The following is a 113,558-nucleotide window of genomic DNA, read 5'->3' on the forward strand; positions in this document are numbered from 1 at the left end:
GTTACACGCTCAATAAGACACAGTTCATAGGCCGGGTGAACATATCCCGAACGGCCAATCCCATGCTAGTCGACCAGACCAACCGCGAGGGGCTGCGGGAAACATCCGAGGAAAAGGTCCTTCTTCAGGTCCTTCGCTATGCGGTGCAGGATAGTCTCGGCGCCTTTATGCGAGACGTGGAGAAGCAGTATAAGCTGCAGAAGGTAGATTTGTCGGACGCGCAGGCTCAGGTCATGCGGCTGGAGGATCGCGCCCAGGCCGCTATTCGAAAGTTGAAGAAACTCACCCCGCCGGAGGGGGACATTGCGATCGAGGACCTCCAGCAGACCCTATTCGAGTTCTCCGAATTCGCTGCCCGCGCTCGGCTCCGAATCGCGCAGGTCGAGGAGGAGAGCCGACAAATGGTCGAGATGGCCGGTGTCGGGCTCATGGTCGAGGTCGTCGCGCACGAGTTAGCCCGTGCTTCCGAGAACGCTCTGAAGGCGCTCGCCGGCCTGAAGGGGAAAGACGTCCCTACGAATCTACGGGCCCACTTCAACTCGCTACAGGCAGAGATGAAGAGTGTGAGCAAGCGAGTGCGTGTGCTCGACCCTCTCAGCGTATCAGGTCGACAGCGCACCGAGATCTTCTCGCTGAATGAATTGATCCGCGAGACGTTCGAAGCCCATGAGGCGCAGTTCGAGCGCTCCAGGGTCACCCCCGATGTGCATATCCCGGACAAGGACATCCGGGTCCGCGCCGTCAAGGGCATGCTCGTCCAGATCCTGGAGAACCTGATCTCCAACGCTGTCTATTGGCTGGAGATGCGGAAGGCGCGCGAGCCGTCTTTCAATCCCACGATCACGGTGACGCTGGACGGTAAGCCGCCGATCATCACCTTCGAGGACAACGGGCACGGCATCGCACAGGAGAATCGTGAACAAGTCTTCAAGATGTTCTTCTCGCTCAAGGACACGAAGCGGCGCCGCGGTCTTGGTCTCTACATCGCGCGCGAAGCTGCACAGTACAATGGCGGTACGCTCGCCTTGGACGATGAGCGGGATCCGCACACGGGTCGCCTGCACCGTTTTATTCTCGAACTCCCTGGAGCGACCGAAGTATGAGTCTGTCGGAACTTCTTGCTGCAAAAGAAATTAGGCGTGCGCTGATCGTCGACGATGTGTGTGATGCGATACCCACCGCAGCCGACATCGATCCGGGAAACGAAGCCTGGACCAATTTCAGCGACGACCTCACGCCGGCCCTTCGGCGGCGGATCGAGGAGGCTTATCCACCGGCGGCAGAAACGCGCTTCGATGAATTGATCACGACCGATGGTTACGCAGCGACACTATGGTCGCTTCGTGGCGAGCTCGGAGAGATCGTGGTGCCGCTTTTCGAAAACTACATCGAAGATCAGACAGCGGATCAGCACTTCGTCGATCTCGCCAAGCAGCGGCTGGAAGCTCTTGGCCTCCAGTGTGAGACAAGCGGTCGCGACTTCCATGTCGCCGCACAAAACGCAGACGTCGTTCTGATCGACCTTTTCTTCGGAAAGATGCAGGACCCCTCTGCGCTCAATCAATCCAAGGATAGGCTTCGGAATGCGATCCAGCCGCGGCGGGCTGCCCCTCCACTGGTCGTTCTGATGTCACGCAGCTCACGCCTGGAGGACAAGCGTGACGAATTCCGCGATGACGTCGGGCTAATCGACTCTGCCTTCCGGATCATCAGGAAATCCGATCTCGAAGAAACCGGCCGGCTCGAGCAGCAACTCGAGCGTCTGGCGGAGAACGTCGAGGACTCGCACAAGCTCACGCGGCTGTTCGCGGCCGTGGAGGACGGGATGGCTAAAGCGACTAGCCGTACACTACGGCTTCTGCGCAAGCTGCGACTCTCTGACATCGGGCAGATACAGCAGCTGCTGCTCAGTGCTGAAGGTGAACCGACTGGCAGCTACCTCGTCGACGTCTTCGACCGGGTGCTTCAGCATGAAATCGAGCGGGAGGCCGGCATCATAGATGCGGCGATCGGCCTCAACGAGTTCTCGTCCATCCAACATCCGCCTCCCTATGTCGCCGGCTCCCCCGATCTACAGGAACTTGTCGAGCGTCTACTAAGCCAGAACAGTGAGAGACTGCGCTTACCGGGCGCCGTAGGCGTTGCTGTCACATTCGGCGACGTGCTCACCATGCCGGCGGGGGCGGATCTCGACCGCCTCAAGCAGACGCTGCTAGTGGACATGACTGCCGATAAGGTGTTGCTGGTGTTGACCCCAGTCTGCGATCTTCAGCGTGAAGGAGCTCCTCGAATCCTACTTCTGGTCGGTACGCGCAGGCCACTCGGCGCGCGCGACTGGTCCTATGGCGAGGACGTCCGTACGGCGACCATACGGATCGGAGGCGAGCTCTGTTGGATCAAGTGGCAGATCAAGCACATCGACACCGTGTCGTGGCAAGGGCTGGATGCAGCCTTAGGGAACGGTGACATTCGAGTTGTAGCGCGATTGAGAGAGTCCCACGCGCTCGAAATACAGCAGAGGGTCCTGTCTGGACTTGGGAGGGTCGGGCTTGTCGCCAATCTCCCTGCCACGTTCCCAGTAGACGTGGAGGCGTATGTCGCCGACCTCGATGGCCGACCTCGACGGCTCGATGTAGATGCTCTTGCGGACGGCGCAGTGTGCTTTGTCGGCCGTGACACCCGGGGCGACGAAGTCTTGAAGTTGGTCTTAACGGAAGGCGGCTGCGACGGTGTGATAGCAGCGCTGGAAGGTATCGAGTCGGGACAGATAGCGGAACGGGCGAGAACGGCATTCGGTCACGTCACCGGAAGCCCCGATTTACGCCGCATGCTCACCAGCGGGCTCGATCTCAGAAGCGCCGGATCAACAAGCTGGTTTCACATCCCCTCGGAAACCGGCACGACGAAGAATGTGCCGAAAATGGGACTACTCGCGTGGAACTATGCGGTGCCTGATACGCCTCTGCAGAACAAGGACCTTAGCAAGGCGGGCATCATCCTACTCGTCAAGGACCTCCCCGCGGCCCAAGCTCCTGGTCTGGATGAAGCGATGCGAAGCGGATTGGCTGGATCGATAGACGGAGGGGCGGAAGACAGCGGAGGGACGGACAGTCTAGAGTCTGTTCTGCAAACGGCAACTGGTGCCGAGTGAGCGGCGCGATCTATCTCGACGGCCTGTCCACCGCGCCGCTCGCGCCAGAGGCTCGAGCCGCGATGCTCGCCGCCTGGGATCAACCCGGAAATCCTAGCTCGCCCCATGCGGCAGGCGAACGCGCCGCAGCACTCGTTGAAACGGCACGTCGATCGGTGGCGGACCTCGTCGGCGCGTCGTCCGCTGAGATAGTCTTCACATCTGGTGCCACGGAGGCGAACAACCTCGCGATCGCGGGTGCAGCCGCGGCGGCCATCACTGGCGGGAGTGAGCGGCGGCATGTCGTCGTGACGTCGATCGAGCACAAGTCCGTCCTGGAGGCGGCATGGCGGCTGCGCGCGGTCGGCTTCACAGTGGACATCGCTCCAGTCACGAAAGCCGGTGTTGTCGATCTTGGAGAACTGGCAGCCCTGATCAGGAACGACACGCTCCTCGTTTCAGTAATGGCGGCGAACAACGAAACCGCCGTTCTACAGCCGATCGCAGAGGTGGCCGCGCTTGCGCACGCGGTCGGCGCGCTGCTGCACTGCGATGCGGCGCAGGCGGTCGGGAAGGTACCGGTTGACGTGATCGACCTCGACGTCGACTTTATGAGCGTGTCTTCGCACAAGATGTACGGCCCAATGGGCGTAGGCGCCCTGTACGTGTCCGCTGCCGCGCCTCGACCGACTCCTCTTCTGGTAGGCGGTGGCCAGGAAAACGGCCTTCGCGCGGGCACCGAACCTGCCCCACTCATCGCTGGCTTCGGTACCGCGGCAGAGGTCGCGAGGTCACGCCTCGAGAAAGATGCGCGTCATGCCAAAAGTCTCTTAGGAGCATTTCTCCAAGATCTTTCTGAAAGGCAGGTAAAAATACACGTAAACGGCAATGTGAGTAAACTTCTTCCTGGCGCTATAAATATAAGTATCGATGGTATAGATGCACAGTCACTAGCAATGATAATGGCGAGAACTGTCATGATTTCGACTGGCTCTGCCTGCAATTCTGGTCAGATAAATTCGTCACATGTTCTTGACGCGATGGATGTGGACGAAAAGCGGAAAAAGGAGGCCCTGCGCATTTGCTTCGGCCGCTATCATTCCGATCCGGATGCACGAGAGGCTGCACGTCAACTCGGGGATGCAATCAATCGAATGAGATAGCTACTGGATAGGTTGTCCAGTAGCACCCGTCGCGTTATAGCTCGTGTATGAGGAACATCCTGTCAGAAAACGTGAAGGCGCAATTTGCCGGTCACGAGACGTTTCCCCTCCGCTTACTGTGGCCAAAGAAGGCTTACGAGGCCGTACGGACAGGTGGAGATCTCAGAACATTTCATGAACCTTCTGCCATAGCGCGGTTCGGAGTAGGACGCAACATGGCATTGTCGATGCGTCATTGGAATGTCGCCTGCGGTTTCATTGTGGAGAAAGATGGCCTGCTCTGGCCGACGGAGCTCGCGACGCAAATTCTCGATGATGCGGGCCTCGATCCGTTCGTTGAGCACACCTCAACGATTTGGTTGGCTCACTGGCAAATTGCCTCCACACCAGAAATGACCACGACGATGCATTACGCCTTCAATGCTCTACCGGGCGTCGATTTCGATGCCGACGGCCTGGCGAGCGAACTGCTGTCGCTCACCACCGAGCGCGGTTGGCGGGCCACGCGTAGCACGATCAAGCGCGACGTGGACGTGTTCCTGCGCAGCTACGTTCGGCGTTCGGGCGCCGCTTCGGAGGACGCCGCGGAGCCGCTGCTGGCCGAGTTGGGACTGGTGCGGGAGGCGCGCATCGGGGGGTGGTTCGAGTTCGTGCGCGGACCCAAGCCTACACTGTCCGATGGTGTATTCGCCTTCGCGCTGGAGCAGTTCTGGACACGCTTCAGCGGAGGCTCCTCGGCACTGACTGCGGAACAGATTACATACGAACCCGGGTCGCCGGGCCGCGTCTTCAAGCTCGATGAAGACAGCGTCGTCACGCGCCTTATGGCGATGGACGCCGTGACCGACGAGGCATGGAGCTGGACCGACACCGCGGGCCTGCGACAGGTGCAGCGACGACGCGCACCGGATGTCCTGGGACTTCTGCGAGCGGCCTACGGCCGGCCCTTGGAGGCAGCATGACCACGCTCGCCGAAACAGTCACCATCGAGCGTCGCTTTGCCCGTTCCGCCCGCGTCGACCGCGACTTGGCCGGAACCCCGCCTCTGGTGGGATACGTGCTCCAGGCGAGCGTCGCCAAGTCCCTCACCGTAATGGCCTCCAGCCAGATCGAGACCGCTCATGGCGCCTTCACTTGGACCGGGCCATACGGCGGCGGCAAGTCCTGCGCAGCGCTACTCGTCGGAAACCTCGTTGCTGGTACGGGCGAAAACAAGGTCGTCGCTCAGGAGATCGCGGGAACGGAGCTGACTGATCTGTTTGCTGGCGCTTTCCCGGGTCGCTGGGACGTCGTTGCCGTCACTGGAAGCCGAACCAGCCTGCGCGAGGCGATCGCGTCAGCCGCTCAGGCGGGACTGGGATGGAACGACAAGAAGACGGCTGAGGCCGCTTCGTCTGACGAGAGGCTCCTCGACGCGCTGCTCGCGTCCCGCGGCCGCAATCGTAAGTCAAGAGGGATGCTGCTCATCCTCGACGAACTCGGGAAGCTTCTGGAGTTCGCCGCGCTCAGTTCCGGCGATGTGCACCTGCTGCAGGATCTGGCCGAACGTGCTACCCGCAGTGACGGACGGCTCGTCGTTCTCGGCATCCTCCATCAGGCATTCGACCAATATGCGGCGAAGGCCGATCGAGAGGCGCGGCGCGAGTGGGCCAAAGTGCAGGGACGCTTCCAGGACATCCCTTTCCTCGCCGGTCCGGATGAGACCGTCGCCCTGCTAGGCCGCGCTATCGGATGCGACAAAAGGCCGGTTTCGGCGCGAAACGTCGCCGCTGCAGTCGCCGCTGAAGTTGGGCGTCGGCGTCCCGTTGAGACGAAGGTCCTCGCATCTGCGCTCGCCGAGACTTGGCCGCTCAACCCGGTCACCGCCCTTCTGCTCGGCCCCATGTCCCGCCAGCGCTTCGCCCAGAACGAGCGTAGCGTATTCGGCTTCCTAAGCTCGTCGGAACCGGCAGGCTTCCAGGAGCATCTACAAAAGACATCGACTAAGGCGGCGCTGACCTACGATCCCGACAGCCTTTGGGATTATCTCGCGACTAACTTCGGCATGGCGCTCGCCGGAGGTCAGGATGGCGCGCGCTTCAGCCTCGCGTTTGAGGCCATCGAGCGAGCGGGTGCGAAAGGTAGCGAGCTGCATATAGCGCTCACCAAGGCTGCGGCTGCGATCGAGTTCTTCCGAAACGGGTCAGGTCTCGCCGTGACTGACGAGTTGCTCGCCCTCAGCGTCCCTGCCGGCAAGAGAAAGGAAGTGCCGGTCGCAATTGCCGACCTGCTTTCGTGGGCGATCCTGATGCCCCAGCCGAGACTAGGCGGCTATGCGCTCTTCGCAGGAAGCGACTTCGACTTGGACGAAGCCGTTTCACGCGTTGCCTCGCCGCTCACGCCCTTGGATCTCAACTCCATACCGGCCCGCGTGGGTATTCCCGCTGTCGTCGCCAAGCGCCACTATCTCCGCTATGGCACTTTGCGCACCTTTGACATCGTGGTCGATGTCGCCGCCGAGGGGGAAAGTGCAGCGGATACGGCCGCCAGGCTCAGGAAGCTTGATCGGAACGGCAGCGGGATGCTTGTCCTCCTCGTCAATGGCGCAGGTCGGGATCGCGATGGGACGAATGGCCACTGCCGTGAGGTCACGGGCTTTCTGCGACAACAGGGGGTGATCGCAGCCGTCGCCGCGTTGCCAGAGACCCGCGATGTCGTCACCGAGGCGGGCGAGCTTCTCGCACTGGAGCGGGTTATGCGCGACAACCCGAGACTGGAGGGGGACAGGATTGCCCGCCGCGAGATCGGTGCCCGGCACGCCGTCGCGTCGGAGAAGCTGCAGGCGAGCCTCGATACCGCTTTGAACGAAGCCATCTGGCATCTCTCTACGGATGAGGGAGAGGCGAGAAAAGAGCCGCTCACGGTCCTAGCCAGCCGTCTGGCCGATCAGGCGTTCCACAGCGCGCCGATCCTGCACAGCGAGTTGCTGCAGCGGGACCGTCCATCCTCCAGCGCAACTGCCGCCGTGCGCGCCCTGATGTACGCCATGGTGGCCATGCATGACGAACAGAACCTGGGCTTCACGGGCTACCCGGCCGAGATGGGCCTCTACATGACGGTGCTGAAGCCGTTCGGCCTGCATCGCGCCGTCGAGGGCAAGTTCGACTTCCGTGCGCCGGAAGAGTCTGGGCAGGGCGCGACGCTTCTAAGCGCGTGGGCCGTTCTCGAAGAGGCATCGGACACGACGCTCAATGAGGTCTACGCCAAGTGGGCCGCAGCGCCGTTCGGGATGAGGGCGGGGGTCATGCCACTGCTCGCGTTGGCCAACCTCATGTCCCGGCGTAGCCGAGTGGCTGTCTACGTGGATGGCATCTTCCAGACGGACTTCGATGACGTGCTTGCGGACAAGCTCCTCCAGCGGCCAGAGGCGATCCGCGTTCGTCGGATCGACCGATCGGTGCAGGAGGCCGCCTATCTGAGCGGTCTGGCGCAGGCGTTCGAGTTCGCACCCGACGCTCCCGCGCTGTCGGTGGCGCAGGCGCTGTACCGGCGTTTCGAGGGTCTCCCCCTCTATGCGCAGAGGACCAAGGCGATCCCTGACGAGGCCGTGGCTGTGCGCGACGCGATCCTGAGGGCGAACGACCCGGAGAGCCTGCTCTTCGAACGCATCCCCGAAGCACTTGGCGGACGTCTTTCCGCAGAGGCGGTTCTGGACGCTCTTACCGCAGCGGAGAACGTGTATGGTCAATTGCTCAGCCGCCTGCGCCGCGCTCTCGCTCGAGGTCTAGGCGTCGACATGGAGACCTTCGATGGCCTGCATGCGCGAGCGGAGAACATCCGTGACCTCACGAACGACTTCGCTTTCGAGGCATTTGCCATGCGGGCAGGCGTCTTCGAACAAGGAGAAGGCGACATTGAGGGACTCGCCAGCCTTCTGCTCCACAGGCCTGCACATTCGTGGACCGACAGGGACGCAGACCAGGCGTTGCTCGAAATGGGCACGCTCTGCCGGCGTTTCCGTGAATCGGAGGCGCTCGCGATGGTGAAGGACAGGACCCCTACCGCCGAAGCGCTGGCGCTTGTGATTGGCCTCGACGCGAATGTCGCCCCCGTCGTCCGCAGCTTTGTCCTGACGGAGGCGGAGAAGGAGGAGGCAGCCGAACTCGCGGACCGTCTGCTGGCGACGCTCGAATCCGGTGATAGGCAGGGCAGCATCCAGCTTGCCGCGCTTGCTCGGGCCATCGCAGGAGTCGCGTTGGACGATACGGGCACGAACCTACCGCTGGAGGCAACTTGATGGACAGGGAACGGCACATTCTCGGTATATCTGGCGGACGGGACAGCGCTGCCCTCGCTGTGCACCTGAGGCAGACTAGGCCCGAACTGCCGCTTGAATACTTCTTCACCGACACCGGTAAGGAGCTTCCAGAAGTCTACAGTTTCCTCGACAGGCTGGAGGGCTTTCTGGGGCGCCCTATCGCGCGACTGAATCCTGATCGCGATTTCGACTTCTGGATGGCGGAGTATGGGAACTTTCTGCCGTCACCGCGGACCCGCTGGTGCACCAGGCAGCTGAAGCTGCGCCCGCTAGAGCGTTGGCTGAAACCCGATCTCGAGGCGGGCGTGAAAGTCCACTCCTATGTCGCCATCAGGGCAGACGAACCTTCACGCGAAGGATACCAGTCGACGCATCCGAACATGCTCGTCCACCTCCCATTGCGGGAGGCTGGCGTGGACCGCGCGGGGGTCATTGAGATGCTGCGGCGCGCTGACGTCGGCGAACCGGCCTACTACGATTGGCGATCGAGATCGGGGTGCACCTTCTGCTTCTTCCAGCAGAAGATCGAGTGGGTTCGGCTCGCGGAACGCCATCCCGACAAGTTCGAAGAGGCGGTCGCCTATGAGAAGACCGCCATCGAGGGTGGGTCGCCCTTCACATGGAGCCAAGGCGAAAGCCTGGACGAGCTCATCCGGCCAGAGCGCGTCCAGCAGATCAAGAACGACTACAAGCGGCGACTGGAGAGGCAGCGTAAGCGGCGCCCCGTCAACCCATTGTCTGGGCGATCGACAACGACGATCGACGAAATCTACGGTGTGGACGAAGCGGTATCGGGCTGCGTCATCTGCCATAAGTAACCGCTTTCCCTCCAGCTCGAAAATCTGGGTTGGAAGGAAAAAAATCTCAATTTCGCCCGCCGCGCAGCTTGGCGGCAATGCCCGACGCCGCGCGATGATGGCCGCAACCACATCCTCGACCTGAAAGCGATGCTCATCGAGCGAAGCGCGCTGGCTTTCGATCTGCGCCTGCACGGATCCTACGGCAGATCGAAAGTTAGGGTGCCACGCCTGCGGATGTAAAGCTCCGTCCGCCCTGAACTAGAAGCCTTGATATCTGATAGGACGGGTCAGGGTGATCGCTTCGTAGGCGTTGCCTCAAGATTTGTGCGCCACGGATATGCTTCCTGGAAGCAAAAAGAGACGCTGAACCGCGGAGGACGGGTCTGAACGTACGACCGTTTTGGCGGGCGTCTTATTTTAGCCATTCCCGTCGGTCCATTTTGTGCTGTGATTGCAAACGGTCGCTTGGCGGATCAGACCAGTTAGCGTGTGAGTTTCGTTCATGCTGAACGAATGGGCTCTCTTTGATAAAACGAATGTCCGCTTTCGAAAAATTGTGGCAATCACTTGGATGGCCGACATGACGGCAAAAGCTGACATTGTCATCCGTCGCCTCCAGTTGGCTGCGAGAGACACAACCATTCCCTGAGCTTCGACCACCGCCGCCTTCCCCCCTGGTTCCTGACTGCAATACCCAACGCCTTCTTCTACCCCACGAGCACGACGAGCTTCCGGCCACGGGTGACGCCCGTGTAAAGCAGATTTCGCGCCAGCATGGCATAATGCTGCGTCACCAGCGGGACCGCCACCGCCGAATATTCCGATCCCTGGCTCTTATGGATCGTGGTGGCGTAGGCCAGCACCAGTTCGTCCAGTTCTCCGAAGCCGTAGACGACCTCCCTACCATCGAACGAGACCGTCAGTTCGGCCGCAATGTCCTGATCACCGACCCGGACGGCCATCGGCTCCACGCCTTCCGACCATCCGGACAATAAGCGGAATCTGCGGGTGTGCCCACGGCATATCCGCCGCCGCAACATTTCCGACCCGACCGATTGATTACGCAAAGACCGCCGTACGCCGCACGGTATGATTTACACTCTTCCTTTATAGAAAAAGCTCTTTGCCCAATGTCTCCAGAGTTATTCGGAGGCCCCCATGGGTATTAGCAGACAGGACAAGCCTGTCCGGATCGAGGTCATCCTGCCCAACGATGACACCGAGATGCCCCACATGACGGACGCCAGCGTGCTGCGCCTGGCCCGCATGATCGGCCGCCAGATGGCCCGTGAGGATCACGAGCGCCAGAAACGCAGCGGGCGCCGCTCCCACCGTCAGCCCGTTCCCGGACCAAAATCGTGATCATCGTATCGACGAATTAATTACCGCCCGGAAGGCGGAGCCAGGGTAACCTCTTTCGCCTTCCCCTGCCGAGAGACCGCCCTGGAGTCCCGCCATGATCCGTGTCGCGCTCTATGCCCGCTATTCCTCCGACAATCAGCGGGCGGCCTCGATCGAGGACCAGTTCCGTATCTGTCGCGAGCACGCCAAGCGCGAGAAGTGGAAGGTCGCCAGCGCCTACAAGGATGCGGGCATCTCGGGGGCGTCGATGATCCTGCGCCCCGGCATCCAGACCCTCCTGCAGGACGCGCAACGCGGCGAGTTCACCGTCGTGCTGGCCGAAGCGCTGGACCGCGTCAGCCGCGACCAGGCCGATGTCGCCACCCTATTCAAGCACCTGAAGTTCGCGGGGGTGACGATCGTCACCCTGGCGGAAGGCGAGATCAGCGAACTGCATGTCGGCCTCAAGGGCACCATGAACGCCCTGTTCCTCAAAGACCTGGCGCAGAAGACACATCGAGGCATTCGAGGGCGCATCGAGGAGGGCAAATCCGGCGGCGGCCTGTGCTACGGCTATAAAGTCATCAAGAAGCTGGACGCGCGGGGCGATCCGATCCGGGGCGACCGGGAAATCGACCCGAACGAGGCGACCGTCGTCCGCCGGATCTTCCGGGACTTCGCGGCCGGCGTCGGCCCACGCGCGATTGCCCGTACCCTCAACGACAAGGGCATCCCCGGCCCCAATGGCAAGCCATGGATCGACACCACGATCCGGGGCCACGTCCAGCGCGGCACCGGAATCGTCAACAATGAACTCTATATCGGTCGGCTGATCTGGAACCGGCTCCGCTATATCAAGGATCCGTCCACCGGGAAGCGGGTCTCACGGCTGAACCCGGAATCCGCCTGGATCACGACCGAGGTGCCGGAACTGCGCATCATCGATGACGCGCTCTGGCAGGCCGTCCGCGACCGCCAGGCGAAGATCGCGGCCCAATATGTCAACGTCATCGCGGCGGTCAGGACATCGGCCGCGAACCGGATGAACGGCATGCGCCGTCCCAAATCCCTGTTCTCCGGGATGATCTTCTGCGGGGTCTGCGGCGGCACCTATTCGCTCCGCGAGAAAGACCGCTACGCCTGCTCCAACCGGGTGACGAACCGTTCCTGCCATAACCCGGCGACGATCCTGCGTTCCGATCTTGAGGAGCGCGTGCTCGCCGGCCTCAAGCACAAGCTGATGACGCCCGAGGCCGCGGCAGCAGCCATGAAGGCTTATGCGGAAGAGACCAACCGGCTGAACCATGAGCGACGCGCCAACAGCGCCGGATGGAAGGCCGAGTTGGCGAAGGTCGAGAAGGGTATCGCGGGGATTATGACAGCGATCACCGATGGGATGTATCAGCCCTCGATGAAGGTCCACATGCAGACGCTGGAAGACCGCAAGGTCGAACTCGAGGCGTTGCTCTCGTCCGAACTGGAAGACACGCTGGACATTCATCCGAATGTCGCTGCCGTCTTCAAGAAGAAGGTGGAGCGCCTGACCGAGAGCCTGAACCAGCCGGAAGACCGGGCCGAGGCCTCCGAGGCCGTCCGTGCGCTGGTCGAGAAGATCGTCCTGTCGCCTGGAGACAAGCGCGGCGAGATCTTCGCGACGCTCTATGGCGAGCTTGGCACGCTGCTCAGATTCGTGAACCAGAAGGACACGAAATCGCGCAAGTCCTTGTCAGGACTTGCGAAATCGTCAATGTGGGAATCGGTGGTTGCGGGGGACCACAATCATCATGACTTACTCTTCCAAGCAATCGCATAACTAATTTCTATAAATATCTTACATTATTCATCTGTCCATCGCTCATAACACGAACCCCGCGAACACGCCCGCTTGCGGCCTCTGAGGGCGACAAACTCTATCGGGCTTCCAGTATCTGCTTCAGTCGTTCAAGCAAAGACCGTCCTGCCGGGCCCGGCGGCTTGTCCGCACGATAGACGGCTGACATTGGCATAACCAACGCATGTGGTGGCGCGTCTTCGATCGTAAACTCGACCAACGCGCCAGCAGCAAGGTCCACGTCGACCACATCAAGCGGCATCCCGAGCGGAAGACATGCCTCGCGCCTTGCATTCACCAACCTGCCCCATATATGGTCCGAAATGCGGGATAAATTTTGAGGCATCAATGTGTCCGAGTCCACCTTACTGGCGGCAGCTTTCGATCCCTCGGGTCTGATCGCCGCAGATCGCCTGAGCGATCTGCTTCACATCACGCGTATCGAACTAGCCGTGACCCTCGGCCTGTCACGAGACGCCACCTCCAAGACCGCGCGGATTAGCCGACCAGCCACCCAGGCCCAGTTGCGGGACATGGTCGAGATCCTCAATCGTGCCCGACCGTGGGCCGGCTCGCCCCAACAGGCCTTTGCTTGGTACCGGTCGCAGCCCCTGCCCTCCTTCGGCGACCAGACGGCCGAAGACCTCGTCCGCGAAGGCCGGGTCGATGCAGTGCGCCGCTATCTGGATCGGATCGCGGTCGGCGGCTACGCGTGAGGTTTCAGGGTCGGGTCTTCCGCGCGCACAATCCCCGCTGGTCGTTCAGCCCGCTCTCCGGCGATGGGGCCGCCCGGTATGGGGGCCGCTTCAATCCGGTCGGTATGCCGGCACTCTATACGTCCACACGCATGGAGACCGCATGGCTGGAAGCGCAGCAGGGTTTCCCCTTCAAGCCGCAGCCTTTGACCATCTGCGCTTATGAGACAGATTGTTAGCCCGTTCTGGATCTGACCGATCGGGCAATCCTGCGGATCCACGGGATCGATGCCGCGATCCTGGCCTGCCCTTGGGAAGACCTAGCTGATCGTGGTCAGACACCCCCATCATGGGCATTGGCGACGAAATTGCACGCGAATGGCGTGGCCGCGATCATCGTCTCAAGTTTCGCCCCTTGCGCGACTCCGGCAGATCGCAATGTCGTGTTCTGGTGCTGGACGGAGACCCCGCCAACCCGTGTCGTCGTCCTTGATGACGAGGGACGCCTCCCCAAAACTCAGGCATCGTGGGCTTAGGCAAAACTGGCTTCACTCCCCTATCCCCGCAGTCAGAACAAAATCGCGGCCGTTGACCATGCCTACTTGGAAGCTTTCACCAAAATCCGTTCCTGGTATGGAGATCCGTTAGGATTGTAGACTTACCAGCTGGGACTATCCGGGTCTGCTATTGAGGCAAAAGCTGTCATTGGATAGCCCCGCTCGAGTCAGTTTTTCGCGGAACTGCCAAATCTTCCGGTAGTCGGGAGCCTTGTCGGCAAACTCATGCCGAGAAAACGCATGAAGGACGGGTACCCAATCGCAGCACGAAAATTGCGGTAGCCCGCAAGCCTCAGGCGGCTTTGCGCCCTTCGAGCAGATCGGCTAATAGAAATGTAACGTGAACAGTCACCGATCGGGGGTATTTTGAAACGAGGCAAGACGTGGCGGCAGGCGAATCCGACCGACCCGTCCTTTTCCCCTGAGACATCGCCGTTCTTTCATCTTTCGCGTCTGATCGGGCTATATCATTTGCGAATGGACGCCCATTTGAAGCCGATAGGCATGGATGTGCCCCGCTGGCGCGTCATCAATATCCTGCATGAGCGGGAGTGCGCGACGATCAGCGAGATCGCCGATCTGGCAGTGATCCGCGTCTCGACGATGACTAAGCTCATCTACCGTATGGAGAATGAAAGTCTCGTCACGACCGCGATTGCGCCGCATGACGGCCGCGTGACGGAAGTGCGCTTGACGGACAAGGGCCGCAACGCGCTCGAGAAGGTGCGCGCCAAGGCCAGCCTGATTTTTGAGCGTGCGTTTCACAACGTCGACGACGCCGAAATCCGCAGCCTGATGGACCTGACCCGTAAAATATATGACAACATATATTAACGTTACTTAATGTCATAATAAGTGGAATATTCCATCATTCCGCTGTAGACTCGAAACTCTCGTTATAGGGAGGTTCGGGCGCTAGAATGGCTATGATCGTTTCTGTCGATAGGCTTCGTTTGGCGGCGCGGCAGACCCTTCCACGCTGGCTCTTCGACTATCTTGACGGTGGCTCCTATTCCGAGTCGACCTTGCATAGAAATATCGCGGCGTTGTCGGAGTGGCGTTTTGTGCCGCAGGTTCTGGGTGCCCTGCCGCAACCCGATGTCCGTTCGTCGATTTTCGGGCGCCAGCAGGATGTCCCAATCGTTCTTGCCCCTGTCGGAATGGCGGGCATGCTCTCGCCCGACGGGGAAATCAAAGCAGCACGCGCGGCAGCGGGCCAGGGTGTGCAAGCCTGCGTCTCGCATTTTTCGATTGTGCCGATCGAGCGCATCGTGCAGGCCGTTGATCCGGATTTTCTTGCTTTTCAGCTCTACATTTTCCGCAACCGCGATATCACCCGCGACATGGTGTCGCGCGCCTGGGACTGCGGCATCCATACGCTCGTGGTCACCGTTGATACGCCGGTCACGCCGTTGCGCGAACGCGATGCGCGCAACGGATTTCGTAACGTATCCCGTCTGTCGGGGCGCCATATCGCCCATATGATGGTGCGGCCACGCTGGACGTTCCGGGCCGCGCGCGCGAAGGGACGCACAATCGGCAATCTCGACCGCTACGGGATGGGGTCCAATCTGTTCGCCCAGGCCGCCACCATCGCGCGTGAAATCGATCCCCACATAGGCTGGGATGAAATACGCTGGTTGCGTGATACGTGGAAAGGGCGACTGGTCGTCAAGGGCGTCATGCAGCCCGACGATTCCGCCCAGGCTGGGCGCCTCGGGGTAGATGCCCTGGTGCTCTCCAATCATGGCGGTCGCCAGTTGGATGGCGCCGTTGCAGCGATCGAACTGCTGGAAGACAATATCAAGGCTGCAGGAAGTGTGACCGAGATTCTGGTCGACGGCGGCTTCCGGTATGGAACCGACGTCGTCAAGGCCGTGGCTCTGGGGGCAACTGGCGTCATGATCGGGCGCCCTTATGCGTACGGCCTCGCGGCCGATGGCGAACAGGGCGTGGCGGACGTGCTGGACTATTTCCGTCAGGGCATCCTTTCCACCATGACGCTGCTCGGTGCGCCCGATATCGCCGCGCTTCGCGACAATCGAGACCGCCTGTTAAGAAACCTCTGACCGTGGCGCAGGCCCCATCGAGCCGGCAGTGTTTCCATCGAGCACTCGGTGCGTTCGATTGCGAATTGGCTTTATGGCGGGGCTTCGCATTACAGACTTTCTGGTTTCCATCATACGCGTGCCCCTCGCGGGGCACGCGCGTCTGGTTAAGATTGCCCTTAGTCCGCGAAATTCGGGTCTTTCATTCACGAAATCGGATCAGTCCTGCAAAAAAGAACCGACCCGATAACAAAATTGAACAACAAATTTCTAACGCATTCAGATATTTAATTCTCCGAATGTCGTTCGATCCGAATTCTATATTAGATAGGAACGTGTCTTCTAAACAATTTCACACTCGCGGACGTCGACGCAGGCATCCCTAGTGGGGTTTCACCATATCGAGAGAAGAAAACTCGGCCCGCTGGAGGTGAAGCGGGAACTGAATTTCCGCTTCGCCAGCATAGCGGCCGATAACCAACATTACGTTTTCTTCCGGGATGACCCATCGACCCAACTTGGTATCGTAGTTGGCCAATAGCCTTCGGTCGATTGTGACGCTGAGGTTTTTCTCCTCGCCTCTTCTCAGCCCCGACTTCACCCAGCCGAGGAGACGAATTTCACGTTTTCCGTCATTTGCGGGAAACAGCCCATAAACCTGACTAACTTCCTTCCCGTCCGCACGGCCGTTGTTGCGGACGCGAAAGGTCACCGTGACATCATGCTGATGCGTGACGTTCATATTGGAATAGGAAAAAATTGTATAACTGAGGCCATAACCAAATGGATACAGGCAATTCGAGTGATGCTTGTAGTACCATTTATATCCAACGTCAGCCCCCTCTATGAGAGGAATATCAAACATTGCTCCATCTGCTTTGTCGAATCCCGGTATAGTGGTACGAGGAGCATCGGCTTCGCGACGAGGAAAGCTCACAGGTAAACGGCCGGAGGGGTTAACCTGCCCACTGATCACGTCGCTTATCGCAGCCCCACCGCCTGAACCCGGATACCACGCCTCCATGACGCCCCGGACATCATGCAGCCATGGCATTTTGACCGCGCCTCCCGTTTCCAACACCACAACTACATTCCGGTTTGCCGCACCGACTGCGCTGATGAGCTGATCCTGACCCTCAGGTAAAGAGAGATCGGGAGCATCAAAACTTTCGACCATCCATTGCGTAGCGAAGATCAGAACCACGTCAGCCTGATGGGCAAGAGTAGCTGCCATAGAAGGATATCGACCGTCGGTATATGTAATTTCGGCATTTGGCAGAGCCTTTCGAAGCTCTAGCAACGGGGAGCCAGGAAGATAGTCGACATAGCGACGCCCCATCTCACCCTCGCCGTCCGCCTTGATTCTGATTCCGGCGCCATACGGAGTGATGGATGACGATCCGCCACCCTCCAAAACGCCGAAATCCGCTCGACCTCCAACGACCAAGATTTTCAAACGTTTTTGAGCGGACAGTGGCAAAATATTACCATCGTTCTTCAGTAGTACAATAGCTTCGTCTTCCACATTACGGGCAATCGTCGTGTCGCCCTTGATATCTATCGCAGGCTGTCCCGAGGATGAGTGCTTCTCCAGCATGCCTTGGCGAGCCATCGTGGCGACAATGTTTTCGTTCATAGTATCGAGCCGCTGTTGCGACACGACACCTGCACGAACAGCGGATTTCAGCCCATCTCCAAACATCACAGATTTATCGAGTTGCGCTCCGGCCTCTTGATCAAGTCCCGAATTCGCATCGGATGGCGCCTTCACAGCCCCCCAATCGGACATGACCCACCCGTCGAACTTCAGTTCTTGACGGAGGAACCGCGTAAGAAGGTCATGATTCTGACATGACCAGACCGTACCTACCCTGTTATAGCCGCACATCACGACAGCAGGCTTGCCTAATCCCATAGCTATTTCAAACGCGAGAAGATCACTCTCGCGACCGGCCGCCTCCGCAATCATTACGTTGTAGAAGTTACGGTCAGTTTCTTGAAAATTGTATGCTACGTGTTTCAACGTCGCAATCAACCCGTTGGATTGGATTGCGGAGATCGCATATCCGGCCATGGTTCCCGTCAGTAACGGGTCCTCTCCGTAAGCTTCGAAATTTCTCCCTGCTCGAGGTTCCCGCGCCAGGTTGACGCTTGGCGCCAGCAATACATTGAAGCCCTTAGAACGGGCTTCCCGGGCCACCATGTCAGAACCTGCGTAAGACAACTCGATATTCCAAGTGGCTGACGTAGCGAGCGTCGAAGGCAATCCAACTGCGCCATCACCTGGGCGTCCATTCAAAGGGTTGGTTACGCCCATTCCGGCGTCAGTCTCCTGCAACGCAGGGATTCCTAACGAGGGAATACCGGGAACATATCCGGACGAGCCGATTGCTCCAGATGGTTTCTTAGACGTATGAAAGTCGACACCCAGATCACCGTGCAATAGGATAAATTTTTGATCAAACGTCATACGGTGGACCAAGTCTCGTGCCAACGACATGGGATCTGAAACTTGATGCCCGTCAGCACGGGCGATGCCAGGCGATAAGAGCCATAGCACCATGCCGAAAAGGCTTAAAGGATTGGACTGGTATCTATTCATAAAAGAGATTTCCCTCTGCCACCGTTCAAAACCCTGCATGACGGTCTGATAGAACCGGCCACACACACGTCCTTTACGAGAGTCCCGCCAGCTGTTGATGTACGGGTGCGGTTTTGAAAGTTGCTCCAAGTAGCCTGCGCCCCTCATTCCTACCGAGCCGCTCGCTCGAAACTCCGGATCACCTATTGAACAACGATCGTATGAGCAGCTACAGTTGCTGGTAGGTCTACCGACACCGTTGTGGCATCCCTATGATGCCATTGCGAAGCCTCTAGCGGTGCACCGTCGAGTGCAGCCTTAGACTTTTCCGGTGCATTCAGACCATGTATGACGACGCTATAGCTTTGCCACCAAGGGTGATATGTCCCCTCAGGGGCACTGATTTTCACTTCAATACCACCATTACTTTCTGTACTGCAGAAAAATTCTGTCCGACTAAACACTCCCTTGGTATAATCAAGGCTGTGTCCATCGTCTGTGTAGACGCTACCATGGCAGTTTGGTCCTGGATAGACATCGATCTGCAATGGTCCCTTTGGTATATCGTCAGTGCTCTGTACAAGAGCTTGATGGGGGACAATGCTACCCGCCCGCACAAATACCGGTAATTGGTCGAGTTGCGGTGTTACGGACAGCTGGTACGGCGTGCTGGCGTCCAACTTTTCAGGTTTGAGTAGTGAGGCTGAAGCTCCCATGAGCTGCAGCGGACGAAGTCCGATCAGCTTTTTTCCTGTCCAATAGTCGTACCAATCGCCTGGCGGCAATATGACATTGTAAGATCCAGGCGACTCGGGTGTCCAGCTTGGAGCTGAAAACGATCCCGGCGCCACCAGCAGCGCTGGGCCCCACATGAATTCCACTCCCCCCAGCAAATCCATCGGTGCGCCCCGAATCAACGTCTCAGGGAACTCCATGAATAGTGGGCGCATCATCGGTACGCCGGTGCGCGACGCCTCTTCCGAAAGAGTATAATTATAAGGCAGGAGACGGTAACGGCTTTCAATGAAACGCCGTCGGATAGCTTCGTGCGCGGCACCATCTCCCCATGGCTCCTGGGGGCCGCTCCACCGATCCGCATGAGAACGTGCGATCGGCGTAAACATGGCCAATTCGTACCACTTCGTTACAAGATCTGGAGTTGCCTTTCCGGCGAATCCCCCGATGTCCGCGCCGGCAAACGCGAACCCGCCCAGGCCGAGGCTCTCCAGCATCGGTACTGTCAGCGCCAGATGATTCCAGGAAGACACGTTGTCACCCGTCCAGGTGACCCCGTAACGCTGGCCTCCTGCGTAGGACGCACGCGTCATCACAAAGGGACGCTCGTTAGGTTTTAGCGCAAGCAGCCCTTCATACGTCGCTCTATGGTTTTGCATCCCATAGATATTGTGGACCTCGCGGTGCTCAGCGACTCGCGGTGCGAATCCCGGCTCTTCAATACGATGCCGGTTGTCCAACGGCATCGTTTTCGTAGGGGAATTGAAAATAGCGGGTTCATTCATGTCGTTCCAAAATCCTGCCACGCCATCATCGATGTAGAATTCGCGATACAGTTTCCCCCACCAGGCGCGCGTTGCCGCCTGCGTAAAATCCGGAAACAACGACGGACCGGGCCACACCGGACCGACATAGGGTTTCCCATCAGCGCCCCGAAGGAAGCGGTCCTGCGCCATCCCCGAGTCAAAGGGCGAGTAACCGATGTTGGGAGCGTCGGCGATATGCAGATCGGTAATCGCTATAGTACGAATCCCGCGTGCAGAGAAATCGGCCACCATCTGACGGAAATTTGGGAAGGTCTTCGAATCTACGGTGAACGGCCGGTAATCTTGCTGATAGTCGATGTCCAGCCACACCGCATCGGCAGGCACGCGATCTGCTCGCAGGCGATCCACTATATTCCGCAGAGATTTTTCGGTAGGGTAGCTCCAACGTGATTGCTGGAACCCCAATGTCCAGCGAGGTTGCATGGCCGGGCGGCCCGTAAGCCGCGTGTATCCCGACATGACTTGCTTGGGGTTCGGTCCTCCCAAAACGTAATAGTCGATCGGGCCGCCCGCTGCGCCGATCCGCAGGGACTCAGGATCATCATGCCCGAAATCGAAAGTCGTCCTCCATGTATTGTCCAAAAATACGCCGTAGTAGGTCCCCTTCGTGAAGCCGATGAAAAAAGGAATGTCCTTATAGAGGGGATCCTGGCCCTCTCGGTAGGCATAGCTGTCCGTATTCCACATGACGTAGCTGTGCCCCCGCCGATCGAGAGGCCCGAACTTGTCGCCCAAGCCAAAATAATGGGCGTCTTGTGGGAGGACCTTCTTCATCTGAAAGGCAGTGCCGTCAGTCGTGTAAGCGGCGCTCTGGTCCGCGAGCAGTACATGTCCAGCCTTGTCCGCGATTGTTATGCCGCCTGTTTTGCGTAGCAGCGTGACTCTAAGCTCGCTTGTCTCAAAACCCACATAATCGGCTGTGTCTATGTGGCGAATGGGCACGGCGGATGCTTTTGCATCGGGGAGAACGGCCCAAGAGGCGTCTTCGGGCAACTTACCGTCGCGCCCAATCCGCACGCGTACGATTCCCTCGGCGACTGCCGTGACCCTTGTCAACCCCATGCCGGAGTGCCACTCAAGGCCCGACGGCAGTAGATTAGCAGATGCTTCGGTTGAAACGGGAGCTACCGTCGCCTGGGCTGCTCTCGTGGGGGCCACTGCGCCGACTAGGGCTCCACCAGAAAATGCTGTTGTAATGAATAGCGCGAGGGCGCTTCGACCGAAAGACATGTCAACTCCGTTGGGCGCAATGATAGGACATTTTGGCATGGTACCAACTTGTAACACCTAGATACCGTATCTCGCTGAGCGCGAGTGGACATCGACACCTCTTCCGCATGCAAGAGGACAGGCAAACCAAGACCCGCCTCGAGGAGGCGTGATGGAGTCTGAATCTCCGCTCGAATCGTCGATACGAAATCGGAACCGATATGATATGACACTTCAGTTGAATAATCCACTACAAATGGTGCATTCGGTCTGAATTTTGGATACGCTTCCGAAAGGCGTTTCATGGGGGCATGCATTTTTGGCTTGCGCCGGATTCTGTGTATTTTTCGCTTGAAATGTCTCCTTTTTCATGTGCATCATTCCGATACGGGCATGAAACGTGTTGGCGTCTCAAGCTTTTTGGGGATGTCCAGCATGGCAGTGTCACTTCAGGAAAGTAAGCACACCTGGCGCTTCAAGCTGTCGCTCACCGACGCTGCGCGGATGCCCGCGGTGCTGGTGCTTATAGCAAAGCGGCGGCATCGGCACTGGGGTACCTTATGTCTTGTAATTCGACATCACTCCGCCGGCCTAAGTGGCGGCTCGCCAGAGCACTGAGGGTCAATTGCAATTCAAGGGACGAAATCGCCTCTCTTCTTGCTTGGTTCAGATTTATACGTATCACCGCGCGTCGGTGTCCGGTTCAAGTGCCTCTATACCCTTACCCTGGAGAATCAAAGCTATGCACTTAAATAAAACTCGACGGTTGCATCAATTCATTGGCGTCTCCACTATGGCGCTGCTTGTAGCGATCGGGGCAAGTGCCAAGGCCGACACTTCAACCCCTGTCGTTCCTAGTAAGCGTGGGAAAGCTGCGGCATCGTCGCAATTACGACGACCGGCGTTGAGGGCGGCGCCCCGGGCAGCCACACAACCTGAGGAGATATCGGTAAGGGCGGGTGTTAGTTCCGCGAACGGCGTAACCAACACCACTCCGGGGGGTGGGTTAATGCCGCCGCAGAGCGCTCCAAAGTCAATCAGCGGCATTACGCGTGATTATATCGCGCGTCAGGCCCCGACTGCCAACGTGCAGGCGTTAATAGCCAATCTTGCCGGCGTCGTTTCTGGCTCACAGGATCCGCTCGGTCAAACTGCCACTCAGATGAGTATGCGCGGGTTGAACGAGACCGAGATCGGGTTCACCTACGAGGGCGTTCAGCTTGCGGATGCCCTTACATACGAACCATATACGCAATCGATGGTGGATACTGACAACATCCAGAAGGTAGACGTAGCGCAGGGCGCGCCGGACCTGGCTGCGCCGGTTTATAATGCCGTCGGTGGCCTTATTAACGTGGAACTCCGGCACGCTTTGCAGCAGCAGCGCGTCACCACCGACTTCACATTTGGATCTAAATCCCTGGAGCGCGAATTCCTTCGCTTCGATTCCGGCGAGATCGGACATTCAGGCATCAAGGCCTTTGCTTCTTTCTCCTCAACCTCCAACAATGAATGGCGTGGTGACGGAACGTTTCGGAAATATCACGTCGATGCTGAATTGCGTAAGGATTGGGGGCGTGGAGACAGCGCCGCGCTTATCTTCTCTTATGACAATCTGGAGCAGAACCTCTATCGCTCGGTTAGCATGACGCAATGGCGACAGTCGGGTACGAACTTTAATTACGACGGGACCTATACTCCTGGTGATACGAATTGGGTCGGCCTGAACGCGATGCACCGCCGATCAGTGTCCTTTATCGCGCCGGTGAAGCTCAATCTCGGCCGAGGGTTCCATTTGGATATTTCGCCAGGATACCAGCAATACGCGGACTACACTTTTGGGGGTACAAAAATATCGAATAAGGGCTCATTTTGGGGCAGTGAAGCTCTCCCACCCCTCAATCTTCCCTATCAGACAAACGGCGTGACGACTGCTGAAACGGTCGATACCGCACCCCAGCAAATGAGCGAGATCAACGGCGTTCTGTCGTGGAAGTGCGGCCACAATACCGCGAGATTGGGGTATAACTATTCGTACCTGCAGATGGAAGCACCGCTCTGGTACGAGGCGGTGGGATATAATGGGAGCATGGCTAACGTCGAAGGGCGCTACCCAATTCTTCTGCCAAACGGCGGCCGGTACAATACGGAGGACTTCAATTTCAAACAGCAAGTGAATGCTGCGTTTCTTGACGATACGATCAAGCTTTTGGACGATCGTCTAACACTTTATGCGGGCCTGCGTTACATGATGATCAGCCGCATCGCCACGAACGCTATTCCTGGTGCCATTCCGGGTTACCGCGTGGCAAAAAATTATGCCCAACCGTTGCCGCAGGTCGCGATATCCTATCAGATTACTCCCCGCGATCAGATCTACATTAATGGATCGACCGCCTTTCGAGCCCCCAACTCCAATGTTTCCTATGGCAACTACTTCACAACCAGCCATCAGGGACCAGCAACCGTTCCGGGAAACATAACCGGGGAATATGCGATTTCCGAAGAGTTGGGCTACCGTCACCATGGGTTGGTCAACGTCTCGGCCGCTCTATTCAACTACAACCTGACCCATACCCAGCTTACAGCTCAGCAATATATCGGTGGTATTTTGGCATCCTCCCCTGTTGACGGAGGCGGCAAGACGATGCGTGGCGCACAGCTCGAAGTTGGGATGACTCCGTGGCATCATTTTAGTCCCTATCTATCAGGTCAATATCTACACGCGACCATGAATAATAACTTCCAGGTATCGCCGGGCACTTATCTGCCAACTGCGGGTAAAATAGCCGTCCAGAGCCCCGAGTTTGTCGGCGCTCTTGGCTTGACCTATGACGACGGTCATGTCTTTGGAAATGTCACGGCGAACTATGTTGGTTCGCAATATGCGTCGATGATGAATGACCAGAAGATGCCGTCCCGTGAAGTCGGAAACGCCTCGATCGGATATCGCTTTGCCTCACGATGGATCGTGCAGCACCCACAGATTCAGGTGAATGTCATCAACCTCGGTGGTCAATCGTATCTTTCCAATATTACAGGCGTTACCACCAATGCGCGGCCTGTGGTCGCCACCAATGGTAAGGTCGTGGCTCCCGGCACGGCATATTATTATATCGGTGGTGGTTTGGCGGTCACTTGTTCTCTGTCGGCGGCCTTCTAAGGTTCGGACGTCAGCCGGAAGCAAGCCTAAGCCGGGATGCTCCGCGCGTCGTCACCCTGGCTTTGGGCGCGGCGCAGCATCAGAGCATTCTGGTGAGTCGGAAAACGAGACGCTCGGGTGACGCGGTCGTGCGTACTACCCCGTAGCAGCCGAGCCTCGTTCGAGAAAAACTAGGATGCCTCGAATTCCATAGTCTTATCGAGCAGGGGGTTTAGGCGGAACGAATTCGTGACCCACCCCTCATTAGACGAAAAAGAAGTGGAAATATCCACCAAATGAATGTAGCATGATCACGTGTTGGAGGAAGTTCGAGTTGATGGATGCATACGGTCCATGCGGGCGGGGGGTGCGTTGCCGGGGTATCATGCTTCCGCGCCGTCTTAAATCAGGGGGATCGCGGCCATGCTGAGATGCATCGCGTCGAATGAAGAAATGATCGCACAGGGCGCTGATTTCCATCAGCTGCTGAACGAGATCAGGAACCGTGCCCCGGAATTCCGGCATGCCCGCCGCCTGGCGCCCGATATCGTCGAAAAGTTCCGTCAGGTCGGTGTATATCGTGCGCTCGTGGCACGGCGTTTCGGAGGGATGGAAAGCGCGCCGGCGGCCTTCCTCCGTTTGATCGAGGATATCAGCCATGCCGACGGGTCGGCAGGATGGGTGGCCAGTTTCGGCGTGTCCGCCACCTACCTGGCGGCATTGCCCGTTCCGACGTTGGAAGAGATTTATCGCGACGGCCCGGATGTCGTATTCGCGGGGGCCATCTTCCCGCCGCAGAAGGCCGAACGCGTGGACGGCGACACGGTCGTTGTCAACGGACGCTGGCCCTACGCCAGCGGTTGCACCAGCGCCGCCCTAATCGGGGTCGGTATCGCCATGCAGGACGATGCCGGCGGCCTGCCGCGCACGGCCGTCATGCCGGCCTCCGCCGTGCGCATCGAGGAGACCTGGGATACGATCGGTCTCGCCGGAACCGGTAGCCATGACGTTGTGGTGGAAAATGTCCGCGTTCCCCTGTCCTGGACCTTTATTCGGGGTGGCAGCCCCACCCTGGACAGCCCGATTTATCGCTACCCGTCCCTTGGCTTGGCCGCACAAGTTCTGACGGCGGTGGGGCTCGGCGTTGCGCAGCGCGCGATCGACGAGGTTCTGGCGATGGCCTCGGGGCGCTCGTCCATCACCGGTGCGCCGACCATGGCGGATCGTCCGCAGGTGCAGGCCGCGTTGGGCGAGGCCGAGGCCATGTTGTCGAGCGCGCGGAGTTTCTTTTACGACGTGACGCAACAGGTCTGGCAGATCCTGCTGGATGGCGGGCCGGTGCCCGATTCCCTGGCCAATCGTATTCGTCTCGCCGCCACCCATGGGGCCCAGGTCTCGGCACAGGTCACGCGGGATTGCTTTACCATGGGTGGAATCGTCGCGGTCCAGTCCGACCATATTCTCGGCCGCTGCATGCAGGATTGCGCGGTCGTCGCGCAACACGCCTTCATGGCAAAGGGAAATTACGAGTCCGCCGGACGTGTCATGCTGGGACGGGGCGGACGGCCCGGCTATCCCTGATTGTTCGCATGTGCCGATTGCAGGCACTCAGGTTCATTTGACAGACATCAATGGAGGAATGGCACATGAATGATCTGCCTGATCCGAAGAAACTGCTCGGCGCGGATCGTGCCGACGGCTCGATCTACAGCGACCCGGATCTGTATGACATGGAAATGGATCGCATTTTCATGCACAACTGGATCTGGGTCGCACATAGAAGTGAACTGCCCGAGCCTGGCGATTTCATTACGACGTTCGTTGGCCCGCATCCGGTCATCGTATCGCGCGATCGCAAGGGAATTGTCCATGTCATGCTCAATCGCTGCCGGCATCGCGCGGCAACGGTATGCGAGCTCAAGAGTGGCAAGACCGCCAGTTTCGTCTGCCCGTATCATGGCTGGGCCTATGGGTTGGACGGCGCGCTGCGTGGCGTCCCGCACCAGGACGGTTATACGGGGCAGCTGGATAAGGCGGAACTGCCGCTCGTCTCCCTGCGTGTCGAGGAATATAATGGGCTGATCTTCGCCACATTCGATGCGGACATCATGCCGCTCGACGAATGGCTGGGGCGCGCCAAGCCCTGGATCGACCTATTCATGAAGCAGGGCGCGGGCTGGCCCGTCAAAACCATGGGCGAACACAAATTCACGTTCCCGGGCAACTGGAAGATTCAGCTCGAAAACACGACCGACGCCTATCATTTCCCGATCGTGCATAAGTCCTTCCTGGATTCGGTCGATCAGGAGACGCAGAATACACTGACCTTCCTGGGCGGCAGCGGCTTCGTCGAGGATCTGGGGCATGGGCATTCGGTCATGGTCATGATCCCGGAACTCGTCGATCTGGACGAGAAGCTGGACGCGCCGATCCCAGAACGTTTCGCCGAGTTGGCCGCGGAGCTCGAGAAGGATTATGCACCGGATCAGGTGCGCCGGATCGTGCGCGCCGTCGGTGGGTCGGGATTCAATCTCAATCTGTTCCCGAATCTGGCCTGTTCCATGGCCTTCTTCCGCGTGCTGCGTCCGCTCAGCGCCACCGAGACGGAAATCCGCCACATCGCGATCGGCATGGATGGCGGTCCGGAAATCGCCAACCAGGCACGCCTGCGTCTGCACGAACATTTTCAGGGGCCGATGGGCTTCGGTACGCCGGACGATGCGGAGGCCTGGGATCGGGTACAGCGTGGTTCGCTGGCCGGGCGCAATATTTCGGTTCTCCTCAATCGCGGCCTTGGCCACGAGGCCCAGCGCGAGGACGGCAATCTCTTCAGCGATGTAAGTGCCGAGACAGGGATGCGTGCCGCCTATCGGCAATGGCTGGCAGCCATGACGGCGGGGGTTGGACAATGAGCATATCCCTGGAAGAGGCGATCGCGCTGATCACACTGGAGGCCGACCTGCTTGATCATGGCGGGTTCCTGCAATGGCTGACGCTCTATACGCCGGACGGGCGGTACGTCGTGCCCATCGATCCGGATACCGAGGATTTCGAACGCGTCCTCAATTACGCCTATGACGATGCCCACATGCGCCAGAAGCGCGTTGAGCGTCTGCTGGGCGGCCGTTCGATTTCCGCGGCGCCGCCGGCACGAACCGTTCGTCTGCTGTCGCGCTATCGCATGCTGGAAAATGACTCTGAAAGCTGCACCTTGCGCTGCGCGCAATTCCTGAACGAGCTGCGTCAGGGGCGCGAGCGCAATTACGCCGCCAACCTGACCTACCGTCTGGTCCGCACGGCTGATGGCCTCAAGATCGACCTGAAGGTCATCCGCTTGCTTGGTTCGACCGAGGCGTTGACAGCTGTGAGTTACATCCTGTGACGCGCGTCGCGCTGGTAACCGGCGGCGCCAGGGGACTGGGTGCCTGTATCGCCGGACATCTCGCGGCGGAGGGATACCGGGTCGTCATCGGCGACGTCGATCCCGACGCCGCAGCGGCCACGGCGCGGGGGCTCGGCGACCGGGTGTCGGCACTGGCGCTGGATGTGACGTCGGAAAGCTCCATCGAGGCCGCGCTGGATGAGGTGGAACGTCTGGCCGGACTGCCATGGCTGCTGGTCAATAACGCGGCCGTCATGAAGGCGCAGACGCTTCTCGATATCGATATCGCGACGTTCGATGCCGTGCTGTCCGTCAATCTGCGCGGCACGTTCCTGGCAAGCCAGCGCTTCGCCCGTCGGCTGCGCGCGCAGGACAAGGGCGGCCGGATCGTCAATATCGGCTCACTCGCCGGCCAGAACGGCGGCACCGCCACCGGGGCCCATTACGCCGCCTCCAAGGGAGGTGTTCACACGTTGACCAAGGTTTTCGCACGTGATCTGGCGCCGTTTGACATCACCGTGAATGCGGTGGCGCCAGGGCCGTTGGATCTGCCGTCGGTTGCGGAAACAATCGGCGCGGACAATATCCCGCGCATCGTCGCCGGATTGCCGACCGGCAAACTGGGCGATCCGCTCACCATCGCACGCATGGTCGCCGAACTGGCGCGGCCGGAGGCTGCGGCAATCACGGGCGCCACCGTCGATATCAATTGCGGGTTGTACATGCGATGAGCAGTTCCGGCGCCAGGGATATGATCGAGGTGCAGGTCGGCGCGGTGGAGCGCCTGGGCCAGATTCTATGCTTCGATCTTCTGCCGCTTTCCGGCATATTGCCACCCTGGCAGGCCGGGGCGCATATTGACCTGATCCTTGAAGATGGCCTGCTGCGGCAATACTCGCTGTGCGGGGACCCGGCGGACAGAACCCGGTATCAGCTTGCCGTCCTGCGCGAGCCGGACTCACGTGGCGGCTCCCACGCGGTGCATGATCACGTAAAGCCGGGGGCTCGGTTCCGCGTCGGGACTCCGCGCAATCTCTTCCCGTTGGCCCGCGGTGCCCGTCACTCCCTGTTGATCGGGGGCGGCATTGGCGTGACACCGCTGGTCGCCATGGCGCACGAACTTCATGCCAGGGGAGAGGCGTTCACGTTTCACTACGTCGCGCGTGACCCGGTCTTCGCCGAACTTCTGGCCGCCGCGCCATTTGCCGGGCAGGTGCGCGTCTACGACCGATCCTCTATGCAGACGCCGCGTTTCGATCCGCATCAAGCTGTTGCATCCGCAGGCGCCGCCGCCGGCAAACATGTCTATGTCTGCGGGCCGGTCGGCCTGATGGACGCCGTGACCGAAGCCGCGCGCGATGCCGGACTGGCCGATGATCAGATCCATCAGGAGGCCTTTTCCGCCGTCCCCGTGACCGGGGGGGATGGTTTCGAAGTCCTGGCGGCCAAATCCGGCGTTCGGGTCCAGGTAGCTGCGGACGAGACGATCACCGCCGCGCTGGCCCGTGTCGGCGTCAAGGTAACAGTGAGCTGCGAACAGGGAATCTGCGGCACCTGTGTCGTCAACCTGCTGGAAGGCGAGCCCGACCATCGTGACGAATATCTGACCGAAGAGGAACGGACCGATCAGATCGCGCTCTGCTGTTCGCGAGCGCGCTCCCCGCTGCTGGTGATCGACCTGTGACGGCCGCACCGAAAATCTGCGTTGCCGGAGTTGGCGCACTCGGGGGAGGGCTGGCGGTCCGTCTGGCGCGGACGGACGCATGTCTCTCGGTTGTCGCGCGCGGCGAAACGCTGCGGCGTATCCAGGCCGACGGCCTGGTGCTAGACGATGCCGAAGGAACATTTCGGACCCATCCCGCCGCTGATTGTCGCGCCCCGAACGAACCGCAGGACGTGATCATCCTTGCGGCGAAATCCCATCAGCTGCCGTCCCTGGCCGAAGCCGTTGCGCATGCGGTTGGCCCGCAGACAACCATCATTCCCGTCATCAACGGCATCCCGTGGTGGCTGACCGTCGGGGCAGGAAGCCCGCTGGCGCCTGCGCGCGATCTGCTGGATCCGGATGGGATCCTGGCACAATTCTTCCCGGTTTCTCAGGTGGTCGGATGCGTGGCGTATGCCTTTGCATCGGTGGTCGCACCGGGTCATGTCCGCGCGCAACGCGCCCCGTTGCTGCTATTGGGTGACCCGGGCCGCCATCCCGCCATCCCCCAGCGCGTGCTGGATGCCGTGACGGTCTTTCGCGACAGCGGGATCGGAACACGACTCTGTCCGGACATCGCAGGCGAGATCTGGAGCAAGCTGGCGGCCAATCTGGCAACCAACCCGCTCTCGGTGGTGTGCGAGGCGACGATGACCGATCTCGCGGCGGATGGGGGCACGTGCGCCCTGATCCGTGACATGCTGCACGAAGTCATGGCCGTGGGCGCGGCCTACGGCATCACCCCCAAACAGGATGTCGACGCATTTCTGCAGGTCATTGTCGGGGCCGGCAGCCATCGCACGTCGATGCTTCAGGATTATGACGCCGGGCGTTCGCTGGAACTGCCAGCGATCGGCGATGCCCTGCTCGCGCTGGGGGCAGCACGCAGCATTCCGACACCAATGGCGACGGCGCTGGTGCGGTTGGCGGCGTTCAAGGCCGCGCGTAAGGCCTGGAGCAGATAAGAGGCTTTATAAAACAAAAGACTGTAGCGCACGGCTGGATCTATCCGATCGCAATGCGCTCCAGGCGAGCAGAAGGAGAACAGGTTCATGTCAACGGACGTTCAGGCGGAAGAGCGGCGACTGCGGATCCGGCTTGCCGAATGTTATCATCTCATCAGCTATTATGGCTGGACCGAGATGATCTTCAATCATATCTCGCTGCGCCTGCCAGGCGAACCGACACGGTATCTCGTGAACGCGTTCGGGCTGAACTACGATGAAGTCACCCCGGACAATCTTCTGGTGGTCGATGCGGAGGGCCGCCTCATCGGCGACGCGCCGAACAGGCCCAATCCGGCCGGCTTCGCCTTGCATGGTGCGATCCATGCCGCGCGCGATGACATTCATTGCGTCATCCACACGCATACGAACGCGGTCTGCGCGGTGGCTATGAAGCAGGGCGGCTTCAGCCATGACAATTTCTATGGCGCCCAGCTGTTCGGCCGCGTCGGATACCATGATTTCGAGGGCATCACGCTCTATGACGCAGAGCGCCCCCGCATGCTGGCCAGCCTGGGCGACAAACATGTCCTGGTTCTGCGCAATCACGGTATTGCGGTGGGAGAGAGCGATGTCGCCCGGACGTTCTTCCTGCTCTGGATCACACAGCGCGCCGCGGAAATCCAGTACCATGCCGGGATGATACCGGGGCCGGATGTCGAGATTTCCGATGACATCAAGCGCGGTTGCGCGCGTGACGCGGCTGGGTTGATCGCCCGCTCCTCGGCCGCCGACAAGATGTTCGACGCCGCCGTCCGCAAGATGCGCAAGGAGCATGGGCCTCTCTGGGCCGGAGATCAGGCATGACCTCCATCACGTCCGATGATTTCCGCCGGGCAATGTCGCATTTCGCGACGGGGGTCGCTGTCGTCACGGCGCGGGGCGACGACGGCGAACAGGGGGCCACGATCAGCGCACTCAGTTCTGTATCGCTCGATCCGCTGACACTGCTGATCTGTCTGAATCGCCGCAGCGCGACCTGCCAGGCGATCGAACAAAGCGGGCGTTTCGGGTTGAGCATCCTGGCCAGCCATCAGGAAGCGGTTGCGCGCCGATTTGCCAAACCCGCTCAGGACAAGGTCACCGGCACGGACGAAGTACGCCACCGGGATGGTAGCGTGTTTGTGCAGGACGCCCTGGCGCATATCGCGGCCGAGGTGGTCGAAACGCTGCGCGGCGGCACGCATGAGATCTTTCTGGCTCGCCCGGTTCATGTCGCGCTCAATAGCCAGGCCGGGGATGGACCGCTTCTCTATTTCAAGGGTGCGTTCGACCTGACGTCATAAAACCATCGAAGGGGAATCTCATCATGTCAGAAAGGCCGGCCGATATGGCCGTCGCTGCCACGGCGCGCATCGCACGTCACGAACCCCGGCTGCGGGCGTTTACCAGCTATGACCCCGTAAGGCTGCGTCAGGATGCCGAGGCCGCTCCGGCGGGCCCCCTCGGCGGTCTGAGCGTGGGCGTCAAGGATATCATCGATACAGGCGATTATCCGACCGCGCATGGTTCGCCGATCTATGCGGCGAACCATCCCCGGAACGATGCCGCGTGCGTCGCCCTTCTGAAGGCGGCAGGCGCCTTGTGCGTTGGCAAGACCGTCACGACGGAATTCGCCTTCTTCCGTCCGGGGCCGACCGTCAATCCGCATGACGTGTCGCGCTCACCGGGCGGTTCGTCCAGCGGCTCGGCGGCGGCGGTCGCGGCCGGCATGATTGATATCGGCCTAGCATCGCAAACGGCCGCCTCGCTGACGCGTCCGGCATCCTATTGCGGCATCGTGGGCTTCAAGCCCAGCTATGGGCGGTACGCGCTGGCCGGCGTCAAGGGGCTGGCGCCCTCCTTCGATACGTTGGGCACCGTGACAGGCGATGTCGCGACGGCGGCACGCGCCGATGCCGTCCTTCGCGGGCCTGTGCCTGCTTCGCCCCGCCTCGACGCCCGACCTCCCGGCCGTATCGGCCTGTGCCGCACGCCATGGTGGCCCGAAGCCGAGCCATCGACGTGGAAGGCCGTTGAAGACGCTGCGGCACGTTTCCGCGCCGCGGTGCCGGTCGACGATGTCGATCTCGCCGATTACGGGGCTGCGGCCGATCTGCACATCACGATCATGAGTTACGAGGCCGCCCAGGCGCTGACCTGGGAATATGCCTGCCGGCGGGACATGCTCAGCCCACAGGTGACCCAGCTGATAGAAACCGGCCGCGCGATCCCGTACGAGACCTATCGCGACGCATTGCGGCAGGCTTCATTGCTGCGCCAGCGGGTTCAGGCCCTGTTCGATCGTTACGACGCACTGATCGCCCCGGCCGCCCCCGGCGAGGCCCCGCTGCTGGAACACGGCACCGGCAGCCCGATTTTCAGCCGGCTATGGACGTTGCTGCGCCTGCCGACGATCACGCTGCCCGGTCTGACGGGGGTGAACGGGTTGCCGGTCGGCGTGCAACTCCTGTCCCGTTTCGACGGAGACGACGATCTGCTCGACTGGGCGGCGTGGGCGGAAAAGCTGTTGCCTCTGCGCCCCGCTCCGGCCCTGGGCGAAGGATGATCCGATGGCTCAAAACGATCTTGAGGCTCGCCTCGCCGCGCTGACGGCCCGCGTCGAAGACTTGACGGCCGAAGCCGAGATACGGAAAATACAGGCGCGCTACATGTTCCTGTGCGACACGCCATGCCCCGAAGCCGGCGTGCGTGATGACGCCACGCGGATCGACCGGATCATGGATCTCTATACCGACGATGCAGAGTGGGAAGGGGTCGGCGAATATTACGACAACCAGTTCGGGCGCTGTGTCGGCAAGCCGGCAATCCGCGCGCATTTTCAAGCGTTCTGGGGGCAGAAGCATGACCCGCACCTCGTCCTGAACGTTCACTATCTGACATCGGAACAGATCCACGTCGATGGCGATGTCGCGGACGGTCAGTGGGTGCATTGCCAGCCCTGGATTTTTAGCGACGGTTCTTCGCTGCTGCGCTCCAGCCGCCTGAATAATCGCTTCCGCCGCGTCAACGGCATCTGGAAGATCGCCCGAACCAGAACTGAAAATGTCTTTGTCGCGCCGCTGCGGAAAGGGTGGGCGAAAACGATCCCGACCCGCTCCGTCCTGATGGAAGAATGACACTGTTATCGTAAACTGGAGAATCGACTTGGAAAATTTGGAATCGGCTGTTCACCACGAAATCGTCGAACTGCACAATCTTCTGCAGGACTGGTTTCGTGCGAAGGGCGCAGACGACAAGGACGCCATCCTGGAGCGTTTTGATCCGGCCTATACCATGATCGGCGCGGCGGGACGGCTGATCGGATTCACCGACTTCGCGGCGGCGCTGCCGAATATCCGGGGTACCCGTCCGGGCCTCGTGATGGAAATCCATGACGTCCGCATCCTGCATGCATTCGCCGGCGGCGTCGCAGCGCTCTATCGCGAAGTGCAGATTCAGGGCGATGCCCGGACGGATCGCTGGTCCACCGCGATCTTCGTCGCGTCTGCCGACAGCAAGGCCCTGCTGTGGAAACATCTGCAGGAAACGTTCCTGCCCTGACGATCGTCCCCAGGGTGCGCCGTGCGCCCTGGCACATCCCTTCTGTGAGCCTGCTGGCAGGGCCTGCTTTGCAGGCAGCGCCAAATGCGCCACTTCTGCCGATCGTGACGGCAGGGCCGTCCTGCCACCACCCGCCTCTATTCCGGCCGCAACCGTCCGGAGACATAAATGAGCAGACTGGCAAGCAGGCTGGCGCCCCCCGCCACGAGCATCAGCGAATAGGCAATCCCGCCGCTGCCCATGAAGACATGATCATCCAGATAGCCGATCAGCATCGACCCGCCCGATAGCCCGATCAGCGCGTTGCAGAGCAGCAGAACAGCCGAAAACTGCGATCGCAGTGCTTTTGGCACGGCCTGTTGCAAGACGATGGCGGAGGGCGGCATGGGGAACGAGGCAAAGAAGAACGCGACAACCATCAGGCAGATGGCGAGCGACGCGCTGGATGTAGACAGGCTCAGAACCAGCGCGACGGGCGTGCAAAGGGCCCCGATCATTCCCGCCCTGACGGAGGCATTCCCGCCCAGGCGCGTGTTCAGGGCGTCGATCAGCCGGCCGCTGGTATAGGCGCCGCCGCATCCGCAGATGGTCACGATACTGCCCATCAGCGCGCCGACCTGCGCATGAGACATATGGTACGTTCTCATAAAGAAGGCTGGTGTCCAGCTCAGCAGTGAGAACAGAGTAATTGCCGTACTGGAATATCCCAGGAAATGGGCAAGAAAGAACGCAGGATGGCGGCAGAAGAATCGTATCGCCCCCTCTCCGGCGCGGCGCGGCGTCTCCGGCACCATTCGGGGGCCGGGTTCCTTCACGAACAGGGCAACCACCAGCGCCAGGGGAAATCCCGGCAGTCCGACGAGGATGAAACACAGCTTCCACGATGGGATGCCGTGCCAGCTTTGCGCATTGTGGATGGCGGACAGCAGGGCGCCTCCGCCAAGAAACGCCAGCCCGGCTCCCAGGAACGACCCCAGCGAGAACAGGGCGAGCGTACTCCCCAGTTTGCGGGTCGGCACGATGTCGGCCAGAAAGGAATAGACGGCCGGAACCAGGGCAGCCTCGCCAATGCCCACCACGGTCCGGCAGAAGAATAACTGCCAGAAGCTGTGTGACAGTCCGCAACCCACCGTCGCGATACTCCAGACCGCGATGCCGGCCGCAATGATCGGTGGCCGGGCCATGCGGTCGCTTAGCGCGGATATGGGCAGCCCGAGAACCGAATAAAGCAAAGCGAAGGCCAGTCCGTTCAACAGTGCGAACTGAAAGTCGGAAAGTCCCAGATCATGCTTTACCGGCGCGATAAGCAGCGCGAGGATCTGCCGATCGACGAACGACAGCACGTACGCTGACGCAAAGATCGCAATCAGAGACCGTACAGAGAGGAGCTTCATTTATGATGCCTCGGTTTCGTAATGATTCGAATATGGTAAATGTCGCGTGAAATGTCTAATATAATCGGCATGCCGAGAGTCACATTGCGTTCGGGAGGTTCATGCAGAGAGACGCCGTCGGCGCGCTACGCCGTTCGACACCCGGCTATGGTTCTCTCTCCGCTTTCGACAAGAGGATAAGTTGCGTTTTCTTCGGAGAAGTGGAGAGACGCTTGGTTCAGTTAGCCGCCATCTTCTCGAACTGGATAGGGCTTTGGAACGTCAATGCCGAGTGTCGTCTGATGGGATTGTAGAAACCGTCTATGTAGCCGGCAATGGTGTGGGCAGCTTCGGCCCTCGTGTAGAAGACGATGCGCCAGACGACCTCGGCCTTCAGGATCTTGAAGACGGTCTCGACCATGGAATTATCATAGCAATTTCCTTTTCTGGACTCGGAATGATGAATGAGCCCGGGTTTTGGCTGACGTATGACCAGTGCCCGGCGCAGCGCGGCCAGTGGTAGGTCGCTTTCATGGCACGCAATTACAAGAAGAAGTGGCCTGAGAGGACTCCTTCGAGCCTGAATAATTCATTGATAGATCGCAACGTACAAGCGGCATCCATCTCTAACATGACTGTCGCACTTGGCTCACCCACCTATGATCGGACACATCTGACTGCTGCAGTCATTCTTGTTACGTTTGGAATGGGAGCTCTGGATGCTATAAGTCTGCCTCATCTCAACGTTTTCACTGGGTATATGACCGGCACCGTAATCCTGGTGGCCACACATATTGTTTCGTCACAGTCAATTCTCATTCCTGGCCTCTCTGCCCTCGTGTGCTTACTTTTGCAGGGTCCCAATCGGAGGATGGCTCATCCGCCGTCCCAGCCAAACTCGTCATTCCATCGCCAACATTCTATTCGGTGTCGCCTGTCTCGTCATAATCTCAGGATACCTGTGGAGCAGTGGCGTATTCTGGCGAGAGGCACTCTTATTGCTTCCCCTTGCTATGGGAGTGCAAACATCAGCTACACGCGAAGCCCGAATTACGGATCTCACAATGCCTACAGTAACTTTCCTACTGCATGGACTGATGCATGATAGTCGACCGGTTGGAGGCACTTCGAAGGGAAGTTGGCGAAGGCTTGTCGCAATTGGAGCCCTTTTCCGTGGAAGCGGTTCTAGGGTTACTAGTCTCTCTAATATCAATATCTGCAAGCATCATTGCAGTCGAATTTATGATTGCGGCGTCCGACGCCCTGCTACGGCCACCTTTCAACATCGCGATTGGAGGGCTGCGAGCCTGCTTTCCGCAAATCATATCTTTTTGAAATCGAATCATTCAGCCCATCGGCTACGCCCGATTCGTTTGCGTCTGACTCTCTCACTTTTCGGACTTAAAAACTCCCTTGATGCCCAAGAGAACCGCCCCCATTCGAATGTTCGATCTGGATACTTTCCTGATGGTCGCCAACGAACTCAGTTTCAGCCGTGCGGCTGTCAGATTGGGCATCAGTCAGCCGACAGTCACGAGAACTATACGAAGACTTGAGCATCTGTTCTCAGCCGATCTTGTCGAACGGCATTCCCACGGCATCCAGTTAACTTATGCCGGCGAGGCGGTCCGCCAGTCGGCGCATCTCATTTCCCAAGAGATGGTCGACCTGTCCTATCTGCTCGATCGCATCAATAAACGACATATTGGTACCCTGAAAATTGGTTTCTTTATCTCACTCAATTCGGAATACATCCTCCCGGTTCTGACGCGTCTATTCGAGCATCCTGAGTTGAGAATATCGCTGATGGAAGCACCGCTTCATCGTCAGATTTCGGCATTACGACAGAAGCGGATTGATGTGGCATTGATCCCCATGCCCTTAAAGGCTTTCGATTTGTCAGTAAACTACGAGGATCTGTGGAAGGAGCATCTCAGCGTGGTGCTACCAAAGGAGCATGGCATCTCCGTTACAAATGACATCTCCTGGGAAGACCTCACCGGAACCCAAGTCATCCTTCGTACGGACGGCGGAGATCAATGGAGCGCCGATTACGTTCGGGCTCTTGCGCAAAAAGCTGGACACCACCTTCATTCGGTCGAGGTTTCGGTGAGTCGCGAAAGTATCGTGGCGCTCGTTCGGGCTGGACTCGGCGCCGGCGTGATGTCCGAATTCAGCGCCGCCAGCTTCAATACTGGCGACCTGTCGGTTCTCCCACTCAGCGGCCCATTCTCGGAAATCCAGATTGTGGCAGCTTGGCTTCCAGAGAATGCAAATCCCATGGTGCGGCTCCTGCTGGAGGAAATTACACAAATCATGCCAGCGCGACACACCAAACCTTAGTAAATACGCTGTTACGGCAACGGTTTCGCCTGGATTATCTTGGTCTCAGCCCGAAACCCGCGATCGGCCCTGATGAACCGCTCCAGCATCGCCGCGATCAGCCGCTCGATGCTCACCGCCCCGAACTGCGCGGCATGGATCTCCGCATAGGCGCGCAGCTCCGCATCCAGGGCCGCCGGCAATCGGATTGTCCGCGTTACCGGCTTCTCGTCGGGCAGCGGCCCCAGACGCAGCTTCACCATGCTCACCTCCTATAGGGTTTGAGGCTCAAATCCCGGGTCACGATCACCCGCACCGGAAAACCGGGCCGTACGGTCAGGGTCGGCTGGACGCTCAGATCGCGCGAGACAATCTGCGAGCCTGCCTGCTCGGCGGCATTGTCGCCGGACTGGCGCATGGCGACGACGACATTACCGCTCCCCGACAACGCCCCGGTGGACCCGATGCTACCGCTGGCGTTGAGCAGCGTTGCCAGCGCGACGCCGCGCAGCAGCCGCCATGTGTGGAAATCGACCCCGTCCTTCAGCCCGGCATAGCCCTGCGGGTCCGCCGCCGGCTGATTGTCGAGCACGATCGAACTGCCGTCGGGCATGATCAGTCGGGTCCAGACCAGCAGGATGCGCTGCTGGCCATAGGCGACAACGCTGTCATACTTGCCCAGAAGCCGTGCCCCCTGCGGGATCAGCAGGATCCGGCCCGTGACGTTATCATGCACGTCTTCGGTGACCTGCGCGATCACCTGCCCCGGCAGATCGGAATCCAGCCCCGTCACCATGGCGGCGGCAATCACGCTGCCCGCCAGCACCTCGTACGGGGAACGCGGCGTCTGCAGCGTCTGGCTCGCATAGATAGCGGTGTTGGCCCGACCAGAGAGAAAAGCCTCCTTGCGATCCTGGGTACCGGGCGCCGTATCGCCCCCCGCCCCGTCATGTGACGCCACATCGCCGGGCGCATCTGCCGGCGAGACCGCGCCCTCCTGCCGCGCAGCAACGCTGAAGAACACACCCGATCCCGCCGCCTGCGCCTTCAGCCGTGCCTGTTCCTGCGCCGCGGCCTCGGGCTCGGGCTGCGCCGGTGCGCCCGGTAGCACCGCAGGCGTCATCGGCACCGGCAGGAGCGGTTGCGGCGCGGGCTTCGACGGTGGCCGGGTCAGCCCGACATAGCCCGTCGGCAGGCCGGTCACCGCGTCTCCCGGCTTGGTGTCGGTATTGTAGAGTTCCAGCCCGGCGACCTGGATCCCGCGCAGGGTCAGCGCCCACCACACCGCGCCCGTGGTGGTGATCGCCAACGCCGCCACGCCAACCACCAGCACGCGCCGCGACAAGCGCGTCACCCGTCGCGGCGCCGCCCGCAGGGCGAATTGCGCTGGGTCGGCCTTCGGCGGCGGCGGAGGCACATTGTGCCGGCCATCGGGATTTTCGTCCTCAGCCACGGACGCCATCCGTGCGCCGGATCGTCACCACCTGCTGCGGTCCCACCCCCAGCCGCAACTCTGCCACCGCGAACAGCCGGTCCACGATCATGGTGGCGCCGCGCACGCGGTAATTGACCAACTCGCCCCGCTGCCCGGACGTGCCCACCACGAACAGCGGCGGCATTTCGCCTTCCGCGATCCCGGCCGGAAACTGGATATAGACCTTGGCGCCGTCATCGAACACCTGCACCGGCCGCCACGGCGGAGCATCGCCCGCGATGCGATAGCGAAACCGCAGCGCCGCCAGATCGACGCCCTCGGCGGCGACGCTTTCGGCCTGCTCGTTCGTTTGGTCGTTGCGCGCCTGCAACGCCAGCAGTTGGTCCCGCGGATAGCGCCACGCCACCGCGGCCATATAGGTCGCGACGGTGGGATGCACCTCCAGATGATAGGTGCGCCGGTCGGTGAGGATGACGAGATTGTTCATCGGCAGATCGGCCGCGACCGGCTTGATCAGCACATGCGCCTGCTGCGACGCCCCTGCCCCGCTTCTGGTGTCGCCGATCTTCCACTGCACAGTGTCGCCAGCCGCGACCGAACGCAGCGCCTCGCCTGGCTCCAGCGCGATGTCGGTGACATGCACCGGCGTGGCATAGATCTGATACAGCGCCCCCTCGTCATAGGGAAAGACCTGCATGGCGTTGATATAGCCCGCCCGCGTCGGATTGATTGCGGCGGCGACATTGGCCAGCCGCACCCGCTCGACCGGGTCGCGGGCGTCGCGTCCGCCGGACACGCGTCCGCGCGGAGGCAGCGGTTTCAACTGGCCCGGCAAGGGCAGCGGCTCCGGCACGGTCACTACCTCCACCGGCCGCGGCGGGTCGGCCTGCAGGCGTGCCGGGCGCGGATCGTCATAGGCAATGCGCGGCGGCCGTTCGGCGCAGGCGGACAGGGTCAGGGCGCCGAGGGCAGACAGAAGGATTGCACGGATCATGGGGCTTCTCCGGTGCCGAGTTCGCGCGCCCAGGAGAGCGCGTCGACATAGATGCCGAGCGGGTTGGCCCGTAGCGTCGCCTCGGTATGCGGTGTCTGAATGATGATGGTCAGGATGGCGGACCAGCGCTGCGCCGGCAGCGGCGCGCCGTCCTGGAACGGGTGCTCGATCCATTCCAGCCGGAACGAGCGGTCGGAAGCGCGCACCACGCTGGTCACCTCGACGGTGACCGCGCGCTTGCCGATGGAGCCGAACGGATCGGAGGATTGCGCGAACGCATCCAGCGCCGGCTTGGCGTGACTGGTGATCTGGGCATAGGCGGCCAGCCAGGACTGGCGGACCACCACCGGGTCGATCGACAGCGACCGCACCTCGCTGATGAAACGCCCCAGCACCGAGGCGATCTGCCGGTCGCTGGACTGGAGTTCGGACACCGCGGGCGCCACCGCCTGCACCGCGCCGAGCCGATCCACTTCCACCACGAACGGCGTCACGCTGGAGCGCGAGCGGGCGCGGATGTCATCACCCAGCGCGACCGCGGCCAATGCCAGGCAGCCGAACGCCATCAGGCGCCAGTTGGCGGCCTGAACGCGGGCCGTACCGATGCGCTCGTCCCACAACTGGGCGGCACGCTGATAGGGGGTCACCGGCGCGGGCGTCTCGCCATAGCGCGCGGCGCTGCGTCGCCATCTCATGGCTTATCTCCCTTGAGGTTCGGCTTCATGCCGGCACCACCGCCCTCGCCTTCGCGGACGACACGGCCGGCGGCGTTGCGCACGGTGCGGCCGCGCAGGCGCTCGGCCCAGGCGGGCGGCGATTTGCCCGGCGGGGTGCCGGACGATGCGGAGGCAGCCGACGATGCAGCAGCCTCGCCGGCTGTCCCGTCAGCCACGTCCTCACTCATGCCGGACGTCGGTTTCCCGCCGGTGGCAGTCCAGGCGCCGCGTTGCCCGGCGGCGTAGCGTTCCTTCAGCGCCGAGACGGCCTCCTGGGCCATGCCGCGCAGACCGCCGGTCGCGGCGCCACCCGCCGCGCGGGCCATCCCGGCGACACCACCGGCGACTGATCCCCCTTCGGCGGCGCTGCCGAGCGTGTAGGCCATGCGGGCGCCCCCGGCGAGCGAGGCTGCAGCGCCGACACCGGAGACGGCGGCCCCTGCCGCTGCCCCTGCGCCGGTCGCCCCGAGCATGACCGTCCCGGCGACAACGCCTGCTGGCGCAGCCGCAGCACCTAGACCGAGCTGCGGCGCACCGGAGACGATGCCGCTGGCGATCCGGTTGGCGGAAAAGGCCAGGCCGGCGATGGTCATCGCGGCGAGCAGGATGGCGATGGCATCCTGCATCGACAGTTCCGTCTTCGGATCGCTCGGCAGGATCTGGGTGAAGAGCTGCGTGCCGATCCCGGTGACCACGGCATAGGTCAGGATGCGCACGCCTGAGGTGACCACCTGCCCCAGCACCGGCTCCGCGATGAAAGCGGTGCCGCGCCAGAGCGCGAACGGCACCAGAATGAAGCCCTTCAGCGTGGTGAGCTTGAATTCGATAATGGCGAGAAACAGCATGATCGCCAGCACGAAGAACGCGATCAGCGTCACCACCCAGGACAGCCCCATCACCAGGATCTCACTGAGGTTCCAGAACACCTGGGGAAAGCCCGCAAGACGCTGGATCTGCGCCAGCAGCACATCCGCCCCCTGCACGCCGGCATGAGCGAGCAAGCCGGGTTTCAGGAAATCCGCATAGCTCAGTGCCGAACCGGTGGCCTTGAGGCCAATAGAAGCGAAGCTGTTAAAGACTGTCTTTGTCAGGAACTGCCAATTATTCAATATGAAGGCGAAGAAGCCGACATAGAGAACCTTTTTCGCCAGAGCTTGAAGCGTGTCATCCTCGCCCAAAGCCCAAGCCAGTCCGGCCAACGTTCCGTCGATGCCGACCAGGATCGTCACCAGGAAACCAACGTCTCCACCGATCAACCCGAAGCCACTGTCGATATAACGACTGAAGACATCGAGAAAATGATCGATAACCGCCGTATCGTTACCCATGCGGCTCCCCTGTCTGGCTGTGCGGTCCGCGCTGCTGTTTCTGCGCCGGAACCAGGTGATCGGGTGTCGAGGGGAACAGGTTGGTCGACACGGATGGAGTGTAATGATCTGTTCCATTATCGAAGAACCGCCGGTTCTCGGCGTCCCACGCGATATGACAGCGAGGATCGTCATTCGCGGCCATGCCGATCTGCTTGCAGCGGTCCAGTTCCCTGTTCAGCAAGGCGTGATCCTTCAGCAGAGCGTCGACGCTCTGCGCCGAGGCGATCATGGGAGCAACGATCGCAAGGAAGGCGGTGAGGACAGCGATTTTCACGATCATGGGGATAATCCTCCGAACACGGTGACGGTGGTCGGAGTATACCCCACACCATTGCCATAGAATCGTTTCCATTCGGCCTGGGCGGCATTTTCCACTTCCGCGCGGCGCATCGCATCCGCTTCGCTGGCCCGGCCGGAGGCCGCCAGCAGATCCTGGGTCGCGGCCATCTGGCGCGCCTGCAAGGCGAGCAACTGGTTGCCGGACTGGATCGCCTGCAACGATCCCACCGCGCCCTGGCTCTGGCCCATGAGGGCGGTGATCTGCGCCTGGTCGCCCGGCATGGCCTGCACGATCTGGCTCTGCACCGCCATGCTGTGCTGGTAGCTGGCAACCGAGGCGGTCCAGCGCGTCTGGGCGTCGGCCAGCAGCCCGGCCTGGGTCACGCCGCCGGCATAGGTCGGATAGAGCGCCTGGAACTGCTGCTGGAGCTGCGTCACGCTGTAGGACAGCGCCTGCGCCTGCTGCATCAGGCCGGTGAGCTGGCTCATCGACGACTGCAACTGCGCCAGGGTCGAGAATGGCAGGCTGGTCAGATTGCGCGCCTGGTTCTGCAGCATCTGCACGAATTGCTGGATCTGGGTGATCTGGTTGTTCACCTCCTGCAGCGAGCGCGCCGCCGTCAGGATGTTCTGCCCCAGATTGGCGCTGTCGATCACCGCCCATTGGGCATGGGCTCTTGGAGGTGAACAGATCGTTCCTCCAGCAAGGACGATCACAACTCCGAGGGATCGCAACCTTTTCACGCCGCGTCTCCTTCATTCTTAAAATCTGCCGATCGGGCCGCGATCAAGTCCGCCGCCCACGGCAGGCCGCGTTCCCGCAGCCACGCCGCCGCGAAACGCTCGCGCCCGGCCTCGGCCAGCACCCGGTCGATTGCCACCAGATCCTCGGCGCGCGACGCCCCGCACACGGCCAACGCCACCGGGCCCAATGCCAGTTCGAACAGCCGACACCCGGCGACGGACTGGAACCAGTACTCGCGCTTGGGCACCGCGCGGGCGATGGTCTCGATCTGCCGGGCGTTCAGCCCCAGCCGTGCATAGGCGTCACGGCTCTCTGGCTCGATCGCCCGCGCGTTGGGCAGGAAGATCCGCGACAGGCAGCTCTCGATCACTGCCGGCGCCACCGCCGAGTTGGTGATGTCGGCCAGGCTCTGGGTGGAGAACAGCACGCTGGCGTTCTTGCGGCGCAGCGTCTTGAGCCATTCCCGCAGTTTCGGCGCGAACACCGGATCGTCGAGCGCGAACCACGCCTCGTCGACCCCGATCAAGGTTGGCCGCCCGTCCAGCCCCTGCTCGATGCGATGGAACAGATAGAGCAGCACCGCCCGAGCGGCGTGTTTCGAGCCCAGCAGATCCTCGGTCTCGAACGCCATCATCGCGGCGTCGCCGAGTTCCTCGTGCTCGGCGTCGAGCAGCCGCCCGAACGGGCCGGCGAGCGTATAGGGCTCCAGCGCCGCCTTGAGCCGGTTGGATTGAAGCAGGGCGGAAAAGCCGGTCAACGTGCGTTCGATGCGCGGAGCCGTCGCGAGGCTGCCCAGCGCCGACCAGACCGCGCCGCGCACGTCGGGGGTGAGGTCGATCCCCTCCTGCGCCAGCAAGGTCGCCAGCCATTCCGCCGCCCAGGCGCGCTCGGCCGGATCGTCGATCCGCGCCAGCGGCTGGAAGGCAACAGCGTGGCTCGTGTCGTCGCTGAGTGCCAGATCGTGGAAGCTGCCGCCGGTCGCGAGCACCGCGGCCTTCGACGACCGCCCCTTGTCGAACAACACCACCCGGGCACCGGGGTAGCGCCGGAACTGCAAGGCGATCAGCGCCAGCAGCACCGATTTCCCCGCTCCGGTCGGCCCGACGATCAGCGTGTGGCCGACATCGCCCTGATGCAGCACCAGCCGGAACGGCGTGGCGCCGTCGGTGCGGGCGACCAGCAGCGGCGGACCGTCGAGGTGGGCATTGCCCTCCGGTCCCGCCCACACGGCGGACAGCGGCAGCATATGCACCAGGTTCAGCGACGAGACCGGCGGCTGCCGCACATTGGCGTAGCACTGACCCGGCAGGCTGGAGAGCCACGCCTCGACGGCGTTCAAACTTTCCTCGACCGCGACGAAGCCCTTGCCGCGCACGACGCGGCCGATCTGCTTTACCTTCTCGGCGACCTGGGATTCGCGTTCGTCCCAGACCGTGATGGTGGCAGTGAAATAGCCGAAACTGACCGCATCCGATCCCAGTTCCTGCAGAGCGGCGTCGGCGTCGCGCGACTGGTTCTCAGCGTCGCTGTCGACCAGGCGGGTCTCCTGCTGCCAGATCACCTCGCGCAGCAGGGCAGCGATCCCCTTGCGCTTGGCCCACCAGTGCCGGCGTTTTTTGCCGAGTTCCTTCTGCGCCTCCGCCTTGTCGAGCGGCAGCCAGCGCACCACCCAGCGGCTGGCCAGCGGCAGCCGGTTCAGCTCATCGAGCAGCAATGGCCAGGTGCTGTCCGGCAGGCCGCGCAGGGTCAGGGTGCGCAGATGGCAGCGCCCGAGTAGCGGCGCGATCCCCGGCGTCAGGTCGCAATCGGGCAGCAGGCCGTCGAGATAGAATGGCACCTCCGGCACCGCGATGGGGTGATGGCCATGCGTCGAGATGGTGGCGTGCAGATAGGACAGCGTGCCCGCGTCATCGAGCCAGACGCACTCCGGCATCAGGGTGGCCAGCAAATCGAACACGCGGTCGGTCTCGTCGCGGAAGGCGGCCAACACTTCCGACCAGTCGACGCCAGTATCGCGGTCGCGCTCATAGAGGATGCGGCTGGCTTTGGCCGCGCGCTCGGGCGGGGCGAGATAGCAGAAGGTGAGATATTGCGTGGTCTTGAACTGCGCGCCCTGCTGCTCGAAGCCGGCGCGGCGTTCCTCGTCGACCAGCCAGGACAGCGGATCGGGAAAATCGCCGCCGGGGTAGCCGGGCACCTCAACGCGCGCGGCTTCGACGAACAGCGCCCAACCCTCGCCCAGCCGACGCAGCGCGTTGTTCACCCGCGCGGTCACCGCGATCAGCTCTGCCGGCGTGGCGGCGTCGAGATCGGGGCCGCGGAAACGCGCGGTGCGCTGCAGGCTGCCGTCCTTGTTCAGCACGATGCCGGGACCGACCAGCCCGGCCCAGGGCAGGTAATCCGCCAGTTCCCGGCGTCTGGTCCGGTATTCGCGCAGGTCCAGCATGGTCACACGTCCAGATGGTGGCGGGCGACGCGCAGGTGGCGCGCGAACACCGCGCCGAACTGCGGATCCTGCCTTGTGAGGAACAGGGCGGCGGCGTGGCCGATCAGGTAGAGCGCGATCCCGGCCAACCAGAGCTGCAGGCCGAGTCCGATCGCGGCGGCAAAGGTGCCGAGCGCGATCGCCGCCCCACGCGGGATGCCGGCGAGCAGGATCGGCTCGGACAGCGAGCGGTGCAGCGGCACCGACCAGCCGGGGATGTCGCCGGGCGCGCTCATGCCAGCGCGCCGCCGGAGAAGTTGAAGAAGGTCAGGAAGAAGCTGGCGGCGGCAAAGGCGATGGACAGGCCGAACACGATCTGGATCAGCTTCCGCATGCCGCCGGAACTCTCCCCGAAGGCCAGCCCCAGTCCGGTGCCGATGATGATCAGCACCGCGATGATCTTGGCCACCGGCCCTTGGACGGAATCCAGAATCTGCTGCAGCGGCTGCTCCCACGGCATGTTCGAGCCGGCGGCATAAGACGCTGAGGGTGCGAGCAGCACGATGCCGACCAGGAATGGCAGAATACGAAGACGGGAAACATGACGATAAAATCTTGAAGAAATCATGACACGGGTCCTTTGGTGGAGGTGAAGGGAATGACGGTCTCGCCGGGCGCCGTGCCCAGCGCGGTCAGCCCATAACTGCCGTCGGGCGCGAGGCCGTCGACGGCCCAGACGCCGGACAGGCGGCGACCGCGGCCACGGCCGGTGAGCACGGCGATGACATCGATGGTTTCGGCGATCAGGGCACGCGGCACGGTGACCACGGCTTCCTGGATCAGTTGTTCCAGCCGGTGCAGCGCGCCGCTGGCCGAGCCGGCGTGGATGGTGCCGATGCCGCCAGGATGGCCGGTGCCCCAGGCCTTGAGCAGGTCGAGCGCCTCGCGCCCACGCACCTCGCCGATTGGAATGCGGTCCGGGCGCAGCCGCAGCGCCGAGCGCACCAGGTCGGACAGAGTGACAACGCCATCCTTGGTGCGCATGGCGACGACATTGGGCACGGTGCAGCGCAGCTCACGCGTATCCTCGATCACGATCACCCGATCGCCGGTGCCGGCGATCTCGGCCAGCAGCGCGTTGGCGAGCGTGGTCTTGCCGCTCGAGGTGCCTCCGGCGATCAGGATGTTGCGGCGCTCGTGAACGGCAGTGCGCAATAATGTGGCCTGCGCCTCGGTCATGATGCCGTGCGCGACGTAATCGGCGAGGGTGAACACCGCGACCGCCGGCTTGCGGATGGCAAAGGCCGGGGCGGTGACCACCGGTGGCAACAGGCCCTCGAAGCGTTCGCCCAATTCCGGCAGTTCGGCGGAGATGCGGGGGCTGGCGGCATGCACCTCGGCGCCGACATGGGAGGCGACCAGGCGGATGATCCGCTCGCCATCGGCCGGGGACAGGCGATGGCCGGTATCGGCCAAGCCACTGCCGAGGCGATCGACCCAGATCCTGCCATCGGGATTGAGCATCACCTCGACGATGTCGGGATCGTCGAGATAGTCGCCCACGGCCGGGCCGATCGCGGTGCGCAGCATGCGGACGGTGCGCGACGTCTGTGCGGAGAAACGGTCAGGTCCGGTCATGCCGTCTCCCCCTCATCACCGGAAGGGTCCGGATCGTCCGGCGTGAAATCGGCTGTCGGCGTGGCCGCCGCGTGGCGCCGCTCCGGCCAGATTTCCTCGCTGATTTCCCGCACCAGGCTGTCGCCGCGTTGCAGGCGGCGGCCGAGCGTCTCGATATAGGATTGGTAGCGCTGCGCCCCCTGCGCCTTGGCGGCGGCCTGCTGACTGGGCGCCAGCGGGGCGGTGACCGACAGCCAGAAGCGCACGAACAGCGCCTGCGCCTCGATGGCGATGGTGAGATCCCGCTCGATCCGCTCCATGTGCCGCGACAGCCGGTCCAGCCGCCGCACATAGGCGGCTTCCTGGCGGTCCAGCGCGTCCGGCGACAGGAACGAGGCCACGGCAGCCTCGACGATCTGCGAGCGATGCACGCCCTGGCGCAGCGACAACTCGGTGAGTCGGTCGGCGAGCTTGGGATCGAAATAGCAGTTGAAGCGGGATTTCATGGTGTCCTCTCCATCCCGAGCCCGTCGTCACGATCCATCGCCGCCGTGCGCGTGGTCTGTCGCGCGAAGCGGGCACGCCGGGCGTCGTCGTCGGGTTCGTCATCGACGAAGGCGAATTCGTTGGCGGGCGCGGGGGCAGCATCCTCATGCACGGGCAATTCCGGTTCCTGGCGCAGGCCGCCATTGCCGCCCGGTGAGGAATCGGCGGTATTCCCTGTCCCATCCGTGGGGGCTGCGACCGGCGCCAGTCCGGTCCAGTCGTCCCCCTGCCCCGGCGGCCGGTCGGCATAGCCCTGCACCGATAGCACCGGTGGCGGCAGCACCCGTCCGGCAAAGGCGCGGTCCTCATAATAACGGAGCTTGCGCGCCCGGATCGGCGGCAGGCCGGCGATCATGACGATCTCGTCGGTCGCCGGCAGCTGCATCACCTCGCCCGGGGTCAGCAGCGGACGCGGCGTCTCCTGGCGGCTGACCATCAGATGCGGCAGCCACGGCGCCAGCCGGTGGCCGGCATAATTCTTCATGTTACGCAGTTCGGTGGCGGTGCCGAGTGCGTCCGAGATCCGACGCGCGGTGCGCTCGTCATTGGTCGCGAAGCAGATCCGAACATGGCAATTATCGAGAATGGCGTCGTGCTCGCCATAGGCTTTCTGGATCTGGTTCAGCGATTGCGCGATCAGGAAGGCGCGGATGCCGTAGCCGGCCTGGAACGCCAGCGCGCTCTCGAAGAAATCCAGCCGCCCGAGGGCAGGGAATTCGTCGAGCATCATCAGTAGCCGGTGGCGGCGGGCGGGATTGTCGAGCTTTTCGGTCAGCCGGCGGCCGATCTGGTTCAACACCAGGCGGATCAGCGGCTTGGTGCGGCTGATGTCCGACGGCGGCACCACCAGGTAGAGCGACACCGGCCGTTCGGACTCGACCAGGTCGGCGATGCGCCAGTCGCAACGGCTGGTCACCCCGGCCACGACCGGATCGCGGTACAGGCCGAGGAACGACATCGCGGTCGACAGCACGCCGGAGCGCTCGTTGTCGGATTTGTTCAGCAACTCGCGGGCCGCCTGGGCGACCACGGGATGCACGCCCTGCGCGCCGCGATGCGGCGTGCTCATCATGATGCGCAGGGTGCGCTCGATCGCGCGCGACGGGTCGGACAGGAAGGTCGCGACGCCGGCCAGCGTCTTGTCGGGCTCGGCGTAGAGAACGTGCAGGATCGCGCCGACCAGCAGGGCGTGGCTGGTCTTCTCCCAATGGTTGCGGCGTTCGAGCGCGCCTTCCGGGTCGACCAGGACATCGGCGATGTTCTGCACGTCGCGGACTTCCCAGATCCCGCGCCGTACTTCGAGCAGCGGGTTGTAGGCGGCGGAGCGCGGATCGGTGGGGTCGAACAGCAGGGCGTGGGAGAACTGCGCCCGCCAGCCCGCGGTCAGGGTCCAGTTCTCGCCCTTGATGTCATGGACGATGACGCTCTCGCACCAGGACAGCAGGGTCGGCACCACCAGCCCGACGCCCTTGCCGGAACGGGTGGGGGCGAACACCAGCACATGCTCCGGCCCCTCGTGGCGCAGGATCTCCCGCCCGTCGCGGCCGATCGGCACGCCGGCAGGCTCGAGCAGGCCGGCGTGGCGCAGATCGTCACGGACCGCCCAGCGGGCCGAGCCGTAGGTGGTGACGATCGCCGCCTGTCGGGCGCGCAACAGCGAGCCCAGCAGGGCGATCAGCATCGCACCGATGCCGCCCAAAGTGGCGCTTAGCGCGCCGATCGCGAACACGCGCGGGGCGTAGCGGTCGTAATGCAGCCACCACGGGAAGAATGCGTGAGGGGGATAGACCGGAACACCCCGAACCTGGAGCCAGGGTCGGCCCAGCGCCGGGGCGAAACCCAGCCGCCACGCGGTCCACTCGGTGGCACCCCATAGGCCGGCGAGCACCGCGAACAGTGCCCCCAGCATCTGGCCCCAGAGAATCCGGCTTCTGGTCATCGGTCCCATCCGTCGTTACAGAACGGGACAGATAAGAAAGGTCGGAATTCAGCCGCAGCAACAACAATCGACGAGCTTCGTAGGCGTGCGTAGGATTAGCGGGAGATGGCGGGATCAGCGGAACGCCCAAGTCTCGTTGCATTTATCGAACGGCCGAATTGCGGGGGAAGAACCAACCCGCTGCGCGGGAATGGTGTAACGTGGCTGTCTGTCACCACGGCGTGAAATAGGTGTTTTATTTGAAGCTGGCCTGATGGTCCGCCGCACTCTGGCTTGTGTTCAACACAAGGAGCCAGATGATGACGGAGCTTATTTCCGTAGGCGCGATCAGCCCTCTTCGCCAGCGCCTGATCGACGACATGACGATGCGGGGGTTCTCGCGCGAGACGCAGCGCAATTATATCCGTGACGTCGGTCGTTTTGCGACCCATCTGGGCCGTTCTCCGCACACGGCGACGGCGGAGGAGGTCCGTCAGTTCCAGATCGAGCAGCACGAAGCCGGCCTGCCGATACCGACGATGAACAGTATCGTGTCGGCGCTGCGGTTTTTCTTCACCTATACGCTCGACCGACCTGATCTTGCGCGCAAGCTGGTTCGCACCAGACATCCCCGCAACCTGCCTGTCGTGCTGAGCCGCGATGAGGTTGCCCGCCTGCTCAACGCGACCACCTGCCTCAAGCACCAGGTGGCGCTCTCGGTCGGCTATGGGGCGGGTCTGCGCGTGGCCGAGGTCGCCGCCCTCAAGGTGAGCGATATCGACAGCGCGCGCATGCTGCTGCGTGTTGAACGGGGCAAAGGGGGCCGTTATCGCAACGCCATGCTGCCGGCCGACCTGCTGACGTTGCTGCGGGAGTGGTGGAAACTCGGCCGCCAGCAGGGCGTGAGGCATCCTCAGGGCTGGCTGTTTCCTGGCCAGAACACGATGAAAGCCTAATCGAACGAGCGAGATGAAGGCGGATGCAGACGTCAGTTCTGACTGACATCAACCCATTCTGCACCAACAAGCTCCACAAGCCGCTCCGGTGTCAGACACACAGAGCTGTTTCTGCCTCCTGCTGCTGGCCAGACCACATCGAATGCGCGCAGTGAGGCATCACAGAACACCCTGACCGGCTGCGGCAGTCCGAAAGGACACACGCCACCGACCGGATGGCTGGTCAGTTCCAGCACTTCTTCCGCAGGCAGCATGCGGGGCCTGTTCCCGAACGTATCCTTCGTCTTGCGGTTATCCAGCCGTCCCGTGCCTGCCATCACGACCAGAATCCGTTCATCCCCGACCTTCAGCGCCAGCGTCTTGGCAATCTGCCCTTCCTGCACCCCGAGCGCCTGAGCGGCTTCCGCTACCGTCGCCGTACTGTCCGTCAGCACCACGGGTTCTAGGTCTGGTGCGTGCGTTTCAAAAAATGCCTGCACGGACTCCCGGCTCATGTCTTTTCCCTCCCGATACTAAAAAACCGTTTCCAGATTGAATGATTACACATTATGAGTTTCCCGGAGACAATCACCGACAAATTCACAACTATGCCACCTGAAAGCTGCTGACGTCGATCATAAAGCTGCCATCAGCCTCAATTCCGAAATGGCGCACTACATCGTTCGGTGCGGCATGTTGCAGAGACCGGATGGCCGCGACACATTCAGGTGGTGTTTTCGTCCGCGCCACCCAGCTTTCGAAGTCCATACGCAGACGATGGGACTCCACGGTCTGAAGAACGAAGCCCGCCTGTTCCAGCAGGATCGTCCATTCAGCCACTCCGTAATTCCGAATATGCGAGATATCGCGCAACAGTTCCATCGACTGCAGCCAGCTATCCAGTAGGGCGGAAGGTGGAGCCGTCACATCAATGAACAAAGCCATCCCTGACGGTGCCAGCACACGTCGCGCCTCCCGCAAGCCGGCCACCGCATCCGACCAGTGATGGGTCGTAAAGCGGCAGAACACGGCATCAAAGCTCTCGTCCTCAAATGGGAGATTCTCTGCGGGCGCCTGCACGGTCGTGACGTTGGACAGTCCCCGGCGCGCGGCCTCCTGCGTCACGGCGGTCAGCATCGGGGCGGTCACGTCGCAGGCGACCGCTTCTCCAACATGGGGTGCCAGCCGATAGGTGACGTGGCCTCCTCCGCAACCGATATCCAGAACGCGTCGCAGCCCCTTTCCCGCCACCAGGCGTTCGACCCTATCCAGGTCGCTTCCCTGACTGTGTACCGCGCTGGCGACATAATCCTGTGCCCGTGCGGCATAGTGCTTTGCCGTATAAGGTTCCGTCATCGTCTCTCTCCGTCGTCTCATGACTCGTTGAGATCCAAGCTGTCAGATATAAAAAATGGGTATAAGGTCTTCTTTTATACTGGTATAAAAACCACCATCATGCGTCTTTCCTCCGAACAGCACCGCGCCCTTGGGGCTTTCCTGCGTGCCCGTCGTGATGCCCTCTCGCCCGGGGATGTCGGTCTGCACCCGCTACCGGGACGACGCCGGGCACTGGGATTGCGGCGGGAAGAAGCCGCCCAGCTCTGTGGCATCAGCACGACCTGGTATACGTGGCTTGAACAGGGCCGGGATGTCTCCTGCTCGACGGCTACACTGGCGCGCATTGCCACAGCCCTGCATCTATCCCCCGCTGAACGGCTCTATCTATTCGAACTGGCGCAGATGAAAGACCCCGACGCGGCACTATCCCCCGCTGCGTCCGGTCTTCCCGAACCGGTCCGAACTTTCCCCGAGCAGATGACCGTGCCCTGCTATGTGCTGGACACCCTGTGGAACGCCTGCGCCGCCAACGAACCGGCCCGAAATCTCTTTGTCGGATGGCTGGACAGCAGGGAGCGCAACCTACTGCGCTACGTCTTTCTTGCTCCCGGTGCCCGTAATTTCCTTAATAACTGGGAAAGCAGTGCGCAGCGGGTGCTTGCGGAATTCCGGGCTGCGAGCATTCACGGCGACAAGCAACGAGTGGAAACACTTGTCCAGGAACTTCGATCCCGAAACCCGGATTTTGAGCGCCTGTGGCACAACCAGAGCGTGTTGCTGCGGGAGGGCGGTGCCCGCAGGTTTAATCACCCGATCTAAGGCCCGGTCGATCTTGACCAGACCACCCTCACTTTCACGGCATGGCCGCAGTATCAACTGGTGACTCTAAAACCGCGATAATTATTTTGGAGTCAGACCTCCGCATGTCAGCTTTTTGACGGTCGCAATTGCCAAGAACACGACTGAGATGAGGCGGAAGCGGAAATTGCCGCTCTTGCGGCAATTACTGTTTCTTTCTACCAGACCTCCAGCCCGCGATCGGAGCCGAACTGCCACGTGACCGACTGGCCGCGAAGCGTCGCCGCCACGTCGCGCCCGAGTGCCCGTTCCACTTCCGGTCGCCACGGCACGAGGCTGAATTCGCCCTCGGCGTCATTGACGATGAGGGCAAAGCGTCCAGAGGCCAGCGTCTCCCGACGGTGATAGCGCCCTCGGACAGTCTCCCCGTCTGTCATCGCATGATGGGTCAGGCCGGTCTCGTGTCCGATCGTCTTCGCGACCGCCGCCAGTTCCTCCCGCTGCAAGGTACCGAGCAGATCCGAGACGAACAGAACCTGCTGCCCCCGTCGGCGCGCCAGCCCCTGCCCGACCAGATGCTTCGTCCGGCTCTCCAGCGCCGCGCCCACCTCGCCGCCGAAGCCTGATGGGGCCAGCGGTGTCTTCTCGCGCGCGACCAGTTCCCGGTCGAGCCAGGTGGCGCCCTGCGCGGTGACCTGGCGATCGAGCGACCAGTCGGAGAGCACCCGCACGCTGGTCCAGCGCCCGCCCCTGTCGGTCGCCGCCCGGACGATGGCATTGTCCGGGATGTCGGTGATGGCCGCCGCCGGCCCGAGGCGTACATAATGCGACCGCCCGTCGACGCCCTCGACCATGAGGTAGGGCCGCCCGGCCAGTTCATCGTCGAGCCCCTTGCCGGCGACCCGCCCCACCACCGGCTGCGCCGGCCCCGCAAGATCGTGGATAATCGCATCGCTGGTCTCCCGACCCAGCGCCCGGTTCATGGTGCGAATGATATCGCCGCGCAGCCCCATGTCGCGCAGGGTCTGTTCCGCGTTTTCGGACAGCCGCCACTGCGCTGATCCTTCCGGTTGCGCCAGCCCCATCGCCTCCAGCCGCTGCAGCCGCCCGATCAGCAACGATCGGATCTCCGGGTCGTCTTCCGGACCCGCCGCGCTGGGGCGCAAATCGACAATCCCCTCCGGCTGTTGCTCTGCCATCCGTTGCAGGGTGCGATCCAGTTGGGTCCAGCGCTCCGCCGCGACCTCCCGGCCGAGCCGATGACGAATCTCGCGCTCGGAGCGCGGCCCGAGTTCCATCGTCGCCAGGTCCTCAGCCCGCGCCCGCAAGCCGCGGATGATATACTCCCGGTGGATGGTCAGGTCGGCGCCGCGATCGGTCTGGCCCCGCACGATCAGATGCACATGCGGGTTGTCAGTGTTCCAATGATCGACCGCCACCCAATCCAGGCCGATGCCGAGATCCTGCTCCATCTGCCGCACCAAGTCGCGGGTATGGGCGTGCAGGTCGGTCAGTTCGGCCGCGTCCTCGGGGCTGACGATGAAACGGAAATGCCGGCGGTCGCCTTCGGCGCGGCGTGCAAAGGCGCCGGCGTCAGCATCGTCGCCGGCGGCGTCGAACATGCGCGCCGGTTGGCCGTCGCGGGTGACGCCTTCCCGGCGGAGATAGGACAGATGCGCTCGCAGCGGCGTCATCTTCGCGCCGTGACGGACGATCCGCGCCTTGACCACCACACGCCGGGCGCGCTGCGCCAGCAGCGCATGACCGGCCTGCCAGGCGGCAACGCCGCCGCGTCCGCCCGAGGGACGCCGTGTAGAGGCGGCGCCCTGCTGATGCCCCTGGCGTCCGCGTCCACTGCCAGCACGCTGGCGCGCGACCAGGATCTGGGTCCGCGCCAGCCTGGGTGGCCGATCCCCCCGGATGCGGCCGAGGCGCGGCCGGACCGCGCTGCCCTCGCCGGGCGGATCACGCGGACGGCGCATCGCAGCCCCCGTTCGGGCCGGACAGTGCCGCGACATTGGCGGTTTTCCGCCCTGTCTGGCCTGTGTGCGGCACGCCGCCCGTCGGGCGGCACTGTTGGAACATGAGGAAAACCGCGCCCTCCCGCCCCCAAACCACAGGCCACAGCACTGTGCTTAATCTTGCCCTCCCTTTTGTTTCCTCTCGATTCTGTCGCCTTCTTTGCCAAGGACCGCCACGCTTTCGAAACTTCCGCCAGACCGCTTGGACCGTCATGACCCGTCTCCATCCCGGCCGAGAGACACGAACAGGCCGGAGGACGGGCCGACGACAAGCAAATCGCCGACGGCCGGATGAACGACGAACGAACGGCGCGGCTGCACGCGCTCCGCACGCACGATGTCGAGGAGCGGCAGGGGATCAGCCAGTAGCGGCACCAACGTCGCGACATAACGCCGCGTCTCATCCGGCAGCGGACGGCCATGCGACAGATAGTCGTCGATACGGTCCGGCCCTGCATTGTAGGCGGCAAGAAACAGCGGTGCACCGTAACGGTTGAACATCTCCCGCGCATAAGCTGCACCGGCCATGACGTTGTCCGCTGGCGCGTAGGGATCGGCACCGAGTGCGTATCGAGTGCGCAGGTCCTGCCACGTCGCCGGCATGAGTTGCATCAGGCCCATCGCGCCTTTCGGCGAAGTCACGGCCGGATCGCCGCCACTCTCGACGCGCAAGATCGCGCGCAACCAGGACGATGGCAGTGCGAACTGGCGTGCGGCCTCGTCGATCTGCGGTGCCCAGCGTGCAAGACGAGCATCGACATCAGGAGCGTGCAGAATCCTCTGCGCCGGAGCGGCTGCCATCGTGCAAACCGGCGATCCATCCAGCGGCACCATGAGTGGCGACGGCGCCGCAATACCGCAGGCGGCCAGGAGCGTTAGCACCGCTCCACTCATTGCCCGTTCCGTGTCCAGAGCGGCAACGCGCGGCCGATTACGGACGTAATCGGACTTGGCCCGAAGTAGCGGCCATCCAGCGATGCCGGAACATCGCGCATCAGCACGAAGATCTCGCCAGGCTGGAGCCGACGACACCCCGTCCACGGCATGAGCGGACGCCCCCGATGGTCGGTCGCCAGCGCATCGGCGACATGCACGCCGTCAATCGCCAGCACGCCATTGCGCTCGCACACCAGCTGCCCGGCCGTTGCCGCGATGCGCTTGAGCAGCGGGACACCCGCTGGCAAATAGCCGCGCCGCGCGAAAAGCCGGGCACTTGCTGGATCAGGGCGCAACAGCACGAGATCGCCATGGTGCAACGGCGAATTGCTCGATGCTGCCACCCAATAGAACCCGACCGGCGCACTGGCAGTGGCATTCCACACCAGGCGGGGCCGCGGATGGACTATCGCGGCAATACCGATCGCCAACACGACGAAATAGGTGGTGAAGAACCATCCGAACCGGGTCATGGCGCGCCTCCGTCACCGTCTGCGTGCCGATCGCGAGAGACGGGAATGCACGACAGGCCACGCCCGAACACCGCATCGAGCGCGAGTTCCGTGCGCAGGATCGCGCGGCCTATGGCTTCGGGGATCTGCGGGACGACCGCATCCCCGAACGCCTCGACGATGAGACTGGCCGCAAGAGCCCCTGTTCCATCGCCGAGCGCAACGCGTGTGCCAGCCAGCCAGGCGGATAACCCATCATCCAACAATAGGTGACGGGCAGGGCCGCCGTTCCAGTCAGCCCATGGCTCCGCAGCAGCGTCGCCAACGCGCGCGCCCCGGCCCATTTCGCCGTCGCCCGACCCGTCATCGCGCCGTCCATCACCGCATCCATCGACGGTGATTTCCGCCGGTCGTAAGCGTCGCTCCAGCAATCCATCCGGCGATCCCGCTTCGTCGGCGTCGGCAGTGTTTCCAGCGCCGCCACTGCATTGAGGTGGTGTCGTACCGTGCCCATCCGGCCAGCATCGCCATGGCCGCCCGCTTTCATGTCCGACGCCCGTGGTGTCGGCATCCCGGCGTGACGACTGTTCTGTTCCGTGAGCTGGGCCAACACGTCGCCGCGTCCGCCCCGGTGCGCATCCGTCGCACGCGGCGTCGCCATCCGGGTGCTGCGGAACACATCGTACAGGCCGGACTCCTTCATCGCTTTTCGCGCGCCCGCGCCGCCTTCCATACGCATCCCGCCCTGCTGCGATTGCGAGACCGGCGTCGGCAATCTGTTCGGGATCATGGCCGATGAGCCAGGAGCGTTTACGCTCGTGGTTGGCGCCGACATGCGCAGCAGCCACCACGCACGCTTCGACGGCGTAGCCGAGCGCCTCCAGTGCCCCGAGCACCCGGTCCGCGCCGCGAGTTCGCAAGCCAGCGCTGTTCTCAAGAGCGAACCAGCGAGGACGGCATTCTCCGATGAGACGGATCGCCTCGAAATAGAGCCTGCTGCGTTCGCCGTCGACACCACGGCCTTTCGTGTTCGCGGGCGAGATGTCCTGGCAGGGCGGGCTACCGGCGATGATATCGGGAAGATATCCGAGGTCGGAAACAAGTCGCCCTGCGGTGAGCGTACGGACATCATCGTAGAGGCGGACATGCGAATTGTTCCCGGCATAGAGGATGCGCCGCCATTCCACGATCTCGCAGGCGGCAACGGTGACGAAGCCCGCGCGATGCAGGCCGAGCGTCCAGCCACCGGCCGCCGCGCTGAACAGGTCGAGCACGCGCAGGGGCGCATAGGGCGAGCGGAAAGGCGTCATGACACCGCCCTCCGCCGCATCCATGCGTCATGGCGCTCGCGCGTGTAGGGACGCGGCGCCTGCCCTGCCAGCATGCGGTTGTGCAGATGCCGCCAATGCTCGGGCGCGACCGCACACGGATCGATCTTCTGCGCTTCAATGCCGTCGATCGCTTCCAGCACGCGCCGGACCTTCGGCCAGCCCGATTGCCGGAGCAGACTCTCGCCGCCGGGGCGCACGAAGGGCACCGTCTGGAAGGCTTCCTGAGCCCCTACAGCCCGCACGATGTCGATGCAGGACACCACAGTGCCGTAATCGTTCGCCGCCCAGCGGACGAACGCGAACACGCTGCCCGGCATGAAGCTCATCAGCCGCCGGCGCCGGTCGAGGATCCGGTCCTCGACGGGGTGCCCGAAGCGGATCCAGTGCTCGATGCGCTTCTCGATCCAAGTCACTTCGACCTGGGTGACGGGGACCAGCGGAGACGTGCTCATGGCCGTCTCCCGAAGCCTGAAAAATGGCCGGAATCGCGGCTACCGAATGCCCTACAAGGTACAAGAAGAGTCTTGTACTTAAGAATCCAAGAGTCAGGGACGGGCGATTGCGTTGGATTGCAAGCGGTTAGGGCCGTTTTCCACGTGTGATACGCCGTGGAATCACGTGTATTGCGCGGAACGGCCACGTGTGATCTGCCGAGGTGATTCACAGCCCCCTCCCTACATTCTGGGGATGAAAACCCGCGTTATGCACAAGCACTTCATTGGCACTGTGAATCCTGTCGGTGGATTGCACGTGGTGCAGATGCTCGGTCGAGCCGCTCCTGACGATGGCGACCGGCACGCCAGAGGCCGCCAGACGCCGCACAGCCCTGCGCAGGAGCACACAGAAATCGGCCTGCCGGGCAAGGCTGCCAGACCGTGCATGAAGATCGGAAAGGGCGATGGACCAGCCTGTGGATTTCCTGTTGCCGTGCCGATGCAGCAGACGCCATAACCAGCGGTCAATTCCTCCGGTCAGACGGAAATAGGACGGATCGACCCGCACCATCCGGCGGCGCTCGACGATGGCAACGAACAGCCAGTCGGGTACCACGATCAGTAAGGCGGCCTGTTGCCGTTCCCAGCGTTCGATCCAGCGGAAGCGGACCGGCGCCCCCTCGGGAATGCCAACGTTCGTTTCTACCTCGGAGGTCCGCAACCGCTCCAGCGCCGCGTGGAGGGCACGATATTGCGTCTGGCCGGTGGATCGGCCGAGGAAGCGAAGCAGTTGGAGGCCCGATACCGACAGTTCCGGGGAGACCACCAGATGCCGGTCTTTGCCCTCGGCGAGTTGCGACACCGCCCAGATCAGGATGTCAGCATCCCAGATGGTTGCCAGCCCGGCCGTGCTCGTGGGCGTGACCCGGAGGAAGCGGCCGCGCTGCGCGTAGGCGATGGGAGCCAGCCGGCGCTGCTTGCCCAACGCGAAGCAGGGCCAGGCCATCAGGTCGATGGCATCGCGCGGGCGGACACGATCCATCAGTGCAGGGAACGGCCGGGTCATGGCCATCTTCCCTGCGCCGGCGCTTTCGGCAGGGGGATGAACCCGCCGTCAGGATCGGTGGTCGAGCGGCGCAGCCCCTGGTCGGCCCAGGCTTGCAGTTCCGCGATCTTGTAGACGATCCGGCCCCCGAGCTTGCGATAGCGCGGCCCGGTGCCAAAGGTGCGATGGCGTTCCAATGTACGGCAGGAAACGCCGAGAAAGCGGGCCGCCTCCGGGGTGCGGAGGAAGCGCGCGGGCAAGGTGGCGGGGATTTCGAGCATGAGCGTGCCTGAAAGTGGTTTTCAGGCACGATCGGCGGATCATGGCGTGCTGCTCAGGGTCGATTTCCGGGGGGTGCCGAATTCGACCGGGCATGGCATCGTGAAAACGCGACCGTTGCACGCGATGGTCACACCCGTCAGGCTGCCATGACTGTATACAGGAGGACGCCATACCGATGTCCAAGCCGAACCGTGTGGCGATTCCCGCCCACATGCTAACCGACGAGGAAATAGCCCTGATCATGGCGGCGGAAATCCCGCCGGATGCCTCAATCCTCGGGGAGGCCGTCGAGCGGATCGAAGTGGCTCACCCTCAGCGGCGCGAAATGCCGGCCGTTGCAGGTCAGCAGCACCAGATCATGGACGATCGCGGTGGCGGCGATGGCCACGTCGGCGAAACCCGGATGCCGGCCGATCGCGATCGCTTGGTCCGATAGCGCCCCGGTCGCCCGGCCCGTCGCGGTATCCAGCGGCAGGATGCGCTCGCCGCCGTCTCGGATCAGCGCATCCAGCCAATGGGTCAGCAGGTCGGCACGCTCGATTCCCCCTGCGCGCCGGAGCTTATGGATCCCCTGCTCGATCTCCGCGATCGTCACCGTCGAGAGATAGAGCCGTTCGCCATGCCTGCGCAGCCACCCCGCCAACGCGTCGGATGGCGGCGTTCGGCCAGGCGCCAGCAGGGACAGCACCGAGGTGTCGAGAAGATAGCCGGCGCTCACAGATCAATGTCACGCAGCGGTGTCTGGTCACGCTCGAAGGTCACCTCAGGCCCACCGGGAAACGCCAGCAGCAGGTCCGCGAACGACGGACGGTCATCGGGATAAAGCCGCCGCGCATCGGCGATCGGCACCAGCACCGCCGCCGGGCGGCCGTGCCGGGTGATCGTGGTCGGCTCGCCGTGCTCCGCCGCGTCGACTAGTGCTGCGAACTTCGCCTTGGCGTCCCGAATCTGGATGGTCTGCATGACGGCCTCCTTTTGTGACCCCATGAGGTCATATTAGAGTGACCGGTGGTGCGTGCAAGGAGAATCCAGTGCCACAGGGGCGTCAGGCGGGATGCCGGCCCCTCGGCGATACCGCCAGGCCGAGAAAGACCAGGATCGCCTGATTGAGACGGACGAGATCCGCATCGTCGAGGCGCCCGACATACGCACCGACCTTGGATTTCGGCACGGTGGTGATCTTGTCGACCATCAGGCGGCTGACGGCACGCAGGCCGTTGCGCGGATTCGGCTCCACCGGCAGCCGGAACAGCGGCGCCTCGGTCGGATCGCTGGTGAAGGCGCAGACCGTGTTGGAGTCGGTACCGTCGAAACTGTCGTCCTGCACGATCACCACGGGGCGCGGTTTGCCCGCGTAGTCCTTGCCGCCGGAAACCGTCCAGATCTCGCCCCGCTTCATTCATCGCCCCAATCGGCGACGGCGTCGATGAACGCCTGGTCGTCGCTTGCATGCGTACTCGCCGCGACCGCCAGCGATTGCCGGTGCGCTTCCGAACGGAAACTGGTGGCCCGGACGTCCGGCACCCAGATCTGGATCGGGCGCAGGCCCTGTGCGCGCAGCCGGGCGCGATGTTCGCTGACCTTGGTGCGGGACGGGCGTGAATTGGATGCGGTGGCCATGATGTCCTCCGATGTGGTTACATGTAACCTATCATGTCCATGGAAGTCAGGCGAGAGTTTTGCTGGAGCAGCGAACCTGTCGCCCGCCATCATCGCGCTATGCGACGCCGCGGCTTGAGCAACAGACGATAGCCGCCGGCTGCCATCGCCTTGGCGCGGGTGACCAGGCGCCGCGTGAAACTGCGCTGGTCGGTGTCATCCCAGTCTTTGGGCATCGGTCCCAACAGCAATTCGGCCACCTCGCGCAGGCTGGCACCGTGACGGCGCAGGTCGAGCGCCCAGAGCATGAACGCCGCCTCCAGTGACCGAGACGTCGGCTTCGGCAGTCGGATCCGTAGCGCGGCAGAGAATTTCGGGTTCTGCGCGAAGCGCCAGAAGGCCAGCGTGGCGTCCAGCCGTTCGCGATGCCACGGATCGAAGATCGGCATCGGTGCCAGCGGTGTGCCAAACGCGGGCGGGTCGGTTCCGGTGAAAAACAGATGATGGGTTACGCCCGGCACCGGCATGACGATCAGATGATAACCGTCGGGTGTCGGCCGGCCGACGGACCGACCGCCCCAACATTCCGGTTCGAAGCGGACCAGCGTATCGGCAACCAGAAGGTCAGGTGCCGGCGTCAGCCACACATGTCCCGCAAGCGCGTCGGCACGCCAGAATACCGGTTCCTCCAATGACGTGCGATCCGGATCGGCAAGGAAATCGTACCCCCCAGTGCCGGCCGCGATCCGGCTCAGGCGAAATCCGATCCTCCTGACGGGCGGCCGCGCACTCGGCGCGATAGGCATCGCCGCGCCGCATGAACTCGAAGGCGAGCAGATCGTCCGACAAGGTCTCCAGGTAGCGATACGCGGGATTCAGCCGCGCGCGGTCGAGTTTACGCATCCGCCGGGTCCTCGCGTTCGGGGTGCCGAGATGGGAACCCTTCAGGTCTGGTTGCGGTTTCGCAAAAGAAAGCCCCGCCTGCCGTATCAGCCGATACGTTTCGCGTATGACGCGATGATCGAGGCTCGTTACTCGGCTGGGGTGGCGGCGCGCACGCCCTCGCCGATGCGGCCGCTGGCCGGCACGAAGATCACGCCATGCTGTTCCAGGATGCGGCGCACTGCCTCGACGGTGCTGGCGCGGGGATCGACCTCGCCGCGTTCCAGCTTGGCCACCGCATTGCGGGACAGGATGGCCCTGTCGGCCAGTTGCTGCTGGGACCAGCCCAACAAGGCCCGTCCCGCCCTGATCTGTCGCGCCGTTATCATGGCGGCACTGGACGCGAACCGGGCAGATCATGACCACATGAATGGACTATACGACCATCTTAATGGTTATATTGACCACTAATGGAAGCAGGCAGTGCCGTCCCCCTGCTGTTACGCAATGTCATCGCGCGATTCGGGAACCTGCCGCCGGTTCGCGCCTTCTGCTAGGCAATGCGGCGGCATCACCACGCCCGGAGATCACTATGTCCATGACCGGTCAGCACGCGAGGCCCCAGTGACCCGCCCGAAGGTCGATGCCGGCCCGGCCGACGAGTTCGCACCGGCCGGCGAGACGCTGACCGATTACGACCGGCTGCATCTCATCACCTACCTCATGCTGTTGGACGCGGTGCGGGACGGCGCGCCGCGCGAAGCGTGCGCGCGCGAGATCCTGCGGATCGACCCCGACCGGGAGCCGGAACGCGCGCGGCATGCCTATGACAGCCATCTCGCCCGTGCCCGCTGGATGACCGAGACCGGCTATCATTTGCTGAAGGACGACCCGGCGCTGAAGCCGTTCTGACGCGCCGCGGCCACGCGGCGCGATTTTTGCCACGACCCGTCTGCGAGCCGGGCACGGCCCGGCGAGCGCCGTTTTCCACAGCCGGATCGCCCATGGGCGATCCGATCTGGAAGGAGAGAAGGACGGCCTATGCGGCCGCCCTCCCCTCGCCTGTGGTCAGCCGATGCGTCGCGGTGGCGACGTGCCCGGCGTCCAGTTCCATGCCCAGCCAGTCCCGCCCGAGGCTCCGGGCCGCGACCAGCGAGGATCCCGAGCCACAGAACGGGTCTAGCGTCAGACCGCCCGGGGGACAAAACGCCTCGATCAGTGGCCGCAGGGCCGACACCGGCTTTTGTGTCGGGTGCAGCCGGTTGCCGGTGTAGTCGAAATCCAGCACGTCCGGGATCGGATGGCGCGGCACCTGCACGTCGCCCTTTGCCAGCAGATAGGCGCTTTCGTGGGCGTAGCGCAGGAACCGGGACGACGAGGCGTATTTCTTACGAAACACAATGTGCCCGACCATGCGGAACCCGGCCTGTTCCCATGCCTCGGCAAACAGGGCGATCCGGTTCCAGCCATAGAACGAAATGCAGAACCCGCCCGGTTTCAGCACCCGGTGCATCTGGTTCACCGAGGGCTTGAGCCAGCTTGCGTTGTCGTCGTTGCGGACCGTGCGGCCGTCCCGGCCCTGATACCGCACCAGATAGGGCGGGTCGGTGAGGATGAAATCGACCGAATGGCGCGGCAGACGGCGCATCAGCGCGACGCTATCGCCGTGGAGGACGGTATTGCGGACGGTCTGGGCTGTCGTGGTGGTCATGATCCTGTTCCCTCTTGGTAAACTCGCTTGGGAAGCACCCGCGCGTGCTTCCCGGAGGCGGGCGACCGCGCGGGAGAGAGGGGGGCGAATGACGGCGGGACCGGCCGGGCTGCGCGCAAGCGGGGCCACACCCTGCGCCGCACGCGGTCCTGCCGGGCTGTAGCCGGCGTTCGCGGGGGAGAGAGGAGAAGCGCCTCTCTCCCTGGTCTTTTTCATGTTGTCCGCCATGCCGAGCGTGGCGGACCCGTCATGACCGGAGCCGGAATGGCTCGCCGCAGGGCACCAACGGTCGCTCTGCGTGGACGAATACCTGGAGCGTACAGAGAAATGCCCCGCCGGCTGGGCGGGGCATCCTGGCGGTTCAGCCGTTGGTGCGGCGGGACCACAGGAGGGAGAAGCCTTCGCCATCTTCCGCCGAGAACAGGCTGGCGAAGATCGGCTGGGCGAAGCTGGGATCGTCGAGCTTCAGGGAGAGATACTCGCGGCCGCTCTCCTGGGCGGTCTTTTGCCAGGCGGCGCCGACCTCGAAGGTCTGGGCGAATACCCGGTAATCGGGGGCGCTGTCCCGCGCCTTGTCGGGTTCGGGGACGATACGGATCTTGGCGTTGATGCCGAGGGTACGGATGGTGCCGGTGAAGATGCCGCTGTCGCCTTTGGTGAAGGTGCCGATGATCGCCATAGCCGTGGTCCTTTGCTGGATCGACGCCGCCCCATGCGGCCTCGATGGCGATCCGATGGCCGGAGGACGATCGACCCGCACCGCGCGCGGCCGCAGCAACGCGGAGGATGGCGGCCGGCGGCTATTTTGCGGCGCGAGGAATGACGCACCGTGTCAGGGGAAAATAGTCGCCGGCCGCCATTGCGGGCAGGCGAGCGGCGTCCGGCAGGGTCAGCCAATCGAGAGGTCACAGGGGCAGCGTGTAACAGAAGGACGCAGGTGACGCCGGCGATCCAGTCATGCCAAGGTCCTGCGATGGCACTGTACAGCCGCTGGAACATGCCACCTCATTTAGCGGGCTAGCCCCTCGGGCAGACTTCAGATTGGTGCGAGAAGTGCCCAAAAGGGGGTTTTCTGATGCGAAATTCCGATGCAGATTGAGCTATGATTTACGGCTACGCCTGCGTTTCGAACGACGCTTCGGACCTCATCAGCCCATTCGCCCGCCTCAAAGCGGCCGGGTGTGAACTGGTGTTCCGCGACCACATGGGTGGGGCGATCAGGAACCGTCCACAGTTTAAGAAGATGATGACTATCCTCACTGACGGTGACGTGGTGATCATTCCGGCGGTCGACCAGTTGTCGTGCAGCACGACGGACGTCCTAACCATTGTCCATGATATGCGCCGAATTGGTGCCGGACTTCGGTCCTTGGCTGAGCCAATTGTGGATACAACTGCCGCCTTTTCTGACCTGGTGATCGCGACACTCGACGTCGCGGCGAAACTGGAGCAGCGACGAATTGTAGAAAGAATAGCGCGCGGCCGTTTCGATGCGAAGGGCCTGGGTGTACAGTTCGGGAGGAAACCCAAGCTCACAAAGCTCCAACAATGCGAAGCACGCTCACGTTTGGAAGCAGGCGAAACGCAGCGCAGTGTTGCCCGCAGCTATAATGTCAGCCAGGCGACGATCAGTAGGCTCTCACTATGACCAATTCCTACTTAAAGATCGCCGAAGAGGTGTTGAAGAACGAACGTCGGCCGCTCAGCCCGCGCGCCATTATTGCGGAAGCCTACAAATCAGGTATCGTACCCTGTAACTTATATGGCAAAACCCAGCATAAGACCTTGGGGGCACGCATGAGCGAAGATATTATCTCAAAGCGTGACCGCAGCCAATTTTACCGTACATCACCTGGGAAATACTTCCTGCGGGACTTCCTTAATGACCCCGCCATCCCTGAAGACCTTAGGCAGCCTTACCAAGCGCGTCGGCGACTTCGCGAACTAGTGCGCGGGCCGACGCTTGCAATCATGTCTGGGCGCGTCACCCAACTCGCAAGTAGCGGCCTTATGATTGAGCCATCCAGGGTTCTTCGCCTGTTGGTCCGAGGCGTACACACCTACATTAACCCGAGGAAAGGCCACGAAGGGTTCTATGTCGTACGCCCATTCGTGTGCGTCTTTAAAGGAACGCATGTCCTGACTTATCGCGTCGGTCGCTATCGTGACAATCGCGATAATTTTTTTGCCAAACGGTCAATCGGTTTCTCGACCTTAGTCACGCCACATGACCAAACACTCTTCAACGCGAAGGACGCGGGCATCCTTGATGTCGGCGTACGAGCAACGATGATTGACCTCGATATTTTATGCGGCGGCGCCGACTCCGGAGAACTCTCAAGTAAGGCTGAATTGCATAAATTTGTCCTCTCGCATGACGAACCTGGGACGGGTGATCTGTTGGCTGTAGTCTCGATGGAGTGTCCCACTTGGTTCGAACCCACCCGGCGACGGCTTGCACTCAATGATCTAGAGTGGATGGATATTCGCAATCGCGTTAATAATATTGACGATTTCGACCCATGGTCGCGATCGGTTCTCGAAGCATTTTATACTGGAACTCGCGTTTTCGGCAGGAAACATTGACATCGGGACTTCCTAAATTCATTAGCGGCTCTGTTCTAACCTATTTGGAACATCAGATTGGCAGCGGGAATCCGGTGCCGACAAAAAATGCGCTACAAGATCTATGCAGACTTTACCGACGTGGATACCGGATTCACCCCAACAATCATTATGCCATGGAGACAACACTCGTCGGACTCAGCCACAGGAAAACCGACCTAAAGGTCAAGAGATGGGCGTTAAACGGCTTGGCTCATATCGGCCGCAAAGACTCCCGAGACGCTATAATCAGAGCAATCGAAGATCACGTCAGTGACCCAGAGATTGTTACAGCTGGCGTCGCAGCGCTTTATAAGCTGAGTAGGATGACAGCCGAAACTGATTTGCGCCGACTTAACTTTCCTAGCCAGATGATTACTCTCGCTGCACTTCAGCATATTAGACCGGAAGAACTTACTCTCCACGGACTCCCAGTAAATATTCAGACGGCAGATCCGGAAACGATCAAAGCAGCACTGCTAATAATCGGTCTCAATCGTGCACCTCAGAATCTTTTAGACCCCAATTATAGCAATGCGGAAATCGTGAAAGTTTTAGGAAAACACGATGATGCAATGGTATCACAATATTCGGTTTGGGCAATCACGGAGAACTCATCACTCAGCATCAATGACATGGGCATTGATCTTCCAGACGTAGCATCTCGGCCGGACAATGTCCGGAGTTGGGCTTACCGCCTATTTGCCATGAACGAAACGTATTGTTTACAGAATCTCGACTTTATGGAGCAGGCTACAGAAGACATGAGCATCGAAGCTCGGCTGGGCCTTGCTCGTGGGCTGAAGGACACCTTTTTTGGCGAGTTGGTGTCTGTGGTGTTAAACTGGTTTACTAGCGAGATGAATGCCGACGTGAGGCAAGAGATTCTCGATCATGTAATTACGCACTCCTACAAATCACCGGCATATTATGAACATGCCGTAGACGCTTACCAACGTGCGAATCCAGCGGACCAGGAGCGCATGCGTGGAACAGCTGCTGGAACGGCGCTTTTCTCAGCTTTCCGGCGTCTCGATTATCAGTCAGAAGGAGACCTATTCGTGACGAATAATACATTTAATATCAACAACTCTCAGGTCGCCGCGCTCTCTGGGAGTGGGAACGCGGTAAATACCGGACAGTTCATCCAATACACACCACATGTAACCGAGCTGCTAAGAGACGAATTGACGCGCGCCGGTACGGTGATTGAAGGGTTGATCATACCCGAGAAGGAAAAAGAGGAGGTGACCGAGGCTATCACCATAGCTCAGGCAGACACCAACAGCAGCACCCTGAAAAGAGTAACTGAAGTACTCTCGAAGGCCGCAGGAGTTGTGACCAACATCGCAGGGGCCGAGGATACCCTTAATCAAATTATTCAGGGTCTCAGCAAACTAGCGGGACTTAACTAGCCATGTCAGATCAATCGCGCAAGCATGCGCTCGAGATTCCTATCATTCCAGGCCAAATAGTGAAATTCCGCTATAAGAACTGGCAGGGCATAGTTGCCGAACGCACTGCCGAGTTCGAAGCGTTGCTCTTCACGAGCAACGAATGGCATCGTACACCTCAATGGCTAGTCAAAGCGATTGACTTGGACAAGGGCGAAGTAAGGTTATTCGCTCTACGAGACATGGTACCATTGGACAACGATTGAACTATCCACGGCCGTATACAAGATCTGAATCGTAATGTTTGATTATGTACGGATCTCCGTTTGGAAGATCAATGTAGAGCGCGAGAACTCTGTCTGATATCGACCGGGAGTTACATAGATGCGTGCCATACGCCGCCAAGGCACCGATCCTGCCGCCGGGCATGGCCGCCAACCACCATCGGTCAGTATCTTCCGCCACCGCCTCTTACCTCCACGAACACCTGTTCCGCCCCGTTCCGTCTGGCACCTCGTCTGATCTACTAAGACCCTGACAGCATTTTTGAGATGCGCTTTGGATCGGGGACATGGTACGATGACCGACGCCAGCAAGATCGTGCCTGCACGGGAGGACGACGCGGCCTCCGACCGCCTCATCCTGACACTGCGCACGCGCGATCCCCGGCTGGTTGCCCTGGTCCGCCTTCTCGCCCGTCAGGCCGCCGACGACTATGTCAACGCCGCACGTAATAGGCAGAGGACTGGCCCGACACAATAGGAGCCGCCCATGACCCGCGTCGCCCTGTATGCAAGGTATTCCTCCGACCATCAGCGCGATGCCTCGATCGAGGACCAGTTGCGGCTCTGTCGGGAGCACGCCACCAAACAGGGCTGGAGTATCGTCGACAGCTACACCGACCGGGCGATCTCGGGGGCCTCGCTGCTGCTGCGCCCCGGTATCCAGGAACTGGTGCAGGACGCGCAGCGCGGCCGCTTCACCATCGTGCTGGCCGAGGCGATGGACCGGCTGTCCCGCGACCAGGAGGACATCGCCGGCCTGCACAAGCGCATGGCCTTCGCCGGTGTGCGCATCGTCACCCTGTCCGAGGGCGACGTCACCCACCTGCATGTCGGCCTCAAGGGCACGATGAACGCCCTGTTCCTCAAGGATCTGGCCGACAAGGTCCGCCGTGGCCTGCGCGGCCGGATCGAGGACGGCAAGTCGGGTGGCGGCAACTCCTACGGCTATGACGTCGTCCGCCAGATCGACGATCGCGGCGAGCCGATCCGCGGCAATCGCAGCATCAATGATACTGAAGCCGCCGTCGTCCGCCGCATCTTCCATGAGTTTGCCAACGGCCGTTCCCCCAAGCGGATCGCCGTCGCCCTCAACGACGATGGCATCTCCGCCCCCACGGGCGGCGACTGGGGCTTCACCACCATCAACGGCAACCGCCAGCGCGGCACCGGTATTCTCAACAATGAGATGTATATTGGCCGCCTGGTCTGGAACCGGCTGCGCTATCTCAAGGATCCCGAGACCGGCAAGCGGGTCTCCCGACCCAATCCCGCGTCCGAATGGGTGATCCAGGAGGTGCCGGAACTGCGGATCATCGACCAGGCGCTGTGGGACAAGGTCAAGGCCAAGCAGAAGGCGATCAAGATCAATCGCGACACCGGCGACACCAACCGCCTGCACGAGCGCCAGCGCGGCAAATATCTGTTCACCGGCCTGACCAAGTGCGGCTGCTGCGGCGGTGGCTATTCCATGGTCTCCGGTACCCTGGTTGGCTGCTCCACTGCCCGCAACAAGGGTACCTGCGGCAACCGCATGAACATCCGCCGTGACGCCCTCGAATCCCGCGTGCTGACCGCGCTCAAGAGCCATTTGATGGATCCCGAACTGTTCGCCGTGTTCTGCGAGGAGTTCACTCGCCGGATGAACGAACAGCGGATCGAAGCCTCGGCCGGCATCAGCGCCGCCAAGGCGGAACTCCAGCGCATTGAGCGCGAGTTCGACACGCTGATGGACGCCCTGCTCAAGGGCACCCTGCCCGAGGAGCGGATCAAGGAACGCAGCCAGAAACTGGAGCGGCGCAAAGCCCAAGCCGAGGAGACCCTGGCCACCATCGACGAGCCGCCGCCGGTGCTGCATCCCAGCATGGCGATCGTCTATCGCGAGCGCGTCACCGCGCTGCACAACGCTCTGCAGCAGGAGACCACCCGCCTGGAAGCCGCTGACCTCATCCGCTCCCTGATTGAGCGTATTATGCTGACGCCGGTCGACGGCGCACTGCGCGTGGAACTGCACGGCGACTTGGCCGGCATCCTGACGATCGCGGCGGGCACAAAGCAAAAGAGCCCGACCGTTGCCGGTTCGGGCTCTGTTCTTGCATCGCAAGTCAAGATGGTTGCGGGGGAAAGCAACCAACGATACTTGCGATTGGTCGACCGCGAGATACCCCGCCTCGCCGCATGACAGAGTCACCATGCCAAAGCGCATGGGCATATCCAACTGGAATCCTTGTCATAGGCAATCCGCCTCATATATGATCCCATATCATGGTCAATATATGAGGCACGCCGTCATGTCCGAGACCACATTCCTCTCCGACGCCTTCGATCCATCAGGGCTGATCGCGGCGGAACGGCTGAGCAATATGCTGCACATCACAAGGGGTGAACTGGCCGTAACACTGGGGCTGTCGCGCGATGCCGTCTCCAAAAGCGCCCGCCTCGGCCGTCCCGCCACCCAGGCGAGGCTGCGCGACATGGTCGAGATCCTCAATCGGGTCCGGCCATGGGCGGGTTCAGCCCAGCAGGCTTTTGCGTGGTACCGGGCACAGCCCCTGCCCTCGTTCGGGGATCAGACTGCCGAGGCGCTCGTCCGGGAGGGCCGCGCCGATGCCGTCCGGCGCTACCTGGACCGGATTACGACCGGCGGGTACGCGTGAGATTCACCGGACGCGTATTTCGGGCTCATAATCCTCGCTGGTCTTTCACCCCCTTGTCAGGCGACGGTGCGGCACGTCACGGAGGACGGTTCAATCCGGTTGGCACGGCTGCGCTCTATACCTCACTGCGCATGGAGACCGCCTGGCTCGAAGCCCAGCAGGGCTTCCCGTTCAAGCCGCAGCCTCTGACGATCTGCGCCTATGATGTCGATAGCGAACCTGTCCTCGATCTGACCGATCTGTCCGGCCTCCACGATCTTGGCTTTTCCCCCGCCACCCTCGCCTGTCCGTGGGAAGACCTTGCTGACAAGGGCGAGATGCCGCCGTCATGGGAACTGGCTAAAACACTCATGGCCCGGGACGTGGCTGGCGTCATCGTTCCGAGCTTTGCTCCCGGCGCGACACAAAACGACCGGAATCTCGTCTTCTGGAATTGGTCAGGCACCTTGCCTTCCCGCGTGATCGTCATCGATGATGAGGGGCGTCTGCCCGAAACCGCGGCGTCATGGTCGTAAACAGCCCATGTCGGGCGGCGTTTTCACGGCAATGGATCGAAGAACAGGTAGAGCGCCGCGATGCGGCCGTTCTCGACGACGATGATATCGGTACCCGCATAGGACGGTGGCCGCCCGGGCTCACCAGACGTCCAGCGCAGCCGCCCGGCGAGGCCGTGCAGGTTTTCGGCCGGGGCGAGTTCGGCATAAGCAAAGCCCGGATGGGTAGCCCGGATCTTGCCCGCGACGGCGGCAATGGCGGCGCGGCCACGCGTGATGCCGGCCGGTTCGACGAAGAGCGCGTCCTCGGTGAAGAGTTCGTCTACCAGTGCGCGGCGCCGGGCATCGTCGGCCTCGCCGAAGACGCCATGCAGATTGCGTGCGAGGAGAGAAGTGACGGTATGGGTCATGACGAGTCTCCATGGGCCGGCGGCCGGTCGGATCGCAATCCAATGACCGCCGGTTGTCCCATGCTGATTTTCAGATCTGCTTCTGGCCGCCATCGACGAAGAGCTCGATGCCGTTGATGAAGCTTGCCTCGCTCGACGCCAGGAACAGCACGGCGCGCGCGATTTCTTCAGGCTGGGCGACCCGGCCGGAGGGGATCAGGCCGGCAAGATAGCTCTTGGTGCCCTCGGCCTGCTCGCCACCGCCAAAGAGCTGGTTCAGGCCAGCCGTGTCCGTGACGCCGGGGCTGACCGCATTCACCCGAATGTGCCGGTCCTTGAGATCGAGCATCCAGTTGCGCGCGAAACTGCGCACCGCGGCCTTGGTCGCGGAATAGACGCTGAGCGCCGGTGTGCCCGCCGCACTGACGTTCGAGGCATTCAGCACGATCGAACCCCCATCGCGCAGCAGCGGCAGCGCCTTCTGCACGGTGAACAGCACGCCCTTGACGTTGCTGTCGAAGGTCGACTGGTAATGCTCCTCCGTGATGGCGCCCAGCGGTGCGAATTCGCCACCGCCGGCATTCGCGAACACGACGTCGATCTGGTTGTGCGTCTGCTGGACCGCGTCATAGAGCCGGTCGATGTCCTCAAGGCGCCCCATGTCGCCACGCACGCCGGTCACCCGACCGCCGATGCTGCTGACCGCCGCATCGAGCGCGTCCTGCCGCCGCCCGGTGATGAAGACGAACGCGCCCTCATCGGCAAACGCCCTGGCCGTCGCGAGCCCGATGCCGCTCGTGCCGCCGGTGACGATCACCACCTTGCCGTCAAATCCGTATGTCATTGGTCTGCTCCCTGTTTTCGACGCGATCTGCGTCGGTGAGACAGACATCCTCCTGGAACGATAAATCGTGTAGACAGTGATTTCTGCACACAGCGTTCACCTGGAGGAACGATGCACCGGCGCGATCTCAACGATCATGTCTATTTCGTCGCGGTCGTGGCTCATGGCGGATTTTCGGCGGCGGCACGCGTCTTGCACGAGCCGAAATCCAAGCTCAGTCGCCGCATCGCGGATCTGGAAGGTCGGCTGGGTGCGCGGCTGATCGAACGATCGAGCCGCCGCTTCCGTGTCACCGAACTCGGCCGCGCCTTTTACGAACGATGCCGCGCGATGCTGGATGAAGCCGACGCCGCCGAGGCGATCGTCAGCGCGGCCCAGGCGGAGCCGGCGGGGGTGATCCGCTTCAGTTGCCCGACCGGGATGGTGACGGTCATTACAGACTTGATCACGGGCTTTCTCGCCCGCTATCCGAAGGTGCGGCTGCAACTCATAGCCGTCGACCGGCCCGTCGATCTGATCGAGGAGCGGATTGACGTGGCGTTGCGCGTGCGCCTGGCACTGACCTCGGACGCGGCATTGACCATGCGCTCACTCGGGCATTCGGTTCGCATCATGGTGGCACACCCGCGTATCGCCATGCACGTCGCGGCCTTGGCCGATCTGGCGACTGCCCCGCTCCTGACGACCAGCGACGAAGCCGTCGACTGCATCTGGCCGCTGGTGAACGCACAGGGCGAAACCTATGAGGTTCGCAGGACGCCACGGCTTGGCTCGCACGACATGGTCGCGATGCGCGAGGCAGCGATCGCGGGCCTCGGCGTCGCCTGGCTGCCCGATCATCTTTGTCAGGAAGCGATCGACTCTGGCCAACTTGTTCAGGTCCTGCCGGAATGGACAGGTCGGGAGGGTATCGTCCATCTGGTCTTCACGACGCGCCGTGGGCTCCCGTCCGCCGTGCGCGCGTTCATCGATCACCTCGCAGCGGGCTTCCCCAAAAACCTGTGATCGATTCTGTCTCCAGGAATCCGGGACACGACATCATTGAGCCACGATCCTCGTTCGTGCAGGCCATGTCCGCTTCCGGCGCTCCTCTGATGTCGGTTGTCGTCCGCAAACAGGCGGGAACTGACTATCTGTCTGTCCGCTCCCGCCAGATCAATTCAGCACCCTGCCGATAACCGAAGAGGAAGGCTCCCGGCCAAAAATCCCGCTCGCCATGGCGACGAACGCCATATAAGCCAGCCGATCGTCACAGCACGGCAAATACCAGGTCTGTCCGAAGGAGCCCGGCGTATTGCCCAATGTCGCTGACGCGCGGCTCGCGTCAATAATGCACCATCAAAGCCCGGGACTAAACACTTAGGCTCTATGACGACTTGACCGACGTAGAGCCTGTGGCGGCTGTCCATATACGCGCAGGCATGCACGACGCATGCGTTCGAGGTCGCGGAAGCCAACATGCAAGGCGATCTGGTCTAAAGGTTCGCTCGTATTTTCGATACGTGGAAGAGCGGCATCACACCGCAGGCGCTCGACTGCGCGAGCCGGTGTCTCCCCCGTCTCCACGACGAACTGTCGGGCGAACTGGCGTGGACTGATCCTCGCGACATTTGCCAGCCGCTCAACCGACAATGGCTCCCGCAAGTGCGTATGAATATAGGCGATAGCGTCGCGAATGCGCCCCGGGCGCGGCTCCAGGTCGAGAAGAGTCGAAAACTGAGACTGACCACCACTGCGGCGATGATAAACCACAAGTTCCCTCGCGACAGCCTTGGAATTTTCGATCCCGAAATCCTCCTCGATCATCGCCAGCGCAAGATCGATGCCGGCGGTAATGCCCGCCGAGGTCCAGATCGCACCATCGTGAATGAAAATCCGGTCGGCCTCGACCTTGAGCAAGGGGTAGCGACGCTGGAGATCAGCCGTATGACGCCAATGGGTCGTCACGCGATGTCCGTCAAGCAGCCCGGCTGCCGCCAGAACGAACGTTCCGGTGCAGACGCTGGCGCTGCGCCGCGCATGAGGCGCCAGCATGCGCACGAGTGCAATCAGATCATTCTGCCGGGAGAGCATCTCCGTATCGGGAGCCCCCACGATCACAAGCGTATCGAGGCGCCCGGGCATAGATGGCTGGACGGTGTCGATTGTCACTCCCGATGAACTGGCCACGAGCCCGCCGGATACCGAGACGGTCCGGATGTCATAGCCCGTCCGATGAAAGTCGCGCGCTAGATGAAACGCGCATAACGGGCCACTCACATCGAGGAGTTCGAAGCCGGGAAACACGACGAACCAAATGGCAAGGGCATCGGAGGGAGCCGGCATCATCATCTGTCACCCTATGGCAGAATACGAGGTCTATATGTCATTTCTGCCACCCGCGACAGAGAATAAAATCCGCATGAAACGACAGGCCTCATGAGGCAGGCAGTCGCCGGATGGTCGCGACACCGTTGTCAGGATTGTCGGAGCCGGAAACAAAAAGGAGCTTACGCCATGATAGATACGCTTCGTTCTGGGACGAGCATCAATGGCATCGTTGTGCCGGATTCCTCTCTTGGCCGCGCGATCACGGAGTTTATTCGCGATACCGAAAGCGACCTGCTCTTTAATCATTCGAGCCGCGTCTATTTCTTCGGCGCGCTTGCCGGGCAGCAGCGCGAACTGACCTTCAATCCCGAACTCCTCTATGCTGCCGCGATGTTCCACGATATCGGATTGATGCCATCGCACAGCAGCGAGACTCTTCGTTTCGAAGTTGACGGCGCCAATGCCGCACGGGACTTCCTCAAGAGTCACGATGTCGATCCATCCGACATCGAAAAGGTCTGGACGGGCATCGCCCTCCACACGACCCCAGGCGTGCCGGAATTCATGCATCCCGTGATCGCGCTCACCACGGCCGGCGTCGAAATGGACGTTCTCGGCCTTACGTACGACCAGTATCCCGACACGGTCCGCGAGGCAGTCGTCGCCGCCTTTCCAAGGACACCGCATTTCAAGGAAGATATCATCCAGGCATTCTACGACGGTATCCGCCATAAGCCGGACACGACCTTCGGTAACGTAAAGGCGGATGTGATCGCTGATAAAGAGCCGCATTTTCACAAGGGAAACTTCTGCTCAATCATCCGCACATCGCGCTGGAATGCCTGATCCCGCCCTCGTGCCTGTGGTTACTTGATCGTGGAGGTTTCCGCATGCCAGTCCGAGCAATATGAAGCGCAAGAAAGTCAAGAAACATTTCATGGACATACCCCTCGGTCGCAGCCTGGTCCTGATGACCGCGCTCGCCATTATCGGTCCGGGCGCTCGTGCGACGACCGTATCGATCGATACCACTGCCGCGAACTCGCTGCTTACGGCAGTCAGCAATCCGTTTCTGACGGAAGACCAGGCTGCGGCCGTCGTCCAGATGAAAGGTAACCAGGCCATCATTCGGAAACTGCAGGAATTCGACATACCGGCGTCAACCGCCAGTTTCGCTCGGGCTCTTTATGCCGAGGCACATGGCAAACCCATCACGGATCGAGTCGGAATGAGTTACTCACTCGATGAAGTGAAAGGCAATATCGGCGGAATTCGTATGGTAATCACGGCAATAGAACGTGATCCAGACCATTTCCAACGGGCACTTGAAAATCGGATCGCCCGCTTTAGCCCCAGGAGCGCCAATATTCATATCAACGGGTATGTCATTGCCGGAGGAGACGGCGGAGGCTACACGTTCGGCGATACCGATTTCTATCTCAATGTCGGGAGGATTCGGGATTTGGTCCTGGCAAGGGAAGTCACGAATCACGAAATGTATCATGCCGTGCAGGGTGCCTTCTCCAAGGAGCGCGGCGCCTTCGACGATGACCCGGACCTCTCGCCCTGTCACGCGACCCGCAAACTATTCGACAACCTCTATGAGGAGGGTACAGCAGATTATGTTGGAGACCACTCTCTGATCGAGCAGGCGAAGGGCGAGGCAGCCGATCGTATCAGGGACGATGAAAGGGACGGCCTGAGGCACATAGAATGGAGTGCCTCACTTCTTGAAATGTCCGTCGATGCCCTGAACGCCAAGACACCGGTACCTTACAGCAAGGTCTATGCCGTTGGCTTTTACGGACACGCCATCCTGTACAACATCGCGTATGTAATCGCGAAAGATATCACAGCGCGTTACGGGCCTGATGGCCTGATCAAATTGCTCAGGCAGCCCTCTTACGACTATGTCCTCACCTATGTCCGCCTGCCGGAATATGGAAAGGACCGCGACCATCCGCCTCTTGGACACGGGACCGTCGCGGCAGCACAGGTTCTCGCTGCCGGATGCAAATAAGCCAAGCCGCGGCGGCCGGTTACCGTGCTTCCTGAGGGGTAGCGAGGAGGGCGTCCCTGAAGCCGCGGACCTCTTCAGTGAGGCGGACAAGATCCGATACCGGAGCACCGGACCGCTTGAGTAGGGTCGCCGCGAGGCATGTCGCATCCTGGCGCAATGCAACGCCTTTCGGACACAGCGTTACGACGACCTGGCGCTCATCATCCGGATTGCGTTGGCGCCGCACGAACTCCGCGGCTTCCAGACGCTTCACGAGAGGCGTGATCGTACTCGACTCCAGTGCGAGGCGATCGGCGATCGCTCCGACGGATTGCCCGTTCTTTTCCCAGAGTACGTTCATGACGAGATACTGCGGATAGGTGATGCCGAGCCGATCAAGCACGGGTCGATAAGCCCGGTTGATCACGATATTGGCCGAGTAGATGGCAAAACACAGATGCGCGTCCAGCGGCAGGGAATCGGGCGGGGAATCCAAGGTCCATCTCCATGTGGCAGGCAAGGTTTCTTTATCACGAAATTTGATATCGCGATAAAGGAATAGCTTTACAAGCCCGGGCTTCGCCACTACGAGTTTATTTATCGCGATAATCTTTATCGCGACGTTGTTATGGAGGTTTCTATGAACATTCTCTATCGTGCCGAAGCAACAGCCACCGGCGGACGCACCGGCTCAGCGAAATCAAGCGATGGGCGCCTGAGCGTGACGCTCGATACCCCGAAGGAACTCGGAGGGGCCGGTGGTGACGGCACCAATCCTGAGCAGCTCTTCGCAACGGGTTATTCCGCTTGTTTCCTCGGCGCCCTGAAATATGTCGCCTCGCAGAAGAAGGTGAAACTGTCCGAGGAAACCTCGGTCTCCGCGTCGATCGGTATCGGCCCGCGCGATGATGGCAAGGGCTTCGGATTGGAGATTTCCCTGACGGTCGCCATTCCGGGCGTGGAACGCGCCGAAGCCGAGACGCTGGTCGCCCAGGCCGATATTGTCTGTCCCTATTCCTACCTTGCCCATAATGGCGCGGCCGTCAGTCTCAACGTCGCGTGATCGGCCTTCGAAATACACGCCGCTGGCACTTGGCCGGCGGCGGCAAGACTTCAGGCGCCGCTCCGGTCGGGATTACCAATCTTGCACATATAGGTCATGTCCGATGCCCGGGAGGCGAAGAGACGTCTAACGCCGAAAAACACTTTCTCTCCGGCCGCGTCGTTCAGAGTGCATTCATGATCAGGCGCCCAATTGCAAACTGACTCGAAAAATACCCCCTGTATTTCGGAACACCGTCCCTGGCCTTCGCGATACAATGCTCGTAGAAAACGTGCGCACCCACGGGCGGCAAGAGTTCTGGGTATTCGAAGGTAGCGGCGCGTATGAACGCAATCTCAACCACGCCCGCACCCCATGTCTCGATGAATGCCTGGTCACAATGCCGGCAGCGCCCTCGCTTCAAATTGGGAGGCGGCCATCGATGGTGCTTATAATTTCGGAAATCAAGAGCAGCTTCATCTTGGATCGTCACTTCGGAACCAGGAATGATGACGACATCCGAATATGGGCTGGCCGTAAATGCCTGGCAAATCGTGCAGTGACACTTGAGGCGAACTGTGGGCATGCGTGTGATTTCAATCGCACATGTCCCGCAGTTGCACGCAGCTCTCATCGTCTTGTGCCTGCCTTTCCCCATTCTCACCTCTTGCGTATTGCATTTTAAAGGATCGGCCATTCGCAATCACTTCGGAAAACTTTCCAAAAATCGGCGGCTTTCCTTGCGGTCCGTCTAGACGCTGAGTCCTGAAGCTCCTCCCTCCGCAAGCACCATTTGCAATCTTGCAAGTGCGTCGTGAACCCCTGCGCCGTACTCCGGATCGGCTTTCGCGCAATTTTCTATATGGCGCTCTTGAATCGCGCGCGCTGCGCCTACGATTTGCCGCGCCGTATTTTCGCACAAAACGAGTTGCTGCGCCTTGTTCATAAGCCGGAAAAGGTCTCCTGGCTGCTTGTAGTGATCGTCATCTAGGCGATGATCCCAATGAGCCGCGTCCCCAGCTATCGAAAGCGGCGGTTCATGAAGACCATCCTGCACATTCCATTCATCGAAACGATTAGGGTAATAGGACACGGTGCGTCCCTGGTTGCCATCCATTCGCATAGCGCCATCTCGATGATAACTATGATACGGGCACTTCGGCGCATTCACGGGGATCTGATTAAAATTGACCCCAAGCCGGTAGCGTTGCGTATCACCATAGGAAAACAAGCGAGCCTGAAGCATCTTGTCGGGTGAGAAGCCGATACCCGGCACAACGTTGGCGGGAGAGAATGCAGCCTGCTCGACTTCGGCAAAATAATTCTCTGGATTTCGGTTGAGTTCCAAGTAACCGACCTCGATCAGTGGAAAATCCACCTTCGGCCAGACCTTCGTAAGATCAAACGGATTGAATGGATATTTGCCGACCTGTTCGTCGTCCATTACCTGGATGAACAGTGTCCAGCGTGGAAACTTGCCTAGCTCGATGCACTCGAAGAGATCACGCCCGTGGCTTTCCCGATCCTTGCCGATTAACGTCTCGGCCTCGTCATCGGTCAGGTTTTCAACCCCTTGTTGGGTGCGGAAATGAAATTTGACCCAGACCCTCTTATTTTCCGCGCTAACAAGGCTGAAAGCATGGCTACCAAACCCATGCATATGACGATAACTCTTGGGAATCCCGCGATCACTCATAACGATCGTGACCTGATGGAGAGCCTCCGGCAACAATGTCCAAAAATCCCAGTTATTATCGGCACTTCTGAGACCAGTACGGGGATCCCGTTTGATCGCGTGGTTCAAATCTGGAAAACGCAGAGGATCTCGGAAGAAGAAAACCGGCGTATTGTTTCCAACGACATCCCAGTTGCCATCTTCCGTATAGAATTTCACGGCAAATCCACGAATATCGCGCTCGGCGTCCGCCGCTCCGCGCTCGCCAGCAACAGTGGAGAACCTCATGAAGATCGGTGTCTGCTTCCCTGGTTCCGAGAATATCCGAGCTTTAGTGAAACGCGTTATGTCGTGGGTTACCGTGAATGTGCCATGCGCGCCGGAGCCCTTTGCGTGCATCCGTCGCTCGGGAATCACCTCGCGGTCGAAATGCGCCAATTTCTCGATCAGCCATATGTCCTGAAGCAAGGCTGGCCCCCGCGGACCCGCCGTCTCGATATTGAGATTGTCGACAACAGGAGCCCCTGTTGCGTGACTAAGCTGAGGCGGGGACGTCTTGTCGGACATACAAAGCTCCTTAACACGGGTTTCGGAAAAGCGAGGAGCATGGTGTATGGCACATGCCGAATGACGTTCTGGAACCCCAACCCAGGCTTCTCGCGGGGACTGTCGAGTCTAAAATATGATTTGGAAACCAGCCGCTTAGCCTGTGGCTCTACAAAAGCGCAGGCACCCCATTATGTCGCATTCTTTGCGCCAATATTTTTATTATCCACACAGGGAACTCGCTAACACGGAATATGGGTTGCTTACCTTCAAAACCTAGAACAAAAAGTCCAATGCGATCTTGGATAAATCTATTGGGAAATGGACAAACCTCTGGTTTTCTGTCTTTCCTGACGCGACGCGTCCAGAAGAAAATATTTATTCGATCGCATGATTTTAACGGATACGCATGCGCCGACGCCACTCGCCCGGATTACACTTTTCGCGTCTCAAAAATACGCGCGCTAGATGACTTTGATCGAAGAAGCCACATTCTAAAGAAATTTCTGATATATTCTTTTCACCCTTCATCAGCAATGCCTTTGCACGCTCGATGCGGACGTTCAATATCCATTGATGCGGCGAGATACCATTAGTCTTTTTGAAGGCATCAAAGAAATAACTAGTGGAGAGGCCGCACTGGAGCGCCAGATCCGCAATCGCAGGATTTGCGCTCAAATCCGCCTCGACAAAACTCCTGATGCGTAGCATCTGCCACGCCGCCAATCCCCGATGACGATGGCGCCTCCCGACGCACAAATTGGCGTATCTGTTCATAATGTGCGCGCAGCAAGCAAGAGCAACGTGGTCTATGAATGCCTGGGCTACAGGATGTTGTGCCTCCAAGGCCGGGAGCACGCTCTTGGCCAAGTGAAACATGATCGGGTCGCAGCTGCCGAACTCTTGTTGCAGCAATCCGCCTACATGCCGCCCGCCTTGTTCATATGACAGTTCGTCAAGCGTCTGCGCAGAAACATAGATACGAAAATGGTCAAATTTATTATGTAACCCGATAACAGGACGCTCAGTCATATCGAGAAGAAAGACTTGGCCTGGTCTCCGAATACCAGACGCCACCAACTTTCGGCTGCCATACCGTAAATCGGGATAGGTAGCCGCAACGAGAGGCAGCTTGAATACGAACGCCTCTTCTTCAGGCGGAATGATTGAGTGACCAAGTTTCGGCTTGTCATTTCTTATTCTTGATAATGCGATACCCGGCCCCGACGAAGTAATCCGCGCCTCAATCGTCGGCGCGTGCGGCAACTGGAACCGATCACTCAATATCTGCTCGACGGACGAATATGCCAACGTCGACACCCCTTTACCCGCGCATTGACCCGAAAGCAAACCAAGTATGATATTATTTACACCAAGGGCCATCACCCAATCATGCAAATTCGATAGTTAGGCTTTTGTATTTCACTTTCCCCACCCGTGCCGTTGTTCGTAAACGGCTTCAGATATGGGGTTTGTGGACGCGAACGCCGCCTCTTCCGCAGCCATATTGCGTGGCCTCATGTCCGAACAAGCCGCAAGGAGCAACGAAGAGAGAGAGGCCAGAAGCAAAATGGATTTTGTTTTTATTCCAAAATTACAATATGTCATGACCACTCTCCTTATTTTATATATCGGTCAGATCATCGCAATATTCTTCAGTTTTACCGGATCGGCGATCACGCGAGATTGCTGTTGGTGTAGCGAGCGGCCGGAAGCGAACGCGAGAGGTTTGGCATCAGGGCATGGCGGGCATTTTCGTAGGCTGCCCAGTCCGCGACATCGGGCAGCGAGGGGATCGTCACCAGCTCGCCCTGGTCCAGCCCCGCCAGAGCGGCGTCGACCATGTCCGCTGCCTTCATGACGATCTCGGACGGCAGGTGCTCGACAGGTGTCCCCGCTGCGTTCCAGAACTCGGTCGCTGTGGCACCCGGCAGAACCGCCTGGACGTTGACACCAGTACCAGCCAGTTCCTTGTGCAATGACTGGGTCAGCGCCAGCACGAAGGCCTTGGTGCCGCCGTACACACCGTTCAGGACTTCCGGCGCAATGGCGCCAATCGACGAGATGTTGACGATCAGACCCTGTCCACGCGCCACAAAACCCGGTAGCGCGGCATAGGTGAGTCGCGTGAGGGCGGCGACGTTCAGCCCGATCATCGCCTCCATCGCGTCGATATCGGATTGGAGGGCGGGTGCCGTCGCGCCGACGCCGGCATTGTTGACCAGCGTGGTGATGCTGTGATCGGTCTTCAGGATGTCCGCCACCCGGCGGACGTCTGCACCCTGAGCCAGATCGGCGGTTACGACCTCAACGGACCGCCCGGTCTCGTCGCTGATCCGCGCCGCCAGTTCGTCGAGCCGTGCGCGATTGCGAGCGACCAGGATCAGGTCATAACCGCGTCGGGCCAGCCGGTCCGCGTAGAGCGCACCGATCCCCGACGATGCTCCCGTCACCAGCGCCGTTCCCAGATGTTGCGTTGCCATTGCCTTGGTTCCTTTTCGATGCGAAGGCGTGATGCCGTCGTCTGGTAGGACCATAGGCGCGCTGGCTTTTGTCCTGAATGTCGTATATGCTTCAATTCAGGACAAAGGAGATCGCGGCCATGCAGCACGTCGGGTTTATCGTCTACCCGGGCTTCCAGATCATAGGTCTCGCCGCTGCGACGGCATTCGAGGTTGCCAATCTCGTCAGCGATCCGCCGGTCTACGAAGTATCGGTCCAATCGGAGAGCGGCGGCACGATCCGGGGATCAGACGCCGTTTCAGTCGACAGCGCGACGTTGGACGATACGCATTTCGACACCCTGATCGTCCTGGGCGGGACGGGAATCCCCGATCCGTCGCCAGGCCTGCTGGAGTACATTCGACTTGCCTCCGGACGCGTACGTCGACTCGCATCGATCTGCACTGGCGCCTTCGTCCTGGCCGAAGCCGGATTGCTCGACGGCCGGCGCGCGACCACCCACTGGCTTCTGGCTCCTGAATTGCGAATCCGTTTTCCGGCAATCAAGGTCGAAGAAGACCGGATCTTCCTGATTGACGGCACGATCTGGACCTCGGCCGGCATGAGTGCCGGGATCGACCTCGCGCTGGCGATGATCGAAAAGGATCTGGGCCGAGAAATCGCAAGATCAGTCGCGCAGAAGCTGGTGCTCTATCACCGTCGCGCCGGTGGCCAGTCGCAGCATTCGACCTTGCTCGCACTGGAACCGAAATCGGACCGGATTCAGAGCGCCCTGGATCATGCCCGACGCAATCTGCGGAATAATCTGTCGGTCGAGGAACTGGCCGAGGCCGCGCATCTCAGTCCCCGCCAGTTCAGCCGCCTCTTTCGCGCCGAAACCGGAGAATCACCTGCCAAGGCGATCGAACAACTGCGCATCGAAGCCGCACGCCTGATGCTGGAACAGGGTCGCCATCCGATTGAAGTCATCGCGCGTGAAACCGGCTTCGACGACCGCAACCGGATGCGCAGGGCCTTTCTGCGCGCCTATGGCGTGCCGCCGCAGGATATCAGGCGCAAGCTCGCGGACGCATAGGTGCGTCCGCCGACCCTAGCCACCGATCATCAGCAACCCGGCCCGGACGCCGTTTTCCAGGATCGCATCGGACTCATTCCCCGGCCCGATCACGCGCGCCAGTTGCAGCGTGCCGATCATCAACCCATAGAGCGCCTGTGCGGTCGCCCGCCGCACCGCTGGCGTACCGGCAGGCAGGCTGTCCGCGATCTGCCCGACGAATTCCTCGCACGCGGCACGGAAGGCATCGCGCGTTTCTTCCGAATGTCGGGCGATTTCGGCCGATAGCGCGGCCGCAACACACCCCCCACCCGGATTGTCGCGATGAGACGGACTGAGATAGCGGCGCAACCAGATTTCGGGCGGCGCGCCGTCGCGGATCGCCTGCACGGTGGCACCGCCGGCATGCGCGCGCATCGTGTCCAGTGTCTGGCGAACGAGATCCTCTTTCGACTCGAAATGTGTGTAGAACGCGCCGTTGGTCAGGCCGGCATCCGCCATCAGCCCGGCAACACCGGCCGCCGCGATCCCGTCCTGGCGAAAGCGCCGGCCCGCCACGTCGATGATATGCCGACGCGTTTCCTCCCGATGACCTTTTTGATAGCGCATCCGTCCCTCTCGTCCCTGCCACCCGAAATTTACGGCCGCACCCATTGCATTACAATTGTAATATGACATTATGATCGTAATCTAATCGGAGACACAGACCGTGAGACTACGTGACAAGATCGCCCTGATCACGGGCGGCAACAGTGGCATCGGCCTCGCGACGGCCGAGCGTTTCGTTGAGGAAGGGGCCCGCGTCGCGATCACGGGCCGCGACCAGAAGACACTCGACGCGGCGGTAACGAAGCTGGGGCCGAATGCACTGGCGATACAGGCCGACCTGACCGAGGACGGCGCGGCCGAGCGTGCGGTCGCCGCCACGATCGAGCGGTTCGGCGCGCTCGATATCCTGTTCCTCAATGCCGGTATCGCCGGCAATACACCTGTCGGCGCCACCAGCCGGGCACAGTTCGAACAGGTCCTCGCGACCAACCTGACCGCCGTCTTCTTCACCGTGCAAGCGGCCGCGCCTCACCTGAAGGAGGGTGGATCGATCATCCTCAACGGGTCGGTACACCAGGTATTGGGCATTCCAGGTGCCTCGGCCTATGCAGCCAGCAAGGGCGGCATCGGCGCGATGAACCGGGTGCTGGCATCGGAATTCGCGCCCCGTGGCATCCGGGTGAACAATGTGGTGCCGGGTGCCACCCGCACGCCGATCTGGCGGACATTCGCCGCGACGCCCGAAGAGCTGGAAAAGCTGGAAGCCGTCTACTCACGCGGTATTCCGCTGGGCCATCTCGGCGAGGCCGTGGATATCGCCAACGCGGTGCTGTTCCTGGCCTCCGACGAGGCGCGGCACGTCACCGGCACCGAGATCGTCGTCGATGGCGGCACGATCGGCGCGCCTGCCGGCGCCCCGATTTTCCGCGCCGAAACGTAAGACGACCGCGATGTCGGAGAGCACCAACGAGAGGATCGTCGATCTCGTCGACATCACCCCGATCAGCGAGCCTCGCGTGGCGGATCGCAAGGCGCGGACTCGCGACGCCATCCTGACCGGACCGATCGTCGGAACATTGATGCGGCTTGCGCTGCCGACGATCGCCGTACTCCTGGCCCAGACGGCGGTCGGGGTGGCCGAAACCTACTATGTCGGTGCCCTGGGGACCGAGGCGCTGGCTGGCGTGGCACTGGTTTTTCCCGTCTATATGCTGATGGTCACCATGTCGAACGGTGGCCTGGGCAGCGGGGTGGCGTCGGCGCTCGCGCGGGCGATCGGCGCCGGGCGGCAGCACGACGCCGACGCGCTGGTGCTGCATACCATCGTGTTGGCCGCGATCGCCGGCACCGTTTTTACCGCCGGACTGCTCTGGGGCGGTCCAGCGCTCTATGGCGCTTTGGGCGGGAACGGCCTGTCCCTGCGCGCGGCACTATCATACTCGAATACCGTTTTCGGCGGCGCCGTCGCCATCTGGATCGTCAACCTGCTATCCGCCGCCCTGCGCGGGGCGGGGAACGTAAGGGTACCCGCATTGGTGACCCTGGTCGGGGCCGCGATCATGATCCCGGCTTCTCCCGCCCTGATTTTCGGCTTCGGGCCGATCCCGCGTCTCGGCGTCGGAGGCGCAGGACTCGCGTTCGTGCTCTATTACGTCTGCGCGCTGATCGTCCTGTTACGCTACATGGCCTCGGGCCGATCGGGCTTGAAACTGCGGATGGCACGCCTCGAATGGCGCCTGTTCGCGGATATCCTGAAAGTGGGCATCCCCACGGCGCTGAATACGGTACAGACGAATCTGACCGTCATCATCTTGACCGGTGCGGTTGGCGGCCTCGGCGTCGATGCCATTGCGGGATATGGCATCGCCTCCCGGCTCGATTACGTGATGATCCCGATCCTGTTCGGCCTGTCCTCGGCCGTGCTGACCATGGTCGGGATCGCGGTAGGCGCGGGACAGGCCGCTCGCGCGCGAAGGATTGCCTTGATCGGCGCAAGCGTGGGCGGCGCCTTCGCGGAAATCGTCGGGCTGGCCGTCGCCTTGGCCCCCACACTCTGGAGTGGCCTGTTCACCGGACAGGCGCCCGTCACGATAATCGCCACGACCTATCTGACCATGGTGGCACCCACATACGGCTTCATGGCGGCGGGATTCGTGTTTGCCTTCGCCGCCCAGGGCGCAGGCCATGCCCTGTGGCCTTTCCTCGCCTATACTATGCGGACGCTACTGGCGGCGGGCGGCGGGATCGTTGCCGTGCATGTCCTCCACGCCGGAATGGTGGGCCTGTCAGCGGTCGTGGCGGCATCCTATATCGTTTTTGCCCCAATCTGCGGTGTGCCGATGCTGTCCCGTCGCCTGTGGCGTGTTTCCGCGAAATAGGACACCGCTTGACACATAAAGACCACCGTGAAGCGACTGCCACGCTCAGCGGTGCAGATCGATATCGTCCTGTTCCATTCGGTATCGGACCGAGAAAATATCATCTCCCGACATGATCGCTCCGCGCCCCAGCGGACGCCCCTGTTCCCAGTTCGACAGCCCGAGTTCGGGCTTGTCGAGGGCATAGTGGCCGTCGGCCCAACGAGTAAATCCATTGCCGACGAATGGCGCGTTCACCGCATCGAAAAAGCGATTCTGCGCAGTCCTGTCCTCGCTGATCAGGGATGCGACGAAGCGGGGACTGTCCTGGTCAAACAGAGAGATGGCCTCTTCCAGGCCGTCGACGACGACGAACGAAATTTCAGGCGTTTCGTCCCACGCCCACTCTGTCGACAAGCGCGCATGGGGCAACATGGTCGCGACCGGCTCATCGACGACCCGGCCCTCCCGCGTGGTTATGACCACGGTGGAAAAGAGAGAAGCAGGAAGATAATCTTCCGATCCTTCCAGAACATGGATGCGAAAGCCTCCGATCGGCGACGCGGCCCGTTCCATGCCCTCAAGCAAGGCGGGAACCAGATCGGCGACACGCGCCCTGTCGATGCAACAGACATTCAGCGTGTTGCACACTTTCCGGTCCAGCGAAGCAGCGACGGCCGAGATGAAGCGCGCTCTGTCCGCATGCGCATCGGCGATCAGCCACGCGCCGCCGGTCCCGTGCAAACTGACCGCCACGCCGCATTGGCGCGCAACTTCACCCAGTTGCGCCACCGCAGGACCGGAACCACGCACGACGGCCACTCCCAATCGCCGGTCGGAGAGCATCGCCCAGGCCGCTGCCCGCTCCTGACGCGCGATCAACCTGACGGCGTCGTCGGGCAACCCACTGCGGGACAACGCGGGTCGGATGGCATGATCCATCATGCATCGCGCGGTCTCGGAAGCATCCCGCCCGATCCTGATCAAGGCCGTATTACCGTTGCGCAGAACGCCCGTGGCGTCCACGAGGACATTGGGACGCCCTTCGAAGATGAAGCCGACGACACCGACCGGTGCCCTGCTGACGGATACCGTCCAGCCATCATGCTGTCGTATGTCGATATCGGCATGACGATACCCTTCGGACGCGGCCCAGATGCGCAGCCCGCGTATCATTCCGTCGCGCGCCGTAGACCCTAATGCCAGCCGCCCGGTCGATCGGCCGGTCGCACGGGCATTGGCGACATCACGCGCGTTTGCCTCGACGATTCTGGACCAGACCGCGTCATCTTCCAACAGATCCACGAACGCCTCAAAAAACGCGACAATCTGTATGTCCGATCTGGCCGCCAACGCCTTGAAGGCCACCGAAGACGCAGAAATATCGTCGCGCACTGCGTTGCGAATATCCGCCGGTATATGAAGCAACGCCCCGTCGGTCTGGCATACGACCAGCATGTCGCCGGCCCGAAATTCATTCGCCAAGCCGGCCGGTACGCTGACGGCACGATCCCCTCCAAACGGGATCAACATGCCCGGGATGAGCCGATCGAGCTGCATCTTCGACGCGTCCTTATCTTTGTTTTCGGGACGTAGGGAGCGCTAAAAGCGCTCCTTACTCTTTGGAAGCCCCCGTGAAATCCTTCGCCACCTCCGGCTCGCCATCGTCAGGCTCGTTCGTCGGCTTTATGCGATACCAGATCGCATAGAGTGCCGGCAGGAACATCAGGATCAGCCCGGTGCCGGCCGCCGTGCCGCCGATCAGCGTATAGGCCAGCGAGCCCCAGAACACCGATTCCGTCAGCGGGATGAAAGCCAGCACGGCCGCCAGGGCCGTCAGAATAACCGGGCGGGCACGCTGCACGGTCGCCTCGACCACCGAATGGAACGGATCGAGCCCCGCCGCCTGATTGACCTTGATCTGTCCGATCAGGATCAACGTGTTGCGCATCAGGATGCCCGATAGGCCGATCAGGCCCAGGATCGCGTTGAAGCCGAACGGCTGATGAAAGATCAGCAGGGTCGGCACGGTCCCGATCAGCCCCAGCGGGGCCGTCAGGAACACCATGAACATGCCGGAGATGGACCGGGTCTCGAACACCAGGACGATCAGGGTCAGCAGGATCATCACCGGAAAGATCGGCACCAGGGCCTTGTTTGCCTTTCCGGATTCTTCCGCGTTGCCGCCGGCCTCAATACGATAGCCGGGGGGCAGCGTCGCGCGGACGGGCGCCAAAGCCTGATCGACCTCCGCCGTGACCTGCGGCGGCTGCAGGTTTTCGTCGATATCGCTCTGTACCGTGATCGTCGGGATCCGGTCGCGCCGACGCAGGATAGGGTCTTCGGCACGGATCTCGACATGACCGATCTGGCTGAGCGGTATCAATTGGCCCGTGCGGTTGCTGATGGTCATGTCACCCAGCTTCGCCGGGTCCAGACGATCGGGTCCCGCGCTGCGAACCACGAGCTCGACGGTCCGGACGTCCTCGCGAACCTGCGTGACCGGCACGCCCAGCAGCAGGAACTGGATCTGTTCGGATGCTTCCTGAGAGGACAGTCCGATCAGTTGCAGCCGCGCCTGGTCCAGCACGAAATGCGCCGTCTGTACGCGCTCACCCCAATCGGCATTGACCTGCCGCGTATGCGGATTGTTCCGCATGATCGTGCCGACCTGGGCCGCGATATCGCGCACCCGATCCGCATCCGGTCCCATGACACGGAACATGACCGGGAAATGGGTGTAGGGGCCGAAGACGAACTGCGTCACACGGATCCGGGCATCAGGCGCCATCCCCTGGGCCACGGCCTGGCGCATGCGATCGCGCAAGCGGTCGCGGTCCTGGGCACTCGGTGTCAGGACGACGATCTTCGCGAAGGAAGGGTCGGGCAGTTCGGGGTTGTACGCCAGGAAGAAACGCGGCGCACCAGCGCCCACATAGCTGGTGACGATCCTCGCCTCGGGCTGTGTCTTCAACCAGGCCTCCACACGGGCCGTGACCCGCGTGGTGGCTTCGATACTGGTACCCTCCGGCATCTGCACCTCGGCCAGCAGTTCCGGGCGGTCCGAACTGGGGAAGAATTGCTGCCGGACAGAACCCATCCCGACGAAGGCCAGCAGGAACAACGCCAGCACCGCCCCCGCGACCATGAACTTGCGGCGCACGACCCACACGACCAGACGCCGGAAGCGGCGGTAATTGGGCGTGGCGTAGATATGTTCGTAGGCGCCGTCGATCCGCTTGATGTCCGGCAGCAGCTTGACACCGAGATAGGGCGTGAACACCACGGCCACGAACCAGGAGGTCAGCAGCGCATAGCCGACGATCCAGAAAATGTTGCCGGCATACTCGCCGGCGGTCGAGCGCGCGAAGCCGACCGGGGTGAAACCGATGATCGTGACCAGCGTGCCGGCCAGCATCGGAGCCGCCGTGTGGCTCCAGGCATAGGCGGCGGCCTTCGTGCGTTCGTACCCTTCCTCCAGCTTCACCACCATCATCTCAATCGCGATGATCGCGTCATCGACCAGAAGGCCCAGCGAGATGATCAGCGCCCCCAGCGTGATACGGTCCAGCGCCCGACCTGTCACCAGCATGATGACCATGACGATCGACAGCGTCAGCGGCACGGCGGCCGCGACGACGATGCCGACCCGCCAGCCCAGGCTTACCAGGCTGACGACCATCACCACCGCGAGGGCCACGAAAAACTTCAGCATGAACTCGCCGACGGCGGCATGAATGATGCCGGCCTGGTCAACGATTTTCGTCAGCGTGACGCCGGCGGGTAGCCTCGCCCCCAGCGTCTTCTCTGCTGCGGCCAGAGACTGGCCGAGCTTCAGCCCGTTCCAGTGATCCTGCATCACGACGTTCAGCACCAGAGTCTGGGCCCCGGCATGCCTGACAAGGTAGGTCGGTGGGTCCTCATACCCCCGCTCCACCGTCGCGATGTCCGAGATCTTGAAAGTCCTGCCGCCCGCCGCGATGGGGATGTCGCGAATTTTCTCCAGGTCGTCCAGCGCGCCGTCCAGCCGCACGAAGACCTGCGGGCCGCGCGTATCGATCGAACCCGCGGCCGTCACCGCATTCTGACGCTGAAGTGCCGCGAACACGTCCTGGGCGCTGATCCCGAGCGTGAGCAGTCTGGCATTGGAAAAATTGACGAAGATCTGTTCCGGCCGTTCGCCGATAATATCAACCTTGCGCACGCCCGGCACATGCAGCAGGCGCTGCCGCACCGTTTCCGCCTGCCGGACCAGCAGGCGTTCGGGCAATCCATGACCGTCCAACGCATAGACCGCGAAATCGACATCGGAATACTCGTCATTGACGAACGGTCCCTGCACGCCCCTCGGCAGAAGGGGCATGGTGTCGTACAGCTTCTTGCGCGTCTGGTAGAATTGCTCGGGAACGGCCGCAGGCGGCGTGTTGTCCTTGAGCGTGACCATCATCAGCGCCAGGCCTGGCCGGGTCAATGTTTCCACCCGGTCGTACCATTGCAGTTCCTGCACGCGCTTTTCCAGAGGATCGGCCACCAGATCCTGCATTTCCTGCGCCGTGGCGCCTGGCCAGACAGCGGTCGCCGTCAGGGTTTTGACGGTGAATGCGGGGTCCTCGGCACGCCCGAGGCTGAAAAACGCATAAGCACCCGACAAAGCCAGTGCCACGATCAGGAACAATGTGATCCCACGCTCGCGCACCGCAAGGGCGGACAGGTTGAATCCGCTCATTGCATCGCGACCTTTGTCGAGGCGATCTGGACATGCTCGCCGACATGCAACTCGTGACCGCCGGCCGCCGCGATCAGCATGCCCGGGCGAAGATCCGCGCCGCGCGCGATCGTCGCCGTATCCTCGCCGATATGTGCGATCTGTACCGGATGAAAGCTGACCTTCGATGAGCGAGCATCCACGCTCCAGACGCCGGGCCCCTTGCCCTCGTCATCGACGGCGCCCAACGGCACGACGAGCGCGGTCGGATCGTCGCTGGCTTCAGGCAGGTGGACACGCACCGTCGCCCCCAGCGGCGCGTCCGCGCCTGGCCCGTCCATGACGTAACGGGCCTCGAACGTGCGGGTACGCGGGTCGGCGGCGTCGGACAATTGCCGCAGATGCGCGGACACACGGGAACCCTCGTCATACAGTTCAGCTTCCGCCGCGGAATGCAGGATCGGACGCACCCCTTCCGGCAGGTCGATTGCGGCCTCGCGCGGGCCGGCGTGTGCCAGCACGATCACGGTCTGGCCGGCCGCGACGACATGCCCCGGTTCCGCCAGGGTCTGGACGACGACACCGTCTTCATCCGCCCGCAGCAGGGAATAATCGTCTTGGTTGCGAGCAATCTTCTCCTGCGCGATCGCCGCGTCCAGTTGCGCGCGGGCGCTGTCCGCTGCGGCCTTCACCTGATCGTAGGCCGAGGCCGCCACGGCACCGGTCGCGACAAGGCCGCGATAGCGACGCTCATCCGCCGCAGCCTGGACCCAACGGGCATGCAACGATGCCACACTGCCGACCTGAGTCGTCACGGCATGGAGGTAATCCGTCGGGTCCAGGCGCATCAGCACCTGCCCCTTTGAGACAGTCTGTCCCGTGTCGACCAGGCGTTCGACGATCTTGCCGGACACGCGAAAGCCGAGATCGCTTTGGACGCGGGCCGCTACGACCCCCGTGTAGACATGCTCGGCAGTCGCTACGGATTCGATCCGCACCGTCTCCACGATACGGTCGGCCGTGCGCGGATCAGGATCGTCTTTGGGCTTGCAGGCCGACAGCCCGAAAACGGTGCAGATGCCGGCCGCTGCAAAAAGGGATAGGCGTGTTCCAGCCATGTTCGGGCTCCCAACGGGTTTGGAAGCCCAAATTGTACACGAGTGACCGTATTGTCAATTGGTCACATAAAGCCCCATGCTAAATTCACGGCGCGAGGCTTCTCAAGACGAGACTGGCCAGCGTCGCCGCATCATCGTCCAGCGTGTCCATGTGCTGTTCGAGCAGGAGGGGATGATAGATCGACTGCAGGACCAGCATGATGGCGTGACAGGTCTCATCAACGGGCGTCTTGCGCTCGAACTCGCCGCCCTCGCGGCCTTCGCGGATCAGGTGCTCGACCATACCACGCAATGCATCGGCAAAACTCCTGGCAGACGTCCACTCCTCCTCCACCGCCGAATAGACGATGTCGTGCAATTTGCGTTCGTGCGAAAACAGCGCAACCGTATTGCGCGCCAGAGCAAGGAAAACCCTGCGCATTCTGTCGGAAGCCGGCTTGTCGTCCTCGACGATCGCCTCGATATCCGCGCGCATCTTGCCGTGCTGGAGCGCGCAGATCGCCTCGCCGATCGCCTTCTTCGATTCAAAGAATTTATAGATATAGGCTTTCGACAGACCGATGGCGTCGGCCAGATCGGCCATCGTGGTCTTCTTGTATCCGTAATGCCCGAAATGCTCGATGGCCGCCGTCATGATCTGATCCCGGCGCTCGTGATCGACCGGGCCACGTTGTCCAGTGTGAGGCGCGCGCATCCTGTTTCCCCTGGCTGAATTTGACGTCTTAGATAAGATACAGGCGGCGAATTGACAACGAGTGACTGTTATGTATATCAGTCACTCGACTACAGCCGGACAACGCATGTCCGAGGCTTATCAGAGGTCGAACGCCATGAATCCCACGCTTCCTGCAACAAGGCGGAACACGGCACCTCCGCGCCACCGGGCAACGACCGGATTGCTGAAGCCGGCCATCGCGCTCTCCGTTGCAATGATGATGTCCGCATGTGCGGTCGGCCCGGATTACAGGGCGCCGGATGTGCGTCTCCGTCCTTTTCACAGTGCGGCAGCCATCGGCGCCCGGCACGCCACGGCGGCACCGTCGCTCGACGCATGGTGGGAGGGATTTCACGATCCTGAACTGGTGCGCATCGAACAGCGTGTGCTGATCCAGAATTTGGATCTCGCGGCCGCCATGGCCCGCGTCCGCCAGGCGCAGGGCGCCGCGGAAGCGGCCACCGCACGCCTGTTGCCGACGCTGGATTTCGCCCCGCAGGCCTCCGCGAACCGGTTGTCGCAGGAGGGGCTGATCGGCCATGTCGTACGGACCGTCCCCGGTTTCCACCGTGACTATCGCACTTATGACGTCAGCGGCGCGGCAAGCTGGGAAATCGATTTGTTCGGCGGCCTCAGGCGCGGGCAGGAAGCCGCGCGGGACGAGGAAGAGGCCGCGCAGGTGGAACGCGTGGGTGAGCGTATCACCGTGGCGGCCGACGCCGCCGACGCTTATTTCCAGATCCGGGGAGACCAGGCACGGCTGGCCGTCGCGGAACAGCAGATTACCGTGGACGCCCATCTGCTGGATCTGGTTCGCCAGCGACGCACGCGGGGTATTTCGAACGAGCGGGAGCTCGCCCAGGCCGAAGCGTTGCTGCAATCCGCGCGCCAGACCGTACCGTTGATCCGCATTGCCCTCGAAGCCCAGCTCAATCGTCTTGACGTGCTGATGGGCGCGCAGCCCGGCAGCTATGCCGCCGAGTTGGGAAGGCCGTCCGACATCCCGGCCGTTCCGTCCATCGGCGGTAGCGACAAGCCCACGGACATGCTGCGTCGCCGGCCCGACATTCTGGCGGCCGAACGCCGTCTGGCGGCATCGAACGCACGGATCGGCGAGGCGCTGGGCGATTACTATCCCAAATTGTCACTCACCGGAATTCTGGGCTTTCAAAGCCTCAGTCCCAACAAACTTTTCACAGCACCCGGTTTTCAGGCGACGGGATCCGGAGCAATTCGCTGGCGGATCTTCGATTTCGGCAAGATCGACGCCGAGGTGCAGCAGGCACGGGGCGCCAATGCCGAGGCTCTGGCGCGCTACCGGCTGACGGTCCTGCATGCGGCCGAAGATGTAGAAAATGCTTTCACGACCCTAGTGCAGACGGAGCAGCGCACAGGCGACCTGCAGACTGAAGTCGCCTCGCTGACCCGCGCGCGCGATCTTTCCCAGCAATCCTTCCAGGCGGGTGTCATTCCTTTGACGGACGTGCTTGACGCAGATCGGCAACTTCTGGACTCGCAGGATCAACTGGCCCTCAACCGGGCAAACGCGGCCCGCGCGGCCGTAAGTTCATTCAGAGCGCTGGGTGGAGGCTGGCCCACATGACGGAGTTGATCCGGCAGGCGTGGCAGAAGATAGGCTCTTTGCTCTTCTGCATGATGATCGTCCTGCTTGTTCGAGGCGCCGCGATCGTGACCCACACTCGCTCGCGTCATGCAAAGCGGAGATCTTGAATATTTCAAGCTTGCCGTGGAGGCCGGCAGTCTGACACGGGCAGCCATGATTCGTGGCGTGAGAGTTTCTACCTTCGCCCGTGCCATCGACAGGCTCGAAGATGAGCTTGGCGTCACCCTCTTGGAGCGAAACCACACCGGGATTCGTCTGACGGCAGCCGGGAGCGTGGTATTCCAGAGAATTTCCTTTTTGCTCGATGATCTCGATGAGGTCAAATCCTTGTGCGAGATACTTGGAACGGGCCACCGGGGAGTCGTTCGGATCGGCAGCCTGCTACCTCCAGTCGGCGGGAGGTTCAAGCTTGTGTTATCGGCTTGGAAGAGAAAACATCCCGACATAAGGATAATTTTTCATGAGATGGGAACACGAGATCTTCGGTCTGCGTTGTTTCGGAATCGTTTGGACGTGATTTTCTTTACACCATACGTTCGATCCGATGCCATAGAATCTCTCCCGTTTTTCAACGAAAATCTGGTTTTGGCGTTACCAAGCGAGCACCCGTTAGGCCGCCGCAGGAGCCTGACATGTGATGAGGTACGGAATGAAACATTCCTGGTCCAAGATTGGGGACGCGATTATAGCATAAGGGACCATTATACTGAGATTTTGGGCAAGGATGTCACCATCGAAACGCATCCGGCCGGAAAGCAATCGGTATTCGCGCTTGTAAGCGCAGGATATGGTGTGACACTCGCCGTTAAAAGCCAGGCGGAGCGAGGCTTTCCGGGCGTCATTTTCCGGGCGCTTCGGAGGAGTGATGCCCACCTCAAAATTCACCTTGGCTGGGATGCCAACCGCCAGGATGCGGTTACGGGGCGTTTCGTCGCCTTTATCCGCGATCTTGTTCGGCAGAGCTGATGCGAGGACGCCGTGCCTTGGAAAACGCTCTGTCACCTTCCATGAAGCGCGCAAGCATCGGCGCAATCAGCTTTGCCGGCACGATTTCGGCCTGGCCGCTCTCACGCGCCAGCAGCCGCCCGTATTCGACCAGATCGCGATGCACTGCGGCAGGAAGTTCCACGGTGAGCCGCACCGGCTTGTCATCCGCGATCGGCCCAAGCCGGAGTTTCGTCATCGGGAAACCTCCTGTCCATAGGGGGTGAGCACCAGGTCACGATGCACCATCACCCGCACCGGGAAGCCGGGCCGGATGATGTTGGTGGGCTGGATATTCAGCGAGCGTCCGACGATCTGCTCGCCAATCTGGTTGAAGCCTTGCGAGCCGCCGGTGCGCAGGGCCTGGGCAATGCCATTACCGCCGCTAATATCCGCTTCGGAACCCACACTAAGGATGGTCGAGACCAGAGCGGCCTTGAACACCTCGCCCCAATGGTTGTCGGTCTGGTCCTGCAACCCGGCGTAGCCGGCCGCATCCGCAGCCGGTTCGTTCTCCAGCACGATCGAATCAGTCGTCCCGCGCATCAGCCGGGTCCAGACCAGCAGCACACGGGTCTGCCCGTAGGCGATCTGGGAATCATAGCGGCCGATCAGCTTCGCTCCCTGCGGGATCAGCAGGATATGCCCGGTCGGAGAGTCATAGACGTTCTCCGTCACCTGGGCGGTGACCTCGCCCGGCAGGTCCGAACGGATACCGGTGATCAGCGCACCGGGTATGATCGAGCCCGCCTGGAGCACGTAAGGGCTGGCAGCCGGCGTCAGACGCTCGGCGCTGACGGTGCGGTGATCGACCGGGCCGTCGAGGAATGCCTGCTTGCGATCGGCAGGAGCGCCGCTGGACTGGGCCGCGGTCGCGCCCGCTGCCGCCGGCGTCGCAACATCCCGACCCATCTGTGTCTGGGTGAACAGATGGCTGACCCGCGCCGCTTCCTGCTCCTGGGCGATGCGCTGCTTTTCCGGGTCGGCCGGTGCCGCCGGTGTCGCCATACCGGGCGCGCTCACACCCGCCCGTAGCAACGGCCCTCCAAGGTCGCCGGGCAACGGCGGTCCGAGGCGCGGCGGATGGCTATAGTCTCCCGGCAGATTGGCCAACCCGTCGGGCGTGGTGCGACTGCCGGTATTGTAGAGTTCGGCGTTGCTCTTCGGTGGCACTGGCTTCAGCGCCAGATAAAGCGCGCCGCCGATGCTGCCCACGGCGATGACCGACAGGCCGAGAATCACCTTGCGCGACAGCCGCGTGACCGGCGGCCGGGTTGCCCGCAGCCGCATCTCGCCCGGCGGCCTGACGGCGGCCCCTGGCGTTTCGGTGCCGCCATTTCCGGCGCTTTCGCTCATGACCGCCGCGTCCCGTCGGTGCGGACAATGCGCACGACCTGCTGATGCTTCGCCCCCAGCCGCAGTTCGGCGGCGGCAAACAGGCGATCGACGATCATCCGATTGCCGCGCACCCGGTAGTTCACCAACTGGCCGTCGCCCTGCGGGCCGATCACCCACAATGGCGGCATCTCGCCCTGGGCAATGCCAGTGGGAAACTCGATGATGACCTGCCGCCCGTCATCGAATGCCCGCAATGGGCGCCACGGCGCCTCGTCGCCCTCGACCCGGTAGCGGAAATTCAGCGCGTCGAGATCGACACCGGTCACGACCGAAGCCGCGAGATCCGCGTCACGATCCTGGCCGCGCAGGGCGACAATCTGGTCCTGCGGATAGTCCCAGGACACCGAGGCCATATAGGTCCACTCATCGGAGCGCAGTTCCAGATGATAGGTCCGCCGGTTGGTATTGATGACCAGGTTGGTGGCCAGGTCCGGGCGGGTCGGCTTGAGCAGGATATGAATCCGCGTGCCCGCCCCTGCCCCGCTCTCGGTGCCGCCGATAATCCAGCGTACGGTATCGCCGGCAGCGACCGGACCGGAGCCGACCAGCTTTTCGCCGGGCTGCAGCGCGATATCGGTGATCTCCCCCGGCGCCGCGTAGAGCTGATAGAGCGCGCCCTCGGAGAACGGATAGACCTGGATCGCATTGAGATAGCCGGCCCGCGTCGGCTGGATCCGTGCCGCACTGTTGGCGCGCTCGACCCGCTGATGGGGATCCGTCGGTTCCGGCGCCGCGTGGCGGTATGGGATCGGCTTGAGCTGTCCCGGCAGCGGCAGAGGCTCTGGCAGCGCCACCACCTGCACCGGCTTGGGCGGCTCGGGCATCAGGACCGCCGGCCTGGGCGTATCGTCGTATCTGATGGCAGGCGGCTTCCATGAGGAGCAGGCCGCAAGCGGCGCCAGCAGGATCAAGAACGGCGCGATGGTGTTGAGGGTGCGCATCAGCCGAGTTCCCTGGACCAGTTGAGGGCGTGGATGTAGATGCCGAGCGGGTTCTTGCGCAGCCGCTCGGCATCGGTGGGGGTAGTGACGACGATGGTCAGGATCGCGCTCCAGCGCTCGGTGGCGGCCAGCGCACCGTCGACATAACGGCGCTCGATCCATTCCACCCGGAAGCTGTCGTCGGAGGCGCGGATGACGCTGGCGATCTCGACCGCCACCTGCATCTTGCCGATTCGGCTGAACGGGTCGCTGGTGCGGGCATAATCGTTCAGGGCCAGAGCGCCGCGATCGGTGACGTAGTTATAGGCGTCGAGCCAGTTCTGGCGCAGCACCACCGGATCGGCCGGAATGCCGCGCACCTCGGAGATGAAGCGCGCCAGATACCAAGCGATCTGCGGATCGGTCGGCCGATAGGCAGCGGTCGCCGGACCGACGGCCTGCGCCTGGCCGAGATGGTCGATCTGCACCACCCAGGGAGTGATGGTGCCGCGCAGCGACTGCCAGACCAGCCCGGCGCCCAGGCCGCCGCTCAAAGCGAGACAGCCGAAGAAGGCCAGCCGCCAGTTGCGCGCCTGGACACGGGCTGAGCCGATGCGGTCGTCCCAGACCTGACCGGCCTTGTGATAGGGCGTCTCGGGCTCCGGTGTGTTGCCGAAACGCATGGTGGGGCGGCGGAACATGGTTATTCTCCTTCCGAGAGATCGACGTCATGGCCACCGCTGGGCCGGTCTCCGCCCTTGATCGCCTGCGCGGCGGCATCAGCCCCGCCCTTGATCCGGTTGTTGCGCTGCATCCGGCTGGCCCAGGCCGGTGGTTTGCCGGCCGCACCCGCTCCACCGCCACCAGCACCCGAAGCGGTCGCACCACCAGCGCCGCCGGTCGCGGCCGCCCCGCCGGCCTGATAGCTGGTGCGGACACTGGCCGCCGCCCTGCGCAACGGACTGGCGGCGGCAGACAATCCAGTCCTGGCGACACCGGCCGCGCCGCCAGCGCGATAGGCGGCGGTGGTGCCGCCGGCGACAAAGGCGCCGCCACGCACGGCGGCTGCCGCAGCCCCCACGGCAAGACCAGCACCCGACGCGGCCGCCACACCAGCGCCGACCACCCCGGCCGCAGTGGCGACGGCGGAGCCCGCGCCCAGTTGCGGACCTCCGGCGATCAGGCCGTTGGCCAATGCCGGGCCGAACACGGTCAGGCCGAGCAAGGTCAGGGAGGCGAGAATCAGGGTCAGCGCATCATTGATGGTGGGCGGATTATTGAAACCGCTGGTGAACTGGCCGAACACCGTCGAGCCGATGCCGACGATGACGGCCAGCATCAGCACCTTGATCCCGGACGACACCACGTTGCCCAGCACCTTCTCGGCGAGGAAGGCGGTGCGGCCGAACAGGCCGAACGGCACCAGTACGAACCCGGCGAGCGTGGTCAGCTTGAACTCGATCAGCGCCACGAAGAGCTGAATCGCCATGACGAAGAAGCTGATGACCACGATCAGCCAGGCAATCAGTAGCACCGCGATCTGGATCGCATTGTTGAAGATGGCGACAAACCCGACCAGCGAGGAGATCGAGGTCAGGATCGGCTTGCCGGCATCGATGCCGACCTGCGCCAGCCGACCGGGCTGGAGAAGCTGCGCCTGGGTGAGATGACCACCGCCGGCCTCGATGCCGAGCCCGGCAAAGGATTCATAGATGATCCGTGCCAGCCCGTTGAAGTTGCCGATAATGAAAGCAAACAGTCCGATGAACAGGGTCTTGCGGACCAGCCGCGCCAGCACGTCCTCATCCGGCGCCAGCGCCCAGAACAGCCCGGCCAGGGTGATGTCGATGGTGATCAACACACCGGCGAGCCAGTGAACATCGCCCTGCACCAGACCGAAGCCGGAATCGATATACTGGGTGAAGATGGCAAGGAAATTGTCGATGACGCCGGTGCCCTGCTGCATGGCGTCACCGTGTCACGTCGGGCGAGAAGAAGCGCTTGCGACTCTCGGCCCAGATCGCGACACAAGCCGGATCGCCGTCGGCCTTCATGCCCAGCGCCTGACAGCGCGCCAGATCCGAGGCGAGTGCGTCATGGTCCGATTGCATAACCACTGCCGCATGCGACGCCTGGTCCCGCTCCGCTTCCCGGCGGGCGTGCAGGGCCGATGCCATGAGCAGGGCGATCAGCAGAATAATGCCGATCGCCCGCCCCATCGTCGGCGCATCGGGTCGACGCCAGCGCATCAGTGGAACATCTGCGCGGTGCCAGGCGTGTAGCCGGTACCGTAATTGAGGAAATTCGTCAGTTGTGCCCTGCCCTGCTCCTCGCTCTCGACCTGACGCGCGCCTTCCAGCGCCTGGGCGCGGCCCATCGCCGTGACGACCGCGGTGAGATCGGCAAGCTGGCGCGTCTGCAGCGCGGCAAGCTGGTTCCCCGATTGCGCGGCCTGCAAGGCGCCGGTGGCCGCCTGGCTCGAGGTGACCAGACTGTCGATCTGGCTGCGCGTGGCCTCGAGATTCTCCACCGCCCCGGTCTGCACGCGCAGCCCGTCCTGATAGGCGCCCCGCGCGTTCTGCCATCGCGTCTGGGCGTCGGCGGTCATCTGCGCCGCCGAACTCGGGCTCGCCAGCGCCTGCGGATAGGTCTGGGTGAAGGCCTGATCGATGCTGGTCAGGTTATAGGAGAGCCCCTGCGCCTGGCCGACGATCTGCTCGGTCTGCTGGATTGATTGCTCCAAGGGAGCCAGCACCGAGAGCGGCAGATTGGCGAGGTTGCGGGCCTGGTTCTCCAGCATGGTCGCCTCATTGAGCAGGCTCTGCGCCTGCTGGTTGACCTGCTGCAATTCCCGCGCCGCGATCAGCACCGTCTGGACATGGGCCGCACCGTCATAGACCGCCCATTGCGCCTGGGCCGGGCTGCTCACAGAAAACGGCAGCACCAGGACAGCGCCAAATAGGAAAGCCGTTTTCATTGTCTGCGTGTTTTTCATGATCCCTCTCCCGGCCTGAGCATTTCGATCGCCCAGTCCACGCCCCTGTGCGTCAGCCACGCGGCCGCAAAACCATCACGGCCGTGCCGGGCGAAGATCCGGTCGATCGCGACCTGGTCGTCGGGCGACGACGCGGCGGTGAAGGCCAGCGCCACCTCAGACAGGCCGAGATCGAACAGCCGGTTGCCCCGCCGGGACTGGCAGTAATAGTCGCGCTTGGGCGTGGCCCGGCTGAGGATCTCGATCTGGCGGTCGTTCAACCCGAACCGGCGATAGATGGCGGTGATCTGCGGCTCCAGCGCCCGGTCATTGGGCAGGAACACCCGCGTCGGGCAGCTTTCGATCAGGGCCGGTGCGATCGGACTGGCGTCGATATCGGCCAGCGACTGGGTGGCGAAGATGACGGAGGCGTTCTTCTTGCGCAGCGTCTTCAGCCATTCCCGGAGTTGCCCGGCGAAGGCGCGATCATCCAGCGCCAGCCAGCCCTCGTCGATGATCAGCAACGTCGGGCTGCCGTCGAAGCGATCTTCGATGCGGTGGAACAGATAGGACAGCACGGCGGACGCGGCACCCGAACCGATCAGACCCTCGATCTCGAAGGCCTGGATATCGGCGACACCAAGACGCTCATGTTCAGCGTCGAGCAACTGTCCCCACGGACCGCCGACACAATAAGGTTGGAGCGCCTGCTTCAGCGCCAGTGACTGGAGCAGCGCCGACAGGCCGGTAATGGTGCGTTCCGCGACCGGGGCCGAACCCAGCGAGGTCAACGCCGACCACAGATGCTCCTTGAGGTCGGGGGCGACGGTGACGCCCTCGCGCTCCAGCAGGCTCGCGACCCATTCCGCCGCCCAGGCCCGATCACCCGGCTCGTCGACCCGCGCCAGCGGCTGCAACGCGACAGGGTCGTTGCCATCCTGTGCCAGCGCGCCACCGAGATCATGCCAGTCGCCACCCATCGCCAGCGTTGCCGCACGGATCGAGCCACCGAAATCGAAGGCGAAGATCCGGGCGCCGGCATAGCGACGGAACTGCATCGCCATGAAGGCCAGCAGCACGGACTTGCCGGCACCCGTCGGCCCGGCGATCAGCGTGTGGCCGACATCGCCGACATGCAGCGCGAAGCGGAACGGGGTCGAACCCTCGGTACGGGCATAGAACAGCGGCGGAGCGTCAAAATGCCCGTCCCGCTCCGGCCCGGCCCATACGGCGGAGAGCGGAATCATATGCGCGAGATTCAGGGTCGAGACACAGGGCTGGCGGACATTGGCGTAGACATGACCCGGCAGGCTGCCGAACCAGGCCTCGAGCGCGTTCACCGTCTCACGCATGCAGGTGAAGTCGCGACCCTGGATGGTCTTCTCCACCAGCCGCAGCCGGTCGGCGGCGGCGGTCGGATCCTCGTCCCATACCGTGACGGTGGCGGTGACATAGGCTTGCCCGACCTGGTCGGTGCCGAGTTCCTGCAGGGCGGCATCGGCGTCGGCCGCCTTGTTGGCGGCATCGGAATCGAGCAGCACCGACGCCTCATTGGTCATCACCTCCTTGAGGATAGCCATGATGGATTTGCGCTTGGCGAACCACTGTCGCCGGATCCGGCCCAGTACTTTCGTGGCATCGGTGCGGTCGAGGCAGATCGCCCGCGTCGACCAGCGATAGGGAAAGGCCAGCCGGTTCAGTTCATCCAGCAGGCCGGGCCAGGTCTGGGTCGGGAAGCCGGTGACGGTGAGCGTGCGCAGGTGGGCATCGCCCAGGCGGGGTTCCAGGCCGCCAGTCAGTTCCTCATCGACCAGGATCGCATCGAGGTGCATCGGGATTTCCGGCACCCGCACCCGCTGCATGCGCGTGGAGATGCAGGAATGGAGATAGGTCAGGGTTTCGCCGTCATCGAGCCAGTCGGCCTCCGGCATGAAGCCGTCGAGCAACGCCATTACCCGGTCAGTCTGGTCGATGAAACCTGCGACCACGGCCTGCCACTCGGAGCCGCCACTGGCGCGGTTCTCATAGAGCCAGGCTTCCGCGCGGGCCGCATCGTCCGCCGGTGGCAGCCAGACCAGGGTCAGGAAATAGCGGCTCTCGTAATGCGCGCCCTCTTCCTCGAACTGCGCGCGGCGCTCGGCGTCGACCAGTTCGGAGGCCGGATCCGGGAATGGGCTGGCGGGATAGCCGCGTGCTTGCCGACGCTGCGCCTCGACAAAAATGGCCCAGCCGGAACCGAGCCGGCGCAAGGCATTATTCAGCCGGGACGTGATGGCGACCAGTTCGGACGCGGTCGAGGACTCCAGGTCTGGACCACGAAAGCGCGCGGTGCGCTGGAAGGCACCGTCCTTGTTCAGCACCACGCCCCCGGCGACCAGCACCGCCCAGGGCAGGAAATCGGCCAGCCGGTCGCGGCGATGGCGGTATTCGGCGAGGTTCAGCATAGCGCCCTCACCCGACCAGATGGGTGGGATAGCGCAGATGCCGCCGCACCACGTCGACGAACGCGGGATCCCGCTTGGCCGCCCAGACCGCGGCGAGATGGCCGACCAGCCAGAAGATCCCGCCGGCGATCCACAGCCGCAGCCCGAGGCCGACTGCCGCCGACAGCGTGCCGTTGACGATCGCCACCGCGCGCGGCGCCCCGCCGAGCAGGATCGGCTCGATCAGGGCGCGATGCACCGGGGCAGTGAAGCCGGGGATGGTGTCCGGTTCCATCAGATGAGTGCCCCGCCCGAGAAGGAGAAGAAGGACAGGAAGAAGCTGGACGCGGCGAAGGCGATCGACAGGCCGAAGACGATCTGGATCAGGCGGCGGAAGCCGCCCGACGTCTCGCCGAAGGCCAGGGTCAGACCGGTCACGGTAATGATGATCACCGAGATGATCTTGGCCACCGGCCCCTGCACGGATTCCAGGATCTCGTTGAGCGGGGTTTCCCACGGCATGCTGGAGCCCGAGGCGTAGGCCGGCGCCGACAGCAGGGCGAGCGAGAGGGTGGCGCCAGCCACGGCAAAGCGGTGGCGCAGGGCAATCATGCTTGTCATGACGGATCTCCGGCGGATGCGAGGATGTAGTCCCCGTCCGGGGCCAGGCCCCCGACGGTGGCGAGTTCGGCCAGCCGACGTGCGTTGCCGCGCCCGGACAGCACCGCGATCACGTCGATGGTCTCGGCGATCAGGGCGCGCGGCACGGTGACGACGGCTTCCTGGATCAGCTGCTCCAGCCGACGCAGGGCGCCGATCGCCGAACCCGCATGCAGGGTGCCGACGCCGCCGGGATGGCCGGTGCCCCAGGCCTTGAGCAGGTCCAGCGCCTCGGCGCCGCGCACCTCGCCGATCGGAATCCGGTCGGGACGCAGGCGCAGCGAAGAGCGCACCAGGTCGGAGAGCGAGGCTGCACCGTCCCTGGTGCGCAGGGCGACCAGATTGGGGGCCGCGCATTGCAATTCGCGGGTGTCCTCGATCAGCACCACCCGGTCGCCAGTCTGCGCGATCTCGGCCAGCAGGGCATTGACCAGTGTGGTCTTGCCGGTGGAGGTGCCGCCGGCAACCAGGATGTTCTTCCGCTCGGCGACGGCGCGGCGCAGAAACGCGGCCTGTGCGGCGGTCATGATCCCGGACGCCACGTAATCGTCGAGCGAGAACACCGCGATGGCCGGGCGCCGGATCGCGAAGCAGGGCGCGGCCACTACTGGCGGCACCAGCCCCTCGAACCGCTCCCCGCTTCCCGGCAGCTCGGCGGAGACACGCGGACTGCCCGGATGGACCTCGGCCCCGACATGGTGGGCGACCAGGCGGACGATCCGCTCGGCGTCGGCGGGCGTGATCCGGGTGCCGGTGTCCTCCATCCCGCCGGCCAGCCGGTCGATCCACAGTCGACCATCGGGATTGAGCATCACCTCGGCGATCGACGGATCATCGAGATGCCCGGCAATTGCCGGGCCGAGGGCGGTGCGCAGCATGCGCGTGCCACGGGCGACGGCTTCGGAACGGAAGGGAGCAACGGACACAGGAAACCCCGCATTTGACCTCCCAAGGGAGGCGATGGATCAGCGGGGTCGATTAGAAAGAGGCAGGAACACGGAAGCGCAACAAGTCTCTGGGGCCGTAGGGCGCTGGGATAGAAGAACTTGCATAGGAGTAAAGTGCGTTTGGGCGATGACGGGGCGACAGGGCGCTGCTACCGTTTTCTGGAATCGACCACGACACGGACCTGCATGACCAGGCCTTACCCACCGGCATTCTAGCGGCGGCTCCACCCCGCGCACGAAGCGTGATATGCATATTTCAGAGTATCACCCACGAAGATGGCGTCGAAAAGAGTCTATGACTGCCGGCCGTAAAGACATTCAGGAAGGCGATTTTGTCGAAGTGCGAGGCAAGCCTTGGCTTGTCGAAGCATTGGTTGGCGACGATAGCGACCTACCCGCCTTAAGTCTGTCCTGCATTTCGGATGACGCCCAGGGCGAGCGGCTTGACGTCCTCTGGGACGCCGAGATTGCCAGAAGGGTCCTCGACGAGGATCGATGGTCGAATGTGGGTGTGGGCTCTCCCGACAGCGCGGATGTTCTGGCGGCGCATATCCGGGCGATCCGATGGCGCTCCGCGACAGCCGCCGATCGGGACCTGTTGCAAGCGCCGTTTCGCGCCGGGATCAGGCTTGATGCCTATCAGCTTCTCCCTCTTCGCAAGGCGTTGCGTCTGCCGCGCGTCAATTTGCTGATCGCCGACGATGTCGGTCTCGGCAAGACGATCGAAGCGGGCCTTGTCGCGCGGGAACTCCTGCTCAGACGGCGGGTGGACTTCATCGTGATCGCGGCGCCGCCGGCGATGACGGTCCAGTGGAAGGACGAGTTGGAGGCGAAGTTCGGCCTCTCCTTCGAGATCATAGACCGGGACCGCATCAGCGATCTGCGGCGCCTACGGGGGTTCTCCGTCAATCCGTGGACCACGGGTTCACGCTTTATCGTGTCGCATCGCCTGCTGACCGATGAAACCTATGCTGCGGGCCTGCGCGATGTCCTCGATGAATTTCGGGCGAAGGCTTTGTTCGTTCTGGACGAGGCCCACCACGCGGCCCCATCCGCAGGCACGCGTTACGCCGTTTCCAGCCAGCTCACGAAAGCGGTTAGGGAACTCGCGGAACGCTTCGAGCACCGGCTGTTCCTGACCGCCACACCTCATAACGGGCATTCCAACAGCTTTTCCGCCCTTCTCGAAATGCTCGACCCGCAACGCTTCACGCGCGGTGTCGAGGTCCGGCCGCGCGATCTGGATCCGGTCATGGTGCGCCGGCTGAAGGCCGATCTCCGCCGTCTCGGCGAGGCCTTCCCGGAACGAGTGGTCGAGCCGATCCCGATCAACGGCCTGCCGGAAGATGCTCCCGAACTGGCGCTCGCACGACTGCTCGCCGCCTATGGCGAACTGCGCATGAAGCGCATCGCGAAGCTGAGCAGTCAGAAGGCGGCGCTCGCCAAGCTGGCCTTTGTCGGCCTTCAGCAGAGGCTTCTGTCGTCGACCGCCGCCTTCGCCCGAACGCTGAAGACCCATCGCGTCACCCTGCAAAAAGTGCTGGACGGCGAAGAGATCGCGCGCGCGACGGCGGCAGCAACCGCGTTCGTGACAGCCCCGACACCGGAGGACAACATCGAACTGGGCTTGGAAGAGGAAGACGCCGAAAAGGCGATGGCCGCCGATGAAGATGCGGAAGCGGCCACGGCCTCTGCGGCTGGCGTCGTCGACGCCACGCTTGAGGACTTGCGCGCCGAATTGGCGATCGTCGATGAGATGCTCGCGCTGGCCGAAAAGCATGCCGCTCGGCCCGACGCGCGCGTCAACTGGCTGATTGGGTGGATCCGCAAGTCCATGTTGGACGGCCGGCAGTGGAATCGCCGCCGGCTGATCATCTTCACCGAGTGGGAGGATACGAGGCGCTGGCTGGAAAGGCGGTTGCGGGAAGCGCTGGCTGATACCGATGACATTGACGAACGGATCGGTGTCTTCAGCGGCACCACGGGGTCGGATCGCCGCGAGCAGATCAAGCACGCCTTCAACGCCGATCCCGATGGGGAGCCCTTGCGGGTTCTGATCTGCACCGATGCAGCACGGGAGGGCATCAACCTTCAATCTTACTGCTCGGACCTCCTGCATTTCGATCTGCCGTGGAATCCGTCGCGCCTGGAGCAGCGGAACGGCCGTATCGATCGCAAGCTCCAGCCTGCAAAGCAGGTCTTCTGTCGCTACTTCCGGTACGAGCAACGCGAGGCGGACATTGTTCTCGACGCGCTGGTCTGGAAGACGGAGACCATTCGCGAGGAACTCGGCTCAGTCGGGCAGGTCATCGAGGATCGCATCGCCAAGCGGCTGGCCGAAGACGGCATCGGGCACGGACAGGGAAAGGCGCTCGCTCATGCCATCTCCAATGAGAACGACACGGAGCGGCTCGGCACGGCCCAGTCGGAAATGGACGACGAGGCGAAGGCCCGCCACGAGCGCCTTCTGAAGGAACAAGACGATCTGAGACGAGTCCTTGAACGCTCCCGCGAGAGGGTCGGCGTCGATCCCGACGATCTTAAGCGGGTCGCTGCCGCCGCGCTGTCGCGCGCGGGCTTCGCCCTCGATAACGCGCGCGGCCAGAGCGTCGGCAGGACCGATACCTATCGGCTGGATCCGTCCGATCCTACGTTCTCCAAGGACGCAGGGTGGGATGACGCCTTCGACGATCTACGTGTCCGGCCGCGCAAGCGCGGTGAGCGGCTGGGCGATTGGCGGCGCAACGCTCCGATCCGGGCGATCGCTTTCGAGCCTCCGGTTCTCGATGATGGTCGCGATGCGACTGACGTCGTGCAGGTGCATCTGGAGCATCGCCTAGTCAGGCGTCTCATATCCCGCTTTTTGAGTCAGGGGTTCCAGTCGAACTTATCCCGGCTTTCGGTGATCATCGGCCCCGGCGCCCAGCCGCGCGTGGTGCTAATGGGCCGCCTCGCCGTTTATGGCGCCGGCGCGGCCCGGCTGCATGAGGAGATCATTCCGATCACGGCCATCTGGACGGAGTCCGAACGTGGCCAAAAGCCGCTCCGAGCGCTGGGAGAGAGTGGCGAGGAAAGAACGCTCAACCAACTCGAGGAGGCGCTGCGCATCGCGCGCGAAGCCCCCGCCTCCGCAGTGACACGGATACAGGCCCTCGTCGCTCAAGACATAGCTGACCTAACCCCCGCCCTCGAAACCATCGCGAACGAACGCCTTGCCACGGTCAAAGCCCAGCTCGCCAAGCGGGGAGACGAGGAGGCGCACTCACTCCATGCTCTTCTGGAGAATCAAAAGAAAAACATTCTTAAGGCAGTAGAGAAGCACAATCCCAATCAGCCAGATCTTTTTGAAGAGGAAAGGCGGGAGCATCAAGCCAATCGCCGGTATTGGGACGTTCGTCTCACCAGCATAGAAAATGAAATTCGCGACGAGCCACAGCGTCTGCGCGGCTCCTATGAAGTGAAGGCCCATCGGCTGGAGCCGGTCGGCATCGTCTATCTCTGGCCGGTGTCGGGTGAGCGCGATGGCTGATGCTCTCTACCGCGATCGGGACCTCGAATGGCTCGATCACGTCAAGCCGGTCGGGCTGGTCGTAGCACCCAGCGTTCTCAAGGAATTGGGCCTGACGCCGCTGCATCAGAGCCCCGTCGATACCGCCGAGGCCGCCGAGCGCCTCAATCCGGATGAGCCCGGACCGGCGCTGCCCGATCCTTGGGCCTTCATGGAACAGGTGCTCGGCTGGAACGCCGCCCATGTCGCGGGAGCGCCAGGCGGACCGGAGCTGCCGGACACTTTGGTTGTGAGCCTGCCCGAGCAAGCGACGACACTGGCGCCGACCTGGGCCGTCGCTGAACTCGGCCAGAACGGCCAGCCTTGGCAGCTACTCGTCCGCATCGAGGTACCCGGCATCGAGCCTGATGGCCGCGCTCAGCTCGACGGTTGGGAAGCCTCGCCGCATCAGCGCTTCGAGCGGCTGCTGAGGGACACCGGCGTATTCGCCGGGCTGCTGATCACCGATCAGGAGCTGCGTCTCGTCTATGCCCCGCGCGGCGAGACGTCCGGCTATCTCGCCTTCCCGCTGCGCCCGCTTGGGCTCGTGGCCGGACGGCCAATGCTCGGCGGGCTGAAGCTGCTTCTCGACAGCTTCCGCCTGTTCTCGGACGCGGACGAGCGCCGCCTTCCTGCTCTCCTGAAGAAGAGCCGTGACGCCCAGGCGTCGGTCTCGACTGAACTCGCTGGCCAGGTCCTCGGCGCGCTGCATGAGCTGCTCCGTGGCCTCGATGCGGCCGATGCCGATTTGGTGCGGGAACTGGCGCGGTCGAACCCCGGCCACCTTTACGAGGGGCTGCTCACCGTTCTCATGCGGCTGGTCTTCATCCTCTATGCCGAGGATCGCGATCTGCTGCCGTCACGCGCCGACGCCCGCGCGCGGGGGATCTATGAGACCAGCTATTCGGTCCGCGGCCTCTACGCGAGGCTCGCCGAGGACGCCGCGCTCAACCCGGACACCATGGACGAGCGGTGCGGCGGTTGGGGGCAGTTGCTCGTGCTCTTCCGGTTGATCCACAAGGGGCATCCGTCGCACTTCGTTCAAGCGCGCGGCGGCAAGCTCTTCGATTCCGACGAGTTCCCCTTCCTGGAAGGCCGCGCCGCCAAGGACGATGCGCCGCGTATCCTGAGCGTGTCGGACGGGTGCATTCTGCGCATCCTTGAAGGGCTGATGACCCTGAAGCTGCGCGGGCATGAGCGCGAGCGCCTGTCCTACCGCACGCTGGATGTCGAACAGATCGGCTCGGTCTACGAGACGGTGATGGGCTTCACCGTCGAGGCGGCCAGGAGCAGCGTAATCGCAATCAAAGCCGGCAAGAACAACCGGACGCCAGTGTTTGTGGCCCTCGACGAACTGCTGGCCCGCAAGGGCAAGGACCGGATCAAGGACCTGAAGGAGAATGTTGGCCGGTTGCTTACGCCCGCGCAGGCGAAGCCCGTCGAGGCTGCGAAGAGCGTCGAGGAACTGGCCGCGGCCTTCGAGGGCATGGTGGATGAGCGCGGATCGCCGCGCCACGTCATGGCGCCAGCGGGAACGCCGATCCTCCAGCCGACCGGCGAGCGCCGCCGCACTGGCAGTCACTATACACCGCGCAGCCTGACCCAGCCGATCGCCGCCCACGCGCTGGAACCGGCTTTCTCGCGGCTGGGGCCGGATGCGACGCCGGAACAGATTCTCGATCTGAAGGTCTGCGATCCGGCGATGGGTTCGGGCGCGTTTCTGGTGGAGGCCTGCCGCACCATCGCTACGCGGCTGGTCAACGCTTGGCTCCGTTGGCCCGAGAAACGGCCGACGATCCCGCTTGATGAAGACGAGGATCTGCACGCCCGCCGCCTTGTCGCACAGAACTGCCTTTACGGTGTGGACAAGAATCCCCGCGCGGTCGATCTGGCGCGGCTGTCTCTATGGTTGGCGACACTGGCTAAAGATCACGAGTTCACCTTCCTCGATCATGCGTTGAAATGCGGGGACAGCCTGGTAGGCCTCAATACCCAGCAGCTGAGCGGCGGAAACTGGGACAATGCCCGGGTGCGCAGCACTCTTATCGGGCAGGCCGTCAGCGAGCGCGTGGCGAAGCTGGCCGCGCATCGCGACGCAATCCGCAATGCGCCCGACGACGTTTCGCTGGCAATCCAGCAATCCCGCCACGCCATCGCGGAGAACGAAGCGGCGCTGGTCCGCCTGATCGGCGATGCGATCGTCGCTGCCTTCTTTAAGAACGATAAGGCCAAGCAGCGGATTGACGAGGTGCGTTACGTTACCACCATGGCGGGCACCACCAATTGGTGGGATGGCCTGCGCAATATCGCTGTCTCGTTGGAGGGCGGAGAGCATCCTATCCGGCCCTTTCACTGGGAAGTGGAATTTCCCGAAGTGTTTGGGCGGGAGAATCCCGGCTTCGACGCTATCGTCGGCAATCCGCCTTTCGCCGGAAAGAACACGACTATTGCCGGAAATCGCGCGAACTACTTGCCTTGGCTGCAAACGCTGCATCCGGGCGCGCATGGGAATGCCGATCTTGTCGCGCATTTCTTCCGCCGCGCCTTCGGGCTCTTGCGGGACGGCGGAACCTTTGGGCTGATCGCGACCAATACCATCGGACAGGGCGACACCCGCGACACCGGGCTGACGACGATACTCCGCGAGGGTGGTACGATCATGCGGGCGACCCGGCGGCTGAAATGGCCCGGCGAAGCTGCGGTGGTCGTCAGCGTGGTGCATGTGCTCAAGGGTGCAGTAGCCTCGCCGGTGCTTGACGGCAGGCGGGTGCGGCGGGTTTCGGCCTATCTGGTCGAGGGCGATCTCGACACCGCGCCCGAGCGTCTGACGGCAAATGCGCGCAAGGCATTTGTCGGTTCCTATGTGCTCGGCATGGGCTTTACTTTCGACGACGTGGCAGCGGCCAAGGGCGAGGCCGAAAGCCTTGAGACGATGCGCGCGCTGATCGACAAAGACGCGCGCAATGCGGAGCGGATTTTCCCCTATATTGGCGGTGAGGAGGTCAATACCTCGCCGACCCACGCCTATCGTCGCTATGTGATCGACTTCTTCGACAGACCACTCAGGCGGGATTCCTCGTTGATGTCCTGGTTCCTCAACGAAGGTTCAGACGCTTGCGGCAAACGCCGCCGAGAGTGGTTACGAGATGGGATCGTGCCAAGTGATTATCCGGACGAGGTCGCGGAGGACTGGCCTGATCTGATCGAGATCGTGCGGCGCCGAGTGAAGCCTGAACGCGATCCGCAAAAGCGTGATGCTCTGCGTGTCCGCTGGTGGCAATATGCGGAAAAACGTCCTGGGCTCTATCGCGCTATTGCACCATTGGACCGGGTGTTGGTTCGATCGCTGACAAGCGCTCACTTTCCGACTTTCTCTTGGCTACCCCACGCTTATGTCTACGATCAGACCAACATAGTCTGGGCTTCAGAGTGCTTTGGAATGCAAGCGGCGCTTTCATCACGGGCGCACGAGATTTGGGTGCGTTTTCTTGGCGCGACCATGAAGGACGATAGTCGATACAACATTGCCGACTGTTTCGAGACTTTCCCATTCCCGGAAGGTTTCGAAACCTTGCCCGTACTCGAAGCTGCCGGGAGGACTTATCACGATCACCGCGCCGAGCTGATGGTCGCCCGCAACGAGGGCATGACCAGGACCTACAACCGCTTCCAGGATCGGCATGACAACGCCGCCGACATCGTGCGGCTGCGCGACCTGCACACCGAAATGGATCGCGCGGTGCTCGAAACTTATGGCTGGCACGATCTCGCCGCCCGCGTCGTGCCGATCTTCCTCGACGAGTCCAACGAAGACGACCACACCTATCAGGGCCGCCTTTTCTGGCCCTCCGAGTTCCGCGACGAAGTTCTCGCTCGCCTTCTCGCGCTCAATGCCGAACGCCATGCCGAGGAAATGCGCCGGGACTTGGCGGGACAACCGGGCACCGAAGACGACGAGCAGGCTCAGGAAGACGAGCTTATCGAGTAACCCAGCGCCACCGGCCCGAAATCAGGGCCGGCGCCACTTATCGGGATGAGCCCGATTCGTGTTGCGGACGCGCTCGACAAGCACGTCGCCGCCGCGCTCTTGAGCCCAGTCGATCGCCGCGCCCTGTGTCGGCCGCACGACGCTCGCCCGCTCGGAGCCGGGCTTGCGAACCGCGTAGTCGCCCGTCTCGGGGCGACGCTCGATGAACATTCTCTTGTCAGCCATGGGGAAAACTCCCAATTGGGTTCACCGCCCGAATCGGCGGCCTGATCGCAATATAATCTTGCAATCTAGAGTCCGCAAGATTATCCAGCATCCAGGAGACAGCAGCATGACCAATCTCATTGGAGCGCGGATCAAGGCCCTGCGGGAGGAACGAAGCCTCTCTCAGGACGACCTCGCGCGCCTCTTCGGCTTCAAGGATCGGCAGACGGTCTCCGCTATCGAGACCGGCGAGCGCCGCGTCACGGCGGACGAACTGCTCCTTGCCGTCGAGAAGCTCGGGACGTCGCTCGACTATTTCACCGATCCCTTCCTGTTGGTCGGCGAAGGACGCTTTTCTTGGCGGCAGACCAATGTCGGCTCGGGTGTTCTGAACGGCTATGAGCGCAGCGCAGGCCGTTGGATCGCGGCCTTTCGGGTGATCGCGCCCCAGGTCGGGAGGGCGAGCCCATTGCTGCGCCGGGCCCTCGGCCTGACGCGCCACTCGCGGTTCGAGGATGCGATGGAGGCCGGCGAGCGCTTCGCGGCCGAGTTCGATCTCGGTGAGGTGCCCGCCCAGCGTCTGGCCGAGGTGACGGAGCGCGAGCTAGGGATACTCGTGCTCATGGTCGATGCCTTTGAGGGCATCTCGGGCGCCGCCTGCCGTCTGCCGGAGCTGGATGTCGTGCTGATCAATCGTCACGAGGTGGAGGGCCGGCGTCACTTCGACTTGGCGCACGAGCTGTTCCACATCCTCACCTGGGATGCGATGCCGCCCGAGCACTCGGAGGAAGCCAAGGAGGTCGGTGGCAACCGCGTCGAGCAGCTCGCCAACAATTTCGCTTCGGCGGTGCTCATGCCGAAGACCGCGCTCGCGCGCTATGGTGAATGGGCGGAGCTTGGCGACGACGACCTCATTGCAAAGCTCAATGCCACCGCCGATGAATTGCTGGTCACGGCTTCCGCGCTCAAATGGCGGCTGGTCGCACTTGACCGGCTGAAGCCGGTGCGTGCGCGCGCGATCTCCGACGCGGCGCTGCGAAACAACGGGCACAATGGACGCGGGGCGCCCAAGGTCGTGCCGCCACTTCTGTTCTCGAAGCCATTCATGGAAGTGATCGCCCTCGCAATCGACGAGGGCCGGGTTTCGACCCGCCGCGCTGCGGGCCTGCTCGATCTCACTGTCGAGGACCTGACGGACC

The 113,558-nt window shown here is 62.2% G+C and carries 108 protein-coding genes and 4 pseudogenes (2 of these 112 running past the window's edge); 50 read left to right on the forward strand and 62 right to left on the reverse strand.

All coding sequences use genetic code 11. The features are described from left to right. From AAC691_RS08580 to AAC691_RS08610, 7 genes are all read left to right on the forward strand, one after another. On the forward strand, positions 1-1,103 hold the 3' portion of the coding sequence (locus tag AAC691_RS08580) for a sensor histidine kinase (protein WP_342629719.1). The gene continues 1,258 nt to the left of window position 1, outside the view; the window shows 1,103 of its 2,361 coding nt (coding positions 1,259-2,361); its start codon lies off the left edge, out of view; its stop codon occupies positions 1,101-1,103. Then, positions 1,100-3,151 (forward strand): hypothetical protein, encoded by a 2,052-nt coding sequence (locus AAC691_RS08585; protein WP_342629720.1) that lies wholly within the window; start codon positions 1,100-1,102, stop codon positions 3,149-3,151. Before AAC691_RS08580 ends, AAC691_RS08585 begins: the two co-directional genes overlap by 4 nt. Next, a complete protein-coding gene (locus AAC691_RS08590) occupies positions 3,148-4,293 on the forward strand; it encodes a cysteine desulfurase family protein (RefSeq protein WP_342629721.1) in 1,146 nt (381 codons plus the stop codon). The genes AAC691_RS08585 and AAC691_RS08590 overlap by 4 nt, the downstream gene beginning before the upstream one ends. 47 nt (positions 4,294-4,340) lie before the next feature. Then, a complete protein-coding gene (locus tag AAC691_RS08595; protein WP_342629722.1) occupies positions 4,341-5,255 on the forward strand; it encodes a DUF4007 family protein in 915 nt (304 codons plus the stop codon). Further along, on the forward strand, positions 5,252-8,569 hold the full coding sequence (locus tag AAC691_RS08600; protein ID WP_342629723.1) for an ATP-binding protein: 3,318 nt from the start codon (positions 5,252-5,254) through the stop codon (positions 8,567-8,569). The genes AAC691_RS08595 and AAC691_RS08600 overlap by 4 nt, the downstream gene beginning before the upstream one ends. Then, positions 8,569-9,408 (forward strand): phosphoadenosine phosphosulfate reductase family protein, encoded by an 840-nt coding sequence (locus tag AAC691_RS08605; protein ID WP_342630170.1) that lies wholly within the window; start codon positions 8,569-8,571, stop codon positions 9,406-9,408. The genes AAC691_RS08600 and AAC691_RS08605 overlap by 1 nt, the downstream gene beginning before the upstream one ends. 484 nt (positions 9,409-9,892) lie before the next feature. Continuing rightward, entirely contained in the window at positions 9,893-10,039 is a 147-nt protein-coding gene (locus AAC691_RS08610; RefSeq protein WP_342630314.1) for a hypothetical protein, read from the forward strand. Here the strand turns inward: AAC691_RS08610 and AAC691_RS08615 are convergent. Beyond that, positions 9,993-10,316 (reverse strand): annotated as a pseudogene (locus AAC691_RS08615) (ATP-binding domain-containing protein); the annotation flags it as partial. The gene AAC691_RS08610 and the pseudogene AAC691_RS08615 overlap by 47 nt on opposite strands. A gap of 232 nt (positions 10,317-10,548) precedes the next feature. Here AAC691_RS08615 and AAC691_RS08620 point away from each other — a divergent pair. The 6 genes and pseudogenes from AAC691_RS08620 to AAC691_RS08645 all read left to right on the forward strand — a co-directional run bounded on the left by AAC691_RS08620 (position 10,549) and on the right by AAC691_RS08645 (position 15,883). Further along, positions 10,549-10,752 carry a hypothetical protein gene (locus AAC691_RS08620; RefSeq protein ID WP_342629724.1) on the forward strand — a complete coding sequence of 68 codons (204 nt, stop codon included), beginning with the start codon at positions 10,549-10,551 and terminating at the stop codon, positions 10,750-10,752. Between the two features lie 94 nt (positions 10,753-10,846). Then, positions 10,847-12,544, forward strand: coding sequence for a recombinase family protein (locus tag AAC691_RS08625; RefSeq protein WP_342629725.1), 1,698 nt, complete (start codon positions 10,847-10,849; stop codon positions 12,542-12,544). Positions 12,545-12,912: 368 nt separating this feature from the next. Next, positions 12,913-13,278 (forward strand): antitoxin Xre/MbcA/ParS toxin-binding domain-containing protein, encoded by a 366-nt coding sequence (locus tag AAC691_RS08630; RefSeq protein ID WP_342629726.1) that lies wholly within the window; start codon positions 12,913-12,915, stop codon positions 13,276-13,278. Continuing rightward, positions 13,275-13,793 (forward strand): annotated as a pseudogene (locus AAC691_RS08635) (RES family NAD+ phosphorylase). Before AAC691_RS08630 ends, AAC691_RS08635 begins: the two are co-directional and overlap by 4 nt. 387 nt (positions 13,794-14,180) lie before the next feature. Further along, positions 14,181-14,648, forward strand: a complete 468-nt coding sequence (locus AAC691_RS08640; RefSeq protein ID WP_342629727.1) for a MarR family winged helix-turn-helix transcriptional regulator — start codon at positions 14,181-14,183, stop codon at positions 14,646-14,648. Between the two features lie 86 nt (positions 14,649-14,734). Beyond that, a complete protein-coding gene (locus AAC691_RS08645; protein WP_342629728.1) occupies positions 14,735-15,883 on the forward strand; it encodes an alpha-hydroxy acid oxidase in 1,149 nt (382 codons plus the stop codon). A gap of 361 nt (positions 15,884-16,244) precedes the next feature. Here AAC691_RS08645 and AAC691_RS08650 read toward each other — a convergent pair whose 3' ends face one another. Then, entirely contained in the window at positions 16,245-18,464 is a 2,220-nt protein-coding gene (locus tag AAC691_RS08650) for a glycoside hydrolase family 3 C-terminal domain-containing protein (RefSeq protein WP_342629729.1), read from the reverse strand. A 182-nt stretch (positions 18,465-18,646) separates the two neighbouring features. Beyond that, positions 18,647-21,235 carry a glycoside hydrolase family 31 protein gene (locus tag AAC691_RS08655; RefSeq protein WP_342629730.1) on the reverse strand — a complete coding sequence of 863 codons (2,589 nt, stop codon included), beginning with the start codon at positions 21,233-21,235 and terminating at the stop codon, positions 18,647-18,649. Positions 21,236-22,007: 772 nt separating this feature from the next. Here AAC691_RS08655 and AAC691_RS08660 point away from each other — a divergent pair. Beyond that, positions 22,008-24,377: a TonB-dependent receptor domain-containing protein gene (locus AAC691_RS08660; RefSeq protein WP_342629731.1), complete on the forward strand. Its 2,370-nt coding sequence runs from the start codon at positions 22,008-22,010 to the stop codon at positions 24,375-24,377. A gap of 243 nt (positions 24,378-24,620) precedes the next feature. Here AAC691_RS08660 and AAC691_RS08665 read toward each other — a convergent pair whose 3' ends face one another. Continuing rightward, positions 24,621-25,016, reverse strand: coding sequence for a hypothetical protein (locus AAC691_RS08665; RefSeq protein WP_342629732.1), 396 nt, complete (start codon positions 25,014-25,016; stop codon positions 24,621-24,623). Here AAC691_RS08665 and AAC691_RS08670 point away from each other — a divergent pair. The 11 genes from AAC691_RS08670 (at position 24,996) to AAC691_RS08720 (ending at position 33,990) form a co-directional block, all read left to right on the forward strand. Further along, the gene (locus tag AAC691_RS08670) at positions 24,996-25,937 is read left to right on the forward strand and encodes an acyl-CoA dehydrogenase family protein (RefSeq protein ID WP_342629733.1); all 942 of its coding nucleotides are present in this window, start codon (positions 24,996-24,998) and stop codon (positions 25,935-25,937) included. The two genes, AAC691_RS08665 and AAC691_RS08670, sit on opposite strands and share 21 nt — an antisense overlap. A 65-nt stretch (positions 25,938-26,002) precedes the next feature. After that, complete coding sequence (locus AAC691_RS08675) at positions 26,003-27,268, forward strand: aromatic ring-hydroxylating dioxygenase subunit alpha (RefSeq protein WP_342630171.1); 1,266 nt, start codon at positions 26,003-26,005, stop codon at positions 27,266-27,268. Continuing rightward, complete coding sequence (locus AAC691_RS08680; RefSeq protein WP_342629734.1) at positions 27,265-27,738, forward strand: aromatic-ring-hydroxylating dioxygenase subunit beta; 474 nt, start codon at positions 27,265-27,267, stop codon at positions 27,736-27,738. The genes AAC691_RS08675 and AAC691_RS08680 overlap by 4 nt, the downstream gene beginning before the upstream one ends. Continuing rightward, a complete protein-coding gene (locus AAC691_RS08685; RefSeq protein WP_342629735.1) occupies positions 27,735-28,469 on the forward strand; it encodes an SDR family oxidoreductase in 735 nt (244 codons plus the stop codon). The genes AAC691_RS08680 and AAC691_RS08685 overlap by 4 nt, the downstream gene beginning before the upstream one ends. A 20-nt stretch (positions 28,470-28,489) precedes the next feature. Beyond that, positions 28,490-29,422, forward strand: a complete 933-nt coding sequence (locus tag AAC691_RS08690; RefSeq protein ID WP_342629736.1) for a PDR/VanB family oxidoreductase — start codon at positions 28,490-28,492, stop codon at positions 29,420-29,422. Then, a complete protein-coding gene (locus AAC691_RS08695) occupies positions 29,419-30,408 on the forward strand; it encodes a 2-dehydropantoate 2-reductase (RefSeq protein WP_342629737.1) in 990 nt (329 codons plus the stop codon). The genes AAC691_RS08690 and AAC691_RS08695 overlap by 4 nt, the downstream gene beginning before the upstream one ends. Before the next feature lie 87 nt (positions 30,409-30,495). Beyond that, positions 30,496-31,254 (forward strand): class II aldolase/adducin family protein, encoded by a 759-nt coding sequence (locus AAC691_RS08700; protein ID WP_342629738.1) that lies wholly within the window; start codon positions 30,496-30,498, stop codon positions 31,252-31,254. Continuing rightward, positions 31,251-31,733 (forward strand): flavin reductase family protein, encoded by a 483-nt coding sequence (locus tag AAC691_RS08705; protein WP_342629739.1) that lies wholly within the window; start codon positions 31,251-31,253, stop codon positions 31,731-31,733. Before AAC691_RS08700 ends, AAC691_RS08705 begins: the two co-directional genes overlap by 4 nt. Before the next feature lie 23 nt (positions 31,734-31,756). Then, positions 31,757-32,995 carry an amidase gene (locus AAC691_RS08710; RefSeq protein WP_342629740.1) on the forward strand — a complete coding sequence of 413 codons (1,239 nt, stop codon included), beginning with the start codon at positions 31,757-31,759 and terminating at the stop codon, positions 32,993-32,995. A 4-nt stretch (positions 32,996-32,999) separates the two neighbouring features. Then, entirely contained in the window at positions 33,000-33,566 is a 567-nt protein-coding gene (locus AAC691_RS08715) for a nuclear transport factor 2 family protein (RefSeq protein WP_342629741.1), read from the forward strand. 28 nt (positions 33,567-33,594) lie between these two features. Then, positions 33,595-33,990, forward strand: a complete 396-nt coding sequence (locus AAC691_RS08720; RefSeq protein WP_342629742.1) for a hypothetical protein — start codon at positions 33,595-33,597, stop codon at positions 33,988-33,990. A gap of 137 nt (positions 33,991-34,127) precedes the next feature. Here the strand turns inward: AAC691_RS08720 and AAC691_RS08725 are convergent, their stop codons facing one another. Then, positions 34,128-35,384 carry an MFS transporter gene (locus AAC691_RS08725; RefSeq protein WP_342629743.1) on the reverse strand — a complete coding sequence of 419 codons (1,257 nt, stop codon included), beginning with the start codon at positions 35,382-35,384 and terminating at the stop codon, positions 34,128-34,130. 217 nt (positions 35,385-35,601) lie between these two features. After that, positions 35,602-35,889: pseudogene (locus tag AAC691_RS08730) on the reverse strand (IS3 family transposase); the annotation flags it as partial. 917 nt (positions 35,890-36,806) lie between these two features. Between AAC691_RS08730 and AAC691_RS08735 the strand changes: the two are divergent. Beyond that, positions 36,807-37,706 (forward strand): LysR family transcriptional regulator, encoded by a 900-nt coding sequence (locus AAC691_RS08735; protein ID WP_342629744.1) that lies wholly within the window; start codon positions 36,807-36,809, stop codon positions 37,704-37,706. Positions 37,707-37,717: 11 nt separating this feature from the next. Here AAC691_RS08735 and AAC691_RS08740 read toward each other — a convergent pair whose 3' ends face one another. Genes AAC691_RS08740 through AAC691_RS08800 form a run of 13 tightly spaced genes read right to left on the reverse strand, consistent with a single transcriptional unit; the run spans position 37,718 to position 49,751 of the window. Then, a complete protein-coding gene (locus AAC691_RS08740) occupies positions 37,718-37,948 on the reverse strand; it encodes a DUF2274 domain-containing protein (RefSeq protein WP_342629745.1) in 231 nt (76 codons plus the stop codon). Positions 37,949-37,950: 2 nt separating this feature from the next. Beyond that, on the reverse strand, positions 37,951-39,138 hold the full coding sequence (locus AAC691_RS08745) for a TrbI/VirB10 family protein (RefSeq protein ID WP_342629746.1): 1,188 nt from the start codon (positions 39,136-39,138) through the stop codon (positions 37,951-37,953). Beyond that, a complete protein-coding gene (gene trbG, locus AAC691_RS08750) occupies positions 39,131-40,114 on the reverse strand; it encodes a P-type conjugative transfer protein TrbG (protein ID WP_342629747.1) in 984 nt (327 codons plus the stop codon). The genes AAC691_RS08745 and trbG (AAC691_RS08750) overlap by 8 nt, the downstream gene beginning before the upstream one ends. After that, positions 40,111-40,809, reverse strand: a complete 699-nt coding sequence (gene trbF, locus AAC691_RS08755) for a conjugal transfer protein TrbF (protein WP_342629748.1) — start codon at positions 40,807-40,809, stop codon at positions 40,111-40,113. The genes trbG (AAC691_RS08750) and trbF (AAC691_RS08755) overlap by 4 nt, the downstream gene beginning before the upstream one ends. Further along, positions 40,806-42,158 (reverse strand): P-type conjugative transfer protein TrbL, encoded by a 1,353-nt coding sequence (gene trbL, locus AAC691_RS08760; protein WP_342629749.1) that lies wholly within the window; start codon positions 42,156-42,158, stop codon positions 40,806-40,808. Before trbL (AAC691_RS08760) ends, trbF (AAC691_RS08755) begins: the two co-directional genes overlap by 4 nt. After that, the gene (trbK-alt, locus tag AAC691_RS08765) at positions 42,151-42,480 is read right to left on the reverse strand and encodes a putative entry exclusion protein TrbK-alt (RefSeq protein ID WP_342629750.1); all 330 of its coding nucleotides are present in this window, start codon (positions 42,478-42,480) and stop codon (positions 42,151-42,153) included. Before trbK-alt (AAC691_RS08765) ends, trbL (AAC691_RS08760) begins: the two co-directional genes overlap by 8 nt. Next, entirely contained in the window at positions 42,477-43,223 is a 747-nt protein-coding gene (gene trbJ / locus AAC691_RS08770; protein ID WP_342629751.1) for a P-type conjugative transfer protein TrbJ, read from the reverse strand. The genes trbK-alt (AAC691_RS08765) and trbJ (AAC691_RS08770) overlap by 4 nt, the downstream gene beginning before the upstream one ends. After that, positions 43,220-45,670: a conjugal transfer protein TrbE gene (gene trbE, locus AAC691_RS08775; RefSeq protein WP_342629752.1), complete on the reverse strand. Its 2,451-nt coding sequence runs from the start codon at positions 45,668-45,670 to the stop codon at positions 43,220-43,222. Before trbE (AAC691_RS08775) ends, trbJ (AAC691_RS08770) begins: the two co-directional genes overlap by 4 nt. Before the next feature lie 2 nt (positions 45,671-45,672). After that, a complete protein-coding gene (locus tag AAC691_RS08780) occupies positions 45,673-45,945 on the reverse strand; it encodes a VirB3 family type IV secretion system protein (RefSeq protein ID WP_342629753.1) in 273 nt (90 codons plus the stop codon). Further along, positions 45,942-46,277 (reverse strand): TrbC/VirB2 family protein, encoded by a 336-nt coding sequence (locus tag AAC691_RS08785; RefSeq protein WP_342629754.1) that lies wholly within the window; start codon positions 46,275-46,277, stop codon positions 45,942-45,944. The genes AAC691_RS08780 and AAC691_RS08785 overlap by 4 nt, the downstream gene beginning before the upstream one ends. After that, entirely contained in the window at positions 46,274-47,287 is a 1,014-nt protein-coding gene (gene trbB / locus AAC691_RS08790) for a P-type conjugative transfer ATPase TrbB (RefSeq protein ID WP_342629755.1), read from the reverse strand. The genes AAC691_RS08785 and trbB (AAC691_RS08790) overlap by 4 nt, the downstream gene beginning before the upstream one ends. After that, on the reverse strand, positions 47,284-47,772 hold the full coding sequence (locus AAC691_RS08795) for a ribbon-helix-helix domain-containing protein (protein ID WP_342629756.1): 489 nt from the start codon (positions 47,770-47,772) through the stop codon (positions 47,284-47,286). Before AAC691_RS08795 ends, trbB (AAC691_RS08790) begins: the two co-directional genes overlap by 4 nt. Further along, entirely contained in the window at positions 47,769-49,751 is a 1,983-nt protein-coding gene (locus tag AAC691_RS08800) for a conjugal transfer protein TraG (RefSeq protein WP_342629757.1), read from the reverse strand. Before AAC691_RS08800 ends, AAC691_RS08795 begins: the two co-directional genes overlap by 4 nt. Before the next feature lie 296 nt (positions 49,752-50,047). Between AAC691_RS08800 and AAC691_RS08805 the strand changes: the two genes are divergently transcribed. Continuing rightward, complete coding sequence (locus AAC691_RS08805; protein ID WP_342629758.1) at positions 50,048-50,686, forward strand: phage integrase N-terminal SAM-like domain-containing protein; 639 nt, start codon at positions 50,048-50,050, stop codon at positions 50,684-50,686. A 32-nt stretch (positions 50,687-50,718) separates the two neighbouring features. Here AAC691_RS08805 and AAC691_RS08810 read toward each other — a convergent pair whose 3' ends face one another. Further along, positions 50,719-51,180, reverse strand: a complete 462-nt coding sequence (locus AAC691_RS08810; RefSeq protein ID WP_342629759.1) for a YbaK/EbsC family protein — start codon at positions 51,178-51,180, stop codon at positions 50,719-50,721. A 91-nt stretch (positions 51,181-51,271) separates the two neighbouring features. Continuing rightward, positions 51,272-52,021 (reverse strand): methyltransferase domain-containing protein, encoded by a 750-nt coding sequence (locus tag AAC691_RS08815; RefSeq protein WP_342629760.1) that lies wholly within the window; start codon positions 52,019-52,021, stop codon positions 51,272-51,274. A 99-nt stretch (positions 52,022-52,120) separates the two neighbouring features. Between AAC691_RS08815 and AAC691_RS08820 the strand changes: the two are divergent. Continuing rightward, positions 52,121-52,903 (forward strand): annotated as a pseudogene (locus tag AAC691_RS08820) (helix-turn-helix transcriptional regulator). 116 nt (positions 52,904-53,019) lie between these two features. Here the strand turns inward: AAC691_RS08820 and AAC691_RS08825 are convergent. The 7 genes from AAC691_RS08825 to AAC691_RS08855 all read right to left on the reverse strand — a co-directional run bounded on the left by AAC691_RS08825 (position 53,020) and on the right by AAC691_RS08855 (position 59,301). Then, positions 53,020-54,783: a DUF3363 domain-containing protein gene (locus AAC691_RS08825; RefSeq protein ID WP_342629762.1), complete on the reverse strand. Its 1,764-nt coding sequence runs from the start codon at positions 54,781-54,783 to the stop codon at positions 53,020-53,022. Positions 54,784-55,032: 249 nt separating this feature from the next. Beyond that, positions 55,033-55,716 (reverse strand): lytic transglycosylase domain-containing protein, encoded by a 684-nt coding sequence (locus AAC691_RS08830; protein WP_342629763.1) that lies wholly within the window; start codon positions 55,714-55,716, stop codon positions 55,033-55,035. Continuing rightward, positions 55,713-56,231 (reverse strand): S26 family signal peptidase, encoded by a 519-nt coding sequence (locus AAC691_RS08835; protein WP_342629764.1) that lies wholly within the window; start codon positions 56,229-56,231, stop codon positions 55,713-55,715. Before AAC691_RS08835 ends, AAC691_RS08830 begins: the two co-directional genes overlap by 4 nt. Further along, positions 56,228-57,520 (reverse strand): DNA cytosine methyltransferase, encoded by a 1,293-nt coding sequence (locus AAC691_RS08840; RefSeq protein WP_342629765.1) that lies wholly within the window; start codon positions 57,518-57,520, stop codon positions 56,228-56,230. The genes AAC691_RS08835 and AAC691_RS08840 overlap by 4 nt, the downstream gene beginning before the upstream one ends. Continuing rightward, complete coding sequence (locus tag AAC691_RS08845) at positions 57,517-57,993, reverse strand: DUF2840 domain-containing protein (RefSeq protein ID WP_342629766.1); 477 nt, start codon at positions 57,991-57,993, stop codon at positions 57,517-57,519. The genes AAC691_RS08840 and AAC691_RS08845 overlap by 4 nt, the downstream gene beginning before the upstream one ends. 208 nt (positions 57,994-58,201) lie before the next feature. Further along, positions 58,202-59,041 (reverse strand): replication initiator protein A, encoded by an 840-nt coding sequence (locus tag AAC691_RS08850; protein WP_342629767.1) that lies wholly within the window; start codon positions 59,039-59,041, stop codon positions 58,202-58,204. Further along, the gene (locus tag AAC691_RS08855) at positions 59,038-59,301 is read right to left on the reverse strand and encodes a helix-turn-helix domain-containing protein (protein WP_342629768.1); all 264 of its coding nucleotides are present in this window, start codon (positions 59,299-59,301) and stop codon (positions 59,038-59,040) included. The genes AAC691_RS08850 and AAC691_RS08855 overlap by 4 nt, the downstream gene beginning before the upstream one ends. Between AAC691_RS08855 and AAC691_RS08860 the strand changes: the two genes are divergently transcribed. Next, the gene (locus AAC691_RS08860) at positions 59,300-59,452 is read left to right on the forward strand and encodes a hypothetical protein (protein WP_342629769.1); all 153 of its coding nucleotides are present in this window, start codon (positions 59,300-59,302) and stop codon (positions 59,450-59,452) included. The two genes, AAC691_RS08855 and AAC691_RS08860, sit on opposite strands and share 2 nt — an antisense overlap. A gap of 118 nt (positions 59,453-59,570) precedes the next feature. Here AAC691_RS08860 and AAC691_RS08865 read toward each other — a convergent pair whose 3' ends face one another. The 7 genes from AAC691_RS08865 to AAC691_RS08890 form a co-directional block, all read right to left on the reverse strand. Beyond that, entirely contained in the window at positions 59,571-60,020 is a 450-nt protein-coding gene (locus AAC691_RS08865; protein ID WP_342629770.1) for a type II toxin-antitoxin system VapC family toxin, read from the reverse strand. Then, positions 60,017-60,265 (reverse strand): type II toxin-antitoxin system Phd/YefM family antitoxin, encoded by a 249-nt coding sequence (locus AAC691_RS08870; RefSeq protein ID WP_342629771.1) that lies wholly within the window; start codon positions 60,263-60,265, stop codon positions 60,017-60,019. The genes AAC691_RS08865 and AAC691_RS08870 overlap by 4 nt, the downstream gene beginning before the upstream one ends. Positions 60,266-60,347: 82 nt before the next feature. Continuing rightward, positions 60,348-60,701, reverse strand: a complete 354-nt coding sequence (locus AAC691_RS08875) for a type II toxin-antitoxin system PemK/MazF family toxin (protein ID WP_342629772.1) — start codon at positions 60,699-60,701, stop codon at positions 60,348-60,350. After that, positions 60,698-60,922, reverse strand: a complete 225-nt coding sequence (locus AAC691_RS08880) for an antitoxin MazE family protein (RefSeq protein ID WP_342629773.1) — start codon at positions 60,920-60,922, stop codon at positions 60,698-60,700. Before AAC691_RS08880 ends, AAC691_RS08875 begins: the two co-directional genes overlap by 4 nt. Before the next feature lie 89 nt (positions 60,923-61,011). Next, positions 61,012-61,428 (reverse strand): DNA -binding domain-containing protein, encoded by a 417-nt coding sequence (locus tag AAC691_RS22295; RefSeq protein ID WP_408906101.1) that lies wholly within the window; start codon positions 61,426-61,428, stop codon positions 61,012-61,014. Positions 61,429-61,525: 97 nt separating this feature from the next. Next, positions 61,526-61,804, reverse strand: coding sequence for a transcriptional regulator domain-containing protein (locus tag AAC691_RS22300; protein ID WP_408906074.1), 279 nt, complete (start codon positions 61,802-61,804; stop codon positions 61,526-61,528). A gap of 128 nt (positions 61,805-61,932) precedes the next feature. Beyond that, a complete protein-coding gene (locus AAC691_RS08890; RefSeq protein WP_342629775.1) occupies positions 61,933-62,172 on the reverse strand; it encodes a helix-turn-helix domain-containing protein in 240 nt (79 codons plus the stop codon). Between the two features lie 235 nt (positions 62,173-62,407). Between AAC691_RS08890 and AAC691_RS08895 the strand changes: the two genes are divergently transcribed. Beyond that, positions 62,408-62,695: a hypothetical protein gene (locus tag AAC691_RS08895; protein WP_342629776.1), complete on the forward strand. Its 288-nt coding sequence runs from the start codon at positions 62,408-62,410 to the stop codon at positions 62,693-62,695. 127 nt (positions 62,696-62,822) lie between these two features. Here AAC691_RS08895 and AAC691_RS08900 read toward each other — a convergent pair whose 3' ends face one another. Both AAC691_RS08900 and AAC691_RS08905 read right to left on the reverse strand, forming a co-directional pair. Further along, complete coding sequence (locus AAC691_RS08900; protein ID WP_342629777.1) at positions 62,823-63,494, reverse strand: DNA methyltransferase; 672 nt, start codon at positions 63,492-63,494, stop codon at positions 62,823-62,825. 361 nt (positions 63,495-63,855) lie between these two features. Further along, positions 63,856-64,173, reverse strand: coding sequence for a DUF736 domain-containing protein (locus AAC691_RS08905; RefSeq protein ID WP_342629778.1), 318 nt, complete (start codon positions 64,171-64,173; stop codon positions 63,856-63,858). Between the two features lie 423 nt (positions 64,174-64,596). Here AAC691_RS08905 and AAC691_RS08910 point away from each other — a divergent pair, with 423 nt between their 5' ends. The 8 genes from AAC691_RS08910 to AAC691_RS08945 all read left to right on the forward strand — a co-directional run bounded on the left by AAC691_RS08910 (position 64,597) and on the right by AAC691_RS08945 (position 70,945). Continuing rightward, positions 64,597-65,142, forward strand: coding sequence for a recombinase family protein (locus tag AAC691_RS08910; RefSeq protein WP_342629779.1), 546 nt, complete (start codon positions 64,597-64,599; stop codon positions 65,140-65,142). Beyond that, positions 65,139-66,080: a winged helix-turn-helix domain-containing protein gene (locus tag AAC691_RS08915; RefSeq protein WP_342629780.1), complete on the forward strand. Its 942-nt coding sequence runs from the start codon at positions 65,139-65,141 to the stop codon at positions 66,078-66,080. Before AAC691_RS08910 ends, AAC691_RS08915 begins: the two co-directional genes overlap by 4 nt. Then, complete coding sequence (locus AAC691_RS08920; protein WP_342629781.1) at positions 66,017-67,513, forward strand: HEAT repeat domain-containing protein; 1,497 nt, start codon at positions 66,017-66,019, stop codon at positions 67,511-67,513. The genes AAC691_RS08915 and AAC691_RS08920 overlap by 64 nt, the downstream gene beginning before the upstream one ends. A gap of 2 nt (positions 67,514-67,515) precedes the next feature. Next, positions 67,516-67,758, forward strand: coding sequence for a hypothetical protein (locus AAC691_RS08925; RefSeq protein ID WP_342629782.1), 243 nt, complete (start codon positions 67,516-67,518; stop codon positions 67,756-67,758). A 313-nt stretch (positions 67,759-68,071) separates the two neighbouring features. After that, on the forward strand, positions 68,072-68,254 hold the full coding sequence (locus AAC691_RS08930) for a hypothetical protein (protein ID WP_342629783.1): 183 nt from the start codon (positions 68,072-68,074) through the stop codon (positions 68,252-68,254). Between the two features lie 9 nt (positions 68,255-68,263). Next, positions 68,264-69,955: a recombinase family protein gene (locus tag AAC691_RS08935; protein WP_342629784.1), complete on the forward strand. Its 1,692-nt coding sequence runs from the start codon at positions 68,264-68,266 to the stop codon at positions 69,953-69,955. 109 nt (positions 69,956-70,064) lie between these two features. Continuing rightward, positions 70,065-70,430, forward strand: coding sequence for an antitoxin Xre/MbcA/ParS toxin-binding domain-containing protein (locus tag AAC691_RS08940; RefSeq protein WP_342629785.1), 366 nt, complete (start codon positions 70,065-70,067; stop codon positions 70,428-70,430). After that, positions 70,427-70,945: an RES domain-containing protein gene (locus AAC691_RS08945; RefSeq protein ID WP_342629786.1), complete on the forward strand. Its 519-nt coding sequence runs from the start codon at positions 70,427-70,429 to the stop codon at positions 70,943-70,945. The genes AAC691_RS08940 and AAC691_RS08945 overlap by 4 nt, the downstream gene beginning before the upstream one ends. 23 nt (positions 70,946-70,968) lie before the next feature. Here AAC691_RS08945 and AAC691_RS08950 read toward each other — a convergent pair whose 3' ends face one another. Together AAC691_RS08950 and AAC691_RS08955 are read right to left on the reverse strand one after the other, a co-directional pair. Then, a complete protein-coding gene (locus tag AAC691_RS08950; protein ID WP_342629787.1) occupies positions 70,969-71,334 on the reverse strand; it encodes a nuclear transport factor 2 family protein in 366 nt (121 codons plus the stop codon). Positions 71,335-71,404: 70 nt separating this feature from the next. After that, positions 71,405-72,157: an SDR family oxidoreductase gene (locus tag AAC691_RS08955; protein ID WP_342629788.1), complete on the reverse strand. Its 753-nt coding sequence runs from the start codon at positions 72,155-72,157 to the stop codon at positions 71,405-71,407. A 111-nt stretch (positions 72,158-72,268) separates the two neighbouring features. Between AAC691_RS08955 and AAC691_RS08960 the strand changes: the two genes are divergently transcribed. Next, positions 72,269-73,162 (forward strand): LysR substrate-binding domain-containing protein, encoded by an 894-nt coding sequence (locus AAC691_RS08960; protein WP_342629789.1) that lies wholly within the window; start codon positions 72,269-72,271, stop codon positions 73,160-73,162. 354 nt (positions 73,163-73,516) lie between these two features. On the opposite strand, the gene AAC691_RS08965 is transcribed toward AAC691_RS08960, so the two are convergent. Next, positions 73,517-74,488 (reverse strand): GlxA family transcriptional regulator, encoded by a 972-nt coding sequence (locus AAC691_RS08965; protein ID WP_259654795.1) that lies wholly within the window; start codon positions 74,486-74,488, stop codon positions 73,517-73,519. Between the two features lie 165 nt (positions 74,489-74,653). On the opposite strand from AAC691_RS08965, the gene AAC691_RS08970 reads away from it, so the two are divergent. Together AAC691_RS08970 and AAC691_RS08975 are read left to right on the forward strand one after the other, a co-directional pair. Then, entirely contained in the window at positions 74,654-75,313 is a 660-nt protein-coding gene (locus AAC691_RS08970; protein WP_183009804.1) for an HD domain-containing protein, read from the forward strand. Between the two features lie 61 nt (positions 75,314-75,374). Continuing rightward, the gene (locus AAC691_RS08975; RefSeq protein WP_342629790.1) at positions 75,375-76,487 is read left to right on the forward strand and encodes a DUF5700 domain-containing putative Zn-dependent protease; all 1,113 of its coding nucleotides are present in this window, start codon (positions 75,375-75,377) and stop codon (positions 76,485-76,487) included. 19 nt (positions 76,488-76,506) lie between these two features. Here AAC691_RS08975 and AAC691_RS08980 read toward each other — a convergent pair whose 3' ends face one another. After that, on the reverse strand, positions 76,507-76,962 hold the full coding sequence (locus tag AAC691_RS08980; RefSeq protein WP_342629791.1) for a MarR family transcriptional regulator: 456 nt from the start codon (positions 76,960-76,962) through the stop codon (positions 76,507-76,509). A gap of 144 nt (positions 76,963-77,106) precedes the next feature. On the opposite strand from AAC691_RS08980, the gene AAC691_RS08985 reads away from it, so the two are divergent. After that, positions 77,107-77,529: an organic hydroperoxide resistance protein gene (locus AAC691_RS08985; protein ID WP_183009807.1), complete on the forward strand. Its 423-nt coding sequence runs from the start codon at positions 77,107-77,109 to the stop codon at positions 77,527-77,529. A 163-nt stretch (positions 77,530-77,692) separates the two neighbouring features. On the opposite strand, the gene AAC691_RS22305 is transcribed toward AAC691_RS08985, so the two are convergent. The 4 genes from AAC691_RS22305 to AAC691_RS09000 form a co-directional block, all read right to left on the reverse strand. Next, complete coding sequence (locus AAC691_RS22305) at positions 77,693-78,205, reverse strand: GFA family protein (RefSeq protein ID WP_375272600.1); 513 nt, start codon at positions 78,203-78,205, stop codon at positions 77,693-77,695. A gap of 54 nt (positions 78,206-78,259) precedes the next feature. After that, a complete protein-coding gene (locus AAC691_RS08990) occupies positions 78,260-79,750 on the reverse strand; it encodes a catalase (RefSeq protein ID WP_342629792.1) in 1,491 nt (496 codons plus the stop codon). A 375-nt stretch (positions 79,751-80,125) separates the two neighbouring features. Continuing rightward, on the reverse strand, positions 80,126-81,112 hold the full coding sequence (locus tag AAC691_RS08995) for an AraC family transcriptional regulator (RefSeq protein WP_342629793.1): 987 nt from the start codon (positions 81,110-81,112) through the stop codon (positions 80,126-80,128). A 293-nt stretch (positions 81,113-81,405) separates the two neighbouring features. After that, the gene (locus AAC691_RS09000; protein WP_342629794.1) at positions 81,406-82,212 is read right to left on the reverse strand and encodes an SDR family oxidoreductase; all 807 of its coding nucleotides are present in this window, start codon (positions 82,210-82,212) and stop codon (positions 81,406-81,408) included. Between the two features lie 119 nt (positions 82,213-82,331). Between AAC691_RS09000 and AAC691_RS09005 the strand changes: the two genes are divergently transcribed. Further along, positions 82,332-83,267 (forward strand): GlxA family transcriptional regulator, encoded by a 936-nt coding sequence (locus tag AAC691_RS09005; RefSeq protein ID WP_183009812.1) that lies wholly within the window; start codon positions 82,332-82,334, stop codon positions 83,265-83,267. Between the two features lie 15 nt (positions 83,268-83,282). Here the strand turns inward: AAC691_RS09005 and AAC691_RS09010 are convergent, their stop codons facing one another. Further along, complete coding sequence (locus AAC691_RS09010) at positions 83,283-83,855, reverse strand: TetR/AcrR family transcriptional regulator (protein WP_342629795.1); 573 nt, start codon at positions 83,853-83,855, stop codon at positions 83,283-83,285. A 100-nt stretch (positions 83,856-83,955) separates the two neighbouring features. Here AAC691_RS09010 and AAC691_RS09015 point away from each other — a divergent pair, with 100 nt between their 5' ends. Beyond that, positions 83,956-84,735: an SDR family NAD(P)-dependent oxidoreductase gene (locus AAC691_RS09015; RefSeq protein ID WP_183009814.1), complete on the forward strand. Its 780-nt coding sequence runs from the start codon at positions 83,956-83,958 to the stop codon at positions 84,733-84,735. Positions 84,736-84,745: 10 nt separating this feature from the next. After that, positions 84,746-86,173, forward strand: coding sequence for an MATE family efflux transporter (locus AAC691_RS09020; RefSeq protein WP_342629796.1), 1,428 nt, complete (start codon positions 84,746-84,748; stop codon positions 86,171-86,173). A gap of 45 nt (positions 86,174-86,218) precedes the next feature. On the opposite strand, the gene AAC691_RS09025 is transcribed toward AAC691_RS09020, so the two are convergent. From AAC691_RS09025 to AAC691_RS09040, 4 genes are all read right to left on the reverse strand, one after another. Next, the gene (locus AAC691_RS09025; RefSeq protein WP_342629797.1) at positions 86,219-87,712 is read right to left on the reverse strand and encodes an aldehyde dehydrogenase family protein; all 1,494 of its coding nucleotides are present in this window, start codon (positions 87,710-87,712) and stop codon (positions 86,219-86,221) included. A 55-nt stretch (positions 87,713-87,767) separates the two neighbouring features. Further along, complete coding sequence (locus AAC691_RS09030) at positions 87,768-90,878, reverse strand: efflux RND transporter permease subunit (RefSeq protein WP_342629798.1); 3,111 nt, start codon at positions 90,876-90,878, stop codon at positions 87,768-87,770. Beyond that, positions 90,875-91,975 carry an efflux RND transporter periplasmic adaptor subunit gene (locus tag AAC691_RS09035; RefSeq protein WP_183009818.1) on the reverse strand — a complete coding sequence of 367 codons (1,101 nt, stop codon included), beginning with the start codon at positions 91,973-91,975 and terminating at the stop codon, positions 90,875-90,877. The genes AAC691_RS09030 and AAC691_RS09035 overlap by 4 nt, the downstream gene beginning before the upstream one ends. An 85-nt stretch (positions 91,976-92,060) precedes the next feature. Further along, a complete protein-coding gene (locus tag AAC691_RS09040; RefSeq protein WP_259654797.1) occupies positions 92,061-92,609 on the reverse strand; it encodes a TetR/AcrR family transcriptional regulator in 549 nt (182 codons plus the stop codon). 166 nt (positions 92,610-92,775) lie between these two features. On the opposite strand from AAC691_RS09040, the gene AAC691_RS09045 reads away from it, so the two are divergent. After that, positions 92,776-94,293 (forward strand): efflux transporter outer membrane subunit, encoded by a 1,518-nt coding sequence (locus AAC691_RS09045; RefSeq protein WP_342629799.1) that lies wholly within the window; start codon positions 92,776-92,778, stop codon positions 94,291-94,293. Positions 94,294-94,401: 108 nt separating this feature from the next. Beyond that, complete coding sequence (locus tag AAC691_RS09050) at positions 94,402-95,280, forward strand: LysR family transcriptional regulator (protein ID WP_183009820.1); 879 nt, start codon at positions 94,402-94,404, stop codon at positions 95,278-95,280. On the opposite strand, the gene AAC691_RS09055 is transcribed toward AAC691_RS09050, so the two are convergent. The 11 genes from AAC691_RS09055 to trbB (AAC691_RS09105) are packed head-to-tail and all read right to left on the reverse strand — an operon-like array spanning position 95,252 to position 104,551. Beyond that, positions 95,252-95,497, reverse strand: a complete 246-nt coding sequence (locus AAC691_RS09055) for a DUF2274 domain-containing protein (RefSeq protein WP_183009821.1) — start codon at positions 95,495-95,497, stop codon at positions 95,252-95,254. The genes AAC691_RS09050 and AAC691_RS09055 overlap by 29 nt on opposite strands. Continuing rightward, on the reverse strand, positions 95,494-96,654 hold the full coding sequence (locus AAC691_RS09060; protein WP_342629800.1) for a TrbI/VirB10 family protein: 1,161 nt from the start codon (positions 96,652-96,654) through the stop codon (positions 95,494-95,496). Before AAC691_RS09060 ends, AAC691_RS09055 begins: the two co-directional genes overlap by 4 nt. Next, positions 96,651-97,637, reverse strand: coding sequence for a P-type conjugative transfer protein TrbG (gene trbG, locus AAC691_RS09065; protein ID WP_342629801.1), 987 nt, complete (start codon positions 97,635-97,637; stop codon positions 96,651-96,653). Before trbG (AAC691_RS09065) ends, AAC691_RS09060 begins: the two co-directional genes overlap by 4 nt. Beyond that, on the reverse strand, positions 97,637-98,317 hold the full coding sequence (gene trbF / locus AAC691_RS09070; RefSeq protein WP_342629802.1) for a conjugal transfer protein TrbF: 681 nt from the start codon (positions 98,315-98,317) through the stop codon (positions 97,637-97,639). Before trbF (AAC691_RS09070) ends, trbG (AAC691_RS09065) begins: the two co-directional genes overlap by 1 nt. 2 nt (positions 98,318-98,319) lie before the next feature. Continuing rightward, complete coding sequence (gene trbL / locus AAC691_RS09075; protein WP_342629803.1) at positions 98,320-99,582, reverse strand: P-type conjugative transfer protein TrbL; 1,263 nt, start codon at positions 99,580-99,582, stop codon at positions 98,320-98,322. Between the two features lie 4 nt (positions 99,583-99,586). Next, positions 99,587-99,865 (reverse strand): putative entry exclusion protein TrbK-alt, encoded by a 279-nt coding sequence (gene trbK-alt, locus AAC691_RS09080; protein WP_182998009.1) that lies wholly within the window; start codon positions 99,863-99,865, stop codon positions 99,587-99,589. Then, complete coding sequence (gene trbJ / locus AAC691_RS09085; RefSeq protein WP_342629804.1) at positions 99,865-100,611, reverse strand: P-type conjugative transfer protein TrbJ; 747 nt, start codon at positions 100,609-100,611, stop codon at positions 99,865-99,867. Before trbJ (AAC691_RS09085) ends, trbK-alt (AAC691_RS09080) begins: the two co-directional genes overlap by 1 nt. After that, the gene (trbE, locus tag AAC691_RS09090; RefSeq protein WP_342629805.1) at positions 100,608-103,034 is read right to left on the reverse strand and encodes a conjugal transfer protein TrbE; all 2,427 of its coding nucleotides are present in this window, start codon (positions 103,032-103,034) and stop codon (positions 100,608-100,610) included. The genes trbJ (AAC691_RS09085) and trbE (AAC691_RS09090) overlap by 4 nt, the downstream gene beginning before the upstream one ends. Positions 103,035-103,041: 7 nt before the next feature. Continuing rightward, positions 103,042-103,308 carry a VirB3 family type IV secretion system protein gene (locus AAC691_RS09095; RefSeq protein WP_342629806.1) on the reverse strand — a complete coding sequence of 89 codons (267 nt, stop codon included), beginning with the start codon at positions 103,306-103,308 and terminating at the stop codon, positions 103,042-103,044. After that, positions 103,308-103,634 carry a TrbC/VirB2 family protein gene (locus AAC691_RS09100; RefSeq protein ID WP_182959357.1) on the reverse strand — a complete coding sequence of 109 codons (327 nt, stop codon included), beginning with the start codon at positions 103,632-103,634 and terminating at the stop codon, positions 103,308-103,310. The genes AAC691_RS09095 and AAC691_RS09100 overlap by 1 nt, the downstream gene beginning before the upstream one ends. Continuing rightward, on the reverse strand, positions 103,631-104,551 hold the full coding sequence (gene trbB / locus AAC691_RS09105) for a P-type conjugative transfer ATPase TrbB (RefSeq protein WP_408906102.1): 921 nt from the start codon (positions 104,549-104,551) through the stop codon (positions 103,631-103,633). Before trbB (AAC691_RS09105) ends, AAC691_RS09100 begins: the two co-directional genes overlap by 4 nt. A 364-nt stretch (positions 104,552-104,915) precedes the next feature. On the opposite strand from trbB (AAC691_RS09105), the gene drmD reads away from it, so the two are divergent. Next, on the forward strand, positions 104,916-108,149 hold the full coding sequence (gene drmD, locus AAC691_RS09110) for a DISARM system SNF2-like helicase DrmD (protein ID WP_342629808.1): 3,234 nt from the start codon (positions 104,916-104,918) through the stop codon (positions 108,147-108,149). Beyond that, positions 108,142-112,155, forward strand: coding sequence for an Eco57I restriction-modification methylase domain-containing protein (locus AAC691_RS09115; protein ID WP_342629809.1), 4,014 nt, complete (start codon positions 108,142-108,144; stop codon positions 112,153-112,155). The genes drmD and AAC691_RS09115 overlap by 8 nt, the downstream gene beginning before the upstream one ends. Positions 112,156-112,176: 21 nt before the next feature. On the opposite strand, the gene AAC691_RS09120 is transcribed toward AAC691_RS09115, so the two are convergent. After that, positions 112,177-112,380, reverse strand: a complete 204-nt coding sequence (locus tag AAC691_RS09120) for a DUF2188 domain-containing protein (RefSeq protein ID WP_342629810.1) — start codon at positions 112,378-112,380, stop codon at positions 112,177-112,179. Between the two features lie 106 nt (positions 112,381-112,486). Between AAC691_RS09120 and AAC691_RS09125 the strand changes: the two genes are divergently transcribed. Further along, positions 112,487-113,558: the 5' portion of an XRE family transcriptional regulator gene (locus tag AAC691_RS09125; protein ID WP_342629811.1), read on the forward strand. It continues 41 nt past the right edge of the window; the window shows 1,072 of its 1,113 coding nt (coding positions 1-1,072); it begins with the start codon at positions 112,487-112,489; the stop codon falls past the right edge of the window.

It is taken from the genome of Nguyenibacter vanlangensis, assembly GCF_038719015.1.
Taxonomy (GTDB): domain Bacteria; phylum Pseudomonadota; class Alphaproteobacteria; order Acetobacterales; family Acetobacteraceae; genus Gluconacetobacter; species Gluconacetobacter vanlangensis.

Coding starts and splice junctions, on each gene's coding strand:
- AAC691_RS08585 (WP_342629720.1), top strand. CDS start 1,100: ATGAGTCTGTCGGAACTTCTTGCTGCAAAAGAAATTAGGCGTGCGCTG.
- AAC691_RS08595 (WP_342629722.1), top strand. CDS start 4,341: ATGAGGAACATCCTGTCAGAAAACGTGAAGGCGCAATTTGCCGGTCAC.
- AAC691_RS08600 (WP_342629723.1), top strand. CDS start 5,252: ATGACCACGCTCGCCGAAACAGTCACCATCGAGCGTCGCTTTGCCCGT.
- AAC691_RS08605 (WP_342630170.1), top strand. CDS start 8,569: ATGGACAGGGAACGGCACATTCTCGGTATATCTGGCGGACGGGACAGC.
- AAC691_RS08610 (WP_342630314.1), top strand. CDS start 9,893: ATGCTGAACGAATGGGCTCTCTTTGATAAAACGAATGTCCGCTTTCGA.
- AAC691_RS08620 (WP_342629724.1), top strand. CDS start 10,549: ATGGGTATTAGCAGACAGGACAAGCCTGTCCGGATCGAGGTCATCCTG.
- AAC691_RS08625 (WP_342629725.1), top strand. CDS start 10,847: ATGATCCGTGTCGCGCTCTATGCCCGCTATTCCTCCGACAATCAGCGG.
- AAC691_RS08645 (WP_342629728.1), top strand. CDS start 14,735: ATGGCTATGATCGTTTCTGTCGATAGGCTTCGTTTGGCGGCGCGGCAG.
- AAC691_RS08650 (WP_342629729.1), bottom strand. CDS start 18,464: ATGAATAGATACCAGTCCAATCCTTTAAGCCTTTTCGGCATGGTGCTA.
- AAC691_RS08655 (WP_342629730.1), bottom strand. CDS start 21,235: ATGTCTTTCGGTCGAAGCGCCCTCGCGCTATTCATTACAACAGCATTT.
- AAC691_RS08660 (WP_342629731.1), top strand. CDS start 22,008: ATGGCGCTGCTTGTAGCGATCGGGGCAAGTGCCAAGGCCGACACTTCA.
- AAC691_RS08665 (WP_342629732.1), bottom strand. CDS start 25,016: ATGGCTGATATCCTCGATCAAACGGAGGAAGGCCGCCGGCGCGCTTTC.
- AAC691_RS08675 (WP_342630171.1), top strand. CDS start 26,003: ATGAATGATCTGCCTGATCCGAAGAAACTGCTCGGCGCGGATCGTGCC.
- AAC691_RS08680 (WP_342629734.1), top strand. CDS start 27,265: ATGAGCATATCCCTGGAAGAGGCGATCGCGCTGATCACACTGGAGGCC.
- AAC691_RS08690 (WP_342629736.1), top strand. CDS start 28,490: ATGATCGAGGTGCAGGTCGGCGCGGTGGAGCGCCTGGGCCAGATTCTA.
- AAC691_RS08700 (WP_342629738.1), top strand. CDS start 30,496: ATGTCAACGGACGTTCAGGCGGAAGAGCGGCGACTGCGGATCCGGCTT.
- AAC691_RS08705 (WP_342629739.1), top strand. CDS start 31,251: ATGACCTCCATCACGTCCGATGATTTCCGCCGGGCAATGTCGCATTTC.
- AAC691_RS08710 (WP_342629740.1), top strand. CDS start 31,757: ATGTCAGAAAGGCCGGCCGATATGGCCGTCGCTGCCACGGCGCGCATC.
- AAC691_RS08715 (WP_342629741.1), top strand. CDS start 33,000: ATGGCTCAAAACGATCTTGAGGCTCGCCTCGCCGCGCTGACGGCCCGC.
- AAC691_RS08725 (WP_342629743.1), bottom strand. CDS start 35,384: ATGAAGCTCCTCTCTGTACGGTCTCTGATTGCGATCTTTGCGTCAGCG.
- AAC691_RS08735 (WP_342629744.1), top strand. CDS start 36,807: ATGTTCGATCTGGATACTTTCCTGATGGTCGCCAACGAACTCAGTTTC.
- AAC691_RS08740 (WP_342629745.1), bottom strand. CDS start 37,948: ATGGTGAAGCTGCGTCTGGGGCCGCTGCCCGACGAGAAGCCGGTAACG.
- trbG (WP_342629747.1), bottom strand. CDS start 40,114: ATGATCCGTGCAATCCTTCTGTCTGCCCTCGGCGCCCTGACCCTGTCC.
- trbF (WP_342629748.1), bottom strand. CDS start 40,809: ATGAGATGGCGACGCAGCGCCGCGCGCTATGGCGAGACGCCCGCGCCG.
- trbL (WP_342629749.1), bottom strand. CDS start 42,158: ATGGGTAACGATACGGCGGTTATCGATCATTTTCTCGATGTCTTCAGT.
- trbK-alt (WP_342629750.1), bottom strand. CDS start 42,480: ATGATCGTGAAAATCGCTGTCCTCACCGCCTTCCTTGCGATCGTTGCT.
- trbE (WP_342629752.1), bottom strand. CDS start 45,670: ATGCTGGACCTGCGCGAATACCGGACCAGACGCCGGGAACTGGCGGAT.
- AAC691_RS08780 (WP_342629753.1), bottom strand. CDS start 45,945: ATGAGCGCGCCCGGCGACATCCCCGGCTGGTCGGTGCCGCTGCACCGC.
- AAC691_RS08785 (WP_342629754.1), bottom strand. CDS start 46,277: ATGATTTCTTCAAGATTTTATCGTCATGTTTCCCGTCTTCGTATTCTG.
- trbB (WP_342629755.1), bottom strand. CDS start 47,287: ATGACCGGACCTGACCGTTTCTCCGCACAGACGTCGCGCACCGTCCGC.
- AAC691_RS08795 (WP_342629756.1), bottom strand. CDS start 47,772: ATGAAATCCCGCTTCAACTGCTATTTCGATCCCAAGCTCGCCGACCGA.
- AAC691_RS08800 (WP_342629757.1), bottom strand. CDS start 49,751: ATGACCAGAAGCCGGATTCTCTGGGGCCAGATGCTGGGGGCACTGTTC.
- AAC691_RS08805 (WP_342629758.1), top strand. CDS start 50,048: ATGATGACGGAGCTTATTTCCGTAGGCGCGATCAGCCCTCTTCGCCAG.
- AAC691_RS08810 (WP_342629759.1), bottom strand. CDS start 51,180: ATGAGCCGGGAGTCCGTGCAGGCATTTTTTGAAACGCACGCACCAGAC.
- AAC691_RS08815 (WP_342629760.1), bottom strand. CDS start 52,021: ATGACGGAACCTTATACGGCAAAGCACTATGCCGCACGGGCACAGGAT.
- AAC691_RS08825 (WP_342629762.1), bottom strand. CDS start 54,783: ATGCGCCGTCCGCGTGATCCGCCCGGCGAGGGCAGCGCGGTCCGGCCG.
- AAC691_RS08830 (WP_342629763.1), bottom strand. CDS start 55,716: ATGAGTGGAGCGGTGCTAACGCTCCTGGCCGCCTGCGGTATTGCGGCG.
- AAC691_RS08835 (WP_342629764.1), bottom strand. CDS start 56,231: ATGACCCGGTTCGGATGGTTCTTCACCACCTATTTCGTCGTGTTGGCG.
- AAC691_RS08840 (WP_342629765.1), bottom strand. CDS start 57,520: ATGACGCCTTTCCGCTCGCCCTATGCGCCCCTGCGCGTGCTCGACCTG.
- AAC691_RS08845 (WP_342629766.1), bottom strand. CDS start 57,993: ATGAGCACGTCTCCGCTGGTCCCCGTCACCCAGGTCGAAGTGACTTGG.
- AAC691_RS08850 (WP_342629767.1), bottom strand. CDS start 59,041: ATGACCCGGCCGTTCCCTGCACTGATGGATCGTGTCCGCCCGCGCGAT.
- AAC691_RS08860 (WP_342629769.1), top strand. CDS start 59,300: ATGAGCGTGCCTGAAAGTGGTTTTCAGGCACGATCGGCGGATCATGGC.
- AAC691_RS08855 (WP_342629768.1), bottom strand. CDS start 59,301: ATGCTCGAAATCCCCGCCACCTTGCCCGCGCGCTTCCTCCGCACCCCG.
- AAC691_RS08870 (WP_342629771.1), bottom strand. CDS start 60,265: ATGCAGACCATCCAGATTCGGGACGCCAAGGCGAAGTTCGCAGCACTA.
- AAC691_RS08875 (WP_342629772.1), bottom strand. CDS start 60,701: ATGAAGCGGGGCGAGATCTGGACGGTTTCCGGCGGCAAGGACTACGCG.
- AAC691_RS08880 (WP_342629773.1), bottom strand. CDS start 60,922: ATGGCCACCGCATCCAATTCACGCCCGTCCCGCACCAAGGTCAGCGAA.
- AAC691_RS22295 (WP_408906101.1), bottom strand. CDS start 61,428: ATGCCGGTGCCGGGCGTAACCCATCATCTGTTTTTCACCGGAACCGAC.
- AAC691_RS22300 (WP_408906074.1), bottom strand. CDS start 61,804: ATGCGTAAACTCGACCGCGCGCGGCTGAATCCCGCGTATCGCTACCTG.
- AAC691_RS08890 (WP_342629775.1), bottom strand. CDS start 62,172: ATGATAACGGCGCGACAGATCAGGGCGGGACGGGCCTTGTTGGGCTGG.
- AAC691_RS08900 (WP_342629777.1), bottom strand. CDS start 63,494: ATGACCACCACGACAGCCCAGACCGTCCGCAATACCGTCCTCCACGGC.
- AAC691_RS08905 (WP_342629778.1), bottom strand. CDS start 64,173: ATGGCGATCATCGGCACCTTCACCAAAGGCGACAGCGGCATCTTCACC.
- AAC691_RS08910 (WP_342629779.1), top strand. CDS start 64,597: ATGATTTACGGCTACGCCTGCGTTTCGAACGACGCTTCGGACCTCATC.
- AAC691_RS08915 (WP_342629780.1), top strand. CDS start 65,139: ATGACCAATTCCTACTTAAAGATCGCCGAAGAGGTGTTGAAGAACGAA.
- AAC691_RS08920 (WP_342629781.1), top strand. CDS start 66,017: ATGGTCGCGATCGGTTCTCGAAGCATTTTATACTGGAACTCGCGTTTT.
- AAC691_RS08925 (WP_342629782.1), top strand. CDS start 67,516: ATGTCAGATCAATCGCGCAAGCATGCGCTCGAGATTCCTATCATTCCA.
- AAC691_RS08930 (WP_342629783.1), top strand. CDS start 68,072: ATGACCGACGCCAGCAAGATCGTGCCTGCACGGGAGGACGACGCGGCC.
- AAC691_RS08935 (WP_342629784.1), top strand. CDS start 68,264: ATGACCCGCGTCGCCCTGTATGCAAGGTATTCCTCCGACCATCAGCGC.
- AAC691_RS08940 (WP_342629785.1), top strand. CDS start 70,065: ATGTCCGAGACCACATTCCTCTCCGACGCCTTCGATCCATCAGGGCTG.
- AAC691_RS08950 (WP_342629787.1), bottom strand. CDS start 71,334: ATGACCCATACCGTCACTTCTCTCCTCGCACGCAATCTGCATGGCGTC.
- AAC691_RS08955 (WP_342629788.1), bottom strand. CDS start 72,157: ATGACATACGGATTTGACGGCAAGGTGGTGATCGTCACCGGCGGCACG.
- AAC691_RS08960 (WP_342629789.1), top strand. CDS start 72,269: ATGCACCGGCGCGATCTCAACGATCATGTCTATTTCGTCGCGGTCGTG.
- AAC691_RS08965 (WP_259654795.1), bottom strand. CDS start 74,488: ATGATGATGCCGGCTCCCTCCGATGCCCTTGCCATTTGGTTCGTCGTG.
- AAC691_RS08970 (WP_183009804.1), top strand. CDS start 74,654: ATGATAGATACGCTTCGTTCTGGGACGAGCATCAATGGCATCGTTGTG.
- AAC691_RS08975 (WP_342629790.1), top strand. CDS start 75,375: ATGAAGCGCAAGAAAGTCAAGAAACATTTCATGGACATACCCCTCGGT.
- AAC691_RS08985 (WP_183009807.1), top strand. CDS start 77,107: ATGAACATTCTCTATCGTGCCGAAGCAACAGCCACCGGCGGACGCACC.
- AAC691_RS22305 (WP_375272600.1), bottom strand. CDS start 78,205: ATGGCCGATCCTTTAAAATGCAATACGCAAGAGGTGAGAATGGGGAAA.
- AAC691_RS08990 (WP_342629792.1), bottom strand. CDS start 79,750: ATGTCCGACAAGACGTCCCCGCCTCAGCTTAGTCACGCAACAGGGGCT.
- AAC691_RS08995 (WP_342629793.1), bottom strand. CDS start 81,112: ATGGCCCTTGGTGTAAATAATATCATACTTGGTTTGCTTTCGGGTCAA.
- AAC691_RS09000 (WP_342629794.1), bottom strand. CDS start 82,212: ATGGCAACGCAACATCTGGGAACGGCGCTGGTGACGGGAGCATCGTCG.
- AAC691_RS09005 (WP_183009812.1), top strand. CDS start 82,332: ATGCAGCACGTCGGGTTTATCGTCTACCCGGGCTTCCAGATCATAGGT.
- AAC691_RS09010 (WP_342629795.1), bottom strand. CDS start 83,855: ATGCGCTATCAAAAAGGTCATCGGGAGGAAACGCGTCGGCATATCATC.
- AAC691_RS09020 (WP_342629796.1), top strand. CDS start 84,746: ATGTCGGAGAGCACCAACGAGAGGATCGTCGATCTCGTCGACATCACC.
- AAC691_RS09025 (WP_342629797.1), bottom strand. CDS start 87,712: ATGCAGCTCGATCGGCTCATCCCGGGCATGTTGATCCCGTTTGGAGGG.
- AAC691_RS09030 (WP_342629798.1), bottom strand. CDS start 90,878: ATGAGCGGATTCAACCTGTCCGCCCTTGCGGTGCGCGAGCGTGGGATC.
- AAC691_RS09035 (WP_183009818.1), bottom strand. CDS start 91,975: ATGGCTGGAACACGCCTATCCCTTTTTGCAGCGGCCGGCATCTGCACC.
- AAC691_RS09040 (WP_259654797.1), bottom strand. CDS start 92,609: ATGACGGCGGCCATCGAGCATTTCGGGCATTACGGATACAAGAAGACC.
- AAC691_RS09045 (WP_342629799.1), top strand. CDS start 92,776: ATGTCCGAGGCTTATCAGAGGTCGAACGCCATGAATCCCACGCTTCCT.
- AAC691_RS09050 (WP_183009820.1), top strand. CDS start 94,402: ATGCAAAGCGGAGATCTTGAATATTTCAAGCTTGCCGTGGAGGCCGGC.
- AAC691_RS09055 (WP_183009821.1), bottom strand. CDS start 95,497: ATGACGAAACTCCGGCTTGGGCCGATCGCGGATGACAAGCCGGTGCGG.
- AAC691_RS09060 (WP_342629800.1), bottom strand. CDS start 96,654: ATGAGCGAAAGCGCCGGAAATGGCGGCACCGAAACGCCAGGGGCCGCC.
- trbG (WP_342629801.1), bottom strand. CDS start 97,637: ATGCGCACCCTCAACACCATCGCGCCGTTCTTGATCCTGCTGGCGCCG.
- trbF (WP_342629802.1), bottom strand. CDS start 98,317: ATGTTCCGCCGCCCCACCATGCGTTTCGGCAACACACCGGAGCCCGAG.
- trbL (WP_342629803.1), bottom strand. CDS start 99,582: ATGCAGCAGGGCACCGGCGTCATCGACAATTTCCTTGCCATCTTCACC.
- trbK-alt (WP_182998009.1), bottom strand. CDS start 99,865: ATGCGCTGGCGTCGACCCGATGCGCCGACGATGGGGCGGGCGATCGGC.
- trbJ (WP_342629804.1), bottom strand. CDS start 100,611: ATGAAAAACACGCAGACAATGAAAACGGCTTTCCTATTTGGCGCTGTC.
- trbE (WP_342629805.1), bottom strand. CDS start 103,034: ATGCTGAACCTCGCCGAATACCGCCATCGCCGCGACCGGCTGGCCGAT.
- AAC691_RS09095 (WP_342629806.1), bottom strand. CDS start 103,308: ATGGAACCGGACACCATCCCCGGCTTCACTGCCCCGGTGCATCGCGCC.
- AAC691_RS09100 (WP_182959357.1), bottom strand. CDS start 103,634: ATGACAAGCATGATTGCCCTGCGCCACCGCTTTGCCGTGGCTGGCGCC.
- trbB (WP_408906102.1), bottom strand. CDS start 104,551: ATGCTGCGCACCGCCCTCGGCCCGGCAATTGCCGGGCATCTCGATGAT.
- drmD (WP_342629808.1), top strand. CDS start 104,916: ATGACTGCCGGCCGTAAAGACATTCAGGAAGGCGATTTTGTCGAAGTG.
- AAC691_RS09115 (WP_342629809.1), top strand. CDS start 108,142: ATGGCTGATGCTCTCTACCGCGATCGGGACCTCGAATGGCTCGATCAC.
- AAC691_RS09120 (WP_342629810.1), bottom strand. CDS start 112,380: ATGGCTGACAAGAGAATGTTCATCGAGCGTCGCCCCGAGACGGGCGAC.